The sequence below is a fragment of the Colwellia chukchiensis genome (assembly GCF_002104455.1).
GTDB classification, from domain to species: Bacteria; Pseudomonadota; Gammaproteobacteria; order Enterobacterales; family Alteromonadaceae; genus Cognaticolwellia; species Cognaticolwellia chukchiensis.
On the sequence record NZ_NBOC01000001.1, the window covers coordinates 576,714 to 692,056 of the forward strand.

General features: G+C 42.3%; 91 protein-coding genes and 5 tRNA genes (2 of these 96 cut by a window edge). 48 read left to right on the forward strand and 48 right to left on the reverse strand.

What is annotated here, in order from left to right; genetic code table 11:
* The 8 genes from B6K83_RS02615 to B6K83_RS02650 all read right to left on the reverse strand — a co-directional run.
* Positions 1–680, reverse strand: the 5' portion of a protein-coding gene (locus B6K83_RS02615; RefSeq protein ID WP_085282935.1) for an efflux RND transporter periplasmic adaptor subunit. It extends 598 nt beyond the left edge of the window; only the first 680 of its 1,278 coding nucleotides appear in the window; its start codon is at positions 678–680; its stop codon lies beyond the left edge, outside the window.
* A 148-nt stretch (positions 681–828) separates the two neighbouring features.
* The gene (gene lnt / locus B6K83_RS02620; protein ID WP_085282937.1) at positions 829–2,400 is read right to left on the reverse strand and encodes an apolipoprotein N-acyltransferase; all 1,572 of its coding nucleotides are present in this window, start codon (positions 2,398–2,400) and stop codon (positions 829–831) included.
* A gap of 5 nt (positions 2,401–2,405) precedes the next feature.
* Positions 2,406–3,284 carry an HlyC/CorC family transporter gene (locus B6K83_RS02625; RefSeq protein ID WP_085282938.1) on the reverse strand — a complete coding sequence of 293 codons (879 nt, stop codon included), beginning with the start codon at positions 3,282–3,284 and terminating at the stop codon, positions 2,406–2,408.
* A 188-nt stretch (positions 3,285–3,472) separates the two neighbouring features.
* The gene (gene ybeY / locus B6K83_RS02630; protein ID WP_085282939.1) at positions 3,473–3,943 is read right to left on the reverse strand and encodes an rRNA maturation RNase YbeY; all 471 of its coding nucleotides are present in this window, start codon (positions 3,941–3,943) and stop codon (positions 3,473–3,475) included.
* The gene (locus B6K83_RS02635; RefSeq protein WP_085282941.1) at positions 3,933–4,994 is read right to left on the reverse strand and encodes a PhoH family protein; all 1,062 of its coding nucleotides are present in this window, start codon (positions 4,992–4,994) and stop codon (positions 3,933–3,935) included. Before B6K83_RS02635 ends, ybeY begins: the two co-directional genes overlap by 11 nt.
* An 83-nt stretch (positions 4,995–5,077) precedes the next feature.
* Positions 5,078–6,520, reverse strand: coding sequence for a tRNA (N6-isopentenyl adenosine(37)-C2)-methylthiotransferase MiaB (gene miaB / locus B6K83_RS02640; RefSeq protein ID WP_085282943.1), 1,443 nt, complete (start codon positions 6,518–6,520; stop codon positions 5,078–5,080).
* Between the two features lie 124 nt (positions 6,521–6,644).
* Positions 6,645–9,560, reverse strand: a complete 2,916-nt coding sequence (locus tag B6K83_RS02645; RefSeq protein WP_139175477.1) for a ligand-binding sensor domain-containing protein — start codon at positions 9,558–9,560, stop codon at positions 6,645–6,647.
* Entirely contained in the window at positions 9,496–9,945 is a 450-nt protein-coding gene (locus B6K83_RS02650) for a hypothetical protein (RefSeq protein WP_085282947.1), read from the reverse strand. The genes B6K83_RS02645 and B6K83_RS02650 overlap by 65 nt, the downstream gene beginning before the upstream one ends.
* Positions 9,946–10,057: 112 nt before the next feature.
* Between B6K83_RS02650 and B6K83_RS02655 the strand changes: the two genes are divergently transcribed.
* A complete protein-coding gene (locus B6K83_RS02655; protein ID WP_085282949.1) occupies positions 10,058–10,711 on the forward strand; it encodes a 2OG-Fe(II) oxygenase family protein in 654 nt (217 codons plus the stop codon).
* Positions 10,712–10,738: 27 nt separating this feature from the next.
* A complete protein-coding gene (locus B6K83_RS02660; RefSeq protein WP_085282951.1) occupies positions 10,739–11,914 on the forward strand; it encodes an FAD-dependent oxidoreductase in 1,176 nt (391 codons plus the stop codon).
* 257 nt (positions 11,915–12,171) lie between these two features.
* Here the strand turns inward: B6K83_RS02660 and B6K83_RS02665 are convergent.
* The 13 genes from B6K83_RS02665 to lolB all read right to left on the reverse strand — a co-directional run bounded on the left by B6K83_RS02665 (position 12,172) and on the right by lolB (position 19,498).
* Positions 12,172–12,256 (reverse strand) — tRNA-Leu (locus B6K83_RS02665).
* Between the two features lie 62 nt (positions 12,257–12,318).
* Positions 12,319–12,393: transfer RNA gene (locus B6K83_RS02670), tRNA-Gln, on the reverse strand.
* A 68-nt stretch (positions 12,394–12,461) separates the two neighbouring features.
* Positions 12,462–12,536, reverse strand: a tRNA-Gln gene (locus B6K83_RS02675).
* A gap of 53 nt (positions 12,537–12,589) precedes the next feature.
* Positions 12,590–12,674 (reverse strand) — tRNA-Leu (locus B6K83_RS02680).
* A 28-nt stretch (positions 12,675–12,702) separates the two neighbouring features.
* Positions 12,703–12,779 (reverse strand) — tRNA-Met (locus B6K83_RS02685).
* A 431-nt stretch (positions 12,780–13,210) separates the two neighbouring features.
* Entirely contained in the window at positions 13,211–14,302 is a 1,092-nt protein-coding gene (gene ychF / locus B6K83_RS02690; RefSeq protein ID WP_085282953.1) for a redox-regulated ATPase YchF, read from the reverse strand.
* 31 nt (positions 14,303–14,333) lie between these two features.
* Positions 14,334–14,918: an aminoacyl-tRNA hydrolase gene (gene pth / locus B6K83_RS02695; RefSeq protein ID WP_085282955.1), complete on the reverse strand. Its 585-nt coding sequence runs from the start codon at positions 14,916–14,918 to the stop codon at positions 14,334–14,336.
* 140 nt (positions 14,919–15,058) lie between these two features.
* Complete coding sequence (locus B6K83_RS02700) at positions 15,059–15,685, reverse strand: 50S ribosomal protein L25/general stress protein Ctc (RefSeq protein ID WP_085282957.1); 627 nt, start codon at positions 15,683–15,685, stop codon at positions 15,059–15,061.
* Between the two features lie 281 nt (positions 15,686–15,966).
* The gene (locus B6K83_RS18200; RefSeq protein WP_158088311.1) at positions 15,967–16,125 is read right to left on the reverse strand and encodes a hypothetical protein; all 159 of its coding nucleotides are present in this window, start codon (positions 16,123–16,125) and stop codon (positions 15,967–15,969) included.
* A gap of 20 nt (positions 16,126–16,145) precedes the next feature.
* Positions 16,146–16,658, reverse strand: a complete 513-nt coding sequence (locus B6K83_RS02705; protein ID WP_085282959.1) for a hypothetical protein — start codon at positions 16,656–16,658, stop codon at positions 16,146–16,148.
* A gap of 281 nt (positions 16,659–16,939) precedes the next feature.
* Positions 16,940–17,887, reverse strand: coding sequence for a ribose-phosphate pyrophosphokinase (locus tag B6K83_RS02710; protein ID WP_139175475.1), 948 nt, complete (start codon positions 17,885–17,887; stop codon positions 16,940–16,942).
* A gap of 125 nt (positions 17,888–18,012) precedes the next feature.
* Entirely contained in the window at positions 18,013–18,873 is an 861-nt protein-coding gene (gene ispE / locus B6K83_RS02715; RefSeq protein ID WP_198951648.1) for a 4-(cytidine 5'-diphospho)-2-C-methyl-D-erythritol kinase, read from the reverse strand.
* A 10-nt stretch (positions 18,874–18,883) separates the two neighbouring features.
* Positions 18,884–19,498 (reverse strand): lipoprotein insertase outer membrane protein LolB, encoded by a 615-nt coding sequence (gene lolB / locus B6K83_RS02720; protein ID WP_158088312.1) that lies wholly within the window; start codon positions 19,496–19,498, stop codon positions 18,884–18,886.
* A 279-nt stretch (positions 19,499–19,777) separates the two neighbouring features.
* Between lolB and hemA the strand changes: the two genes are divergently transcribed.
* From hemA to kdsA, 7 genes are all read left to right on the forward strand, one after another.
* Entirely contained in the window at positions 19,778–21,046 is a 1,269-nt protein-coding gene (hemA, locus tag B6K83_RS02725) for a glutamyl-tRNA reductase (protein WP_085282966.1), read from the forward strand.
* A 192-nt stretch (positions 21,047–21,238) separates the two neighbouring features.
* The gene (gene prfA / locus B6K83_RS02730; RefSeq protein WP_085282968.1) at positions 21,239–22,327 is read left to right on the forward strand and encodes a peptide chain release factor 1; all 1,089 of its coding nucleotides are present in this window, start codon (positions 21,239–21,241) and stop codon (positions 22,325–22,327) included.
* Positions 22,328–22,368: 41 nt separating this feature from the next.
* The gene (gene prmC, locus B6K83_RS02735) at positions 22,369–23,226 is read left to right on the forward strand and encodes a peptide chain release factor N(5)-glutamine methyltransferase (protein WP_408607167.1); all 858 of its coding nucleotides are present in this window, start codon (positions 22,369–22,371) and stop codon (positions 23,224–23,226) included.
* A gap of 23 nt (positions 23,227–23,249) precedes the next feature.
* Positions 23,250–23,624: a SirB2 family protein gene (locus B6K83_RS02740; protein WP_085283304.1), complete on the forward strand. Its 375-nt coding sequence runs from the start codon at positions 23,250–23,252 to the stop codon at positions 23,622–23,624.
* Positions 23,625–23,660: 36 nt separating this feature from the next.
* Positions 23,661–24,461 (forward strand): SirB1 family protein, encoded by an 801-nt coding sequence (locus tag B6K83_RS02745; protein WP_085282970.1) that lies wholly within the window; start codon positions 23,661–23,663, stop codon positions 24,459–24,461.
* Between the two features lie 71 nt (positions 24,462–24,532).
* The gene (locus B6K83_RS02750; RefSeq protein WP_085282972.1) at positions 24,533–25,795 is read left to right on the forward strand and encodes a DUF819 family protein; all 1,263 of its coding nucleotides are present in this window, start codon (positions 24,533–24,535) and stop codon (positions 25,793–25,795) included.
* A gap of 34 nt (positions 25,796–25,829) precedes the next feature.
* Positions 25,830–26,672 (forward strand): 3-deoxy-8-phosphooctulonate synthase, encoded by an 843-nt coding sequence (kdsA, locus tag B6K83_RS02755; RefSeq protein ID WP_085282974.1) that lies wholly within the window; start codon positions 25,830–25,832, stop codon positions 26,670–26,672.
* A gap of 114 nt (positions 26,673–26,786) precedes the next feature.
* Here kdsA and B6K83_RS02760 read toward each other — a convergent pair whose 3' ends face one another.
* A complete protein-coding gene (locus B6K83_RS02760) occupies positions 26,787–28,127 on the reverse strand; it encodes a dicarboxylate/amino acid:cation symporter (RefSeq protein ID WP_085282976.1) in 1,341 nt (446 codons plus the stop codon).
* Between the two features lie 448 nt (positions 28,128–28,575).
* Here B6K83_RS02760 and B6K83_RS02765 point away from each other — a divergent pair, with 448 nt between their 5' ends.
* Positions 28,576–31,101 (forward strand): Ig-like domain-containing protein, encoded by a 2,526-nt coding sequence (locus tag B6K83_RS02765; protein ID WP_085282978.1) that lies wholly within the window; start codon positions 28,576–28,578, stop codon positions 31,099–31,101.
* 71 nt (positions 31,102–31,172) lie between these two features.
* Here B6K83_RS02765 and B6K83_RS02770 read toward each other — a convergent pair whose 3' ends face one another.
* The gene (locus tag B6K83_RS02770; protein WP_085282980.1) at positions 31,173–32,279 is read right to left on the reverse strand and encodes an arginase family protein; all 1,107 of its coding nucleotides are present in this window, start codon (positions 32,277–32,279) and stop codon (positions 31,173–31,175) included.
* Between the two features lie 412 nt (positions 32,280–32,691).
* Between B6K83_RS02770 and topA the strand changes: the two genes are divergently transcribed.
* Positions 32,692–35,367 (forward strand): type I DNA topoisomerase, encoded by a 2,676-nt coding sequence (gene topA / locus B6K83_RS02775; protein ID WP_085282982.1) that lies wholly within the window; start codon positions 32,692–32,694, stop codon positions 35,365–35,367.
* Positions 35,368–35,631: 264 nt separating this feature from the next.
* Positions 35,632–36,006: a TonB-dependent receptor gene (locus tag B6K83_RS02780; protein ID WP_085282984.1), complete on the forward strand. Its 375-nt coding sequence runs from the start codon at positions 35,632–35,634 to the stop codon at positions 36,004–36,006.
* 191 nt (positions 36,007–36,197) lie between these two features.
* Here B6K83_RS02780 and B6K83_RS02785 read toward each other — a convergent pair whose 3' ends face one another.
* Together B6K83_RS02785 and B6K83_RS02790 are read right to left on the reverse strand one after the other, a co-directional pair.
* Positions 36,198–36,578 (reverse strand): ribosome recycling factor family protein, encoded by a 381-nt coding sequence (locus tag B6K83_RS02785; RefSeq protein ID WP_085282986.1) that lies wholly within the window; start codon positions 36,576–36,578, stop codon positions 36,198–36,200.
* A gap of 53 nt (positions 36,579–36,631) precedes the next feature.
* Positions 36,632–37,393: a hypothetical protein gene (locus tag B6K83_RS02790; protein ID WP_085282988.1), complete on the reverse strand. Its 762-nt coding sequence runs from the start codon at positions 37,391–37,393 to the stop codon at positions 36,632–36,634.
* A 443-nt stretch (positions 37,394–37,836) separates the two neighbouring features.
* Here B6K83_RS02790 and cysB point away from each other — a divergent pair, with 443 nt between their 5' ends.
* A complete protein-coding gene (gene cysB / locus B6K83_RS02795; protein WP_085282990.1) occupies positions 37,837–38,811 on the forward strand; it encodes an HTH-type transcriptional regulator CysB in 975 nt (324 codons plus the stop codon).
* 85 nt (positions 38,812–38,896) lie between these two features.
* Here cysB and B6K83_RS02800 read toward each other — a convergent pair whose 3' ends face one another.
* The 3 genes from B6K83_RS02800 to pabB form a co-directional block, all read right to left on the reverse strand.
* The gene (locus tag B6K83_RS02800; protein ID WP_085282992.1) at positions 38,897–40,273 is read right to left on the reverse strand and encodes an L-serine ammonia-lyase; all 1,377 of its coding nucleotides are present in this window, start codon (positions 40,271–40,273) and stop codon (positions 38,897–38,899) included.
* Positions 40,274–40,405: 132 nt separating this feature from the next.
* Positions 40,406–40,975: a CoA pyrophosphatase gene (locus B6K83_RS02805; RefSeq protein WP_085282994.1), complete on the reverse strand. Its 570-nt coding sequence runs from the start codon at positions 40,973–40,975 to the stop codon at positions 40,406–40,408.
* 30 nt (positions 40,976–41,005) lie between these two features.
* Positions 41,006–42,472, reverse strand: a complete 1,467-nt coding sequence (gene pabB / locus B6K83_RS02810) for an aminodeoxychorismate synthase component I (RefSeq protein ID WP_085282996.1) — start codon at positions 42,470–42,472, stop codon at positions 41,006–41,008.
* A 125-nt stretch (positions 42,473–42,597) separates the two neighbouring features.
* Here pabB and B6K83_RS02815 point away from each other — a divergent pair, with 125 nt between their 5' ends.
* From B6K83_RS02815 to B6K83_RS18505, 4 genes are all read left to right on the forward strand, one after another.
* Positions 42,598–44,130 carry a fumarate hydratase gene (locus B6K83_RS02815; protein WP_085282999.1) on the forward strand — a complete coding sequence of 511 codons (1,533 nt, stop codon included), beginning with the start codon at positions 42,598–42,600 and terminating at the stop codon, positions 44,128–44,130.
* 115 nt (positions 44,131–44,245) lie between these two features.
* Positions 44,246–46,273, forward strand: coding sequence for a S9 family peptidase (locus tag B6K83_RS02820; protein WP_085283306.1), 2,028 nt, complete (start codon positions 44,246–44,248; stop codon positions 46,271–46,273).
* A 201-nt stretch (positions 46,274–46,474) separates the two neighbouring features.
* On the forward strand, positions 46,475–47,920 hold the full coding sequence (locus tag B6K83_RS02825) for a DNA recombination protein RmuC (RefSeq protein WP_085283001.1): 1,446 nt from the start codon (positions 46,475–46,477) through the stop codon (positions 47,918–47,920).
* A gap of 119 nt (positions 47,921–48,039) precedes the next feature.
* Positions 48,040–49,230, forward strand: coding sequence for a GGDEF domain-containing protein (locus tag B6K83_RS18505; protein ID WP_085283003.1), 1,191 nt, complete (start codon positions 48,040–48,042; stop codon positions 49,228–49,230).
* A gap of 78 nt (positions 49,231–49,308) precedes the next feature.
* Here B6K83_RS18505 and B6K83_RS02835 read toward each other — a convergent pair whose 3' ends face one another.
* Positions 49,309–50,646 carry a sodium-dependent transporter gene (locus tag B6K83_RS02835; RefSeq protein ID WP_085283005.1) on the reverse strand — a complete coding sequence of 446 codons (1,338 nt, stop codon included), beginning with the start codon at positions 50,644–50,646 and terminating at the stop codon, positions 49,309–49,311.
* A gap of 293 nt (positions 50,647–50,939) precedes the next feature.
* On the opposite strand from B6K83_RS02835, the gene speB reads away from it, so the two are divergent.
* Positions 50,940–51,896, forward strand: a complete 957-nt coding sequence (gene speB / locus B6K83_RS02840; RefSeq protein ID WP_085283007.1) for an agmatinase — start codon at positions 50,940–50,942, stop codon at positions 51,894–51,896.
* Positions 51,897–52,142: 246 nt separating this feature from the next.
* Positions 52,143–52,826 carry a cytochrome b/b6 domain-containing protein gene (locus B6K83_RS02845; RefSeq protein WP_085283009.1) on the forward strand — a complete coding sequence of 228 codons (684 nt, stop codon included), beginning with the start codon at positions 52,143–52,145 and terminating at the stop codon, positions 52,824–52,826.
* Here the strand turns inward: B6K83_RS02845 and B6K83_RS02850 are convergent.
* A complete protein-coding gene (locus tag B6K83_RS02850; RefSeq protein WP_085283011.1) occupies positions 52,823–53,293 on the reverse strand; it encodes a c-type cytochrome in 471 nt (156 codons plus the stop codon). The genes B6K83_RS02845 and B6K83_RS02850 overlap by 4 nt on opposite strands.
* 177 nt (positions 53,294–53,470) lie before the next feature.
* Positions 53,471–54,376: a LysR substrate-binding domain-containing protein gene (locus tag B6K83_RS02855; protein WP_092251214.1), complete on the reverse strand. Its 906-nt coding sequence runs from the start codon at positions 54,374–54,376 to the stop codon at positions 53,471–53,473.
* Positions 54,377–54,498: 122 nt separating this feature from the next.
* Here B6K83_RS02855 and B6K83_RS02860 point away from each other — a divergent pair, with 122 nt between their 5' ends.
* The 5 genes from B6K83_RS02860 (at position 54,499) to B6K83_RS02880 (ending at position 63,492) form a co-directional block, all read left to right on the forward strand.
* Positions 54,499–56,103, forward strand: coding sequence for a 5-guanidino-2-oxopentanoate decarboxylase (locus B6K83_RS02860; RefSeq protein WP_085283016.1), 1,605 nt, complete (start codon positions 54,499–54,501; stop codon positions 56,101–56,103).
* 198 nt (positions 56,104–56,301) lie between these two features.
* Positions 56,302–58,698: a TonB-dependent receptor gene (locus B6K83_RS02865; protein ID WP_085283018.1), complete on the forward strand. Its 2,397-nt coding sequence runs from the start codon at positions 56,302–56,304 to the stop codon at positions 58,696–58,698.
* 236 nt (positions 58,699–58,934) lie between these two features.
* On the forward strand, positions 58,935–60,518 hold the full coding sequence (locus tag B6K83_RS02870) for a tetratricopeptide repeat-containing sulfotransferase family protein (protein WP_085283020.1): 1,584 nt from the start codon (positions 58,935–58,937) through the stop codon (positions 60,516–60,518).
* A 155-nt stretch (positions 60,519–60,673) separates the two neighbouring features.
* Positions 60,674–62,179 (forward strand): aldehyde dehydrogenase family protein, encoded by a 1,506-nt coding sequence (locus tag B6K83_RS02875; RefSeq protein WP_085283021.1) that lies wholly within the window; start codon positions 60,674–60,676, stop codon positions 62,177–62,179.
* Positions 62,180–62,580: 401 nt separating this feature from the next.
* Positions 62,581–63,492 (forward strand): sensor domain-containing diguanylate cyclase, encoded by a 912-nt coding sequence (locus B6K83_RS02880; protein ID WP_085283023.1) that lies wholly within the window; start codon positions 62,581–62,583, stop codon positions 63,490–63,492.
* A 208-nt stretch (positions 63,493–63,700) separates the two neighbouring features.
* Here the strand turns inward: B6K83_RS02880 and B6K83_RS02885 are convergent, their stop codons facing one another.
* The 5 genes from B6K83_RS02885 to B6K83_RS02905 form a co-directional block, all read right to left on the reverse strand.
* Positions 63,701–64,024, reverse strand: a complete 324-nt coding sequence (locus B6K83_RS02885) for a hypothetical protein (protein WP_085283025.1) — start codon at positions 64,022–64,024, stop codon at positions 63,701–63,703.
* A gap of 563 nt (positions 64,025–64,587) precedes the next feature.
* Positions 64,588–65,841 (reverse strand): MFS transporter, encoded by a 1,254-nt coding sequence (locus B6K83_RS02890; RefSeq protein WP_085283027.1) that lies wholly within the window; start codon positions 65,839–65,841, stop codon positions 64,588–64,590.
* Positions 65,842–66,029: 188 nt separating this feature from the next.
* Entirely contained in the window at positions 66,030–67,250 is a 1,221-nt protein-coding gene (locus B6K83_RS02895) for a pyridoxal phosphate-dependent aminotransferase (protein WP_198951649.1), read from the reverse strand.
* 48 nt (positions 67,251–67,298) lie between these two features.
* Complete coding sequence (locus B6K83_RS02900) at positions 67,299–68,300, reverse strand: CobW family GTP-binding protein (RefSeq protein WP_085283029.1); 1,002 nt, start codon at positions 68,298–68,300, stop codon at positions 67,299–67,301.
* A 2-nt stretch (positions 68,301–68,302) separates the two neighbouring features.
* The gene (locus B6K83_RS02905; RefSeq protein WP_085283032.1) at positions 68,303–70,081 is read right to left on the reverse strand and encodes an amidohydrolase; all 1,779 of its coding nucleotides are present in this window, start codon (positions 70,079–70,081) and stop codon (positions 68,303–68,305) included.
* A 195-nt stretch (positions 70,082–70,276) separates the two neighbouring features.
* Here B6K83_RS02905 and B6K83_RS02910 point away from each other — a divergent pair, with 195 nt between their 5' ends.
* Complete coding sequence (locus B6K83_RS02910; protein ID WP_085283034.1) at positions 70,277–71,338, forward strand: AraC family transcriptional regulator; 1,062 nt, start codon at positions 70,277–70,279, stop codon at positions 71,336–71,338.
* Between the two features lie 15 nt (positions 71,339–71,353).
* Here B6K83_RS02910 and B6K83_RS02915 read toward each other — a convergent pair whose 3' ends face one another.
* On the reverse strand, positions 71,354–72,283 hold the full coding sequence (locus tag B6K83_RS02915) for a LysR family transcriptional regulator (RefSeq protein WP_085283036.1): 930 nt from the start codon (positions 72,281–72,283) through the stop codon (positions 71,354–71,356).
* 110 nt (positions 72,284–72,393) lie between these two features.
* Between B6K83_RS02915 and B6K83_RS02920 the strand changes: the two genes are divergently transcribed.
* The 12 genes from B6K83_RS02920 to B6K83_RS02975 all read left to right on the forward strand — a co-directional run bounded on the left by B6K83_RS02920 (position 72,394) and on the right by B6K83_RS02975 (position 89,277).
* Positions 72,394–73,866: an NAD-dependent succinate-semialdehyde dehydrogenase gene (locus B6K83_RS02920; protein WP_085283038.1), complete on the forward strand. Its 1,473-nt coding sequence runs from the start codon at positions 72,394–72,396 to the stop codon at positions 73,864–73,866.
* A gap of 62 nt (positions 73,867–73,928) precedes the next feature.
* Positions 73,929–75,209, forward strand: coding sequence for a 4-aminobutyrate--2-oxoglutarate transaminase (gabT, locus tag B6K83_RS02925; protein WP_085283040.1), 1,281 nt, complete (start codon positions 73,929–73,931; stop codon positions 75,207–75,209).
* A gap of 283 nt (positions 75,210–75,492) precedes the next feature.
* The gene (locus B6K83_RS02930) at positions 75,493–76,836 is read left to right on the forward strand and encodes a DUF3422 family protein (RefSeq protein ID WP_085283042.1); all 1,344 of its coding nucleotides are present in this window, start codon (positions 75,493–75,495) and stop codon (positions 76,834–76,836) included.
* A gap of 320 nt (positions 76,837–77,156) precedes the next feature.
* Complete coding sequence (locus tag B6K83_RS02935) at positions 77,157–78,560, forward strand: APC family permease (protein ID WP_085283044.1); 1,404 nt, start codon at positions 77,157–77,159, stop codon at positions 78,558–78,560.
* A gap of 133 nt (positions 78,561–78,693) precedes the next feature.
* Complete coding sequence (locus B6K83_RS02940) at positions 78,694–79,518, forward strand: helix-turn-helix transcriptional regulator (RefSeq protein WP_085283046.1); 825 nt, start codon at positions 78,694–78,696, stop codon at positions 79,516–79,518.
* Positions 79,519–79,695: 177 nt separating this feature from the next.
* Complete coding sequence (locus B6K83_RS02945) at positions 79,696–81,093, forward strand: NAD(P)/FAD-dependent oxidoreductase (RefSeq protein ID WP_085283048.1); 1,398 nt, start codon at positions 79,696–79,698, stop codon at positions 81,091–81,093.
* 203 nt (positions 81,094–81,296) lie between these two features.
* Entirely contained in the window at positions 81,297–82,715 is a 1,419-nt protein-coding gene (locus tag B6K83_RS02950) for an aldehyde dehydrogenase family protein (protein ID WP_085283050.1), read from the forward strand.
* 308 nt (positions 82,716–83,023) lie between these two features.
* A complete protein-coding gene (locus tag B6K83_RS02955; protein WP_085283052.1) occupies positions 83,024–84,109 on the forward strand; it encodes a polyamine ABC transporter substrate-binding protein in 1,086 nt (361 codons plus the stop codon).
* Between the two features lie 93 nt (positions 84,110–84,202).
* Positions 84,203–85,333, forward strand: a complete 1,131-nt coding sequence (locus tag B6K83_RS02960) for an ABC transporter ATP-binding protein (protein WP_085283054.1) — start codon at positions 84,203–84,205, stop codon at positions 85,331–85,333.
* On the forward strand, positions 85,330–86,283 hold the full coding sequence (locus B6K83_RS02965) for an ABC transporter permease subunit (protein WP_085283056.1): 954 nt from the start codon (positions 85,330–85,332) through the stop codon (positions 86,281–86,283). Before B6K83_RS02960 ends, B6K83_RS02965 begins: the two co-directional genes overlap by 4 nt.
* Positions 86,283–87,086, forward strand: coding sequence for an ABC transporter permease subunit (locus B6K83_RS02970; RefSeq protein ID WP_085283058.1), 804 nt, complete (start codon positions 86,283–86,285; stop codon positions 87,084–87,086). Before B6K83_RS02965 ends, B6K83_RS02970 begins: the two co-directional genes overlap by 1 nt.
* Before the next feature lie 85 nt (positions 87,087–87,171).
* Entirely contained in the window at positions 87,172–89,277 is a 2,106-nt protein-coding gene (locus B6K83_RS02975) for a methyl-accepting chemotaxis protein (RefSeq protein WP_085283060.1), read from the forward strand.
* 119 nt (positions 89,278–89,396) lie between these two features.
* Here B6K83_RS02975 and B6K83_RS02980 read toward each other — a convergent pair whose 3' ends face one another.
* Together B6K83_RS02980 and B6K83_RS02985 are read right to left on the reverse strand one after the other, a co-directional pair.
* A complete protein-coding gene (locus B6K83_RS02980) occupies positions 89,397–89,549 on the reverse strand; it encodes a helix-turn-helix transcriptional regulator (RefSeq protein WP_092251228.1) in 153 nt (50 codons plus the stop codon).
* Positions 89,550–89,604: 55 nt separating this feature from the next.
* Positions 89,605–90,063, reverse strand: a complete 459-nt coding sequence (locus B6K83_RS02985) for a hypothetical protein (RefSeq protein ID WP_085283065.1) — start codon at positions 90,061–90,063, stop codon at positions 89,605–89,607.
* A 685-nt stretch (positions 90,064–90,748) separates the two neighbouring features.
* Between B6K83_RS02985 and B6K83_RS02990 the strand changes: the two genes are divergently transcribed.
* Complete coding sequence (locus B6K83_RS02990; protein WP_085283067.1) at positions 90,749–91,567, forward strand: hypothetical protein; 819 nt, start codon at positions 90,749–90,751, stop codon at positions 91,565–91,567.
* Between the two features lie 203 nt (positions 91,568–91,770).
* Here the strand turns inward: B6K83_RS02990 and B6K83_RS02995 are convergent, their stop codons facing one another.
* Positions 91,771–92,082, reverse strand: coding sequence for an Mpo1-like protein (locus B6K83_RS02995; protein ID WP_408607160.1), 312 nt, complete (start codon positions 92,080–92,082; stop codon positions 91,771–91,773).
* A gap of 1,069 nt (positions 92,083–93,151) precedes the next feature.
* Between B6K83_RS02995 and B6K83_RS03000 the strand changes: the two genes are divergently transcribed.
* Positions 93,152–94,102, forward strand: a complete 951-nt coding sequence (locus tag B6K83_RS03000; RefSeq protein WP_085283314.1) for a homoserine O-succinyltransferase — start codon at positions 93,152–93,154, stop codon at positions 94,100–94,102.
* 31 nt (positions 94,103–94,133) lie between these two features.
* Complete coding sequence (gene metH / locus B6K83_RS03005) at positions 94,134–97,823, forward strand: methionine synthase (RefSeq protein WP_233143788.1); 3,690 nt, start codon at positions 94,134–94,136, stop codon at positions 97,821–97,823.
* Positions 97,824–98,040: 217 nt separating this feature from the next.
* Here the strand turns inward: metH and radA are convergent, their stop codons facing one another.
* Positions 98,041–99,429, reverse strand: a complete 1,389-nt coding sequence (gene radA, locus B6K83_RS03010; RefSeq protein ID WP_085283071.1) for a DNA repair protein RadA — start codon at positions 99,427–99,429, stop codon at positions 98,041–98,043.
* A gap of 347 nt (positions 99,430–99,776) precedes the next feature.
* On the opposite strand from radA, the gene B6K83_RS03015 reads away from it, so the two are divergent.
* Complete coding sequence (locus B6K83_RS03015) at positions 99,777–102,227, forward strand: PilZ domain-containing protein (RefSeq protein WP_085283073.1); 2,451 nt, start codon at positions 99,777–99,779, stop codon at positions 102,225–102,227.
* A gap of 51 nt (positions 102,228–102,278) precedes the next feature.
* Here the strand turns inward: B6K83_RS03015 and serB are convergent, their stop codons facing one another.
* Entirely contained in the window at positions 102,279–103,304 is a 1,026-nt protein-coding gene (serB, locus tag B6K83_RS03020; RefSeq protein WP_233143783.1) for a phosphoserine phosphatase SerB, read from the reverse strand.
* Positions 103,305–103,412: 108 nt separating this feature from the next.
* Here serB and B6K83_RS03025 point away from each other — a divergent pair, with 108 nt between their 5' ends.
* Complete coding sequence (locus B6K83_RS03025; protein WP_085283075.1) at positions 103,413–104,045, forward strand: AhpA/YtjB family protein; 633 nt, start codon at positions 103,413–103,415, stop codon at positions 104,043–104,045.
* A 20-nt stretch (positions 104,046–104,065) separates the two neighbouring features.
* On the opposite strand, the gene B6K83_RS03030 is transcribed toward B6K83_RS03025, so the two are convergent.
* The 4 genes from B6K83_RS03030 to prfC form a co-directional block, all read right to left on the reverse strand.
* Positions 104,066–104,872 carry a TatD family hydrolase gene (locus B6K83_RS03030; protein WP_233143784.1) on the reverse strand — a complete coding sequence of 269 codons (807 nt, stop codon included), beginning with the start codon at positions 104,870–104,872 and terminating at the stop codon, positions 104,066–104,068.
* Positions 104,873–104,900: 28 nt separating this feature from the next.
* A complete protein-coding gene (locus tag B6K83_RS03035; protein ID WP_085283078.1) occupies positions 104,901–106,025 on the reverse strand; it encodes an HDOD domain-containing protein in 1,125 nt (374 codons plus the stop codon).
* A gap of 36 nt (positions 106,026–106,061) precedes the next feature.
* A complete protein-coding gene (gene argS / locus B6K83_RS03040) occupies positions 106,062–107,798 on the reverse strand; it encodes an arginine--tRNA ligase (protein ID WP_085283080.1) in 1,737 nt (578 codons plus the stop codon).
* Between the two features lie 131 nt (positions 107,799–107,929).
* Positions 107,930–109,510: a peptide chain release factor 3 gene (prfC, locus tag B6K83_RS03045; RefSeq protein WP_085283082.1), complete on the reverse strand. Its 1,581-nt coding sequence runs from the start codon at positions 109,508–109,510 to the stop codon at positions 107,930–107,932.
* Positions 109,511–109,955: 445 nt separating this feature from the next.
* Between prfC and napF the strand changes: the two genes are divergently transcribed.
* Genes napF through B6K83_RS03080 form a run of 6 tightly spaced genes read left to right on the forward strand, consistent with a single transcriptional unit; the run spans position 109,956 to position 114,523 of the window.
* On the forward strand, positions 109,956–110,459 hold the full coding sequence (napF, locus tag B6K83_RS03055; RefSeq protein ID WP_085283086.1) for a ferredoxin-type protein NapF: 504 nt from the start codon (positions 109,956–109,958) through the stop codon (positions 110,457–110,459).
* On the forward strand, positions 110,452–110,589 hold the full coding sequence (locus tag B6K83_RS03060) for a TIGR02808 family protein (protein WP_085283088.1): 138 nt from the start codon (positions 110,452–110,454) through the stop codon (positions 110,587–110,589). The genes napF and B6K83_RS03060 overlap by 8 nt, the downstream gene beginning before the upstream one ends.
* Positions 110,590–110,619: 30 nt before the next feature.
* A complete protein-coding gene (locus tag B6K83_RS03065) occupies positions 110,620–110,922 on the forward strand; it encodes a chaperone NapD (protein ID WP_085283090.1) in 303 nt (100 codons plus the stop codon).
* Positions 110,919–113,408, forward strand: a complete 2,490-nt coding sequence (napA, locus tag B6K83_RS03070; protein ID WP_085283092.1) for a nitrate reductase catalytic subunit NapA — start codon at positions 110,919–110,921, stop codon at positions 113,406–113,408. The genes B6K83_RS03065 and napA overlap by 4 nt, the downstream gene beginning before the upstream one ends.
* Positions 113,409–113,462: 54 nt before the next feature.
* Positions 113,463–113,921 (forward strand): nitrate reductase cytochrome c-type subunit, encoded by a 459-nt coding sequence (locus B6K83_RS03075; protein ID WP_085283094.1) that lies wholly within the window; start codon positions 113,463–113,465, stop codon positions 113,919–113,921.
* Between the two features lie 26 nt (positions 113,922–113,947).
* Complete coding sequence (locus B6K83_RS03080) at positions 113,948–114,523, forward strand: NapC/NirT family cytochrome c (RefSeq protein ID WP_085283096.1); 576 nt, start codon at positions 113,948–113,950, stop codon at positions 114,521–114,523.
* Positions 114,524–114,647: 124 nt separating this feature from the next.
* Here B6K83_RS03080 and rimI read toward each other — a convergent pair whose 3' ends face one another.
* Together rimI and B6K83_RS03090 are read right to left on the reverse strand one after the other, a co-directional pair.
* Positions 114,648–115,109 (reverse strand): ribosomal protein S18-alanine N-acetyltransferase, encoded by a 462-nt coding sequence (rimI, locus tag B6K83_RS03085; RefSeq protein WP_085283098.1) that lies wholly within the window; start codon positions 115,107–115,109, stop codon positions 114,648–114,650.
* A protein-coding gene (locus tag B6K83_RS03090) for a hypothetical protein (RefSeq protein ID WP_085283100.1) crosses the window boundary here: on the reverse strand, positions 115,106–115,343 show its end. Its footprint extends 275 nt past the window's final position; only the last 238 of its 513 coding nucleotides appear in the window; its start codon lies off the right edge, out of view — the gene reads right to left on this strand; it ends in the stop codon at positions 115,106–115,108. Before B6K83_RS03090 ends, rimI begins: the two co-directional genes overlap by 4 nt.

Below are 115,343 nucleotides of genomic sequence, written 5' to 3' on the forward strand. Positions count from 1 at the left end.
CGTCTGATGTCTAACTGCAGTGATTGGCTATCAAAGTCAAGACTTTCGGTATTTAGTGCGGCGTCTTGTACCGCGTGTTGATGTTGTAAGCTGGCATGCTCTAACTCATCTTGGGCTTTTTCATAATCAATTTGGCTAATGGCATTCTTTTGAAAACCTAAGTCAGCGCGCCGCTTTTCACGTTTCGCCGTGATCAATTTAACCTTGGCTAAATCAACCGCTTTTTGATCAATTAAGCGCTGCTTTTTTGCTTGAATTTTCTGACGTTGCCAGCTTGATTGTAAGCTTTGTAAAGTTGCTTGTTGTTGAAATAATTGGCTATTAAGCTCTGGGCTTTCAAGTTCGGCAATAATCTGCCCTTGCTTTACCTCATGTCCTGCCTCTATTAATAAGGTAATTGTGCCGTCAGCTGGGCTATAAACGGTTGGACTGACCGCAGCAACAACGCGCCCTAACACAGAAATATCTCGGATAAAGTCACCTTGGCTAATGGTGGCAATACGCACTCTATCTCTGGCAATTGTGTGTTCAGCTAGACTCCAACGTGAAGCCGACGGTGCTACTTGCCAAATAATAGCGCTGCTTAATATTAGGCTTAATATGATAATGGTCCAGCGTTTTTTAGCTGAAGTAGCCACACTTATTTTACTGTCTTGTGCACTGGTGTCTTTAATCGACATGACTTTTCCCCCGAATGTCAAAACCAGTGCTGATTCATAAGCAAGGCCATTTGCCAATGAGCACTGATATAGACTAAGTCGTGCTAAGTGGCGAAAAGGTTTAAAAGTAAGGTAAGTTTTTTGCTATCAGTGCTTCAAGCTGACAGCTTTAACGTCGATTTTTGGTGTTGTAATAGCGTTGGCGCTGGCGCAGAACAGCAAAGGTTAACAGCAGTAGGGGGATGCTAAAGTCGATAAAACGTGTGTAGCGAGCGTAAGGGGTTAGACCGGAGACTAATGCCACATCAGCCGTTAGCACAGCCTCTTGAAATTGCGGTATTTGGTGACTGATTTGGCCTTGGTGATCAACCACAGCGGTAATGCCGTTATTAGTGGCGCGTAAAAATGGCCGACCAAACTCCAATGCGCGCATTCTGACAATTTCTAAGTGTTGATGCGGACCATGCGAGTCGCCAAACCATGCGTCATTGCTTACCGTGAGTAATAAATCAGTTTGCTCAGAAAAATTCGCACTTAACTGCTCAGCAAAAGCCACTTCAAAGCAAATTAACGGCAACAGCTGATAGCCATTGGCAGTTAAATTGTTTTGCACATAGTTGCCACGACTAAAGGAGGACATAGGTAAGTTAAAAAACGGCGCAAGTGGTCGTAACCAGTCACCAAAGGGCACAAATTCGCCAATGGGCAACAAGTGATGTTTGCTGTAGCGATTTTGATTATTATAGTGATAGCTACCTTGGCTATCATCAGCACTGCTTTTGCCTAATACTAGAATATTATTGTAGTAATTTTTCGTCGCTAAGTTGTAATCAATAATGCCGGAAATAATAGCACTGTTATTAAGTAGCGCGGAGCTTTGCGCTAACTGTAAAAAGTCTTGTGCTTGATGGCTTGGCTCTACCGCGGTAATGGCGGATTCTGGCCAAATAATGAGCTCTGCCGGATAATGTTGCCGGGTTAAGTCTAAGTATTTAAGCATACTCGGCCAGGTTAGCTCAGGTGCCCATTTCATTTCCTGCTTGATATTGGCTTGTACTAACAAGGTTTTCACTGTTTTGCCGGTTGTTTGCACCCAAGTTAACTGTTGAAAAATTACGCTAGCCATGCTGATGAGCGCCAATAAACTGATATTGAGCAGAACTTGTCGCTGTTTAATGAGTTCAACTATGACAATGCTGATAATAATAACTAAGGCAGTAATGCCTTTTTCCCCTATCACAGGAGCAAAGCTGGCTAAAGGGCCATCAATTTGGCTATAACCGAGTGTCAGCCAAGGAAAGCCGGTTAGAAACACACCACGGAGAAACTCAGCAAAAAGCCAAATGGGGAGTAACAGCCAAAGGTTGAGCTGCTGCTGGTGCGAAAATCGCGCCGCTAAATAACAGGCAAGCGTCAGAAATAACGCTAAATAAAGGCACAATAGTAACATCAGCAATATTGATACTGCGAGTGGTAAGCCGCCAAACTGGTCGATACTGACATGCACCCAGCTTATGCCGGCAGAAAACCAAGCAAGTGCAAAGATAAAGCCTTGCTTTGCTGCTGCTTTAGGAGCTTTTCCTTGCATTGAGTAGAGCCAGCTTGGCAAAATAATCGCCAATAGCCAATATTGGGAAAATGGCGCGTAGCAAAACACCAGCGCCAGACCTAAGAAGAAGCTCAGCGCATTGCTTTTATTGGTTATGTTGCGCTGAATTGTTTTAATGAATGAACTGAACATTGGGGTTAATCAGCATCTTTACCGACCGCAACATGATCCTTAGGAATGGTAACTTGCAAGGTTTGAATACGGCGATTATCTGCCGCGGTAATTTTAAAGGTGATTTTATTAATACTGACTTTTTCGCCTTTTTTCGGCATGTGGCCAAAGTGTTGCAAGACTATGCCGCCTATGGTGTCGGCATCATTTTCATTAAATTGAAAGTCAAAATAGCTATTAAAGTCAGCAATATCGGTCAGCGCTTTCACTTGAAAGACTTGCCCAGCTAAATGTTTGATATCTTCTTCGAGGGTATCGTCCGTTTCATCTTCAATTTCGCCAACAATTAGCTCTAAGATATCTTCAATGGTCACGACACCAGAAACACCACCGTATTCATCCACCACAATCGCCATGTGATAACGTTGTTGGCGAAACTCTTTTAATAGTGGATCAACTTTCTTGCTTTCGGGCACAATAATGGCGGGGCGAATAACTTGTGAGATGCTAAAGCTATCGGAGATCTTATTAAAACCATAAGCTAATAAGTCTTTTGCTAATAAGATACCTTCAACGTCATCAATATCGTCATTAATCACCGGAAATCGAGAGTGGCCTGACTCAACTATGGTTTCAAGCGATTGTTCAAGCGGGTCGTTAATATCTAAAGTCACCATTTGTGAACGTGGGATCATAATGTCTCGCACACGCATATCAGATACTTCGAGCACGCCTTCAATCATTTGTTTAATTTCAGGGTTGATAATTTCACGATCTTCCGCATCATTTAATGCGTCAGCGAGTTGGTCTGTATTATTCGGCTCTCCAGTAAACACTTGCATAATTTTATCCAAGATAGATTTATTTGAAGAACCGTTACTAGAGTGGGGGTGGTCGTCGCTCATAGAGCCTTTTTATTTCCTGTTAGTTGAATTTAGCCTTGCTAGCAGGCTAGTTTGTAACCGATTTCGGTTAATTTCAAGTGCTAAATCGTGGTTTAGTTACTTCTCTCTTCATTTTACTGCAGTAGATCAAATGAATTAAGACAATTTTTTACTATAAATGAGCATTAGGCTTGAGCCTGTGCTGCTAATTACATGGTCTCACTTTCACTATAGGGATCAGCAAAGCCTAATGTCGCCATGATTTTTCGCTCAAGCGCTTCCATTTGTTCTGCTTCATCATCTTGTATGTGATCATAGCCGAGTAAATGTAAGCAACCATGTATGACCATGTGTGCCCAGTGCGCATTAAGCGGCTTGTTTTGCGCCTTCGCTTCTTGTTTGACAATAGCGGTGCAGATAACTAAGTCACCTAATAAATCAAGTTCAATACCGTCAGGGAGTTCAAATGGAAATGATAAAACATTGGTGGCGTTATCTTTACCGCGGTATTGATAATTCAATTGTTGGCTTTCGTCGATATTGACTAGGCGTATGGTAAGCTCATACGGCTTATTAAATGCGGTCAGCGCAGCTTCGGCCCATGTTTGGAATAGCGCTTTGCTAGGCACTGCGCTGTCGTCACTGGCCTGCTGTAGATCAAGGATAATGTTACTGGTCATTATGGTCATCTTGATTTTGAGCGCTTGTTTGCTGGGCCTTTAATTTATCGTTTTTTCGGCGGTTTTCTTTCTGCTCATGGTCTTCGTACGCTTGCACTATATGCGCGACAACTGGGTGCCTGACCACGTCTTTTGCTTGGAAAAAGTTGAAGCTAACACCGGGAATATCCACTAGTACTTCTATGGCATGGCGCAAACCTGACTTTTGGCCACGGGGCAAGTCTACTTGGGTAATATCACCCGTGATCACCGCACGAGAGTTGAAACCAATACGCGTTAAAAACATTTTCATTTGTTCAACTGTGGTATTTTGGCTTTCATCGAGAATAATAAAGGCATCGTTTAAGGTTCGGCCACGCATATAAGCGAGCGGCGCCACTTCAATGACATTACGTTCGATCAGTTTTTCTACTTTTTCAAAGCCCAGCATTTCAAACAGTGCATCATAAAGGGGGCGCAGGTAAGGATCGACTTTTTGTGATAAGTCACCGGGTAAAAAGCCGAGTTTTTCACCCGCCTCTACTGCGGGGCGCGTCAACAGTATGCGTCTAATTTCCTGACGCTCTAAAGCATCAACAGCACACGCCACCGCTAAATAGGTTTTACCTGTACCAGCAACGCCTACGCCAAAGCTAATGTCATTAGTGATGACATTACGAACATAGTTTTGTTGATTTTCATTACGAGGCTTGATTAAACCGCGCTTGGTTTTAATGGTTACCATCTCATCATATTTAGCATCAAGCGCAGTCGGTGCGGCCTCTAAAACGTCGGCATCAAGGATAGCTAAATGCACCAAATCAGCAGCGATAGTTTTAGCCTTGCCTTTAACTGTTTGTGTTTCAAGGTAAAGGTTGAGTAAGATTTTTTTTACCGCCAAGCTGTGTAAGTTGCTGCCAGTGACTTTAAAGGCATGGCCGCGATAGCTGATTTCAACCCCCATGCGGCGTTCGATAGTTTTTAAGTTATCATCCATCGCGCCGCATAAATTGGCTAAACGATCATTGTCGGCTGGAGAAAGTTCAAAGTTAATGCTGATATTTTTACTCAATTGTAGATCCTGTTGCAAACAAACATGAAGCGCGGCATGGCAAATCTCTGCTTTGCCATGCCGGATAAAAAGCTTTAGCTACCTTAAGGGGTAAAAGTTGCCACGCCCAACTCATCAACCGCGTTGTCGCTAGCAAGGTGATGGCTGTTCGCTAAAATATCAGCCGGAGAATGTGCAATACGCAAGCCCATTTCACTTTCTTGGCGTACTAGTTCACCGCGCAGTGAGTTGGCATAGACATCGGTGATTTTGACATCAACAAATTGGCCAATAACGGTATGCGGGGCAACAAAGTTGACGATGCGGTTGTTTTCGGTGCGACCGCGCAACTCCATTGGGTTCTTCTTCGAAGGCCCTTCAACTAAAATACGTTGCTCGGTATTTAGCATGTTGCGGGCAATGCGCAACGCCTGTTGGCTTATGCGGTCTTGCAATATTTGTAAGCGCTGTTTTTTAACGTCATCGCTGATATCGTCTACCATGTCAGCGGCAGGCGTACCAGGGCGGGCGCTGTATATAAAGCTGAAACTCAAATCAAAGTCGACTGCTTTAATTAAGTTCATGGTTGCTTCAAAGTCTTCATCAGTTTCACCTGGAAAGCCGATAATAAAATCAGAAGACATGCAGATATCAGGGCGTACTTTTTTCAATTTACGAATTTGCGACTTATACTCGATTGCGGTATGACCACGCTTCATTTGTGTTAAAATACGATCAGAACCACTTTGCACTGGTAAGTGTAAGTGACTGACTAACTCGGGCACATCTGCGTAGACATCGATGATATCATCGGTAAACTCAATCGGGTGTGAGGTGGTATAGCGAATACGATCAATGCCATCGATAGTGGCGATTAAGCGTAAAAGCTCGGAAAAACGGCAAATGCTGCCGTCATGCATTTCACCACGATAACCGTTAACGTTTTGACCAAGCAGGTTAACTTCACGCACCCCTTGCTCTGCCAGTTGGGCAATCTCATAAAGTACATCATCTAGCGGGCGACTAACTTCTTCGCCGCGTGTGTAGGGCACAACACAGAAAGTACAGTATTTGCTGCAACCTTCCATGATAGAAACAAAAGCGGTTGCGCCTTCGGCTTTTGGCTCAGGTAAGCGGTCAAACTTTTCAATTTCCGGAAAACTCACATCAACTACAGGGCTTTTAGTGCCGGTGACTTGTTGGATCATCTCAGGCAAGCGGTGTAGGGTTTGTGGCCCAAAAACCATATCCACATACGGAGCACGTTGTCGAATGGCATCGCCTTCTTGCGAGGCAACACAACCTCCAACACCTATCACGAGTTCCGGCTTGTTTTCTTTCAGGTTTTTCCAGCGGCCTAATTGATGAAAGACTTTTTCTTGTGCCTTTTCGCGAATAGAGCAGGTATTGAGTAAGATCACGTCGGCATCTTCTGCTTCTTCGGCTAATTCAAAGCCATGGGTTGAGTCTAATAATTCCGCCATCTTCTGCGAGTCATACTCGTTCATCTGACAGCCCCAAGTTTTGATGTAAAGCTTCTTACTCATTTTTTTGCGCCTAATTTTTACAATGAAATTGATTCTAGTTTTTGCTAGAGAATTTAAGGAGGCGTATTTTACTCTTTCTTTGGCTATGATGCTAGTTTAGAAATTGGCGTCTACATAAAAGCGATTATTGCGAATAGCTGTGTGCAGAAACCTTAAGCAATGGTATCGAAATGATGATCTCACTGCCGTGCTCTTGGTTGTCATAGGTGTGAAAGGTGGCGTTAAATTTATTTGCGACTTGACGAATATAATACATGGCCATATCAAAATTAATTTTACTGCTAAACTGGCTGAAACTTTGTTCATTATCGGTAATTTTTAGCCAAATTTTATCATTGTTTTGCTTTATTTGTATCGCGAAAACCCCCCCATTGCCATTGGTCACCGCAGCTAAAATTGCTTGAAATATAATGCGATAAATTGCACTTTGAATAGCGTAATCTACTTGATTGTCGTCGATGTCTAACTGCAAACTAATTAAAACATGATATTGGGCATGGAAGTGGTCGACGAGGTAAGGCAGTGCGACAGACAAAGAGCTACCCGATAAGCTACTGGGTTCATGGTGACTATTTTTACTGGCTAGTTCATCTAAACACTCTGTCAGCAGTGCTTTAATGTTTTGTCGCTGTGTTTCGCCTTGTGCTATCGCTCTATTGTTACTTTTTTCTGTCGCTTGTTCTACTGACGTTATGCTCGCTAGCGCTTTGATTAATTTTCGGCGTATCAAGGCTGTTGATTGGCTGTTGGTATTTATTTCTTCTTCTAGCAAGCGATGAATATGACTAATAGAGCGTGATCTTAAGTAAAGTAACCAAGCAGTTAATAAAATAATTGCCGTTAGCAACACCGCGTAGATAATGCGGCTATGGGGGTGCCAGTACCATGGGTAAGCAACGTTAATATCGGCATAAGTACGTGAATTGCTCCATTGGCCTAGACTATTGGTGCCCATGATTTCAATATGGTATTCACCGGACGAGAGGCCAGTCAACGTCAATTGTTGGCCATTTATGTCATACCAATCACCGCCATTGATCTGGTATTTAAATTGTTTTTTTTGCCCCGCTCGAAAGTCTAAGCTTGCTAACTCAAAGGTGACAATATCATTCGGCGACTCGATATTAATTGAGCGACTGAGTAATTCAGCTTTACCAGAAGCTATGGTTTTACTGATATATACCTTGGCATTTAAAGTGTTTTCGTTAGTTAGCGGCACGGCTAAAATGCCGCCATAATGGCTCGCATAGATCTTATTGTTGAGTAACACTTGTTTCTTGCTAAAGCTATACTGCTCAGAGTTGGCGACCATATTTAGCTGGTAATTTTCTGGATTAAGACGGTATAAACCCGGTCGACCAGAAATCCATATTTCATCGTTGATAAAGCTCATGTAACCAAACACAACATTTTTCGCTAAGTGGGATAACAACTCTCCTTGTAAGTTAAAAACAAATAAACCATCTCCATTAGTGGTGGCAAATATTTTTCCTTGGTATGCCAGTAAAGAGATGACTTTACTTTCAGCAAAGCGTTTAATATGCGTAACCTTGTTGGTATCGGCATCAACAATATCAATACCCACAGATGTCGCAACCCAAAGCTTATTGTCCGCTAAGGGCAAGATATCAAGCACTTCGCCTGAGCGCAGCAATGCCGCTTCAATGTGATAGGCAATACGCTTTTGGCGCAGGTCGTATTTTATTAACCCGTTAGCATTGGTGGCTAAATAGAGCGCGTGATCTTGGTAGCGCATGGCCAGCAAAAGTAAGTTGTTGTTATGAAAAGGAACGCGAGTTAATGTTTGCTGTTCAGTGTCAAAACGCCATAAACCGTCAAAAGTGGTAATGTAAATATTACCTTGGTATGAATATAGGTCAGTGATAAATTTAGCTTTTGTGGTTAAAGCGTCATTAATATTGTTCGGCAATAAACGGCTTTGCTCAACAAGCGTATGTAGGCCACTGCCATAACTGCCAATCACGAGTTGTTCTTGATGCACAGCTAACGCCATGGCATTGATGTCGACATCAAATATTTTTTCAATGTTGGTGGCAATTGAGGGCATGACTTTTTCAATGCCGTGGTTCGACAACACCCATAATACGCCGGTATTATCTTGATAAAGTTTCTCAACTCGGGCAGGTTTAATGTTTGGATAGTTATGGGCTACTTTGGCTAAGTTGCTGAGTTTAAATTGGCTAATTACCCCATTAACATCTATCGCTAACAAGCTGCTTTTATCTTGGCTATGTGCTAATGCTGAAATTGTAGCACTGAGCTGTGTTGTTTGTTTTCGCCCCTTATCAGCAAGGCTGATGAGTTTTTCCCCTTTCGCAATAAGCAAGGTGTCAGCCGCTGCCGTCATGGCTGAGATCGGGCCAGACTCAATTTGCTCAAGGGTTTTACCTACAACGCGAAATACGCCATCGTCAGTGCCAATATATAAGTACTGTTGCGTGTGCTCTAAAAAGTTGATGTTAACGTTATTTGCGATCACCTGTGTGGTGCTTGAGCGCGGGTCAACTTGATATAATTTATAATGGACATTGAGAAAGTAGTTACCTTGATGCGCGGTAACTTGGTAAACACTATTGTGATGGATATCGGCGGGCAGTTCAGTGGCTTTTCCTGAGTTGGTATCAAAGAGCCATAAACGGTGGGTTTCTGTGGCTAACAGTAATTGATCATTAGCGAGTAGGCTGATGTCATTGATCCAGTTAAAGGGTAGCGGCCAATCTTTATTTTTATTATTAAAGACAATATTGTTTTCACTATCATGTCTAATCAAACCATTAGTGCTTGCAAGCCAAATAAAGCCTTTGGTGTCTTGTATGATTGAGCCGCTATGAATATAGCGGCCATTTAATTCACTGGCATTAACAACCGCTGAACACCAACTTGCCATCAGCAGCAAACATGGCACAAGCGAGCGCCATGAATTTGTATTTTGACTGACATTAGTAGCAAATAGGTTAGCTAATACTTGCAGGTGCTTCTTTAGGTGGGTGGCGCTCTTCACCACAAACGGCATAAACATTAGGCACCTGATCATCTTGACCTGGCTTTTGTACCAATAGGTAGCTGGGCTTTCGGGGCGAGTTTTCGGTTTGTTTATTGTTCCACGCGCGACGCACATTGTCAGCATGCTCTTTTCCATATTTTACTTCAAACGCAGTGGCGATTAATTCCACACCAAAGTCATCCATCACCATGATGGCGTTGTCATGGTAGCCACTTGTGGAATCAAAATCTATACCGACGGTTAAAACCTTATTGTTTGGTAACACTAAATTGGCTTTTAGCTGGGCAATAACGGCGCGATCTTCTTGTGCGGTTAATTGTGTTAGGTTGTCCTTTTCGCGTAGGTCATAGACAAGGTTAATGTCTTTACTGACGCGGCGTTGCTTTTGTAAAGCGGTCATAGCTGTCCCTTACTGGTATTTATTGTTATTAAATTGTTAACTGCATTTTGATTATAACCAACAAAAATGTTATTGGTAAAATATATATCGTTAGTTGGGTTTTAGGTGTGCAATGCAATGGTTTGAAAAATTAGAAAACAATGGTTTTGTGCAAATCGCAGCGTTTTTACCTTACCAACAAGCCAGGCAACTACGCACTAAAATTGCTCAGCGGGGCCACTTTAAACAGTGGAATTTGTTGACCACGCCGTATCAACCTTTATCCAGGATTAAAGACCGTATTTCTACTAAGGTGATCGATAACCGCAGACATGTACAAGCAGCACAAGCCTTGCAGCGACAGCAATTCTCGTTTTCGTTTTATCGTTCCAGCAATAAACACGCTAAGCAACATGGACAAGCGGCCTTGCATCAAGACTTAGGAAGCAAAGTGGTTGCGTTATTAAAAGCCCAGGGATTAGTGACAGGGCAGTTGCAAGACTCATTTTTTGCGAGTTTTAAAAAAGGTCAGTTTATCAGTTATCACAGCGATGGTAATGCGGGCAAGTACGCTTTTATTTATCAATTATCTAGCGGTTGGCAATATCAATTTGGTGGCCAGTTAGAGCTTTACCCGAAAAAACTAAAATTTTTTAAACACGTACTTGCGCCAACCTTTAATACCCTAACCTTATTAAAGTTATCACACCCAATGCCACATAGTGTCAGGGTGTTAAATAATCCTGCACATAAACATCGAATTACCATATCAGGTTGGGTAGAATAACCTAAGGTTTTTAAAAGCAAAGTTATTATGAATCAATTTGATTGTGTAGTGGTTGGCGGCGGCATGGTCGGTGCAGCTAGTGCGTTGTCGTTAGCTGAGTTAGGTTTAAAGGTTGCCGTGATTGAAAAATACGCACCTGAAGCGTTTGCAGCTGAGCAAGCGTTTGATCTAAGAGTGTCAGCAATATCGCTTGGCACTGAGCAACTTTTAACGCAACTTGGCGCTTGGCAAGCATTAACGCAATGGCGCATCTGCCCTTACAAGCGTTTAGCCGTATGGGAGCGTGCAGAAAGTTATACCGAATTTAGTGCTGATGCTATACAACAAAGCCATTTAGGCCATATCGTTGAAAATCGATTGCTGCAGCTTGCTTTATGGCAACAATTACAACAACACACAAATGTGACATTAATGTGTCCAGAAAACGTAAAGAATTTAGCGCAAGATGCGACAGGCGTTAAGCTCACCTTAGCCTCAAAAGTCATAGAGGCAAGTTTAGTTGTTGCAGCTGATGGTGCTAATTCAATGGTGCGCAAATTGGCGCATATTGGCACCACGGGTTGGGACTATGCGCAATCGGCTATGTTAATTAATGTTGCAACGCAGCAGCCACAGCAAGATATTACTTGGCAGCAATATTTACCAACAGGACCATTAGCAATGTTACCTATGCCTGGGCAACATGCCTGTCTGGTTTGGTATCATCAGAAAGCGGAAATCAAACGATTAGCGAGTTTGTCGGATCAGCAATTAACTCAAGCCGTTCAGCAGCATTTTCCAGAGCGATTAGGCGCGGTTGCTGTGCTTAATAAAGCCGCTTTTAGTTTAACGCGACGTCATGCTAACCAATATTATAAAAACAGGGTAGTCTTAGTTGGTGATGCAGCGCACAGTATTAATCCCATGGCAGGGCAAGGGGTAAATCTAGGTTTTAAAGATGTCAAAGCATTACAACAGGTAATCGCTCAGGCAATCAGTGATGGTGAGTCTTGGCATAATGAACAAGTTTTGGCTCGATATCAGCAAAAAAGGCGTACCGACAATCTGCTGATGATGACCACGATGGACGCACTCTATTTATCCTTTAGCCACGTTTCACCCTTGGTTAAGTTAGCGCGAAACGCTGGCTTGATGCTGGCGAATAAAGTACCGAGTATAAAAAATAAAGCATTAGCATACGCCTGCGGTATAAAGCTATCGTAACCTTGTTTAGGTAATGGATTGTGAGCAGATAAGCGTAAAAAAGAGTGCACCAGCGCGAGTCGGGCTTGCAAAGCGTTGCTTGGGATAGGCTTATGCTATTGGTTATTATTGGTTATTATTGGTTATTATTGGTTTCAGTGCTTTAACGCATGCTAATAAGCACTAAAGTTAAGTGATCACTTTTGTGAAACCAGAACATTGAGTCTTGTTGAGTAGCAGAGTTGGAGTTTGCAGTTAAAAAAAAGAAAAGTTTGAGATGGTGCGGGAGGAGAGACTTGAACTCTCACATCTTGCGATACTGGAACCTAAATCCAGCGCGTCTACCAATTCCGCCACTCCCGCATTTTCAGGTAGTTATCTCAAGATTAACCTTGAGCATATATAACAGTTAAAATAAAAGAAAGTGGCTGGGGTATGAGGATTTGAACCTCAGAATGACGGGATCAAAACCCGCTGCCTTACCGCTTGGCTATACCCCAACTGGATACTTTTAGGTTTAAGCGTATAACATTGCAAACTTTTATTTAGGGATAAACCTAAAAGAAAGTGGCTGGGGTATGAGGATTTGAACCTCAGAATGACGGGATCAAAACCCGCTGCCTTACCGCTTGGCTATACCCCAGCAATGTTACTTACTTTCACAGTGTTATTCTTGCAAATAAAACTGTCTTGAAATGGTACGGGAGGAGAGACTTGAACTCTCACATCTTGCGATACTGGAACCTAAATCCAGCGCGTCTACCAATTCCGCCACTCCCGCATTTCAATTTAACTTACAAAGAGTTAAATGGTGGCTACACCGGGATTTGAACCTGGGACCCCATCATTATGAGTGATGTGCTCTAACCAGCTGAGCTATGTAGCCTTTCCATCTTGCCTCTCAGCAAGTGGCGCGTATTATGCAAATCTGATTGGGCTACGTCAACCGTTTTTATCAAAAAAACGAGACTTTTTGATTGTTTGCTTATTCACTGTGCAATTTGGCTGTTATCTGTGCGAAAAGCAAGTAAAAGTCAGCCAGTGTAGCGGTATAAAATTTAGCTTGATGGATTCACTATGACAACCAAACAAGCAGAGAGGTTTGGGGGGAGTTATGCTAGCGCTAAGAAAACACACTATGCATTAGTTTTTGAGCTTTGAATGCAACAAATAATACTAAAAATTGAATGTTGCTAATGTAAATAGTTAACTGCCTAAAAGGGGAGTTTTAGCTCGGAAACGTTTGTTAATGGTAGGAGGCTAAAAAAAAGAGAGCAAAATTGCTCTCTTTTTGTTTTAGTTTGGTTTGTTAGTCACTTAAACGTTAAACCTAAAATGAATAACGTCGCCATCTTTTACGCGATAGTCTTTACCTTCTAAACGCCATTTGCCTGCTTCTTTGGCACCTGCTTCGCCGTTACAGGCAATAAAGTCATCATAAGCCACGACTTCTGCGCGGATAAAGCCTTTTTCAAAGTCAGTATGAATTACGCCAGCTGCCTGTGGTGCGGTAGCATTTTGTTTTACCGTCCAAGCGCGTACTTCTTTAACACCAGCGGTAAAATAAGTTTGTAGATGCAATAAACCATAGCCTGAGTTTATAACGCGGTTTAAGCCAGGCTCTTCCAAGCCCATTTCAGCCATAAACTCGGCTCTGTCTTCATCGTCCATTTCAGAGAGTTCGCCTTCAATTTCGGCACAAACGGCGACCACAACGGCATTTTCTTTTTCCGCTATCGCGTGGACTACGTCAAGGTAGGGATTGTTTTCAAAACCGTCATCGTTAACATTAGCGATATACATGGTGGGTTTAATGGTTAAAAAGTTTAAATACGCAACTGCGGCTTTCTCTTCTTTAGATAAAGCTAACGAGCGGATCATTTCACCATCTTCAACGTGCTTTAATATTTTTTCTAGTACCGGCAGTTCAAACTTAGCATCTTTATCACCGCCTTTGGCACGTTTGGTTTGGCGTTGAATGGCACGCTCTGCAGTGTCCATATCCGCTAATGCTAATTCGGTATTGATTACATCAATATCATCGGCAGGATCAATTTTGTTTGCCACATGAATAATGTTGTCATTTTCGAAACAACGCACCACATGTCCGATGGCGTCAGTTTCGCGAATATTGGCTAAAAATTTATTACCTAAACCTTCACCTTTTGAGGCACCCGCGACTAAGCCGGCAATATCGACAAACTCCATAGTGGTTGCCAATACTCGCTCAGGTTTGACAATCTCAGCTAAGGCGTCGAGACGAGGATCAGGCACAGGCACAACCCCAGTATTGGGTTCTATTGTACAAAAAGGGAAGTTTGCAGCTTCAATACCTGCTTTAGTTAACGCATTGAAAAGCGTTGATTTACCGACGTTGGGCAAGCCAACAATACCACATTTAAATCCCATGATGTTACCCTATAATATTATCGAAAATTGGTTATTGCGCTTTAAATGAATGTAGACGATTTTGCGCTTTTTTCACATCGTCTTGTTGCCAAATTTCAAAGCAGCGTGCTGCTTCATCTATCGCTTGGTCAATTAAATTTTGTTCGTTAGCTGGCGCCTTGCCCAGCACATGCCCCGTAACACGATCACGATGACCGGGGTGGTCAATACCTATGCGTAATCGATAAAAGTCTTTTTGATTTGCCAGTGAGGAAATAATATCTCTTAAACCATTATGACCACCGTGGCCACCACCTTGTTTAATTTTACAAACGCCCGGCTGCATATCTAGCTCATCGTGTGCGACCAGAATCTTGTCAATCGGGATTCGAAAAAAATTGGCTAATGGCGCGACAGCTTGGCCACTGCGATTCATAAACGTGGTAGGAATGAGAAGGTGAACTAATTGACCGGCAATTAAGCCTTTACCGTAAAGACCGGAATATTTTTTTTCTGGCTTGAGTGGAATATTAAAACGCGCTGCAAGTTCTTGAACGAACCAATCGCCCGCATTATGACGGGTTTTACTGTATTCTGCGCCCGGGTTCCCTAAGCCGACTACTAATTGAATCGTCATCTTATTACTACTCTTATTACGCAAACTTAGCGGTTGCCAAATTACTTATCAAAACCTGGTTGCGGTAAAACTAAAAAGCTTAAAGAAGAAGTGTTAAACCTTCCCCTTTAAGCTTGATTCACCGAGCGTAAAGTTAATTGTTACTCAGCTGGTGCTTCTTCTGTTGCTTCTTCTTCAGCGTCGTCGTCACTTGAGCCCTTAGGCGGGTTCAATGTTGCAATGGCGAGGTCATGGCTTTCACCTTTTGCTAATTCGTCAGCTGTAGCGCCTTTTGGCAATGCTATGTCTGATAAATGTATAGTTTGACCCATTTCTAAGTTTGCTACATCAATTTCGATGAACTCAGGAATGTCTGCTGGTAAACAAGTAATCGCAATATCTTTCACGTGGTGTACAACAGTACCGCCTGATTTTTCCGCAACATCTTCATTAAGGAAGTGGATTGGCGCGTTAACTTGTACAACGTGTTTTGCATCAATACGTAAAAAGTCTAAATGCATGATCACTTGCTTGTATGGGTGACGTTGCATGTCTTTTAAAAGACATTCAACTGGCTTACCGTCAACGTTAAGTGTTAAAACATGCGAGTAAAACGCTTCTTCTTGTTGTGCACGGTAAACATTTTTGTGCTCTAACGTTAAAGAAATAGGCGCTTTGCCTTCACCGTATAAAATGGCCGGAACTTTGTTCGCGTGACGTAGGCGGCGGCTCGCACCTTTCCCTAAATCAGTACGTACTTCAGCGTCCAATGTAAATAAGTCTGTCATGGGTTGTATCCATTATTGAGTAATTAAAAGTCGTTGCTTTTTGCGACCAAAAGCAACCTGTTCCTTATTTAGTAATCACAATTAGCTAAAAAAGGCGCCGCATAATAACACTCAAGAGCGACGAGATCTATTGTTATATGGCTTTATATTCGATCTATTTACTTAGGTGGTGGTGATAGCAAACATTGCGTGACATAACCAGTGAGGTTAGTTGCATCATTCAATAACCCATAGCAACAGTATTAACATTAGCGGCGTATTGTCGCTAACACCAAGCGTGCTTATTCTAAACCATATTGTCGACTGATGTTTTGATAAGTACCGTTACCTTTAGGTGTAAGGACGCAGTTATCGAGTTGCTTTAATAATTGTTTAGGGTTGCTAATGTTTTTTGAATACTTGGAAATGGTAATGTAATAATTTTTTTTCGTTTTTAGCATCTCATGAAATGCTATCTGATCTAATATTCCAAGTTGCTTGGCGTGCCAAAGCAAGGTTTCTTTTGAATTTGGCATGACATCAAAGCGCTGCGGGGTTGCCAGTAACTGGCTAAACATGGCTTCAACACTTTGCCCCGTGGCAACTTGATCAAGAAATTTTTTTGCTCGATGATTTTTAATAATTCTGGGGTATGAGCTAATCCGGGCAAGTGTCCTATTACCAAGGGCTCTAAGTCAGTGAAGCTATTAATTTTGAGCTTATTGTCTTTTTTAGAGGCGAGCACATAAGCCGAGCTAAATAACACTTCACTGGCGTAGTAAAGACTATCATTTCGTTCTGCTTTATAAGAGTAGACACTTATGTCTATCTCGCCTGTTTGCATATATACATGTGTTCGCTTTATCGGTAGGGTTTTATATTGGGCTTGATAAGTTGTTTGTTCAAGACAAATATCTAGGATTTCTTTACCAAACCCTATTTCGCTGCCCGTGCGCTCAGAGAAAAAAAGGTGGCCATTGTAAATTATTAACATAAACCGTTTTACTGCTTAGCAGGCCGGAGAACAAGACTAAGGCAATAGATAAGCTGTTGCAGGTAACACGTTTAAATAATGTCATTACACCTCGTTAAATTTCGCGTGATGAAATTAGTACTTATTAGCCTATTTTTTTATTGTTACCAACCTAGTATAGGCAAAGAAATTGGTGTTATCTAATTAAGGGCAGGTTAGCGTTGAGGAGTAGGGCTCAGGGAATAAAAAAGCACCTTTTAATAGGTGCTTTTTCAGTACTATTTTCAGTTCAGCATTAATACTTAAGCATCGAACATCGCAGAAATAGATTCTTCGTTACAAACACGGCGAATAGCCTCTGACAACATACCACTTAAGGTAAGTTGACGAACTTTGCCTAATGCTTTGATCTCTTTAGATAGTGGAATTGAATCAGTGACAACCACTTCATCAATAACAGAATTTTTTAAGTTTTCTGCTGCATTGCCTGAAAGTACTGGGTGGGTTGCATAAGCAAAAACACGTTTAGCGCCATGCTCTTTAAGTGCTTCAGCCGCTTTCGCTAGCGTGCCGCCAGTATCAATCATATCGTCAACAATAAAACAATCACGACCTTTAACATCACCAATAATATGCATGACTTGCGCAACATTGGCTTTTGGTCGACGTTTATCGATAATGGCAAGATCGGCATCATCTAATAATTTAGCAACGGCACGTGCACGGACTACACCACCGATATCAGGCGATACCACCACAGGGTTTTCAATGTTTTTTGCTAACATATCTTCTAACAAGATAGGGGTACCAAACACGTTATCCACTGGCACATCAAAAAAGCCTTGAATTTGTTCAGCATGTAAATCAACCGTTAATACACGGTCAACGCCAACGCTAGATAAGAAATCAGCAACAACTTTTGCGGTAATAGGTACTCGCGCACTGCGCACACGTCGGTCTTGACGGGCATAGCCAAAATAAGGCATAACCGCGGTAATGCGTCCAGCTGATGCACGACGTAGCGCATCTATCATTACGATAAGTTCCATCAGATTATCGTTGGTAGGGGCGCAGGTTGATTGAATAATAAAAACGTCCGCTCCACGCACATTTTCAGTAATTTCAACACTAATTTCACCATCACTAAAACTACCAATTTTGGCTTCGCCTAAGGTGATATATAAGCGATTAGCGATTTGTTTGGCCAGTTCAGGGGTGGCGTTACCCGCAAAAATTTTCATGTCAGGCACGGTCAGTTCCTCAGAAACTTTTGACATTTTAATTACGATACTGAATAAAACGGTAGGTTAAATATCAGCAAATTATTTTGTTTTTGCCAGTTTTATTTGGCATTTAGATGAAAACTCATCTGAACTTAATACTCATTTACCGCCGCAACAGCTGCATGTAAAGGTGATTGATTAAGCCCTTTAGCTACGAATGATTCAATGCCTGTGGGCAATAAAGACTGCACGTAGCAAGCGTCTTTTTTAGAGCTGAAACGTGAAAATATACAAGCACCCGTGCCAGTCATTTGAGACGGCGCGTATTCTACCAACCAAGCAAGTAATTTGGCAACCTCAGGATAATGTTTTATTACCCAGCTTTGACAATCATTACCATAATTTTCGATATCTGCGTCTTGGTATTGTATTGCTGGCGTATCTCGCTTGAGATCGTTGGCGCTAAACACACGAGCAGTAGCAATACTGCAGTTGGGTTTACTCACTAAGTACCAGTAGGTTGCAGGGGCAGCAGGGCTGAGCTTCTCACCTATTCCTTGTGCAAAAGCAGCAAAACCATGAATAAAAATGGGGACATCAGCGCCAAGTGACAGGCCGAGTTTTGCCAGTTCATCGATTGTTAACTTGGTTTCCCATAAGGCATTTAGCGCTAATAGAACGGTCGCCGCATTGGAAGAACCGCCGCCTAATCCTCCTCCCATCGGGAGTATTTTTTCTAGCTTGATCTCTGCCCCTAGTTGGCATTGTGTTGCTTGTTGCAGTAAATCTGCCGCTTTGATAATTAAGTTCTCGTTATTTTCAACCCCAGGAATTGGCGTGAGTAACTTGATGCTGCTATCTGAAGTTGCTTTCAGCGCTATAGTGTCGTGGTAGTCAAGAAATTGAAATACCGTTTCTAGTTGATGGTAGCCATTATCGAGCCGACCAACAATATGTAGAAATAAGTTTAATTTTGCTGGTGAAGGAAAGCTATAAAATTTTTCTTGCTTCAAAACAACCTCGTTAAATATGCCATGAATGAATAATAATTTTTATTCGTAAATCGTCTTGGCTAATGCTGAGTTGCTTCGCCAATTGAAAATTGCCGATATGGTGATATTTACTGTATTTAATCTGCCAATGCTGCTGATTATAAACACTGCGTAAAGTCTCAGGTAATTGAGTTTTGGCATGATAAGTAACTTCATCGCTGGGGAGGTATGCTAAGCCTTTTAGCCAATGGCTCATGGCACGAGTAGGTAAGTTTAACCCCGTTAATTGGTATATTAAGTTATCTAAATCATTGGTCTGATATTGCTGTCCATCAACGACTACGTTAAATAGCTTATCTTGTTTGGTAATGGCGAGCAGTTTAATGCCAAAGACTGTGGATAAATTTAAAGACTCGGTATTGTCACCACTATTTTTTTGCCAATGTAAGCTGGCACTTTCGCGTTTTTCATTGCTAATAAAGGCAATTTTTCCCACTATGGTCCAATCATCTAGTTGTGACAATTGCTGGTTACGACTATTGATATCTTGGCTGGTAAAGTTATCGGTCACAGGTTTATCGTTAATACTAGTACAAGCACTGACGATAATAATAAAAAAAAGGCTTATAAGCGCTTGGTAATACATAGTTTTCCTGTTTGAGTGCCTGATGAGCCATTCTACATTGATGTAAAAATAATAACCCATAGCAAAAATGTCTGATGCAAGCTTCGCTGCTAGCTTTCAATTTTAACTAAACTTTCGTAAAATTATCGCGATTTTTTGTCACAGATCATAGGTTTTTTTCTTTGTCTGAGAGATAATAGCGCCAATTAGACAGCTTTGGGTATAATTAAGCCTAGCTGATGGGGTCATTGCCACAGACTTTGCCTGTCATTAATAATTTTTTGGACACTATATATTCATATGTCGATAGTTGCATTAGGTATCAATCATAAAACCGCTCCAGTTGCGATTAGGGAAAAAATATCATTTAACCCTGATAACTTGAGTACCGCCTTACAGGAACTGATTAATTCAGTTGACTGTAAAGAAGCGGCGATTTTATCTACCTGTAATCGAACCGAATTATACCTTGTACAAAACGGAGACTTGGCGACAACACAACAGCGTTTAGTGCAATGGTTAGAGCAGCACCACAACGTACCTGCCTCAATTATTTCTTCTAGTCTGTATTGGCACCAAGGGCAGCAGGCGGTTAATCATATGATGCGAGTAGCTTGCGGACTTGATTCGCTAGTACTGGGCGAGCCGCAAATTCTCGGGCAAATGAAGCAAGCTTATAATCAAGCAAAAGCAGCCGGTTCAATGGCGCTGGTAATGGATCGCCTTTTTCAACGTACCTTTGGTGTCGCCAAACAGGTCAGAACCGACACAGAAATAGGCGCCAGTGCGGTTTCTGTAGCCTTTGCCGCAGTAAACCTTGCCAAGCATATTTTTGCGAGCTTAGATAAAACACGCGTACTATTAGTAGGTGCCGGTGAAACCATAGAGTTAGTGGCGAAACATTTATATGAAAACAATGTCGGCCATATCACAGTCGCGAATCGAACCTTAAGTCGTGCCGAGAACATGGCACATCAATTTGGCGCTGATGTGATCACGTTGGCGCAAATCCCTGAAATGATGGCGAACGCTGATATTGTTATTAGCTCAACCGGCAGTACCTTGCCTATAATCGGCAAAGGTATGGTGGAAAAAGCCTTAGCACAACGCAAGCATCGCCCTATGTTTATGGTTGATTTAGCCGTACCTCGCGATATTGAAGAACAAGTGGGCGATCTTGAAGATGTCTTTCTTTATACCGTCGATGATTTACAAAACATTATTGCCAAGAACTTAGATAACCGCCGAAAAGAAGCCATTTTAGCGGAAGGCATAGTGTCCGAGCAGTCCATGAGCTTTATGTCATGGCTTAGAGGCTTAAACACTCAGGATACTGTGATTTCATATCGCAAACAGTGTATGGCTAATCGTGATGTGTTACTGGAAAAAGCCAAGCAACAGTTAGCTGCTAATAAAGACCCAGAAGCGGTTATTGCAGAACTTGCGACGAAATTAACCAATAAATTCATGCATGCCCCCACCCGCGCCATACAGGCCGCGGCACAAGGCGGTCAGCTAGATAGGCTGATTTATCTACGCGATATTTTTGATATTGAGCATAAAGAGTAAAATCGGATTTTATCCGTATGTCGATTTACATTTACCCTCTCGTCTCATTGAAAGTGCGCGCTAGGCTCTTTATACTGCGTAAAAAATTTCCCTAATTTCCCGTATAAATAAGTATAAAATACTGCTTATTAGCCGATTAGCAGATATAATACGCGGGCAAATCAGCAATAATTGACAATAAAAGATCATTTAATGAATAAATCTGTTTACCAAAAACTTGAAATACTTGTCGAACGCTTTGAAGAAGTACAAGCCTTACTGTCTGATCCAGAAACCATTGCAGATCAAGAGAAATTTCAAGCGCTTTCAAAAGAGTTCTCACAGTTAGAAATCGTGACATCAGCATTTCACGCGTACCAAGAAGCAGAAAATGACTTCGCTACTGCCGAAGAAATGCTTAAAGATGACGATCCTGATATGCGTGAAATGGCGCAAGAAGAGTTTAAAGAAGCGAAAAAGCGAGTCGAAGAAATGACCGCTGAGCTACAGATTTTATTACTGCCTAAAGACCCCAAAGATGACAATAACTGTTTTGTAGAAATTCGTGCAGGTGCTGGTGGCGATGAAGCCGCAATTTTTGCAGGTGATTTGTTTCGTATGTATAGCCGTTATGCGGAAAAGCAAGGTTGGAAAATTGAGCTGATGAACGCCAATGAAAGTGAACAAGGCGGCTTTAAAGAGATTATTGCCAAAATTAATGGCGACGGTGTCTATGGTCAGATGAAATATGAGTCGGGCGGCCATCGCGTACAACGTGTGCCAGAAACTGAATCACAAGGGCGCGTTCATACCTCGGCGTGTACCGTTGTTGTGATGCCAGAGATCCCTGAATCACAAGCCATTGAAATTAATAAAGCCGATCTAAAAGTAGACACCTTTCGCGCCTCAGGAGCCGGTGGGCAGCATGTTAACAAAACAGATTCGGCAATCCGTATTACTCATATTCCAAGTGGTGTCGTGGTTGAGTGTCAAGATCAACGCTCACAACACAAAAACCGTGCCCAGGCGATGTCTGTGCTGCAAGCTAGGTTGCAACAAGCTGAAGATGAAAAACGTCGCAGTGCAGAAGAGTCGTCTCGCCGCAACCTAGTCGCTAGTGGTGATCGCTCTGAGCGCATTCGAACCTATAATTTTCCCCAAGGGCGTATGAGTGATCATAGGATCAACTTAACACTTTATCGTTTAAATGAGATCATGGAAGGTAACCTGCAACTGGTGCTTGAGCCCATAATGCAAGAAAGCCAGGCTGACTTACTGGCAGAGTTATCTGAGCAAAACTAGTGCCTAATAATGAAGTCACGCCAGAGTCATTGGTGAGGCAATTGTCATCAATGACCATACGCCAGCTAGTCGCTTATGGTCAGCAACAGTTATTGCCCCACTCAGACTCAGCCAAACTTGATACCGAACTGCTCATTTGTTTTGTGATGAATAAGTCACGTAGCTACCTATTAACTTGGCCAGAGCAGCAACTATCCGCTGCTGAATATCAGCACCTTGCGCGTTTATTGCAGCGACGACGCCAAGGAGAACCGATTGCTTACTTAGTGCAGCAAGCTGAGTTTTGGTCCTTACCTTTGCAAGTCTCCAATGCCACATTAATTCCGCGGCCCGATACTGAGTTATTGGTGGAGTTAGTGTTAGCCCATCATCAAGGTAACAGCATCAGCTGTTTAGACTTAGGAACCGGTACCGGTGCTATTGCCTTAGCGCTCGCATCAGAGCAGCCTGATTGGCAAATTACGGCCATAGATTATAGCCATGATGCGGTCAAACTGGCACAAGATAATGCGAGCCGTTTAGCCATGACGCGGGTAAGTATTTATCAAAGTCACTGGTTTGAGCAAGTGCCAACCACAGCGCGCTTCGATGTTATTGTCAGTAACCCACCTTATATTGATGAAAACGATCACCACCTTGAGCTGGGTGATGTAAGGTATGAGCCTAAAAGTGCTTTGGTTGCCGCAGATAATGGCTTAGCGGATATTAAAGCCATTGCCAGCCAAGCCCGAAGCTACTTAAACTGTGGTGGCTATTTGTATCTTGAACATGGTTATCAGCAAGGCAGTAGCGTACAACAGATATTAGCCGACTTAGGTTTTAGTCATATTGAAACCAAGCGAGATTATAATGACAACGAGCGGGTAACCTTTGCTTGTTTTTACATCAACCCTAAATAGCAATAATAACAATGGAGTTTATCATGCTTAAACATTTACACATGACAGTGGCGGCAATCAGTATTTTACTATTTACCTTCCGCTTTGCTCTAACCTTAGTTAATTCCGAAAAATTAACATTGAAATGGTTGAAAATCACCCCACATATTGTAGATACCTTGTTGCTCGGTCTTGGTATTGCCTTGTCAATAAAGCTGGCATTAAATCCCGCTGAGCAATTGTGGTTAGCGGAAAAGCTATTTGCCGTTTTAGCTTATATTTTTACGGGTTACTATACCTTAAAACTGGCCCGTAATCGTACCATGCAAATTATTGGCTTTTTAGGCGCGATAGGCTGGGTAATGCTAATCGTGCGAATCGCTATTAGCAAAGAAACGGTATTTTTAGCTGGTCTGTAGCTAAACATTAACCTGTTAATGATTGAATGAGTGTGCATGAACGATTTGTTGTTATCAGAAATTAAATCTGAAAAAAATGAACTATTACAAACATTTTTGCTGCTAGAAACGCATATTTTTGCGCAGCAAAGCACAAAACAAAGTGAGCTTGATGAGTTAGTTACCTATTGCCAAGCGGCAACGGATGATATTACTGATGCCATTGAACGCGCTGAAGTATTGATAAACGCTTTATTTGTAGATCAGCTTTTTATTGATAATCAGCGCTCAAACTGGCCGGTTATTGCCTATAAAACCTCGTCGGCATTAGCTCATAAACTCATCTCACCGACATTAAAAGCGGTGCTGATAGCCCATGTTGCCAATGCATGTGGTTGTCAAACGGATATCGTGTTTGTGCCTGAAAAAGCCATGTTAAGAATAGTTTGTGATGATAATTATGCCATCATTTTTGATCCCGTAACCGGCGAGTCTCTGAACTGGCATGAGTTGGATGTTAGAATGAGTGAGCTTGCTGGTGATCCGTTTGAGATCACATTAGATAAAATGAAGCAAGAAAGTCTTGTCCTAGAGCATATTCGCGCCCTTAAAGCGGCTTTTATCAAAGAGCAGTCCTATGACAATGCCTTGAAGTGCGTTGATATGCTATTGGCCTTGAACCCTAATGATCCTTTTGAACGACGTGATCGTGGCTTTTTGTTACATCAACTTGATTGCTTTAAAGTTGCTTATGATGATTATCAATACTTTGTTGAGCAATGTCCGAAAGATCCCGCTGCGCAATTGCTAAAGCTCCAGTTAGAGAAGATCTCGATAGCTAAGACCATATTACATTAACCAATTTGCTGCTTTATACATGAATAAAAAATAATCTCACTGTAGATAATAACAACGAAAAAGGAAAAGTCATGCAAGAATCAATAGTGGTCAATGGGCCATTAATAACTAATGACGCGACAGTGCTGGGGATTTTGGCCTTAATTTTAGGCTTAGTGTTTTATACCTCGAATAGTCGTCATCCGCTATGTCGTTCGTTTTATAAATATATTCCCGCATTATTAATGTGCTACTTACTTCCGTCGTTATTAAATACCTTTGGTATTGTCAGTGCCGACTTAAGTCAAGTTGATGAAGTCGCGAAGTATTATTTACTGCCTGCCTGCTTGGTGTTATTAACTTTAAGTATCGATATTAAGGCCATCGTAGGTTTAGGTAGTAAAGCGGTCATTATGTTTTTAACGGGCACCTTTGGCGTGATCATCGGTGGCCCGATAGCCTTGTTAATCATTTCTGCGCTTTGGCCTGATCTCATTGGTGTTTCAGGTCCTGATGCCGTTTGGCGTGGTATGGCGGCACTAGCCGGCAGTTGGATAGGTGGTGGCGCAAATATGTTAGCCATGAAAGAGATTTATGGCGCCGACGGTAAAATATTTACCGTTATGGTAACGGTGGACATCGTGGTGGCAAATCTCTGGATGGCAGGCTTGTTGTATATGGCTGCAAATCATAAGCGTATTGATGCGAAAAGCGGTGCAGATACAACCAGTATTGATCGGTTAGTTGAAAAAGTAGAAGCAGAAAGTCGAGCCAACGCTAAGCTGCCCGAACTGAAAGATTATATGATTATTTTAGCCGTTGGTTTAGGGGCGGCAGGCTTTGCGCACCTAGCCGCAGACTATCTCGTGCCCTTTTTTCAAAGCAACTATCCAGGCTTAAAGAAGTTTAGTTTGCACAGCAAGCTATTTTGGATCATTGTTATAGTGACCACGATAGGCTTAACTTTATCATTTACTAAAGCAAGAAAGCTCGAGGCGGTAGGCGCGTCGAAAGTCGGTAGCAGTTTTCTTTATGTGTTGGTGGCAACCATTGGCTTACATATGGATATCACACAAATTGTTGAAGCGCCGAAGTATATGGTTATTGGTCTAATTTGGATGGCAATTCATGTTATTTTACTGTTTGCTATGCGCAAACTGATTAAGGCGCCGATATTTTATTTAGCGGTTGGCAGTAAGGCCAATATTGGCGGTGCAGCATCAGCTCCGGTGATTGCCTCGGCCTTCCATCCGTCACTAGCGCCAGTTGGTGTGCTTTTAGCTGTGTTTGGTTACGCATTGGGCACTTATATGGCTTGGTTGTGTGGGCAGTTACTGAGAATTGTCGGCAGTTAAAACGATCCTCTTGTAGATAAACTTTGGAAATATTATGACAAAGCAATTAATTTCACTGGGCGATATTGAAATCGCTAATGACAAACCATTCGTCCTTTTTGGAGGTATGAATGTATTAGAGTCGCGCGATTTGGCCATGAGCATCGCTGAACACTATGTAACGGTAACCGAAAAGCTCAATATTCCTTATGTTTTCAAAGCATCGTTTGATAAAGCGAACCGTTCTTCTATGCACTCATATCGAGGCCCTGGTTTGGAAGAAGGCTTAAAAATATTTCAAGAGCTTAAAGCGACGTTTAATGTGCCGATAATTACCGACGTACACGAGCCCTATCAAGCTGCGCCGGTTGCAGAAGTGGCTGATATTATTCAATTACCAGCATTCCTTGCACGGCAAACCGACTTGGTGGTAGCGATGGCAAAAACCGGTGCAATTATTAATGTCAAAAAACCACAATTTCTTGCGGCCCATGAAATGCGTCATATCATCAAAAAGTTTGCTGAGGCGGGCAATCAAGATATTATTTTATGTGAGCGTGGCAGTTGCTTTGGCTACAATAACTTAGTGGTTGATATGCTGGCGATGGATGAAATGAAAAACTATGCCCCGGTAATGTTTGATGCAACGCATGCCCTGCAGCAACCGGGTGGTCGTGCAGATTCTGCCGATGGCAGAAGGGCGCAAGCGGCACAATTAGCGCGCAGTGGTATGGCAATTGGAATTGCCGGTTTATTTATAGAATCTCACCCTGATCCTTTAGTCGCTAAGTGTGACGGGCCTTGTGCACTGCCCTTAGATAAACTCGAGCCTTATCTAGCGCAAATGAAAGCATTAGATGAGGTTGTTAAGGGTTTTGAGCCGCTCATTACCGGTTAGTCACGGTAAATTTTGCACTAAAAAGGCGCTTTCAAAGCGCCTTTTTTGCTCTCATGTAGCTTGTTTATCGCTAAAAGCTGAAACTATCGGCTACTTTGGAGAGTTGCGATACCTTTAACGTTTATCTAAGTGGTGGAAATCTATGTCTTCGATATTTTTTCCAGCATTTTCATCGTTAAATATGGCTTCATCAAACTGCGCTTCCGACTTGCCAACAACAACAGTCACCATACTGTCACCGGTCACGTTAACTGCGGTGCGGGTCATGTCTAGTAAACGGTCAACACCAATAATTAAAGCAATGCCTTCTACCGGCAAGCCGACTTGTTCTAACACCATAGCTAACATGATTAAGCCAACCCCTGGCACACCGGCGGTACCAATAGAGGCGAGGGTTGCAGTCAGTACCACCATCAAGTAATCGGTTAGGGTTAAATCTTGACTAAAAACTTGCGCGATAAATACAGTGGCGACCCCTTGCATAATGGCGGTGCCATCCATATTGATGGTTGCCCCTAGTGGCACTGTAAATGAGGCGATTGAGTTTTTAACGCCCATTTTTTTGGTGGTGGTTTCAAGGGTAACAGGCAAGGTGGCGTTGCTACTTGAAGTTGAAAACGCAAAAATAGCCGTATCACGCATTTTTTTCAAAAAAACCAGTGGGTTTAAGCCGGTTAATAGTTTTAGTAGCGTTGGGTAAGTAATAAACGCGTGTAGTAATAAAACCAAAAGCACAACAAAGAAGTATTTTATTAAATTGCCAAATGTGCTTAATGAAACATCGGTAAACAATCCTGCTAATAGGCAGAATACGCCATAGGGGGCAATATTCATTAAGATAGTAACAAGGCGCATGATCACTTCACTAAGATCTTCAAATAGCGCTGCCACTCGCTCTCCTGCTTTACCTGATAAGGCGATCGCGATACCAAATAGCAAGGCGAAAATAATAACTTGTAACATGTTACCCTGAGCAAAGGCCGCAAAAGGGTTACTTGGAAACATTTGAATAATAACTTGTGCCAAAGATGGTGCTTCACGGCTGGTAAAAGTAGAGCCTGCGGCCATATCAACGCCTTCACCTGGGTTGATAAGCAAGGCCAAGGTCATGGCAAAACTAATGGCTATCGCGGTTGTTAATAGGTATAAGGCGATGGCTTTACCACCAATTCTTCCTAGTTTAGTGGTATCTTTTAATGAGCATGTGCCACAAATTAATGAAACAAAAACTAAAGGAACTACTAGCATTTGCAAGCTAGAGATAAAAATTTGTCCACCAACTTCAAACACACCGTCTACTAAAAATCCGCGTATCGAAAGGTCAAAAAGATATAAAGGAATTACAGCATCAGAGCCATCGGGCATCAACCATTGCAAAAGGCTACCAATGAGAATGCCGGCAACCATACCAGTAACAATTCTCGTGGTTAAGCTTGCTTGTTTTTTTTCTGTCATATTTTATTCGAGTTATCGGGCGATAGCATATTATGTTGTTGCTCGACTAATAAATCAATGGCTTAAAGGTAAGCTGTGTCGGCTTTTTAAAACAAATATTGTTGACAGCGTTTGCTGATGCCAAAGGGGTCGCCCGATTGCGATATTTTTAGCCAAGCTGTTTAGCCAACATAAGCCTGTACTCTTTCAGTCTATGCCTCATTAGCTTAGAAGTTTGCATGAGCAGAAAAAAGTAAACGCTGATAAAGCACTGTTTATGTTCATAGTTTATATTGCATATTAGCGTGGTAGAGCAGTTAATTTGCTTGATGAACAACACCAGAAACGGCCGATTGTAGCTATCGTTTGCATGTAAATTATGTTTTTTTTCTTAATCAGTGACCTTTTTAGAAAAATTCGGTTAAGATGAGAGAAGTTGATGATAAAAATTACCAGGGAGATGCTTTTTATGGCGCTACTTCAACGCTTTAGTTTTATTTTACTGTTTGCAACTTTAATCGGTTGTGGTGGCAGTAGTGGCGGTTTTGATGAAAACCCAGATGGCGGTGATGGTAGTACACCAGACGCCATAACGATTACCTTAGCAATATCTAATACAACGGTCACAGGCGCAGAGCCCGTTACTGTCACGGCAACGGTAATGCAAGGGGCGACAGCTGTTGTGGGTAGAGCGGTTACCTTTACTACTGGTTTAGGTGCATTTTCTCCAGCATCAGGTAGTGCTTTAACAGATGAAAACGGTGTGGCAACAATAACTTTAACTGCGGGCAGTGTCCGAGGTGCGTCTGAAATATCAGCGACGCTCTCAACAGGAGAAAGCTCAACGACGCCGCTCGGGTTTACCACTCAAGGTGACGATATTGGTGTCGTTGGTGATATCAATATCAATGTTGCTTTAGTTGATGCGCAAGGCAACTCAACCAATACGGTAACTTCTTCAAGACCAGGCAAAGCGATTGCGACGATTAATGGTATTAGCGCTCCAGTGATTGTGACTTTTACTTCAACAATCGCTGACATCCCTATCGCAACAACTATTACCGATGAAAATAATCAAGCTTCAGTTGATGTTTTTGCCGGTGAAGCCTTAGGCGCTGGCACCATTACGGCGTCGATAGAGAGTGGCGAATCAAATAAAACCAATGTTGTCATTGGTTCATCATCGGTAACTATGGGCAGTGGCACGCCATTTGAGAGCGGCGTTGCAGAAATAAGTTTGGCTGAAATTTCTGCCGGTGGTACCAGCGTCATTTCTGTTTCTATTATTGATGATCAAGGCAACTTATTTAATGAGCCGATTGAAGTAAACTTCTCGTCTGGGTGTGCTGCACAATCAACGGCTACGTTAAGCAGCCCAGTTACGACGTCTAATGGCGTTGCTACTAGTACTTATTTAGCACAAGGTTGTGTTGGTGATGATCCCATCAATGTCACAGCTAATGCTGGTGGCATTAACTTATCTGCCACCACATCGATTAATGTTCTGGCAGCAGATATTGGCAGTATTGAATTTGTTACCGCTACACCTGAGCATATTGGCCTAGTAGGTACGGGCATTGTTGGCGGCTCAGAAAGCTCAACCGTTGTTTTTAAAGTTAAAGATACCGACGGTAACCCTTATAACAATCGAGTAGTTAACTTTGCACTGAATACCAATGTTGGTGGTATCAGCCTGAGTCAGGATGTTGCGACAAGCAATGCACAAGGCATAGTACAAACTGTTGTTAATTCCGGTACCGTGGCTACAACGGTTCGTGTCACCGCCTCAACTGAAGCATTAAATGGCACTATCGTTTATAGCGAATCGAGCATTTTAGTGGTTTCAACAGGTTTACCTGACCAAGACAGTTTCAGTTTAGCAAGAGGGATAGCCAATCCAGAGGCATGGAATGTTGATGGTGTAGCAGTGCCTGTAACTGTGCGTATGGCTGATGCGTTTAATAATACTGTGCCAGATGGCACTGCGGTATATTTTACCACTGAAGGTGGCGCGATAGAGTCTTCATGTACCACGATAGAAGGTGCCTGCTCGGTAAATTGGACCAGTCAAAACCCTCGTCCAGCAGGTCAATTGCTGACTAATAGTTTTTGTTCACTTGCCGATGATGCTGACCCTGATATCTTCTGTGCCAGACCGCCGCTGGCCAATGGTAAAAATTACCTTGGACAAAAATATGGTGGCCGCGTCACTATTTTAGCAACCGCTATTGGTCAAGAGTCATTTCCTGACAAAAATGGTAACGGCCGCTTTGATGAGAGTGAGTATACGTTATTTTTAGGTGGAGACGTAGGTAACAGACCTTATGATTTAAAAGAAGCATTTGTTGATCATAACGAAGACGGCTTTTATAACCCTGAAGAAGCTGGTGCAGGCACCGAAGTGGGGGGAGAGTTAGAGGAGTTTGCTGACTTTAATAATAATGGCACGTTTGACTTACAAGACGGCACTTATAATGGTGTACTTTGTGGGTTCAATGATGTCACTAATCCTGGCACGGAAACGCCTAACCAATACTGTGCTAACCCTGACGACGAACCCGACCCAACTAAAAAGTCTGAAAAAGTATCGACTAACGTGCGTGGTAGTACGGTTATAATTATGTCGGGAACCACACCGTACATTACCGTTACCGCAACCAATGATGCTGTTGCCAGCGGTTCAGCTAACTTAAATCCAGACGATACAACCTTGTATATTGCCGGTGAAAGTACAGGGACAGTCAGTATTGTAATCGCTGACTTACATAACCAACCCATGCCAGCAGGGACTAAAGTGACGTTTGTTGCAACAGTAGGCTCAATTCCCGGCACCAATAGTTATGTATGGCCTGGAGATTCAAGTAATGGTGGTAGCCAATTTAGTGTTGCTGTCAAAGGTGAAGCAGAGCCTACAAGTGGCCCGTTAGAGATAAAAGTTGAAACCCCAGGTGGTGTGACAACGGTATATAGCGGTATTAATATTGTGATTCAATAAGCTATATTTTGCAGTGCAGAACAAAAAAAACCGCTTTCACAGCGGTTTTTTTTATGATTTATAAACGTCAACTACTTGTTTATTTCTTCAATTAAGAAAGCGGAAATTTCCGCCCCAGCGGCTAAGGTTCTATCACGGCTCGCTTCCCCTAAACCCGTACTATCGGTGAAAGGGGCTATTTCCATCATGTCGGCACCGGTAATTGGGCATTGTGCGGCAACAGCGCGTAATATTTGCAGTGCTTCACTAGGTGATAAGCCGTCTGGCTCTGGTGTTCCTGTCGCCGAAGCATAGGTTTCATCGAGTGCGTCAATATCAAAGCTGACATACACTTCATCAATATTATCGGCTTTGAGTTGGCGGGTAATTTTTTCGATAATCGCATCAACACCTTGCTCTTTTACTTCATGCGCCCAGTGTTGTTTAACGCCGAAGGTGTTTTCCCAATGCGCTTTTGGTTTGCCACTTGAACGAATACCGACTTGGATCAAATCGCGTGGCGCAGTTAAATCATCTAAAATGTGGGTGCACCATGAACCAAAGCATAAATCGATGCCTAAGCGTTCAACCAGTAGGTCAGTGTGCGCGTCAAAGTGTACAATTGCCGCACGAACGCCTTGTTTTTTCTTCGCTTGTAAATACGCTTTAGTTAATGGATAGCTGACCGAGTGATCGCCACCAATACCAAAAATTCCTTTCTTGGGAAATTCAGCATAAAAGTCATGTAACACATCTTCTGTAATGGTAAGTGGACTCACCGGCAGCTCGCTGTTTTCGTCTTGGTATAACGCTCGTCGACAATTGGCTAACGTTGCCTCATTAAGATATTTGTCATGTAAGAGGTGAGGAATAACTCTGACGTCACCCATATCAAAAGTGTTTAAGTTTGGATATTGCTCTAATAATGCTGAGCGAACAAATAAAGGGCCCCAGTTTGCACCACGCAATATGCCGCCGCCACAATCAGAAGCAATGCCTAAGATAACAGCGTTACTCGACTCAGGAAGTTTTTCAACACTTTGCTGCCATAGTGCTTCTATATTTTCAGACTGCCCAAATAAGGCGTTATGCAAACGCTCTTTGCGTTCTTTAGCGGTATTGACAGTAAAAACGCCATTGCCTGGCGGGCACAAACATTGGCTGATTTTTTTTTGAAATGTTGACCATGAAGTTGTCATGTATTTTACCTTCCTATTAAAGAGGTTAATTTTAACTAGGCATTGAAATTCACAAAAATGAACGCAAACTACCGAAGTGAGTGAAAAAATAAAGTTATAGGCGAAAAACTGAAGTTATTTTGGCTTCAGCCCTTAAGTTTTACGATAAAGTCGATTATGATGGCGCAAAAAATTCGCACCATTATAGCTAAAAGTAGTAAAAAGGCACATATATAAAATCTTTTGCTTGTCAGCTTGCTAATTTACAGATATATCTAATAGTAATTTTAGTCTCAAATTTAATTTTACGTCCCAGTTTTATCTATAGATGCTGATTTATATTTAATAAGCAGCTCGCGCATTATTAAGTAATTAAGTGTAATCAACTGTGACAAAACTGACAATAGTCAGCTAAGTAGGAATAGAAAATAATATGGCAAAATCTCTGGTAATTGTGGAATCGCCAGCCAAAGCGAAAACAATTAACAAATACCTTGGTAAAGATTTTATTGTTAAATCAAGTGTTGGACACGTACGCGATTTGCCGCACGGTAGCACGGGGAAAAAAGTCGCAGCAAAATCACCGGCTGAAGTGAGAAAAATGACCCCAGCGGCAAAAGCCAAATATAAGCAAAAGCGAGATAAACTCGCCTTGGTTAATCGCATGGGCATTGATCCAGAAAACGATTGGCAAGCAAACTATCAAATATTACCCGGCAAAGAAAAGGTGGTGAGTGAATTAACCAAACTTGCCAGTAGTGCTGATACTGTCTATCTCGCAACCGATTTGGATAGAGAGGGGGAAGCGATTGCTTGGCATTTAAAAGAGATCATAGGTGGCGGTGACGATAAGTTTAAACGCGTAGTGTTTAACGAAATTACCGAAAACGCCATTCAACAAGCGTTTTCTTCACCAGGCGAATTAAGCATGCCAGGCGTTAATGCACAGCAAGCACGACGCTTTCTCGACCGCGTAGTGGGCTTTATGGTTAGTCCATTACTGTGGAAGAAGGTCGCACGGGGCTTATCGGCTGGCCGTGTTCAATCAGTTGCAGTTAAGCTGGTTGTAGAGAAAGAACGTGAAATAAAAGCGTTTGACCCAAAAGAATATTGGGAAGTTAGCGCTGATACGCAAACTGCTCAAGGCAAAGACTTTGCTTTAGATGTTACCCATGAAAATGGCAAAACATTTAAGCCTAGCAATGAAGCCGACACCAATAAAGCGCTTGCGACTTTAAAGTCAGCAACTTACACCGTTAGCAAACGTGAAGATAAACCTTCAAAAAGTACGCCGTCTGCGCCATTTATCACCTCAACGCTACAACAAGCGGCGAGTACTAAGTTAGGTTTTGGCGTTAAACGTACCATGGGGCTTGCACAGCGCTTATATGAAGCCGGTCATATTACCTATATGCGTACTGACTCAACTAATTTAAGCAAAGACGCTGTGGATAATTGTCGTGCCTATATTGGTGAGAATTTTGGCGAAAATTACCTGCCAGAAAAAGCGAAAGTTTATAGCAGTAAAGGCAATGCCCAAGAAGCACATGAGGCTATTCGACCGTCTAATGTTAAGCTTGAAGCCGCGTTGATCACAGACGTAGATGCTGATGCAAAAAAACTGTATGAATTAATTTGGCGCCAATTTGTTGCCTGTCAAATGACAGCGGCACGCTATACGGTAAGTACCATCACTGTTGATGCCGCTGGCTTTGATCTTAAAGCGAAAGGGCGCGTTATGCAGTTTGATGGTTGGACGCGTGTCCACCCACAACTATCAAAAGGTGATGATAAACATTTGCCTGATTTGGCCGTGGGAGAGGTGTTAGCTTTGCAAGCGTTACACCCAAGCCAGCACTTTACTAAACCACCTGCGCGCTACGGTGAAGCATCATTGGTTAAGGAATTAGAAAAACGCTCCATTGGTCGCCCATCAACTTATGCGTCAATTATTTCTACGATTCAAGATCGCGGCTATGTGCGCTTGGATAAAAAGCGTTTTTACGCAGAAAAAATGGGCGAAATAGTCACAGATAGTTTATCAGGCAGCTTTACCGACCTGATGAACTACGACTTTACGGCCAATATGGAGCAAAAGTTAGATGAAGTTGCCGAAGGAAAAGCAAACTGGAAAGATGTGTTAAACCGCTTCTATGAAAACTTTACTGAGCAACTTAATTTAGCCGATAAACCTTCTGAAGAAGGTGGTATGCGCAGTAATGAACCGATAGTAACCGATATTGACTGTCCTACCTGTGGTCGAAAAATGGGCATTCGCACCGGCTCTACCGGTGTGTTTCTAGGCTGTTCCGGTTATGCACTTCCCCCTAAAGAGCGTTGCACAACCACGATGAATTTAACGCCCGGTGAAGAAGCAGTGAGCGTTTTGGCAGAAGATCAAGAAACGGAAGCTTTGCGCGCTATGCATCGTTGCAGCAAATGTAGCACAGCGATGGACAGTTATTTGATTGACGAAAAACGCAAATTACATGTTTGTGGTAATAACCCTGTTTGTGATGGTTTAGAGTTAGAAAAAGGCGAGTTTAAGCTTAAAGGCTATGACGGACCTATTTTAGAGTGTGATCGTTGTGAAGCGGAAATGGAGCTGAAGTCTGGTCGATTTGGTAAATACTTTGACTGTACAAATAGTGACTGTAAAAACACCCGTAAATTGCTTGCTAACGGTGAAGCCGCGCCGCCTAAAGAAGACCCAGTGCAGCTACCTGAGTTACCCTGTGAAAAGTCTGATGCGCATTTTGTGTTGCGTGATGGCGCAGCGGGTATTTTCTTGGCCGCCAACACCTTTCCAAAATCACGGGAAACAAGGGCACCTAAAGTGGCTGAACTTGCCCGTTTTCGCGATCGAATATCAGAGAAGTTTTATTACTTAGCTGATGCACCAGCAACCGATCCCGATGGCAACTTAGCGGTAGTGCGTTATAGTCGAAAAACCAAATCACAATATGTGATGACGGAAGTTGACGGTAAGGCAACGGGTTGGAATGCCAAGTATATTGACGGTAAATGGGTAGAAGAACTGGCGAAGAAAAAAACGCCAAAGGCTAAAGCAAAGGCTAAGCCGAAACCAAAAGCTAAAAAAGCGACATAAAGTCACCATTTATCAATAAAAAGCGCTCATAGAGCGCTTTTTTTATGTTTAATTACATTCACTCATATCTATATTTACTCTAATTGCATTAATAATTTACTGATCCTATAGGACAAACCTCGCACTATGTCCTACTTTTTAATCATATTATCGCTTGTATTAAAAGCCACGTTTATAACGATAATAGGATGTGAAATAACAATCTAGCAGCACTGACAAAATAAGCTACTGATAAAGTAAACAAAAATACCTCAAGGAGTCGATATGGATAAAAAATTCATTTTAACAAGCTTTGCTTACGCCATTGCGGGTTTAACACTTGGCATTTTTATGGCCGCGACTAAAAACCATGGTCAGTTAGTGACTCATACCCATATACTGCTAATTGGCTTCGTGATGTCATTTATTTATGCGCTATGTCATAAGTTGTGGCTTGATAAAATCAACTCACGGTTAGCGAAACTGCAATATTATCTTCATCAATTGGGGACTTTAGGTGTGGTAATTGGCTTGTTTCTTTTTTATGGTAATTTTGTTGCGTTAGAGGCGGTAGATCCCTTGCTAGCCTTATCTTCAATTACAGTATTAATTGCTCTGATCTTGATGAAAGTATTGTTTATTCAAACATTAAAAAAGTGAACAGCGCACGCTGCTTAGGCCGTTGGGAGCATGACTAAGTTCATTCGCTTGATCGAAAGACCTAAAGCAACGGCAACACCTTAACAACTATGATATCGGGCACTTTGATAATACTAATCGTTAAGCCAACAATGCGATTGAAGCGTTACCTTACCTATTTACATTGAGCTATTTGAGGGCGTTTACTCACCTCAGTCGTCAAACTCTATTGTATCTATCACGCGTCTGGCTTGTGCTATGGTGCAGTCTGTACGTTGCATTAATTCAGATACTGTGATGCCTGGCTTTTTTTTCGCAATACCCACTAAGACATCAAATGCTAAATTTTTACTTTGCTTAGCTAAATGTGTTGCGAGCCATTGCCAACTAGGCTCCTCACTGTCGCTAATGGCGGCAATAGTTGCTTCGAGTTGCTCAAAACTGGCTTTTAATTGCCAGTTGCGTGAACGGCCAATGCGGTTGAGTTCGCAACCCTGTGCGCGTATAAGGCTTTTCAACGCATAAGCGCGTAACACTCGGCGTAAAAATGACGGCAGTATAATGAAAGGGGTTTGGTTCTTTGGGGTTTTCATATTGTAAACGCAGTAAACCAGCATTGCTGCTGGTTATAGGCTATGAGAGTGCGTTACCATTTTTTCTTAGGTTGAAATAGCAAGTCTAAATCGTCTTCTTCCGCTTTTGCTTTTTTAGCGGCATCTTTGGCATTGGTGTTCTTTAGTGAAGAGGTGATACCATCCAAGACACTTTCAATTTCTTCACGTTTTTTACTGCAATAATCCGTTTGTAACGGACTGTCAGCGATAGTTTGTAATGCTTTTTCTAAATATTGTCTAGCTGAGCCTAGCATTTCTTTTTGGTAAGCTATCATGCCACGTTTTTGTAGGCTTTCTACGCCAATTTTTAACTGCATAGCAGATAACTTATGATCTTCTTGGGTAAAGCTTTGTGCGTCTAAATTGCCTTTAGATTGCTCTGACTTTAAGGTAGCGCGTAGTTTTTTAATGCTTTGTAATATTGCCACTAAGTGCTGTTCGTTATCAGGTAGGTTGAAGGCTTGCTCAGTGTCTGAGTTGCTCGTATTGCTGCTAGCATCTAATCGTGCTTGTAGCTCTTGCACGCGTTTTGTTAATAATTTATTTTCGGGAAATATTTTAGCCATAGCGATGGCGGCATTTAAACTACGATTATTAAGAATTTTGACTAAATTCGGGTTGTTGGGCAGGTTTGCTAAACTCACAAGCAATTCTTCTGTTTCATCAATAATAGCTTTTTGTTTTGCCGCTTTAGCACGCTTTTCTTGTGCTACTTTCTCTTTATGCTGCTGTATTGCATTGACTACCACGACTATGATAACTAAAGCGATAATTAACGCGATGATAATACCCATGTTTAATTCTCTATTGTGAAAATATAAATTGTTATTCTTGGCAGTCTACAAAAATTGTCAGACTAAGCAAAGGATAAAGCGTTTTTCTTTCAGGATTTTCGCATATTTGCCGGTTGAGTCACAGCGAGTTAAAGCTTTTATTAGGGCGTATTGATCTTTCAGGACTATTTTTGCCTCAGTTTGTTTGGTCTTTATACAAGGCTGAGCCTGTAAAGTGTCGTTATTCTACTCGCACAGGCGAAAACGTAGTAAAAATGCTAAACAAACGCTGTCCAATGGATTCGTTCGAACAAAACTCAATCTCGAAAGTTCAACACGCCTTAGATTCAAACAAACTTTAAAGCTTGAGCTTGAGTATTTTCATGCAAAATGCAAAAATTAATATGGAATAAATGTTTAATTAAGTATATATTTTTCGAATAAGAAATCTCTGAATAATTATTATGAAGCTGCAACAACTCCGCTATATTGTCGAAGTATTAAACAATAACCTTAATGTCTCTGCGACGGCTGAAAGCCTGTTTACCTCACAGCCTGGTATAAGTAAACAAGTACGAATGCTGGAAGATGAGTTAGGTATTCAAATTTTTGGGCGCAGTGGTAAGCATTTAACCCATGTCACACCGGCGGGTAATGAAGTGATAAATATCGCTACCCAGATTTTATCTAAAGTTGAAGCGATAAAAGCGGTAGCCCGCGAGCATACGCAGCCCGACGAAGGCAAACTGCGTATTGCCACCACCCATACCCAAGCACGTTATGCGTTGCCAGACGTTATTCAGGGGTTTATGAAAAAATATGCCAAAGTATCTCTGCATATGTATCAAGGTACACCGGCACAAATAAGCGACGCTTCAAGTAAAGGAGAGGCTGATTTTGCCATTGCCACAGAATCGCTACATTTGTATAACGATTTGGTGATGTTACCTTGCTATCATTGGAACCGTAGCATTATTGTTAAGCCTGATCATCCGCTAGCACAGAAGCAAAATATCACCATCGAAGACATCGCAAAATACTCTTTGGTGACTTATGTGTTCGGTTTTACCGGTCGTTCTGAATTAGATGCCGCATTTAGTGCCGTGGGCGTTGAACCTAAAATTGCTTTTACTGCCACCGATGCCGATGTTATTAAAACCTATGTCAGGCTGGGTGTGGGTATTGGTGTTATTGCCACTATGGCTATGGATCCAAAAATAGACAGTGACTTAGTCACCATTGACGCCAGTCACTTATTTAGTCCGAGTACGACTAAAATAGGTTTTAGGCGCGGTACTTTCTTGCGTGGTTATATGTACGACTTTATTGAACGCTTTGCGCCACATTTAAATAAAGATTTAGTCACACGAGCGGTATTATTAAAAAATAACGCCGAAATAGATGAAATGTTTGCCAATATTAAGCTACCTGTGCGTTAGTTACTTAAGGTTAGCTCTTGTTGCTAAACAATAAGCCGTAGTTCATAGCTACGGCTTATTTCTTATCAGTAAATTAATGCCTTGGTTAACATTCGATAATATTAACCGCCAAGCCACCGCGAGACGTTTCTTTATATTTAGTTTTCATGTCATTGCCAGTATCCCACATGGTTTTGATCACTTTATCTAATGAAACTTTATGCTTACCTGTGCCGCGCAAAGCTAATCGTGAGGCGTTTATGGCTTTGACCGACCCCATAGCGTTGCGTTCAATACAAGGGACTTGCACTAATCCGCCAACAGGATCACAGGTTAAACCTAAGTTATGCTCCATGCCAATTTCAGCGGCATTTTCAACTTGTACCGGAGAGCCACCCATGATTTCTGTTAATGCGCCAGCGGCCATTGAACAGGCAACGCCTACCTCTGCTTGACAACCACCTTCAGCGCCCGAAATAGTGGCGTTGGTTTTATATAAAATACCAATTGCAGCGGCGGTTAATAAATAGCGAATAACGTCATCTTCTTCAACGGGCTTAATAAATTTATTGTAATAAGACAATACGGCAGGAATGATGCCCGCCGCGCCATTAGTTGGCGCTGTTACTACGCGGCTACCTGCTGCGTTTTCTTCATTTACCGCCAAGGCGAATAAGTTAACCCAATCCATGGCAGAAAGCGGATCGGCATTTTTCTCTACGGATAGTGAGCGGTGCAGTGCAGGGGCTCTGCGTAGTACTTTTAAACCACCAGGTAGCACTCCTTCGGTTACCATGCCACGCTCGATACTTGCTTTCATTGCCTGCCAAATTTCAAGTAGGCCAGCACGAATATCCGCTTCATCTTGTAAGCACTTTTCATTGTCCATCATGATACTGCTGATGCTTAGGCCTTTGTCGTTGGCAATTTGTAATAACTCATCGGCGCTAGAGAAACGGTGCGGGCGCTCTATGTTGCTATGTAAAGATAGCGCTTTGTCTTTTTCTTTCTCAAAATCACAATCTTCAACGATAAAGCCACCACCAATGGAATAGTAGGTTTCTTCATAAATCACCTGATCGCCCTGATAAGCGAAAAAAGTCATCGCGTTAGCATGCGCGGGTAGCGATTTTCTTCGATGATAAATAATGGCATTGTCTTTAGGAAAGTCGATTAAATGCTGCATATTGAGGTTTATCTTCTCACTTGCCACTACAGCAGCGAGCGTTGACTCGATAGATTCAACCGGAATGGTTTCAGGACTCTGTCCTGTTAAACCTAAAATAACCGCTTTACCTGTACCGTGACCAATGCCTGTTTGACCAAGCGAGCCAAATAATTCACATTTGACTCGATCAGTATCCGTTAATTTATTGGCCGCGATAAGATTTTCAACAAATAGCTTGGCAGCTTTCATTGGACCAACGGTATGTGAACTGGATGGACCAATTCCAATTGAAAACATATCAAATACACTAATCATAAGGTAACCTGAATATATAATGTTGAATATTGCTAAATATAAAATTTTGTGCGGTGATTGTAGCCGAAAGCTTTCAGCATGCAAAACAAATTGTCATTTCTGCAAAGATAATCCTACGTTGAGATATGCCCTTTAGTTTAGCAGTAGGCTTAGGTCGTGCAAGATGGCAGCTGTTGCTCCCCAAATATTGTATTGTTGATAAGGCATAAAGTGTACATTATGATGCCCACCTTGATGGTATACCGGCACTTGAATATGATGTTGACGTTGCAAAAAGTGTGTCAGGGGCACTTGAAATACTTCTGCCACTTCATTTTTGTCTATGTGGTAGTGCTCACTAGTCGCGACTAAGGCCACTATCGGGGTTATTTCATAACCTGAAATAGTTTGATAAGACTTTAATTGTCCCAACACGTCAATAAAGTCGGCGGGTAGGCCTATTTCTTCCTGTGTTTCGCGCAGCGCGGTGGCGGTAACGTCAAAGTCAAAGGCTTCCACTTTACCGCCTGGGAAGCAAATTTGCCCTGGGTGATGACTCAAATGACTCGCTCGCTTGGTCAGCAGCACATCTAGCTGTGTTTCATTACTGACGATGGGGATCAGTACCGCGGCACTTTTTAGCTTGTTTTGATAACGATAACTGTGTTTTGACGCTGGCAGCGCCCGTAATTGAAAGCGCTGTATAAATTCATCTTTTGTCATACATACCTTCAAAGGTTAAATTAACTAGGCTCAATTTTTTGATTTGTCACGGTTGAGCGCGCTTAATACTGGGAGGATCTTCTGCACTTTATCGTAAGTTTCTTGATACTCGCTGTCAACGTTTGAATCTGCCACTAAGCCACCGCCCGCCCAGCAGTGAATGCTTTGTTGGTGACACACCAAGGTACGAATGGTAATGCTAGTATCCATATTGCCGCATGCTGAAATATACCCAATAGCACCACAATAAACACTGCGCTGGTGTGGCTCAAGCTCTTCGATGATATCCATGGCTCTAATTTTGGGCGCACCAGTAATTGAACCACCAGGAAAAGCCGCGCGCAGTAAGTCGCTTGCAGCATATTGCGGGGCTATTTCACCTACCACAGTACTGACTAAATGATGGACAGCTGGAAAGCTTTCAATGGCAAATAGCTCAGGGACTTTCACTGTGCCAGCTTGACAAACACGGCTAATATCATTGCGCAATAAGTCTACGATCATTAAGTTTTCGGCGCGATCTTTACTCGCCTGTTGTAAGGTTTTGGCATTGGCTCGGTCGATATTTTCATCAGTGCTGCGTGGTCGTGTACCTTTAATGGGTTTGCTTTGTACCTTGCTATCGCGCAGTTGTAAAAAACGCTCGGGTGAAATACTTAAAATCGCACTGTCTTGAAAGCGCAAAAATGCCGAGAAAGGCGCTTTATTTTCCTGCCTTAAGGCACAATAAGCTTGAAATTCATCACCTTGATATTGAGCGCTAAAACGCTGAGCTAAATTAATTTGATAACAATCACCAGCCAATAAGTAATCTTGTACTTGCTGAAATTTTTGACGGTATTGCATTTGGCTGATGTTGGATTGCCAAGGCGTGGTGAGACGAAAGCTATCTGGTAAGTTGCTTTTAACTGAGCCAAGTGCTTTAGCTTTAAGCGCTTGGTTAAAAAAATGGCAAATATCAGCCCGGTCATCTTCACAGCAAAGTAGCCAAGTTTGCTGTAATTTACGGTCGAAAATTATAGCCTGTTGGTAAATACCAATGGCCATATCTGGGATATTAATATCTTTGTCTGTTTGCTGCTTGATCACCTCAAAGCGCTTACCTAAGTCATAAGCAAAATAGCCAAGTGCGCCGCCGCTAAAAGGTAAATTATTCGCGCTTATTTCAATGTGACTAAAGCTTGTTTGTAACTCACGCTGTAATAACAATAACGGGTCGTCATCACTGTGATATTCACGGCTTGGGTTAGTCTGCTTTATCTTAGTTGTTTTACCCTTGGTGGTTAATGTTGTCACCGGCTGCCAGACTATAATGTCATAGCGACTATCAACATGGGCACTGTCACAGGAGTCTAGCCACATCGCCCAGGGTTGATCGGCGATAGTGGCAAATAAAGATTGGCTATCAAAGCTAACTTCGAGTTGCAGTAAATGCGAGTTTAGTGATCTGGTGGCGTTTGTTGGCAATGTCTTCTCACAGCAGTAAATTTCGACCATTATTATAGAGAGCTACATGCCTTTAGAGCAATTGATACTGGTAGCTATTTAACTTTGGGGGTATGATATCGGCAAATTTATAACTTTCAACTTTTCTCTCGCGAATTAACCAAAAAGAGACCGTTATGGCTATTATTAAACAACAAGATTTAATCGAAAGTGTTGCCGATGCCTTGCAATATATTTCTTATTATCACCCGTTAGACTTTATCCAAGCGCTTGAAAAAGCGTATAACAAAGAAGAAAGTCAGGCTGCAAAAGATGCCATAGCGCAGATCTTAATTAACTCTCGCATGTCAGCCCACGGTAAACGACCTATTTGCCAAGATACCGGTATCGTCACATGTTTTGTCAAAGTCGGTATGGCGGTGCAGTGGGATAGCACAGACATGACAGTACAAGAAATGATTGATGAAGGTACGCGTCGCGCATATTTGAACCCAGACAACCCACTACGCGCCTCAATTGTTGCTGATCCAGCGGGTAAGCGTATTAACACTAAAGATAATACGCCATCGGTAGTGCATATTGATATGGTGGCTGGTGATCAAATTGAAGTGATGATAGCTGCTAAGGGTGGCGGCAGTGAAAACAAAGCAAAAATGGCGATGTTAAACCCAAGTGACTCTATTGCTGACTGGGTGGTAAAAACCCTGCCAACGATGGGCGCTGGTTGGTGTCCACCGGGCATGTTAGGCATAGGAATTGGTGGCACAGCGGAAAAAGCCGGGGTATTGGCTAAAGAAAGCTTGATGGAGCCAGTTAATATTCAAGAGCTTATCGACCGTGGCCCAGAAAACGCGGAAGAAGCATTACGTCTTGAAATATTTGAGCGGGTAAATAAATTAGGTATTGGCGCGCAAGGCTTAGGCGGCTTAACCACTGTGGTTGATATTAAAATTAATTCAGTACCAACTCATGCCGCGTCAAAGCCTGTGGTGATGATCCCGAACTGCGCCGCAACACGTCATGTGCACTTTCACCTTGATGGTTCAGGGCCGGCGGATTTAACGCCGCCTAAATTAGAAGATTGGCCAGAAATCACCTGGGAAGTAGGTGAAAATGTTCGTCGTGTTAATGTTGATGAGCTATCCAAAGCGGATATTAGCAGCTGGAAAACCGGAGAAACTGTACTGCTTAGCGGCACGATTTTAACGGGTCGCGATGCCGCTCATAAGCGTATTCAAGAAATGTTGGCTGCAGGTGAAAGTTTACCTGTAGACTTTACTGATAAGTTTATTTATTACGTTGGTCCAGTTGACGCTATTGGCGACGAAGCGGTTGGTCCTGCGGGTCCTACAACCGCCACGCGTATGGATAAATTTACCGAAATGATGTTATCTAAAACCGGCTTACTCGGCACTATAGGTAAGGCTGAACGTGGTCCAGCAACGGTTGAAAGCATTAAAAACCATAAGTCAGTTTACCTTATGGCCGTTGGTGGTGCCGCATACTTAGTGTCAAAAGCCATTAAAAAGGCGAAAGTGGTAGCGTTTGAAGATATGGGCATGGAAGCGATTTACGAGTTTGTGGTTGAAGATATGCCAGTGACCGTTGCCGTTGATAGTTTAGGTGAGTCGGCACATGTTACCGGCCCAGCAATATGGCAAGCAAAAATTGAAGAGCTCGACAGTAAACTAAGTACCTCAAGTAACTAATTTACCTGCAGGGTAAGTCTTATTGATTGACAGCATCGTTGTTAAATAAACGCCCAAACGGGCGTTTTTTAAAGACATAATCATAAAAAAGAAGGATGTTATGAAACAAAAACTGATGAAACTAGCCGCGGCAGGTATGTTAGCATTTGCCAGTATGTCGCTAGTCGCCAAAGACCACAAACCGCAAGTTCTCGATGTAAATGCCTTGACAGAGCTTAATCAAATTCACGACTTTATCGTTTCTCCTCAAGGCGATAGCTTTATATACCGCTTAGCAAAGGGGATAAACTCAGCTGATAATCATTTATACCTTCAACAGGTTAATAGCAAGCAAGCGCAACAATTAACGAGTCATGAAAGTGCCGCAACTAATGTGGTGTATGCGGCTGATGGTCATAGCATTTATTTTTTGTCAGCGCGCAGTGGTAGCTCACAAATATGGCAATTGCCGTTAACGGGTGGCGAAGCAAAGCAAATATCAGATTTGCCAATCGGCATTAATGGTTTTGCGGTTTCTAAAGATGGCCAGCGCTTTGCGCTTGAATTAACGGTATTACCTGGCTGTGAAACATTGCAGTGTACCCTAGATGCGCAGGCACTTGACGCTAAGCAAAAGCATAATGTTCGCGTTTATGATCAACTTATGGTGCGACATTGGGATGTGTGGAATACAGCCTACAAGTCTCATCTATTTATCGCTGAGCGTGCAGAGCAAGGCGCGTTTGTGCACGCAACTGACCTTATGCCTGACTGGCAAGGTGATATTGTTGGTGCCAGTGAGATCAGCTTTCATCCCAATGGGCAGCGCTTAAGTTTCTCCGCCAAATACCCGAGTACAACGGAAGCTTGGACCACTAACTTTGATATTTTTGAGGTGGATTTAAGCAACCATACGCTAAGCAATCTCACCGCAGAAAATACCGCTTGGGATGCCAAGCCGGTATATTCGCCTAATGGTCGTTATTTAGCTTATAAAGCCATGTCAGTACCTGGCTATGAGTCGGACAAATTTACCTTGATGATCCGTGACAACCAAACTGGTAAAACTCGCGCCATCGCTAAAAACTGGGATCGTTCAGTAAGCGAGCTCGTATTTGCCAATGACAGCCGCACGTTAATTGTCACCGCTTACGATGTTGGGCAAAAAAGTATATTCGAAATCAATGCCGAGTTTGGCGATGTACGCCGGATTTTTAATGATGGAACGGCAGGTAAAATAGCGGTAACTGCAGATAAAATCTTTTTTACGCGCCATGCGCTCGATGCTCCAACAGATATCTATAGTATTACGCGCGATAGCCAACAAGTTGTGCAACACACCCAAGTAAATGCACAGCAGTTAGCCAATGTTACATTAGCTGAATTTGAGCAATTTAGTTTTCAAGGTTGGAACAACGAAGACGTTTATGGCTATTGGCTTAAACCGGCCAACTTTACAGCAGGTAAAAAATACCCCATCGCTTATCTTGTCCATGGTGGTCCACAAGGTAGTTTCGGCAATATGTTCCACTACCGTTGGAATGCACAACTTTGGGCAGCACAAGGCTATGCGGTAGTGATGGTCGACTTTCACGGCTCTATCGGTTATGGCCAAGACTTTACCGACTCAATTGCCCGTGACTGGGGTGGCAAGCCATTGGAAGACTTACAAAAAGGTTTTCAGGCCATCACTAAGCAGCAACCCTGGATGGATGCGAGCAATGCCTGCGCATTAGGTGCGTCTTATGGTGGTTATATGATGAACTGGTTCCAAGGCAAGTGGTCTGACGGCTTTAACTGCATTGTTAATCATGCTGGTTTATATGATATGCCTAGCTTTTATAGTTCAACCGAAGAGTTATGGTTTCCAGAGCACGACTTAGGTGGACCCGTTTGGGATGGCAGTGAAGATTATAATAAGTTTAATCCTGCAGCCTTTGTTAAAAGCTGGCAAACACCTATGCTAGTGATCCAAGGAGAACTGGATTTTCGGGTGCCTTATGCGCAAAGTCTTGGCGCTTTTACCGCACTGCAACGCCAAGGTATTGCAAGCCGTTTAGTGGTGTTTCCTGATGAAGATCATCATATTCGCAAACCTGCTAACTTAATTGTTTGGTACCAAGAGGTGTTTGCTTGGATGAAAAAATATACCCAGTCCAAGTAGTATCTTGAAGAAAAACCCAAAGATGATAAAAACAGCAGTACCGGTATCTGGGCTGCTGTTTTTTATTTTAGGCTTTTATTTTAGACATTGTAGCGCTCGCTTTGCACGGTAAAAATTGTCGGCTTAGTTAAGAAAACCATTAACCTTATCAATAAAATATGCTCTAATAACTGTTAATAATCACAGTATTATGGCAGCGCAATGAACTTCTTATCGCAACTTTCTTGGTTAAATTTAACTAACTTTTCAACTATAGCGGCAGTGATATTGGCGTTATTACTCTGCCTAGTGATCGCGACGCTAAGCTTGCTACGCCAACTAAGGCGCAGCCGAGAAGATAATGCAAATCAGCAGCAAGTGTTGCAACAACTGGCTGAAAAAGTCAGCTTAAGTTATGAGCTTAATGTCAATAACCAACAACAGTTGCAACAACAATTACAGCTAAATCATCAGCAGTTAGCCAACCAACAACATGAGCTAAAAAGCTATTTTGAACAACAAATAGCCGACTTTAAATTAAAGCTACTGCGTCAACATGGTGAGCAAGGCGAGAAGCAAGCCCAGCAACTTTTTAGCCATAACGAGCAGCTTAACGCGACGTTGCACCAACATCATCTTGCGGTAAATGAGCAGCAAAACAAAGTGGCCGAGCAACTGATGACACAATTAAATAGCACCGCCAAGCTTGGCCGCGAAGAAATGGCAAAGTCACTGCAAGCAGCTAGTGAGCAAATGACGACCAGAATCGACAGTTTAACCACGGCAACCGATAGTCGTTTAAAAGATATTAGTACTCAGGTGGAGAAACGCTTAGCTGATGGCTTTGAAAAAACCACGAAAACTTTTAATGATATTTTACAGCGCTTAGCGCTAATTGATGATGCCCAGAAAAAAATTACTGAATTGTCGAGCAATGTGGTTAGTTTACAAGAAGTGTTAGCCGATAAACGCTCGCGAGGGGCATTTGGTGAAGTGCAGCTTAATAGTTTAATTCGTAATGTTTTACCTGAGCAGCATTTTGCACTACAACATACCTTATCAAACGGTAAAATTGCCGACTGCATTTTGTTTTTGCCTGCGCCCACGGGCAATGTGGTAGTGGACGCTAAATTTCCGTTAGAAAGCTATAAAACCATGGCGGACAACAGCTTAGCTAAACTTGAGCGGAAAGCAGCCGAGCGACAATTTAAGCAAGATATAAAAAAACACATTAATGACATCAGCGATAAATATTTAATTGAAAAAGAAACAGCTGATGGCGCCGTGATGTTTATTCCGGCAGAAGCGATTTTTGCTGAAATTCACGCCCATCACAGTGACTTGGTGGACTATGCCAATAAAAAACGGGTGTGGCTGGCGTCACCAACGACCCTGATGGCGATTTTAACCACTGCACGTTCGGTATTAAAAGATGAGGCAACCCGCAAGCAAATTCATGTTATTCAAGCGCATTTGTCACATTTATCTGCTGACTTTGCCCGCTTTAAAGGCCGCTTTGCTAATTTAGCCAAGCATATTGACCAAGCGGCAAACGATGTAAAACAAATTCATACCTCAGCAGACAAAATTAGTAGTCGTTTTGATAAAATAGAGCAGGTAGAATTGACGCTGGAAGAAAAAGCAACCCTCGCACTTAGCGCAGATTAACGGATGGTTATGGTATGGGGTAGTGCGGCATTATTGACTGACGCAACTCATTACCGCGGCGTAAATTAAGCGTTTTAATTTTGTGTTAGCTTGGTCAATATTTTAGTTTGGAGTTATACGTGAGCTTTTCGTTTAGCGCTTTAAAAAACAATCTGGTTAGTCTCACCTTGCTTGTGATAACGCTTATCGCTTTTCAGCATTATCAAAGCCTCTGGCTATTAAAGCTAGAGCTTATCGAACAACTACTTTATGGCTTATTTAGCATTACCATTTTACTGACCAGTTATTTTAATCGCAGTCGTTTAGCCATTGCTGCGCTCCTTTTTTTCACTTATTACCTCGCGCTTGTTAAACCACTCCCTTGGCAAGCTTGGTTACAGTTGCATCCGCAATGGCTTGTGTTGACGGGGGCGATTGCGTTATCAACGCTTGCGTTATTGCAAGATCGCGCGTTGTTGTCAATTCATGGCTTTTATCGCATTTTGTTATTAATTGGCTTGGGTGGGCTTAGCTACCTGTGGCTGCAACAAACAGAGCATATATCGCTATGGTTTGCAGCTACGCCTTGGTTAGCCCCTTGGCAAGAGCACCTTGCAGTAGAATTGCCGCTGCTGCTAGCAAGTATCATGATTTTTTGGCGCAGCTTGTCACAGCAAAGCTTAGTAACAGCGGCACTCATGTTTAGTTACTGTCTTTGGTTAGGGCAGTATTATCAACTTATCCAGCTGCCTTGGTCGTTATTATTAACCTTGTTATTGACTTATTATGTGGCTGTGGTGTTGATAGACTCTTATTTTTTGGCATATCGTGATGAGCTAACGGGGCTACCGTCACGCCGAGCATTGAATCAATATGCCTTGTCGTTAGGGCGAAAATATAGCCTTGCGATGCTTGATATTGACCACTTTAAAAAGTTTAACGACAGCTATGGTCATGACATTGGTGATCAGGTCTTAAAGTTGGTTGCCAGCAAGCTGGCACAAGTAAATGGCGGCGGCAAAGTGTTTCGCTATGGTGGTGAAGAATTTACCATAGTCTTTGCAAGGAAAACCGCTGAACAAGCGTTGCCGGCGTTAGAGGCAGTCAGGCAAACGGTGGCTGATTACAAGATGGTTATCCGCCAAGCACAACGCAGCAATAAAAAAGCGCGCACGGGTAAAAAAAATAGCACGATGAAAACCGTCAGTGTCACTATATCAATCGGTGTGGCTGAGCGGGGTGCAAAACAAAGTTTTGAACAAAGCTTAAAAGTCGCGGATCAGGCCTTGTATCGGGCTAAAAAAGCCGGTCGTAACCAAGTTTGTCGTTAACTCAATGCTTATAATAATTGCCAACAAAGTTGAACTCGGCATTACGAGTGCGGCGCTGACTTTTCGCTAATACGGGTACTAATTTAAAATGGCAACATTGACAAATACTACCGTTAATAACAGCGGACAAACATAGCGAATATAGTTGCCCCACAGCGGCAACCACTTTCTTCCTTGCTGCAAGGCACTATCTCGCAGCTTATTACCACGGCGCCATAACCAACCCACAACAATGAAGTAAAATAAACAGCTCAGTGGTTGCAGCATAGTGGTTAATAAGCGAATAACTAAGCCAAATAAGCTATCAAAAAAAGCAATGATGGTCATACTGGCAGTTAAAACCACTGCCGAAACCAACCACGTGGCTTTTTCACGGCTAAGTTTTTTAGCTTCGACTAAATAAGACACCGGCACTTCGGTAGAAGATATGGTCGAGGTAAGAGCGGCAATGGATAGCAATAAGAAAAAACTCATGGCAACAAGCAGTCCCACGGTACCCATAGAGTTAAATAGCTCAGGTAAAATATTAAATATAAGCTGAGCTTCACCGATCAGCTTACCATCTTGAAACACTTGCTGTCCGGCAGCTTGGGCGACATAAAGTGCTGGAATAATTAATAATCCCGCCATAAAGGCGATAAAAGTATCAAGCGCGGTAATAGAAACCGCCAATTTACCAATATCGCGATCTTTTTTCATATAGGAGCCATAAACCATCATACCGCCGACACCAATCGACAAGGAGAAAAATGCTTGTCCCATGGCAGAGATAATGAGTTTAGGGTTGGTCACTTGTGTGAAGTCGGGTATTAAATAAACTTTTAAGCCTTGTGCCGCGCCAGGTTGCTGTAAAATATAGCTAATGAGTAACACTAGCATCATAAGTAAAATCGGCATCAGTCGCGCCGACCATTTTTCAATACCGGCATTGACGCCTTGATGAATAATGGCGGCGCCAAGTAAGATAAACAATGGCGTAAACATTAAGTTTCTTGTGGTACTTGAGGTGGCTAACCACGTTGCTGCGTCAGTATAGCCAATGAGCTCGGCTAGCGGCGATAAGGCATGCGCTAGCATCCAACCCGCCACTATCGTATAAAAGCTCAGCATCATCACAGCGCCACATAAACCAATTAAACCGGCAAACTTACCGAGTTTAGGGGCAGTATCAGAACAAGCATCTTCTAAGGCAGATACCGGATTTTTTTGAGCTTGATTACCGATATACACTTCTGCATAAAGTGCGGGTAAGGCCAGCAACAGGGTAACGATTAAATAAACAAATAAAAAAGCGCCACCGCCATTATTAGCCGCTTGGGTTGGAAAGCCCCAAATATTGCCTAAGCCTATGGCAGAACCTGCGGCAGCAAGTACAAAGCCTATTCTGGAGTGAAACGAATCTCTGGTATTGCTCATAAATGATAATTATTATTGTTGTTAAAAACTTTGCTCTGAGCTTACCTAGTTAAGACACGTTAGCAAAGCACTTTTCTCTTTTTGTTGCCAAGATTGCGGTTTTTACGCTTATTCCCCATCTGGGGAATAAACAAAGTACAGTGAGCGTGCTACTTTGGCTAAAATTTAACATTGCGCTGGTGAGCAATTTAAGGTCGATGTTAGGTTGTTGTGCGGGCTAATCACTTTTGATGAGCAATTTGCAAAGCGAAAAAATAATCGAGTGTAGCGAGTGAATATTAAAGAGGTAAGATATGAGCGAAGAAAAATTTAATCAGCCTTTGGGTGGTAATCAAATGCCACGTTTTTCCGGCCCAGGTACTATGTTTCGTTTACCTAGCAGTGAAATAACGAGCGATGTTGAAGTGGGAATTATCGGTGTCGGGCTTGATATCGGTGCCAGTAATCGCAGTGGTACACGATTTGGTCCGCGCGCTGTACGCAATGAGTCGGTTTTAGTGCGTCCTTATGGCATGTATACCAAGGCGGCACCATTTGACAGCTTTCAAGTGGCAGATTTAGGTGATGTCGCCATCAATACCTTTAGTCTTGCTGACTCGATTAAGATCATAGAGCAGCACTATGACAAAGTTATGGCAAGTAATATTAAACCGATAACCGTGGGCGGCGATCACACCATCAGTTTACCCATTTTGCGGGCCTTGCATAAAAAACACGGTAAAATGGCGTTAGTACATGTGGATGCTCATGCAGATATTAATGACACCATGTTTGGTGAGAAAGAGTGCCATGGCACTATTTTTCGACGTGCCATTGAAGAGGGCTTAGTCGATCCAAACAAAATGATACAAATTGGTCAACGGGCCACGGGATATAGTTCAGCAGATTTTCAATGGGCCATTGATCGTGGTGTGCGGGTAATTCAAGCTGAAGAGTGTTGGTTTAAATCGTTAACGCCTTTAATGGCAAAAGTACGTAAACAAATTGGTGATAGTATGCCAAGTTATTTAACATTTGATATTGATGGCATAGACCCCGCTTTTGCCCCAGGCACAGGTACACCTGAGCCGGCTGGTTTAACATCGTCGCAAGCACTGGAAATTATTCGTGGTATGTATGGTACGAATTTAATCGGTGCTGATCTCGTTGAGGTTTCGCCACCTTATGATAGCTCAGGCAATACCTCGTTGTTAGCGGCAAATTTAATTTTTGAAATGCTCTGCAGTTTACCAGGCTGTATACGTCGATAAGTGTTTGACAACCCGCCATAGTAGTCAAAGTGCTTTAGGGTTATGATCAGCTTAAGCACTTGGCAACCGAACTAACGCTAGCTTGCAACCCAAGGGCACGCTAGCTTAACGTAACTCAGCTTTACCCCAGACAACTGGGCATGCATTACGCCCGTAGCACCAACAAACTTTAACAAAAATCCCTACTTAAGCGCGCCGATATTGATATAATAGCTTAACCTATAACTTGACGAGTAAAGCGAAACTATGCACTTAATTTGGGATCTACCGCTACGGCTATTTCATTGGTTACTGGTGTTAAGCATAGCGGCCTCTTGGTATACATCAAAACAAGATAATGGTTTGATTGATTATCATTTATTGACCGGTTATTTTACCTTAGGCTTGATTGTTTTTAGGCTATTGTGGGGCTTTTTTGGCACCACGCACGCTAAATTTCGTAACTTTATACCCAGCTTTAAAAAGGTTAGTGCTTATATTCGCCACTTTAACAGTGACGCGCCCGAGCATTACCCAGGTCACAATCCACTCGGCAGTTTAATGGTGTTTTTTATGCTTGCGGTCATATTGTTGCAAGCGGTGAGTGGCTTATTTATGAACGATGAGATTTTTACCAGTGGACCCTATTCTGGCGCTATTAATGGCAAGTTAGAAGCTATTTTTATTACCATTCATCGTCATGGTTTTGATTATATTTTAGCGGCCATTGCCTTACATGTTTTCGCGGTGCTTTATTATGTTTCGGTGAAAAAACAAGCCTTGATTTCGGCCATTATTACCGGTAAAAAATCTGCACAAGTGGTCAATAAAAAGGATAGCATCAGCCGTTCAAAACTTGGCTTAGCTATCCTAATATCGCTACTTGTAGCGGCTTTTGTTTATTGGTTAGTGGTGATTAACGCACCTGTAATTGAAGACTATTACTATTAGTCCGCTTTATAATCGTCGTGACAACCGCCACAGGTTTTACCAACACCTGCAATGGCTTTTTTAATGGCAGACTCGTCAGCCGTTTTAGCGGTCATTTGTAAATGTGCTGACGCTTTGCTTAGGGCATTAATGCGCTTAGTAAACGCTTTAGGCTCTTGCCAAATTTTAGCTAATGCATCGCTTTTAACGTTAAAGCCTGAGGTATCGGTTTTGGTGTAGTCAGCAATCATTAATGACAACTGGTTAATTCTTGTAGCATTTTTTTCTACCACTTTAGCATCCAAAGCAATACGTCCTTTTGCCATCGCCCCTAAAGGGCCCATATTAGAGCCAAGTAAGGTAAATACGGCTTGGCGATTTTTTGTTGCTTTTTCCGCGTGATCTAATGACTTGGCGCTATCGGCCATAACAGACGTTGCGGTCAAAATTGCCGCTGAAGTTAAAATTGCTTTTGTCAAATAATTCATGTTATTCCTTATTACTTAGATTAAATTATCAAGCACAGCCCATAAGCTTATCTGTATCTTGCTTATAAATATAGTTTTTAACGCTTTAAAAGTGTCGCGCTTTCAGTAGCCATGGCATTGTATATCAGGATTTTAGTGGCTGGCCAGTCGTCACATCAAGCGCTCTGATTTGGTTGTTTACGTTATGGTGGCTAAGGTCAGGAGCCAGCGAGTAAAGTGCTGCACCGCGATATCATCGATAACTGATTTTGGGGATACCACATAGTACTTGTCGTTACTGATCAGCGCTTTTGGACACGCAAGTACTAAACTGCCTTCGGCCAGTTCATTTTGAACAAAGTAACGTGGCACTATAGTGAGGCCTAATTTATGTTTTGCGGCATCAACAATTAAGCGAAAATATTCAAAGTTTGGCCCAGGTATAGCGGCAATTTCTTGCTCTGTCAGTCCCGCGGCTTTAAGCCAACACTGAGTACTAGACGAGTACGAAGAATGATGAATCATTGGATAGTTTAATACATCACGAAACTCTGTTACGGGTCCAAATTTGTCTAAAACCTCGGGTGAACAAACGGCCACTAACTCTTCAGACATTAAAGGTTGTTTAGTAAACTCAGGCCAATTGCCGTCACCAAAAAGTACCCCAACATCATAGCCTTTGCGGTCTTTATAAATCTGCGTAATGTCTGTCACCATTTCAATTTCAATCTCAGGATAAAGTGCTTGAAATTCACTTAGCTTTGGAATTAACCATTTAGTGGTCAGGGCATCTTCAATGCCCACCACTATATGCCCAGCATGATTGTTTTGAATGTTGCGGGTTGCCAAATCCAGTTTATCGAGAATTTCCGTGATCTGTTTTTGGTAGGTTAAGCCGGCATCAGTGATATAAACCCGTTGGTTGACACGCTTAAACAGCGTTTGCCCCAGTTGTAACTCCAGCTTTTTTATTTGCCGGCTAATGGCACTTTGTGTCAAGCAAAGTTCTTCACCTGCTTTGGTTATGCTTTGGTGTCTCGCTGCACTTTCGAAACAGTTTAACGCGACGATAGAGGGTAAACGCCGCAGTCGACTCGCTTTCATGACTTAATGACTTTTTGGAATGATGTGATGAGGATATGTAAATTTAATCTCAGTTGCAAGCCGTATAATCTAAATTCAAGACATCGATTAGATACAAATTTGCGTAAAGGTAATAAAAATTTATGGCTACATGTGGTGAAGTATTAGTAAACATATTAGAGAACTATGGGGTTGATACGGTTTTTGGTATCCCAGGTTTTCATACTATTGAGTTATACCGCGGCTTACCTAACTCAAACATTACACATATCACGCCTCGTCATGAGCAAGGTGCCGGTTTTATGGCAGATGGCTATGCTCGAGTGACGGGTAAGGCAGGTGTATGTTTTATCATTACTGGCCCGGGTATGACCAATATTGCCACGGCCATGGGACAAGCGATGCAAGACTCGGTACCTATGTTGGTGATCTCTTCGGTTAATCGCACCGAGCACTTAGGAATGGGAGAAGGGCGTTTACATGAGTTGCCTGATCAAAGTGCATTATTAAAGCAAGTGTCGGTTTTTAGCCATCGAGTTACCCACGTTGAGCAATTACCCAAAGTATTAGCACGCGCTTTTACGGTTTTTAGCAGTGCTCGTCCAGGACCGGTACATATTGAATTACCCATTGATGTCATCACAGCCCAAGCTGATCAGCTTGATATTGATGCCTTTGCTATCACACCGGCACCAGCGCCAGCGCCGTCTGCCGTTACTGAAGCCGTTGCTTTACTTAGCGCTGCAAAGCGACCTTTAATCGTGGTTGGTGGCGGCGCAGCTAATGCTTCTGCAGAAGTTGTTGCACTTGCTGAAAAAGTCAATGCACCTGTGATCAATACGGTTAATGGTAAAGGCATTATGCCGATTAGCCATCCGTTGGCGGTTGGTTGCTCAGGCTCATGTGCCATTATTCGTCAAGAGATGAAAGAAGCTGATGTCGTGCTGGCGGTTGGTACTGAGTTTAGTGAGACAGATTACGACTTCTTCTTAGTGGGCGAAATTGAAATGAATGGCAAGTTAATTCGTATCGATATTGATGGCGACCAACTTAGCCGTAATGTTAAGCCAAGCTTAGCCATTTTAAGTGACGCTAGTTTTGCCTTGGCAGCGATAAATACTGCGTTAGTTATTGAGCACCCCTTACAAGATGGCAAACAAAGAGCAAAACAACTGCAAGAAATTGCTCGTAGCGTTACAACGAACGCTAAATATGACGACTTCTTTGCCACTATTAAGCAAGCGTTACCCGAGGTGGTTATTGTTGGTGACTCCACGCAACCTGTGTACTACGCGCTAACGCATTACGAAACTGACGCGCCGCGACGCTATTTTCATTCCGCCAGTGGCTTTGGCACCTTAGGTTATGCCATTCCGGCAGCGATCGGCGCCAAATTGGGTCAAGCGAATAGCCCGGTGGTGGCACTGATTGGCGATGGGGCGGCACAATTTACCATTGGCGAATTAGCTAGCGCCGTTGAAGCCGAGCTGTCAGTGACCTTCCTTATTTGGAATAACCAAGGTTACGGTGAAATTAGTCACTTTATGGATGATGCCAAAATTGCTCGTATCGGCGTTGATATTTATACCCCTGATTTTATGAAAATTGCCGACGGCTTCGGCTGTGCAACGGCTAGAGCGCGCAACCATGAGGAATTACAAGCCGCGTTGATAGCCGCTAATAAACTGAGTGGTCCGAGCGTTATTGAAGTGATGGAAGACGACTTCGTTGATGGCTATCCCTATTAATTCAGGTGTAAACAATAAGTAACTAACAGGTGAAATAACAGCAAAAAGGCGGGGAAAGGTAAAAAATAACAATATAAAAATAACAACATAAAAATAATGAGAAAAAAGTATCGCTAGCAAAATGAATAGGGTAATAAAGGCTTTTTCGTTGTTCAGCGGTGGGTTCTTAGTAGATAGGTTAAAATTAGGAAAATAATAATGTTTAAAAAAACAAAATTAGCACTATTGGTTTCAGCGGCTTGTATGACGTTACCTACCGCTATTCAGGCTGCGGAAACAAAGGCAGAATCAGCAACATCAAAAAACGAAAATAAAGCCAATAAAGTAGAGCGTATTATGGTTACGGCAAGTCGCCGCTCCACGAGCTTAGCTGAGGTGCCTTACAACATCAGTGCTTTAGATTCCAATTACTTAGATAAAGCGGGTATTACTGACTTTACGAAACTAACGCGTAATATTCCAGGCTTAGTGTTTAGTGATACAGGCCCGCGTAGTAACGGTATCAGTAATGGTTTAATCATGCGCGGTATGAATGCGCAACCCGTTGGCTCAGAAGACTCTTATCGCTCATCGTCACCGGCAGTTTCTGTTTACGTTGGTGAAACGCCACTGTTTGTTAACTTAAACATGCGCGATATTAACCGTGTTGAAGTACTGCGCGGCCCACAAGGTACTTTATATGGCTCAGGTTCGTTAGGCGGCACCCTGCGTTATATTCAAAATCAGGCCAGCACCGAAGGCCTTGAAGGTCATATAGCCGCAAAACTGTCGCAAACAGATGGTGCCGGTGATTTTAATACCGATACTGAGTTTATGGTGAACGTGCCATTGTCTGATACTTTTGCGGTACGATTTGTTGGCGCCTATGTTGACAACTCAGGTTTTATCGATGCGCATGCATTGGAGCGCCTTGATGCTAACAATCAACCTACAGGTGAAGTTTACAGTGCAAAAGATGTCAATGACAACCAGTTAGGATACGCGCGTTTTGCTGCTTCTTGGGAAGCCAGTGACGACGTTAGTATTAACTTTAATTATCAACAACAATCTGATGATGTTGGTGGTCGACAGGCGTATGCAAAAAGTGTTGGCCTATATCAAACCGGTATAAAGCAAAGTGAGCCACTAAGCTCAGACGTGAAAATTGCCGCATTAGATATAGAAGTAGACTTAGGCTTTGCCAGCTTTACCTCGTCGTCATCGGTTTATAAGAATGAAGCGGATGGTATTTCAGATATTAGCCATGATTACCCGTCAGAAGGTTTTTGGAGCTATTACGAAGGTATTCCACGTGAAATTGTCACCAGCACTAGACACTATCAAACCGATGCCTTTGTACAAGAGTTACGTTTAGTGTCTGAAGGTGCAGACAGTCTAGACTGGGTTGTTGGCGCGTATTATTCATCATGGCACGGTGCCTCTGGTCAATTTGATACTATTATCGGCTTAGATAACTTCTTTGGTATTACTAACCCACAAGCGCCGGATTTAAATTATTCTAACGTGCAAAAAGACAGTTTTTCTGATGCGGCAATTTTTGGTGAGTTGACCTACCATGTTTCTGATGATTGGCAAATGACCTTTGGCGCAAGGTTCTTTGAACAAGAGTTTGAGTCTTATCAACGCACAACTTTACCTTCTTGTGGGATTTATTGTGGTGAAGGTGAGTTAGGTTTAAGCGAAGCGTCAGCGATTGATAAAGTTAGCGATCAAATTTTTAAATTTAATACCTCATACGATATTTCAGCCGACATGATGGTATACATGACCTTATCAGAAGGTTTTCGTCATGGTGGTACCAATGGTTTACCCATTGATAATGCTGATACCGATGCTATCGAGGGCGGTGTCTATGCAAACCATGCTAGCTTAAGAACCTTTGCGCCTGATAAAGCCACCAACTTTGAAGTGGGTATGAAAGGGTTTGCCTTTGATGAGTTGCTTGAATATACCGTTGCCGCCTTTACCATTGACTGGGATGATAACCAAGTACTGCAGCGTTCACCTATTGGCGGCTTCCCGATTGTTTATAACTTAGGTGCGTCGAAGAGCCAAGGTGTTGAGCTAGAATCAAAATTCCATTTTAGCTCAGATCTTAAGCTATCGTTGGGCTATACCTATGTGTCAGCAAAAACTACGGGTAATACCGCAGGGTTGCCGGACTTAGACGGAAATCCAACGCTGTTTATTGACAAAGATGCAGACTTACCTGGTGTTCCTAACCATTCAATTACCGCCGCATTAGATTATTCGTTTGTGCTTGCTGATGAATATGAAATGTCTTATCGTTTAGGGGGCTTTTATAAAGGTGGCTTTAATACAGACTTTAATGAAGGTGCACTTAACTATGACGAAGTCGACAGTCAAACCATATTTGATACCACGTTAAGCATGTACATCGAGCAGTGGCAGGTATCGTTATTTGTTAATAACTTATTTAACTCAACCGACTCAACCTTGGAGTTAGGTAATCGTCCTTATATGAGCTACTCAGGGCAACTTGATCCACAAAGACGACTACAAAATGGTGACTTAAGTTATGTCGTACGTCCACGCACCATAGGGTTAAGTGTTAAATATAGTTTTGATATGTAAGAGACATATCGCAAATACTCAGTGGGCTTAATCGCCCACTTTACTTTTTATACACGGACAATAAATGCTTATGTTTCAGCGCGTAGTGTTAAAGTATTGTTCAAAAAGCTTGAGAGTCTTGTGTGCTTTTAGCACCAAAAAATATAAGTCACATTGTCAAGGTCAGACATTAATTAACTAGCACGGCATCGCTTGAGCTTTATCCGGTGCAATAAACATTTTAAAAGAGTTAAGCCATGGCAGATAAGTCACGTTATCAATCTATTCTTGCATTACTCAATAAACAACAATTTGCAGAAGCCTATGCGCCAATGAAAGCCCTTGTCAGCGACTTTCCAGAGCAAGCAGAGTATTGGCATTTAATGAGTGTTATTTTATTAGCGCTAGGCCAAGCTGCCGGCGCTATTGAGTGCGCAGAAAAAGCACTAAATTTAGCAGAGAACGTCCCTGATTATGCCTTGCAGTTAGCCTCGGCATTAGCAAAAGGCTTACAGCTTAGCAAGGCAAAAACCTTGGCAAACAAGGTGGTGGATATGCCGGCTAAAACCGCCTTTCATTGGGATAAATTGGGGACCTTATTTAGCGCTATGTCTGAACATAAAAAAGCGCTAAAAATGTATCAGCAAGCGGTTGCAATGGCGCCACAGCGCAGTGACTTTTTATTTAACTTAGCTACCGCATTACGCAGCAATGGTGACTTAAAGGCAGCTGAGCAGGCCTATGATCAGGTCATCAACATTAATCCCACTGATTATGAAGCTTACAATAACCGGAGTCATTTACGAAAACAAAGCCCAGACAATAATCATATAGATACCTTAAAAGCGCTGTTGACAAAGCGTTTTGATGACTGGCGTGATGAAGTTAAAATTTGCTTCGCTTTGGCGAAAGAGTGTGAAGATATCGCAGATTATGATGCTTCGTTTGCCTATTTGCAGCGAGGTTGTAATTTACGCCGTCAGCACAGTAATTATAATGTCGACAGTGAGTTACAAGCCATTGACCATATTATCAACACCTTTAGTCAGCAAGTTATTGCCGCAAGTAACAGCGTCAGTACCACTAGCGAGCCTATTTTTATTCTTGGTTTACCACGCACTGGCACTACCTTAGTTGAGCGTATTGTTGGTCACCATAGCCAAGTTGTTTCTGCAGGTGAGTTGAATCATTTCTCCGTTAACATGATCGAGTTAGTTAAAGATTTTGCGCGCCAGCAGCAACCGCCAATCGCCTTAGATAAATTGAGTTTGATCAGCAATTCTATTCACATTGATTTTACGCAACTGGCAGAAAACTATGTGCGCACTGTGCGGCCCTTAATCGGTGACAGTCAACATTTTATAGATAAACTGCCGCTAAACTATTTATATATCGGTTTGATCATGATGGCGTTTCCAAACGCGAAAATAATCCATTTAACCCGTGAACCCATGGATGCTTGTTATGCTATTTATAAAACCTTGTTTAAAGATGCATATCCGTTTTCTTATGATTTTGACGACTTAGCGCGCTATTACGCGGCGTACCAAAAGTTAATGGCGCATTGGCATCAGGTGTTACCTGGTAAAATACTGGACGTAAGTTATGAGCGTTTAGTTGAAAATCAGGCCGCAGAAAGTCGAAAAATTATGCAATATTGTCAATTGGCTTGGCAGGAGCAATGCTTAAATTTTCATGAAAATAGCCAGGCAAGTACTACGGCAAGTGCGGCGCAAATTCGCCAACCTATCTATAACAGCTCAGTGGAAAAATGGCGGCATTATCAGGTGCAATTACAACCATTGCGTGAGCTACTCAGGCGTCAGGGCGTGGTCTGCTGATGAAAAAGTTAAACATGGATGTTGCTTGGCGTTAGCGTGATTAACTCCGAAACAATTACTCATAAAATCGGTACATTTCTGGTACCAAGTTTGGTATTGCATCTTGTCATGATAAAAAGAGTGCAGTAAATATCGAATAACTAAAGGCAAATATAATGAATAAAGACCTACAGCATTTTATCACCCAATTTCCTGTCACTGAGCATACAAAGCGATTTCTTGCGCAAAAGCAGCAGATGTACATTGGTGGTGAGTTTTGCTCTGCACAAAGCGGTAACGTTTATGAGGTTATTGAACCTTGTACAGCCGGTTTGTTAGCACAAGTTCCCGATGCCAGTATTGCCGATGTTGACCTAGCGGTGGCTGCAGCAAAAAGCAGCTTTACTGATAGCCCATGGTCACGCATGAAGCCTAATGAAAGAGAGCGGTTATTATTGCGCTTAGCTGATGTAATTGAGCAGCACAGCCAAACCCTTGCTGAGCTCGAATCTCTTGATGCAGGTAAAGCCATTTCCGGTTGTAAAGCGGTTGATATTGATGGCTCTATTGATGTATTACGCTATATGGCGGGTTGGAGCACGAAAATAGCAGGTAGCACCAAAAATGTTTCGGTTGAAGGTGACCACTTCGCTTATACCTTAAAGCAACCAGTGGGAGTGGTCGCGGCTATAGTGCCCTGGAATTGGCCATTTACCATGGCTATTTGGAAGATGGCTGCACCGTTAGCCCTCGGTTGCACTATCGTTTTAAAGCCTTCACCGTTAACGCCGTTGAGCATGCTTTATTTTGCTGAGCTTTGTCAGCAAGCGGGCATACCGAAAGGGGTTGTTAATATTGTGACCGGCAGTAGCGTCGAGGTGGGCAGCCATTTAGTGTCACACCCAGATGTTGATAAAGTGTCATTTACCGGCTCAACGCAAGTGGGCAAATTAGTTGGGCAAGCGGCGATGCAAAATATTACCCCAGTGACGTTAGAGTTAGGCGGTAAATCGCCAATGGTGGTATTTAACGATGCCGATATTGATAAAGTTGTTGCGGCAACACAACAAAGTATTTTCTTTAATACTGGTCAAGTATGCAGTGCCGGATCGCGTTTATATGTACAAAAAGAGCTTTACCCACAAGTTGTTGATGCAGTGGTTCAGCGGGTACAGGCAATGAATATTGGTATGAGCTTAGACCCCAACTGTGACGTGGGGCCGGTGATCTCAAAAACTCAGCTTGATACGGTACTGAGCTATATTGAAAAAGGTAAACAAGAGGGCGCGAAGGTGGTTTGTGGTGGCGCAGCCCTTGACGGTCAAGGCTACTACCTACAACCCACGGTATTTGCCGATTGCCATAATGACATGGAGATTGTACAAAAAGAAATCTTTGGTCCAGTGCTGGTGGTTATTCCCTTTGATAGCGAAGAGCAAGCATTAAGCTTAGCCAATGATAATATTTATGGCTTAGCGGCGAGTGTGTTTACCCAAGATATCTCGCGCGCGCAGCGCATGATCAAAAACCTTGAAGCCGGCACTGTTTGGGTAAATACCCATGACTTAGTCGATAGCTGCACGCCATTTGGCGGCGTTAAGCAATCTGGTTTTGGTAAAGACTTAGGCGTTGAGCAATTAGCTTACTTCTTAAAAACTAAAGCCGTATGGATAGAAGTTTAACGATAAATAGTTCGCGATTAATTGATATAACGATAATCTGCTCATCTGATTTATCGTTAAAAATATCATCTTTAGTCTGATTCGTATCATAGCCTCGGGGAGAATTTTACCGCTAAGCTGATAAAAGCACAGACTAAGCCGACAATGAATGCACTCAATGTTTTATTGTCGGCTTTTATAACAAGCCTAGCATCAAAAACCGAAAACCAGCCAAGTAATGTACAGCTCGCCGTAACTTTTAATCTCTGTTATTCCCGCTATAAATGGCGCAACTCGCGGAAATTTGTTATTAATAAGTAATTAGTAGTTAGCATAATTACCCCGAAGGGGCGCTATTAAAAAAAGCAGCTGCGCTGTGAAGAAATCGACTCCCAATCTCTTGCTAATGTAAGTAAATAAAAATGAAAGACTCACATGAAGCTTTAAGCCTGATCCTTGACTCAATCACAGAGCATATTGTGGTTGTTGATGTCGCGGGTAAAATTCAGTACGCAAATAAAAGTTGGTCTAACTTTAGCGTCAATAATGCCTGTGATATGGGCAGCGATTGGCTGGGGGTTAATTACCTAGACGAGTGTGACAAAGCATCTAAAGTAGGCGATGACTTTGGCAGCCAAGCTGCAGTTGGCATTCGAAGTGTTATCAATAAAGAACAAGCGAAATTTTATTTTGAATACCCTTGTCATAGTCCAGATGAAAAACGATGGTTTATGATGCGTGTAACAGCAGTACAGATTAATCATGCCGACCACTTTGTCATTTCACATCAAAATATTACCGAACGAAAACTCGCTGAAGAAGCGGTGAGAGAGCAAGCGTGTATTGACGGGCTTACCGATATTGCTAATCGACGAACCTTTAATCAGTTTCTACAACAAGAATGGAGAAGGTGTGCTCGAGTGCAGCAGCCGATTAGTTTAGCTATCATGGATTTAGATCATTTTAAACTATTAAATGATACCTATGGCCATCAGGCTGGTGATGAGTGCTTAGTTAAGATTGGGGCATTATTAAAAGAATTTAACCAACGACCTGGTGATATATGCGCGCGCTATGGCGGTGAAGAATTTGCTTTAGTGTGGGGCAACACCTCGCTTGTCAATGCAAAACAGCTATGCCATAAACTCATCGAGGCAATCAATACGCTCAATATTGCCAATCAAAACTCACCCGTTAGCGACCATTTAACCGCAAGCATTGGCTTAGCCACTATGATACCTAAACAAGAGCAAGCTGAAAGCGCTTTGCTCACTAATGCAGATGTTATGCTTTATAAAGCAAAAGCAAATGGCAGAAATCGAGTGCAGAGCTAGCCAATTGTCTCGACAATTGTGCCGGTAAAATCGTCTATTTTTTGCTAATTAATTGCGACGCTAGGCGTTTAATGTCTGGTTATTACAACGCTGCAAACACAAAGAGCAACAGGAAAAACAAAAAAATGCGCTACTGAGTATCTTGCTAAGTAGCGCTAACGGAGTATGAGTTTTAAAATCAAAGGCTCTGACCCCGCAGATTCACTTGTTATATACCGTTGCTAGAAACAACGTGTTTTAGACCTTTGTATAGCAAGCGACCATTAAGCCATTTACTTAAATACTGCGAGACTAAAATACCAAAACCCAAAAATATTGTATTAATGATTAATGAAAAACCAATAATATAAGGTGGAATAATAGCAATTAACATTGCAGCCAATAGACTTACAATAAAATATAATGCTGATTTTCCAGAAAGCTTTTGATTGGTAAATACTTCATAACGAGCTTTCTCAAGTAAAACTTCTTGTTCTGAAATATCTAACGTCTTAATTTCAGCAAAGTAATTGATGTAATCGCTACTGCGCATGCTAATCCTTTTAGTTATATAACAATTTAATCGTGCGTGCATTGCCCATTCTTTTGCTCAAACATCGCGTATTTTAATAATTGCACTATTAATAACAAATCTAATAAATCTTAGCTAGCTAAAGCACTTATAAAAAATTTCTGAAATTTTTAGCCGACAAAAATGCGCATTTTACTGAATATAGGGGAAATGCAATGGCACTGTATATAAAACTAGCTACCCGTTTGTTTGGCTTCTTATCAATATGAAGTCGTGTTAATACTATTAGGCGAACGACCGCTCCGCTGGCTTTTGCGATTGTTAGGTTTGATTATAAATGATTGTTATCTGGGGCAGGTAAACTTTAACGACTAGCTAAGCTTCCATAGCCTAATAATGTCAATATTGGCAGGTAGTGGTGTGTCAGATACTTAGATTGAGCTAATACACATAAGTTAATAAGCATAAGCTAATTAAAAATAATCCATAATGTTTACTAGATAAAAAACGCTGCTTAACTCCATGCTAGGCAGCGTGACTATATAGACTATATATTAGTCAACCAGGGAAGGGGGCGCTAAAAGTTACACATTAGTGCTTAACAATTCAGACTTTTTTACTTTGGCTAACTCGCTGACTTTTTTTGCACTTGCTTTGTGGTGTCTCACCACTAACCAGAAAATAATAAAGCTGATCACTGTGGTGGCAAACGCCATCAAATAAACATAATTGTAATTATTATTAAACACTAAAACGCCAACCATCACCGGACCTAATGCGCCTCCGACTGATTGAAATGCTGGGATCATTGCCGCATATCGACCATCGGTATCGGTTTGGGTAACGGCAAGCAATTGGTAGGGTAAGCAAAAGTTCCAAACACTGGCAAAAATTAACGCGGCAAAAGAATAAACCCATTTATCGTCACTGACATACCACAAAAATAACGATAAAGTTGTCAGTAATATACCGATAAACATAGGTGAAATAATACCAAGTCTGTTGCCGACTTTCATGGCAATCGCCGCGCCAAGTGAACATAGGATTAATACCACGCCCAAAGTGATACCAATAAACTCTCCATCCATATTCTTACTATCACCAATACGCTCTAAAAATCCCCAGATACCGGTTTGACTCATAAAGTAAAACGCGATACCAAATAAGGCAAAAATGGCCCCAAGCGAGACGGGCGCTTGCTTTTTCGTGCTCGTGTTAAGCTCAGCACTTGCTTGCTGGCCCCTAGTATCAGTACTAGGAATCGTTTTAACAAATAATAAGGTTAAGGCAAACACACCGGCAATACTGTAAAGCAAACCAGAATAGCCGAAATCAGGCGTGATATAGACTTGTAATACATAGGTAACCGCACCTGCAATAAGCATTTGCAAAATGAGCCCTAAACTATAGGCTCTAGCTGGGTTTTTCATGCCACTAATACAACACATAACACAGGCTAAAGCCGCGCCACTTGCAAGACCGGTAATGGCAAGCAAGATTAAAAACATTAGGTAATTCGCAAAAGCGGCTAAGCATAATGAGATAACGGAAATAGCCGTTGCATAACCAATAACATGCTTCCAGTTTAATCGTCTAACCCAAAGCACACTGGAGAAATTTGCCACCACTTGCCCCGCTAAATAGACCGAGCCTAACAAACCAATTTGTTGCACTGAATAGCCTTTTAATTCAGCTGCCGAGCCTAAGACAATAAAGAGTACGTTATAAATAAGGTTGTTAATGGATAAAAATATTGTCACCCCAAGCAACATAGCAAGCGGATCTTTGAGCTTTTTATATTTATTTGAATTTTGCTTCTGATGTGATATTTCTTCCATTGTGATACCTAAAATAGTGGTTTATTGTCTGCGATGTCTAGGAGGAAATCTGGAGTCTAGCTCTGACTTGCCTCGTAGTGCATGGCCTGTTTTTATTATCTATAGCGCGACATTTTTGCCTGCTATTGTGTTCCATACTCAGCGTTTTAATTGGCAGCTAACACAGAGGTTAGCTACCGTTTTAGGCACTAGGCTAAACGTGCTTGTTCACTTGCAACATACTCCATACAAGCGGCAATACGCTGACTTGCGGTTACTAAAATATCTTCCGATACTGACAGACTTATGCGCACAAAGCCTTCAATGGAAGGTCCAAACGCGCCGCAAGGCAGTGTTGCAACATCAAACTTGTCGAGTAAAGTGGAGGCAAACGCCTGGCTTGATAGCCCGGTACTGCGAATATCGACCATTAAAAACATCCCAGCTTCGGGTAAGTGACAATGTAAGCCGTCAATATCTTTTAAGCGCGCATACAGCACATCACGTCGACGTTGGTAGGTATCTTTCATGATCGCAAGTTCAGGTAGATCTTTGGTTAACGCCACTTTTGCCGCTTCTTGAATAAAAGCCGGGTTACCAAATAACATACATAAGGCTAAGTTACCTAAATGTATCGCAAGCTCTGGAGGGCATACCGCCCAGCCTACGCGCCAACCGGTCATGGCATGAGATTTTGATAAACTGTTAATGGTGATGGTTCGCTCAGCCATACCAGGTAGCACACATGGGCTAAAATGTTCTTTTTCAAAGGTCAGTGTCGAGTAAACCTCGTCTGAGATTAACCATAAATTATGTTGCTGACAAAGTTGTGCAACCGCTTCCATGGTTTCGCGTGGAAAAATTGCGCCACTTGGGTTGTTGGGGCTATTTAATAAAATAGCACTGGTTTTATCGGTAATGGCCGCAGCAATATCTGCTGGCATGACTTGAAAGTTATTGTCAGGGCGAATAGGAATACGAACAATTTTTGCACCGGTAGAGTTAAACACCGCTTCATAGGTAGTGTACATTGGCTCTGGAATAATAATTTCTGAGCCTGGCTCTAATAAACACTGCGCGGCGGCATAAAGTACACATTGGGCGCCGTTCATGACCACCACTTGTTCATTGTTGACTTGCAAACCGGTTGTTTCTGTATGCCAATTGGCGATGATGGTTCTTAATTCTTCATCACCGCTAACATCCGGATAATGCGTTGCCCCGGCTTGTAGTGCAGAGTATGCCGCCTCGATAATTGGGCTTGGGGTGTCAAAATCAGGATCGCCCAAAGCTAATACAATCACATCGTCACCGGCTTTTTGGCGGGCTAAGCCACGATAAAGGATGTCCCAGGCCTCAACAGAGTCGCCGCCAATGCGCTGGGTAAAGCTGGAGTATTTCACGGCAGGGTTTTGGGTTGTTTGTGTCATTATATTTACTCTTTCTCTAGGTATTAATAGGCAAGCTAGGTAGCAATACTAAGCTTGCAATCTGGTTGCAGCATCGGCAGCGGTTGAAGCAAGCTGCAGCTGAATATGTTCATTGTCTATCGCTTCGCTGGCAATAAACACGAGTTGGCTGCTTTTAGAGGTTTGCCATTTTTCTTGTTTTTCTATTGTTAATCGAGAACCGACTTTATGCACTAAACAGCGCTGCTCTGGCACTTCGGTTAAATCGACAATCCCTTTTACGCGGTATATATTGCCGGGTAAACTGGTAAGCACTTGCCTTAGCTTACTCAGCTTAAGTGGCTGATCATGTTGCCAACTCATGGTGGAAAATTGTTGGCTATGTGCGTCAGCATTATCCACTGTGTGATGGCACTGGGCAGTACATTGATGTGCGTGCACAGCAGTACTAGGCACAGCTGAGCTGGCACTAATATCCAGTAATAGCTCAAGCGGTACATTGGCATACTGAGTTTGATAAACACTGGCATTAGGAAATAACCATTGCGCTTTAATTTGCTGCAATTGTTGTTGGTTGACTAGGTCAGTTTTATTGATCACCACGATATCAGCGGCACTCAATTGGTCCATGGCCAAGCGCTTCATGGTGCCTTCAAGTTGGTTAAATTGTTCAGCATCTAGCATGCTGATCACCGCATCTACGCTGAGTTGATTTTTAAATTCAGGATAACGTAGGGTGTTAACCACTTTGGACGGCTCAGAAACACCACTGGTTTCGATCAATATTACATCAGGGCGACCTGAGCGCATTTGCAGCAGTTTACGCAACTGTTCAATTAAATCACTTTCTACCGTGCAGCAAATACAGCCATTTTCTAGGTTGATCATATTTTGCTCAGCACTCACCACAAGCTGGCTGTCAATATTCAACTCGCCAAAGTCATTGACCATAACAGCAATTTTTAAGCCTTTATTGGCGTAAATATCGCTATTTAAAATGCGGTTAAGCAAGGTGGTTTTACCTGCGCCTAAAAAGCCAGAGACTATGGTGACTGGGATTGGTGTTGACATTTTTAGCCCTCCATTCTCGGGTAAAAGTTTTGTACATTGTTTGGATTTAATGGCGCTTTTAGTTTGCTTTGCGCTAGCTCACCGTTTCTGTCCCAAACCACTTGACCAGCCATGACGGTTAAATCGACCTGGGTATTGTGGACATTGCCTTGTAACTCTAGTTCAAATAGGTTGCGATCTAGCGTGATCATGTCAGCAGATTTACCCACTTCGATACTGCCGGCGCTGTCTTCCATGCTCATGCAATGGGCGCCATTAATGGTCATCACTCGGATCGCTTCTTCTAACGTGATCGGTTGGCCATGGAAGGTTTCGTCATTATCAAACCACGGGTTTTTCCGCGTCATCATGGCTTCAAAGCCTATCCAGCAATTGATGTTGGATACCGGCCAATCTGTGCCCATGACCGCAATGCCGCCATGGTCGATAACACCACGAAAGTTGTACATACGATCAAAGCGCTCTTCACCTAATACTTCGCGACCACGGGCGTAAGGCTCTGGCAACCAACCAACCGGTGAAAATTCAGCAACGACATTTAACTCGGCAAATCGCGGTAGGTTTTCATCAAGCAATACGGTGGCATGAGCACATTGGTGGCGCACGCCATTGGGGCCATTACGTTTACGGGCGACAGCGATGGCATCAAGAAACATATCTGAAGCGCCATCACCCACACAATGCGCAATAACACGAATACCACGGCGATCCATATCTACTACCATATCGGTAATATGCTCAGGGGTTAAGTTTAAGCCACCGCGCCAGTCATCTGTGCCAGTCCAAGGTGTGGCAAGGTATGAGGAGAATGATCCGTGCGTACCATCAAAGTGAAATTTCACGGCGTTAGCGTTAAGTTTTGCACTACGGTAATAGTGTCGTGCCCCCGCTAATAGCTCCCAGCGACGGCGCACCGGAAAAATATCGTCTTGCCAGCTAATCGCAGCCTCAACGCGTAAAGTCATATCGCCAGCATCATCTATCGCTTTTAAGGCATCAAGACGGTGTTCACAAACATGCACATATTTAGTCGCGACTACACCACGACTAGTTTGGTAATGCATGCCTTCACGATAGGCACGTTGCAAAGCATGAGCTGGTGTTGGTGGCATCGCGGTATGTATTAAGGCATAAGCGCCATCCACTAAAATACCCGTTGGCTCGCCGGTAATGCTGTCTCTTTCAATATAGCCGTTACGCGGGTCTGGGGTATTGGCATCGATACCCGCCAATTCAAGGGCTTTACTGTTGACTAAAATACAACCCCAAGAGCGATCATGAATCGCCACAGGGCGGTCACTGATAATACTATCTAACCACTCGCGCGTTGCGGCTATGCCTTCACGCTTAAATTGAAAGTGCACAAAATATTGACCAAAAATCCACTCGCGCTCAGGGTTATCGTCGCCATAGCGTAAAATAGCCTGCTTCACTTGTTCCGGTGTTGGATCTTCAAAGCCAACGTCTAAGTAGCCAGCATAGCCAGGCGCTAAGGTTAAATCAGGATGAGTGTGCATATCATACAAGCCGGGCATACAAAAGCGGCCGTTAAGGTCAACAATTTGGGTATGATCGTCAATCACGTCTTGCATATCGGCAAACTGTCCGACAGCGATAAAAATGCCATCTTTAATGGCGACCGCTTCAGCCCATACCTGATCGGGGTTTACGGTGTAAATACGCGCATTTTTAAAAACAATATCTGCTTGACCTGCACCATGACCGGCATGGCTGCTGATGTAGTTCTTTCCTTTTGGCAGTGCCGTATTCGCTATACTCATTGCTTACTTCTCTTTTGATTCTGGACGAATTTGTTACGCAGGCCACTCGGCCACATAACACTTTATAACAATTTTTAACATTTTATCGTTAGAGCTTAGCAAGAGCATTGGCATATTAAACTATCATTAGTTGACAAATCACTATCATATTATGACAATCGAAGCGGTGTGATGTTAACTTAAAATGGAAATGATATGTTTATTCAAGAAGCGCATCAGCAAACCAACCACCTAGCCCGAAAATTATTTTCTCACTTTTACGCACTCGTTAAGGCAGAAGGGCTTAGCGATACGCTTGATATAGAAGCGTGTGTGGCACAAGTAGGGGGGGGGATTAACCCTGCCGATGTTGATCAAAGCTTGATCACATTAAATCAGTATTATCAATTACTTGAACTGTCAGCACCGACCTTAGCGGATACGGATTTTTATTTGAAGTTAGGGCAACTATTTGATGTCAGTGATGCTGGGGTATTAGGCTATGCCTCATTGAGTGTTGAAAACCTGCGCCAATCGTGGAAAATTACTTCCAGCAATTATTCGTTATTTCCACATCCATTAACCGCTGAACAAAGCAGCAACAACAATTATGTTACTTTTCAGTTACAAAAAAGTGCAAGACCCAGTGTTTACGCCATTTACTTGCAAGAAGAATGGCTAAGCTCCACATGGAAGTGGATGCGACTGCGTTTACCTCAATTAATTGATGTCGAAGCGTTAACGATTAAGTTGGCTTATCCGGCACCAAGTTATGCGCCTTATTATAACGAGATTTTTCCGGGCAAAGTGTTATTTGCACAACAAGAAACGGAAATGATTTTTCCTGAAGCTTGGTATGATATGCGCTTTACTACCGCCAACCAAGCCACTGCCGACTTGTGCCAGCAACAATGCTCGTTGATTTTAGCTCAGCTCGATAAACAAAGTGATTTAGTTGATCAAGTCAGGCGCTTATTGTTGTTAACGCCCCAGCGAGAGTTCCCGAGCTTAGAAAACATAGCACAACAATTACAGCTACCCGTACATACCTTTCATCGAGAGTTAAAAAAGTCTAACTTAAGCTATCGCCATATTGTTAATGAAGTGCGCATGGAATTAGCGAAAGATTACTTAGATAAAACCAAAATACCACTACAAGAAATCAGTTATATTCTTGGCTACGAGCACGCCGCCAATTTTTATCGAGCCTTTAAAAATTGGCACGGTTATACGCCAACTGATTATCGGCAGCAAAAACATCAAGTGTTGACATTATAGCAGCGTGTGCTCTTGCTATAGCGATAAGGAAAACGCGCTAGCAAAGGCGTTGCGCAATAACTCCACTTTATTGGACTCTCTGGGGTTTTTCTTGTTCACTAAAGATAAATTAAATTGGTAAGTGCGGCTACTGGGATGAATAAGTCGTACTTCACCCTTATTCAGCTCTTGCTGAATGTAACTTTGTGGTAAATAGCCTATGTAGCGACCAGATAAGATCATGGCTTTGCGGGTGTCAAATTGATAGGCCCGAGCCGATAAGTTTAATTGTTGTAATTGTTGACGACCATCGGGGTCAATATCAATACCCGGATGGATGGCGGCGGCAGTTGCTAGGTCATGATCGTTTATTTGGCTATCGACCCGATCAAAAAACGGGTGTTTTTTGGCACAACAAAGAAAAATAGGTTCGCTGGAAAGTGGCACATAATTTAAACCTTCAACCTGTTGGTAGCCTGGAAAAATCGCAATATGGGCTTTATCTTTTAATAACATTTTTTCGATATTTTCAATCGAGTCGCCATCTAAAACAATATGCAAATTGGGTGAGCTCGTTGCGACGTTTTCAATCACTTGTGCTAACTTGCTTTGCTTAACTTTATCTAATTGATCAGCACATAAAATCACCAACTCACCACTTAATTCTTTACCTAATGATGCGACGAGCAGTGAAAAGTCGTTTAATGAATCAAATAAGCTAATAACTGCCCGGTACACTAATTGACCATCTTCAGTTAGTGAAAACCCGCCACGACCGCGTAAACAAAGCTTGAGTTTCATGCGGGTTTCTAGGTTTGACATATGAACACTGATGGTAGAGCGGGTAATGCCTAGCGCCTTTTCTGCGGCAGCAAAACCGCCGTGTTCAACCACAGAGGTAAATATCCGTAACAGGCGTAAATCATATTCTGTTATCGGTTTGGGGATAATGGAGGGTATTGGCATATGCTACTCTATTAGTTTGGTATATATAAAACTTAAGGTTGAATGTTTTGTATTTAATCTGAGTTTGAATTGATATTCAATAGTTAAAACACATTGCAACGGAGCGAAAGATGCAAAATCCCAAAGATCTTGGTTTAAAAGACAGTAGCTTAGTTAAAAACTTTTCTTATATTAATGGTAGCTGGCATAGCAGTGATGCGCAGCTTACCGTCACGAACCCAGCAGATAACAGCGACGTTGCAACCATCAGTAATGCCGGTGTCGCTGAAACCGAATTAGCGGTAAAAGCGGCGAAAGACACATTAAAAATGTGGTCAGCAAAGTCAGCCAATGAACGCGCTACCTTAATGCGTAACTGGTTTAATTTGATGATGGAAAACCAAGACGATTTGGCGCGCATTTTAACCATGGAGCAAGGCAAACCCCTGGCTGAAGCAAAAGGTGAAATCGCATACGGTGCTGCATTTTTAGAGTGGTTTGCTGAAGAAGGCAAGCGTGTTTATGGCGACACTATTCCCGGCCCTTCAGGGGATAAAAGAATTGTGGTGATTAAACAGCCTGTCGGCGTTGTTGCCTCCATCACGCCATGGAACTTTCCAAATGCTATGATCGCCAGAAAAGCGGCGGCAGCACTGGCAGCAGGTTGTACTTTTGTCGTTCGTCCAGCGACGCAAACGCCATTATCAGCGTTAGCCATGGCTGAACTTGCTGAGCGTGCCGGTATTCCAGCGGGTGTATTTAACGTGGTTGTTGGTGATGATGCTCGTGGTATGGGTAAAGTGTTAACCCAGCATCCGGATGTTGCCAAGTTTACATTTACGGGCTCGACACCCGTTGGCAAAAGCTTAATCGCGCAATGTGCAACAACGGTGAAAAAAGTATCGATGGAATTAGGCGGCAACGCACCTTTTATCGTTTTTAACGATGCCGATATTGATGCGGCGGTACAAGGTGCCTTAGTATCAAAATACCGCAACGCGGGACAAACCTGTGTTTGTACTAACCGTATATTGGTGCAAAGCGGTGTCCATGAAGAGTTTACGAAAAAATTCTCCGCCGCCGTTGCCCAGCTTAACATTGGCAATGGTTTACATGACGGCATCAACATTGGACCTATGATATCTAATACTGCTGTCAATGATGTTGCAACCTTGGTGGCTGACTCAGTTGCCGCAGGTGCAAAAATTGTCATGGGTGGACAACAAGGCGATGCTGGTGAAAACTTTTATCAGCCGACAATCTTGAGTCATGTCACTAACGATATGGCCATCGCACAAAATGAAATTTTTGGTCCTGTTAGCCCGATTTTAACCTTTGAAACTGAAGCTGAAGCGATTGCCATTGCCAACGATACTGAGTTTGGTTTAGCCGCTTACTTTTATGCCCGCGACATTGGCACTATTTGGCGTGTAGCAGAAGCGCTTGAGTACGGCATGGTCGGTATCAATGAAGGCATTATTTCCAATGCTGCCGCACCGTTTGGTGGTATTAAACAATCGGGTAGTGGCCGTGAAGGCTCGAAATACGGCTTAGATGACTTCTTAGAAATTAAATATTTATGTATGGGCGGTTTAGATAAATAATCGCATGTTAATTATTGTCTGTGCTAGTTCAAATAGCACATTCACAGCATTAGGTAAGTACTATGAACAATGAAAATTTACAGGCTAGAAAAAGTCAGGTTATCGCTCGAGGACAAGGAAATGTGTATCCGGTTTATGTTGAGCGTGCAAAAAACGCTGAGCTATGGGACGTAGAAGGTAACCGTTTTATCGATTTTGGTGCCGGTATTGCGGTAACTAACACCGGCCACAGCCATCCAAAAGTTATTGATGCAGTAAAAGCGCAGGTTGATAAATTCAGTCATACCTGTGTCATGGTAAACCCTTACGAGGTAGGGGTTGAGTTAGCAGAAAAGTTGACGGCTATTGCACCTGGACCATCAGCTAAAAAAGCCATATTTGTCTCAACTGGCGCTGAAGCGGTGGAAAACTGTGTCAAGATTGCTCGTGCTCATACCGGTCGCCGTGGCGTAATTGCGTTTAACGGTGGTTTCCATGGTCGTACTAATTTAACCATGGCATTAACCGGTAAAATTTCACCGTATAAAAATTTATTTGGTCCATTTCCTGGTGATATTTTTCATGCGCCGTATCCAATGGCTTGTCATGACGTTGCTGTTAAAGATGCACTAAAAGCGTTAGAAAACTTATTTAAAGTAGATATTGCGCCAAGTGATGTTGCCGCGATTATTATTGAGCCGGTACAAGGTGAAGGGGGCTTTTATGCCGCACCGACCGAGTTCTTAGTGGCATTGCGTGATATTTGTGATCAACACGGTATTGTTTTAATTGCCGATGAAATTCAAACCGGTTTTGGTCGTACTGGCAAAATGTTTAATATTGAGTATTCAGGTGTTGAACCAGATCTAATGACGATGGCGAAAGGCATTGCCGGTGGCTTCCCTATTGCCGCTGTGGTTGGTAAAAGTGAGATCATGGATGCGCCATTACCAGGCGGTTTGGGTGGCACTTATGGTGGCTCTCCAGTAGCCTGTGCCGCCGCCTTAGCCGTGTTAGAAATTATCGAAGAAGAAAACTTAGTGCAACGCGCGAATGAAATAGGTGCACTATTTAACGAAAAATTATCACAACTACAAAGTGAGCATCCAGAGCTAATTATAGAGGTGCGTAATAAAGGTTCGATGATTGCGATGGAGTTAGTCGAAAATGGCGACGCTGAGCAACCTAATACCGCGTTAACACAAGCGATTATTGCTAACGCTGCCAAGTACGGATTAGTGTTACTCGCCTGTGGATTTTACGGCAATGTGATTCGATTTTTACCCGCGTTGACCATCAGTGACGAGGTTGCGACTGAAGGTTTAACAAAGTTTGCCGAGCTTTTTAAATCATTAGCTAACTAAAGGCTTTGGGCTAGCAGTGATGTTTTAGCCCACTAATAAGCAAGTTTCCTTAGCTTGATCTGCATTAATTACATCCCCCTTTTTGGAATTATTCCATTGGCAGATCGAGCTTTTTTTATTTCAATAGCCTGCAGTATGATTGCTGTCTTTTGTAGGCGATTAGCCGCTCATGATCGATAGATTAGAAAACGGTATGCCTATGAGGCTAGCTTGTTAGCGAGATGCCAGTACCGTTTAGGAAATCGGCACCAGACAAGGAATAGCATAGTTTTGGAGGGATTTAGTGCGCAGCGAAAATGAAACATTAGCCATGTTGATGAACCATCAGCACTATAGTCAGTTAGCCAAGCATAGTTATTTTCAACAATCTTATACCGACTTACATGCGCGGCCATTTCCGGTAGCTAAAGCGCCATTACGCGTGTCGCAATTGTGTTTTCTACACGATAAAGCTCAACCAGAAGCCACAAGCAGGGCTGAGGAGTTAGCGCATTTAACAGCGCTAAGTTCTCGCTACAGTGTTAATCCGCCTTTGGCAGGCGCTTCGTGCTTTTATCAGTGTATCGGCGAGTATGAAATTCGCTGGGAGCGTCATACCGAGTTTAGTAGTTATAGCTTTTTAATCCATGAGCGCGGGCCAAGCCCGTTTCAATGCCCACCCGTTGCCTTAGTGCCTGTTGATTGGCTTGATAAGATCCCAGGGAAAATTATTGCAGCAGTTCACATTGATGCGCTAGATGCCAAAGATATTAGCCTTGAGCGTGATAGCCTGCGCCAGTACTTTGAAGGGCAACGTTTAATTGGTGCAGAAATTGTCTCAGCGCAAGCAACTATACTAACAGCCTTACGCCTACATAAGGATAATTTTAACCGTATTTTGCTTGTTAACTCTAGTTTAAATGAGTGTCAAAGTGGTCGTGTGTTGCGGGCGCTGTTAGAGATTGAAGCCTATCGTAATATGACACTATTAGCATTTCCGTTAGCACAGCAAGTGAGCAGCCGTGTCAGTGCCATGGAGTCAGCGCTGGCTAATATTCTTAACCAACAAAATCATGGTCAAGTTGCAAGTGACGAAAAAGCCCGATTGGCACAATTATCTAAAATAGCTGCTGATGTTGCCGAGCTAATTGCAAGTTCACGCTACCGCTTTGATGCCGGCTGTGCTTATTACCAAATGGTTCAAAGTCGATTTGCGGAGTTACAAGAGCAAGAAATCGCTGAACTACAAACTCTTAATGCCTTTATTGATCGACGACTTTCTCCCGCATATCGTACCGTATTAGCAGCGAAACGTCGTTTAGATGATTTATCTAGCCGAGTCGATCGCGCCAGTGATTTTATTCGCACTCGCATTGATATGGCGATTGAAGCGCAAAACCAAGCCTTGCTGCAATCGATGGATCGTCGGGCGCAAATGCAATTTAATCTGCAACAAACCGTTGAAGGGGTTTCTGTGGTGGTGATGACGTTTTATGTTTTAGCGCTGGCTGACTATGTGCTAACCGCACTAGATGACATGGTTTTGCCACTGCACAAGTCACTTATTTTAGCTGGTATGTTGCCGCTAGTCTTGCTCAGCATTTGGTTACTTAGTCGCGGGGTAAAAAAACAAATTAATGGTGGTTAATGCCTATGGTGATATCGATTAACACATAAAAGCTGTGCTGATTGAGGGGTCGAGTCATGTCAATTACATGGGCCTAGATAGTAAAAATAAATAATAAATAGTGACCTTGGTCACAATAAAGAATGTTTAAAAAATAAGTAAAGCAAGTTGTTTATCAAAGACTTAGCAAACAAAAAAATATCAATACTGCAGCAGCTGAGGTGTAAGCGGAAACCGTTAACATGATTGGTGCAAACTGACACCATAGGCCGGGTAATCATAAAGTCTAACGCAGCAGTAACTAACAATAATTATAATTTTAACTTTAGCGTGAGGAACGTATGAACACACAACATGTACACGAGAAAACACTAGGGAAACGGGACATTTTTTTGTTCTGTGTCTCGGCGGTTCTATTATTAGATACTCTGGCTGCGGGTGCGGTAATGGGGCCTACGGTCATCTTTTGGTGGCTATTATTAACCGTCGTTTTTTTGATCCCCTTTGGTGCTATTAGTACAGAACTAGGCTCAGTGTATCCAGAGCAAGGTGGCATTTATGCCTGGGTTAAACGTGCCTACGGGCAAAAAATGGCGTCACGCATTAGTTGGTATTATTGGGCTAACGTTGCGGTGTGGATACCGGCGATATTTATTTTATTTGCTGGTATATTTTCTCAAATATTTTTCCCTGAAATGTCGTTAAGTGCGCAAATAGCGCTGGGTTTAGTGTTAATTTGGGTGGTAGTTTTTGTTAATGTTGTGGCGCTAAACGTCGGTAAGTGGATCCCGAATGTGGGCGCGATTTTAAAAATATTAATTTTTGCAGTGCTGATCATTGGTGGCATAACTTACGGCTTAGAGCATGGTATTGCCAATGAGTTTACTTTAGCCACTATGATACCTACCACGGAAAATGGTGGCTTAAGTCTGCAGTATTTACCCGCTGTCGTTTATGGCATGTTAGGTTTTGAATTAGCCAGCGCCAGTAGTGCCGAAATGAAAAACCCACGCAAAGACCTACCTAAAGCGGTTTTTTCTTCAATCGTTGTGGTGGTCGGGGCTTATATTCTCGCCAGCATCGCTATTTTAATTGCGCAACCAGCGGAAAAAATTGACGTGGTTGATGGCTTAATGGATACCTTGGGTCAGTTTTTTGGCGGGAGTGCGCTTGGTGATGCTTTTGTGGTATTTCTCGGTATTGGTGCACTGTATACGTTTTTCTCTAATGGCGCTACCTGGGCTATGGGTGCTAACCGCGCAGCTGCTGAAGCTGCTATTGATAAAGAGCTACCGTCGTGGTTTGCGATAGAGTCAAAACATGGTACGCCGGTAGGGGCTGCGGTTTTATTAGGAGTTTCAGCGTCAATCTTATTATTGCTTTATGGTTTTATGGCCGGCAATAATGAAGATTTATTTTGGTCACTATTTGCCTTTAGTGGCGTGATTTTTATGTTGCCTTATGTTGCAGTTTGCACCGCGTTTGTAAAAATTCGTCAGGCGCATATTGGTATTAACGGTCGCATTGCGCCCGATGGACATTTTAGGTTTCCTGGCAGTCCGACCTTGGTGAAATTTATTGCCTATTTTTGTGCGGCAATTTTATTGGTAACCATTACGCTGTTTATTTATGTGCCCGGTCAAGGTATGGTTTGGGAAGTGTTGTGGGGAGCCTTGTCAGTGATCGTCATTGGTGAAGTTGTTACATATCGTGGCGCTAAAAAGTTGCAACAAGCAACCGTTTAAGTAAACAACTTTAAGTAAGCAATATGGATAGTAAGTTAAGACAGCGGCTTTACAAGTCGCTGTTTTTTTGTTGAAAGGGGTTGAATATTAATCCCTAGTATTAGATGACATAAGTGTGAGGAGCAATCACAATATGCAATTAGACCAATACAGTAATGCTTTAATTACCTTGACCCAAAGTGTCGGTACTGCCGCCTATTATCAAAACCTGAAAAACTTTCTGGCGACGATCATTACGTTTGATGAATTATTAATTTTACAGTTTAATCGTGCGGCCAACACGCGATTGCTTTATCGTTATGCAACTGATGGTAATGAGGACAGTTTGTCTGGTGAAGAGTCATGGAAGTATTTAACACGGCTTTATGTTCTTGACCCTTTTTATCGATTATTTGCTGATAAAAACCGTTCTGGTTTTTTTCAGCTAAGTGAAATTGCACCTGATGAATTTGCCACTAGTTATAGCCACTACTTTAATTTTTTAAATGTTGTGGACGAACTTGGCTATCTATTTCCTACCGATAATGACCGTTGTTTTCATATCGACATTAGCCGGTTTGGCGACGCTCAACCATTTAGCGCAGCAGATAAAGCGTTATTGTCGCAGCTATATCAACCACTGCAAAACTTGTCTAGCATGCATCTGACTAAATTAGATGATACCGGCATTAACAATGACTCAAATGTAGAAAATGTGCTCGTCAATTTTGGTCGAGAAATTTTAACTAAGAAAGAGTATCAAGTATGCCAATTGTTACTGCAAGGACACTCTACCAAAGCCATTGCCGCTATTATGGCAATTGGTTATGAAACGGTGAAAATGCACAAAAAAAATATTTACGGCAAAACCTTCTTATCAAGCCAGTCAGAGTTGCTAGCCTTGTTTATTGATATTTTACAACAAGAGCCGTTAGCCAATGATGTTGATCATTTGCTAATTTATGTTAGTGATCAATAACCGCGTTGATACGCGTTTTCGTGTTTACGAGAAAGTTGCAGGTGCCATTTAGTAAGAGTTACCTTTTAGGGGGTAGCGCAAAAATTTCAGCCGTTTAAGTTAGTACTAACCGCAGGATAAGTCATTAATTAGCGCTTATTGTCGTGCGTAGAGTGATATCTAGTAGGAGTTAGTACTGTGCAAGAGCAAGCAAAACAAGCGTTAGAAGCAACCCAATTTAGCCCATTTTGGTTAGATCATCCTGACTGTCCCGCTGCAGAGCCACCACTGATGACCCATATCAGTACCGACTTGCTGATTGTCGGTAGTGGCTTCACCGGTTTGTGGGCAGCACTGCAAGCCAAAGAGCAAAATCCTGAGCGTGATGTGGTTGTAATTGAAGCCAACACCGCTGCGATCGGTGCGTCCGGCAGACCAGGTGCTATTTTGTCAACTTCTTTAATGCATGGCATGGCAAACTCCAATCGACTGTTTGCAGATGAAATGCCAGCATTGGAACGCCTTGGTAAAGAAAACATTGACCAATTTCGTGCCACCATTGAAAAGTATAATATCGACTGTGATCTTGAGTGGACAGGGGAGTTAACTGTCGCGGTAGGCAAGCATGGCTTGCAAGACATTAATAGTGAGCATGCGCTGTATGTTAAGTTTGGCCACGATGCGCATTTGCTCAATAAAGCAGAGGTTCAACAAGAAATTAACTCGCCATTATTTGCAGGTGGGCTGTGGTCTAAAAAGCGCTCAGGTACTGTGCACCCAGCAAAACTTGCTTGGGGCTTAAAACGTGCGGCGAAAAGTCTTGGGGTGATTTTTTATGATCATACGCCGATGCTCAGCAGTAAAAGCAAAGGTAAGCAAGTCTTAATGAAAACTCCCAAGGGCGATATTAGCGCCAGCAAAGTGATACTAGCGACTAACGCCTTTACTCAGCATAAAAAGAAAATCAGCCAACGGGTGGCAGCCATTCGTGATCGAATTGTCATGACTGAACCACTAACGCCCGAGCAAATGTCGGCTTTAGGCTGGAAAAATCGTCAAGGGATTTACGATACCCGAACCCAATTAAATTACATGCGCTTAACAAAAGATAATCGGGTGCTATTTGGGGGTCGTTTAGGTTACTTTTATGATAACAATACTGATCCCGCACATGATAAAACGGCCAGCCCCTATATCGCCTTAGTTAATACCTTGTATAAAACCTTGCCCACGCTCAGCGGCATCAAAATCTCGCATGCTTGGAGTGGACCGATTGCATTAACAACGCGTATGGCGGTGCATTATCAATATTTTCATGGCAAAAAAATGGTCTATGCCGGCGGCTACTCGGGTTTTGGTGTCACTGCCAGTCGGTTCGCCGCGCGAGTAGCGTTAGCGATTGTTGATGACAAAGCTATTATGGAGCGGCAATTAAAATTTGCTAAAACCGTACCCGCTTGGATACCACCCGAGCCATTTCGATGGCTTGGTGCAAAAATTACCTTATATGCCTTAGATACCTGTGATGAAAAAGGTGGTTGGCGCATTCTTTGGCTAAACCTAGTCGATAAAATGGGTTTTCCGTTAAAGCCATAATTGAAATTAGCGCTGAACTTAAACATTAATCTGTTATAGCTTGCCAACATTGAGCAAACAAAAAACGAAGCAAGCCAACCTTAAATCTACTTTATTTTGTGGCTTATATTAAAACAAAAGCAATCTATTTGTTGCTATTTTTACTTGTAGTGTTTATTTTATTTTACATAAAGAGATGAGTATTAATTATTAGGTGTGAATTAATGAAGAATTTAAAGAACTTTTATATCAATGGCCAATGGCAAGCGCCAGCTAGCGATAATAATTATGTCGTGGAAAATCCCTCTAACGAACGTCAAATAGGGATTATTACCTTAGGCTCAGCTGCAGATGTTGATAAGGCTGTAGTAGCGGCAAGAGCTGCCTTTACAAATTATGCTTTTACGTCAGTTGATGAACGCGTTGCTTTACTGGAAAAGCTACTTGCTGCCTATATGGATCGGTATGATGAAATGGCTCATGCCATTTCACAAGAAATGGGCGCGCCGATTGACTTTGCTATCTCAGACCAAGCTGATACTGGGCGTGGCCATATTAAAACGGCTTTAGAGGCATTAAAAAGCTTTGAATTTGAACATCAATCAGGCAATGCCACAATCAGCCATGAGCCGATTGGTGTTTGTGGTTTTATTACCCCGTGGAATTGGCCGGTTAACCAAATCGCCTGTAAAGTTGCACCAGCACTCGCAACAGGCTGTACTATGATATTAAAACCTAGTGAAGTAGCGCCATTATCGGCCCATGTTTTTACAAAAATGGTGGATGACGCCGGTTTCCCAGCGGGTGTTTATAACATGGTTAATGGAGACGGTCCGGGTGTGGGCGCGGCTATTTCGGCTCATAAAGATATTGATATGTTATCTTTTACCGGTTCAACAAGGGCAGGCACATTAATTTCCAAAGCGGCCGCAGAGACAGTTAAACGTGTCGCGTTAGAGCTTGGTGGAAAATCGGCTAACATTGTTTTCGACGATGTGGATTTAGACGCCGTGATCACGCGAAGCGTGCAAGCTTGTATGGAAAATACCGGTCAATCTTGCAATGCACCCACGCGCTTGTTAGTGCAAGCCTCTGTGTATGAAAAAGCCGTGGCGATTGCGGCAAAAGCTGCCAAGGAAACAAAGGTGGGTAGCGCTGATAAATCAGGTGATCATATCGGGCCTTTGGTGAGTAAAGCACACTTTGAAAAAGTACAAACCATGATCGAGCAAGCGATTGATGAAGGCGCTACTTTGGTGGCGGGCGGCACAGGCAAGCCAGCAGGGTTTGAGTTAGGGCATTTTACTAAACCCACAGTTTTTGCCAATGTCGATAACGCGATGACTATCGCGCAAGAAGAAGTTTTTGGGCCTGTTTTAGTGATGATTCCTTTTCAGGATGAGCAAGAGGCGATAGCAATCGCAAACGATTCTCTCTATGGTTTAGCTGCTTATGTCAACAGTCAAGATCAAGACAGAGCCAACCGAGTCGCGAAACGCATAAGAGCTGGTATGGTGCGCATTAATTGGGCGCCACATCACTATACCTCGCCATTTGGTGGTTATAAGCAGTCAGGTAATGGTCGTGAGTGGGGCAAATATGGCTTTGAAGATTTTCTTGAAATCAAAGCGACAAGCCGATAGTCAAGTTTGCTAGCCCAATATAGCGCAGTGTTTTTTTAGAAGATTGCGCTATTGTGCAGATTAATACATTTTTACAATATACCGATAAAAACCCTAAAAATGTGTTAAATAATTTACAAAAAACGCTAAAAGTAGCGTAAAAATTGCTTGAATGTTTTAATTCACTGTGATTACATAGAGATGAAACTAAGTGGAATATTTAACGTTTTTACAGCTTAGGTTGGTTATTTGTTAAGTTGTGTTAAGTAAATTCTCCGTTTTTACAACTATAAAAAATTAAACAAATATGATGGATGGGGAAACGAGTTATGAAAGTGAAGAGTATTACACTAGCGACAGCATTAATGACAACCATGACGGCTTTCGCTGCAGAAAAAGTGGTTAATGTTTACAATTGGTCAGATTATATTGACCCAAAAGCAATTGAAATATTTGAACAACAAACCGGTATTAAAGTTAATTATGACGTTTATGACTCTAATGAAATTTTAGAAGCAAAGTTGATGTCAGGTGGTTCGGGTTATGATGTTGTAGTACCAACAGGCTCGTTTTTAGAGCGCCAAGCGAAAGCCGGAATTTATAGCGCTATTGATAAAAGCCAATTGCCTAATTACGCTAATATTGATAGCGAACTAGCGGCAAAAATGGCATTGCATGATCCCGATAACAAATACGGCGTACCTTATACTTGGGGTACTATAGGTTTAGGTATTAACCAAGATATGGTTAAGCAACGCTTAGGTGATGTGGAACTCAATAGTCTAGATTTGGTGTTTAAGCCTGAAGTGGCGGCTAAGTTAGCAGATTGTGGCATCGGTATGTTAGATTCGCCAGCTGAGGTGATGTCTATTGCACTAAACTATATTGGGTTAGATCCTAACTCAGAAAATGGCAAAGATTTAAAAAATGCGCAAAAAATGATGCAAGAAGTACGTCCTCATTATAAGTACTTTAACTCAGGTCGCTTAATTGCTGATTTAGCGAATGGCGATATTTGTGTTGCTATTGGCTACAATGGCGACATGCTGCAGGCGCAAAGTCGTGCTAATGAAGCAGGGCAAGGCGTCAAAGTGGCATACCACATCCCCAAAGAAGGCACGATTGCTTGGTTCGATATGATGGCAATTCCAGGTGATGCACCTCACAAACAAGAAGCTTATCAATTTATTAACTATATTTTATCTGCAAAAACAGGCGCGAGCATAGCCAATTATGTTTACTACGCTGTTGCTAATACCGCTGCCGATGAGTTCATTCTTGATGAGATCAAATCTAATAGTGGCATTTATCCAAATGCTGCGACAAAAGCAAAACTATTTACTCAGCAGGCGCACACACCGCGCTTTGACCGTAAACTAACTCGTGCTTGGACTACTATCAAAACAGGTAGATAAAAAGTCATAAATAACAGGGCATTTCGGTGCCCTTTTTTAATCGTAATATAACGTAAATCTGCAGCCTGCCAGGTATTTCATTAGGACACTAAAATGATTCAAGAAAGCAATACTCCTCTTTGGAAACTCGATGGAGCAAAACCTTTTATCCAAATAAAAAATATAACGAAAAAATTCGGTGAATTTACTGCAGTTGATAATGTCTCGCTGGATATTTATGAAAATGAATTGTTCTGTTTATTAGGCGGTTCAGGATCCGGAAAAAGTACATTATTGAGAATGTTGGCCGGCTTTGAAACACCAACCAGTGGACAAATTTTAATTGACGGTGTTGATATGGCCGATATAGATCCCTGGGATCGACCAATTAACATGATGTTCCAATCGTATGCTTTGTTTCCCCACATGACAGTATTTAAAAATATTGCTTTTGGTTTAAAGCGCGACAAAGTGCCAAAGAAAGAAATTACCGAACGTGTCAACGCAATGCTGAAGATGATGCAAATTGAAGAGTTTGCCAACCGAAAGCCCGAGCAGCTATCGGGTGGTCAGCGCCAGCGTGTGGCGCTTGCTCGAGCATTAATAAAACGTCCAAAATTGTTATTGCTTGATGAACCTTTAGGGGCGCTAGATAAAAAGCTTAGAGAAGAAACACAGTTTGAATTGGTCAATATTCAAGATGAACTTGGTGTGACGTTTGTGGTGGTAACCCATGACCAAGAAGAAGCCATGACCTTAGCAACTCGCATTGGGGTGATGGGTAATGGTGTGATCAGCCAAGTGGATGAGCCTCGCGATGTCTATGAGTACCCGCGTAGCCGCTTTGTGGCAGAGTTTGTGGGTACCATCAATATTTTTGAAGGTCGCGTTATTGACGCTCAAACCGATTATGTAAAAATTGCTTCTAAAGAAGCTTGCAGTAAATTATTTGTTAATCACAGTATTAATTGTGCGCCGAAGCAAAAAGTCGCGGTGGCGGTTCGCCCTGAAAAGATCAAAGTTAGCCGTAAAAAACCAGACTTAGCATACAACTGCCTTTACGGAAAAATTATAGATCTGGCGTATATGGGCAACCTGTCAATCTTTCGAGTGAAGCTTGAAAGCGGTAAAATTGTTCGAGTTACGCTCCCAAATTTAGTGCGAGAAAATCAAAACCCTTTAACCTGGGACGATATGATTTACCTTTCTTGGGATAATGACAGCAGCGTGGTACTTATTTCATGAGTAATGTAACTGGCACCTTTTGGTTGGGTCACTATAATACGATCCGCACCAAGTTTAACCTATTAAAAAGCATACGCTGGGGACGGTTATCCGTCATTTCAATCCCGTCGGTTTGGCTAGCGATTTTCTTTTTTATTCCATTTTTAGTGGTCTTTAAAATATCGCTCGCTGAACCGGCAATTGCGGTACCTCCTTATACTGACTTATTTGTTTGGGATGCCGATAATGCTATTGCCGAAATTAAATTGAAATTTGGTAATTACCTTTACCTTTGGGAAGACTCGTTTTATTTAGACGCCTATTTAAGCTCGGTAAAAATTGCGGCGGTATCGACCTTTTTTACCTTGTTAATCGGTTTTCCGATGGCCTATTACATTGCTGGTAAAAAGTCATCAACACGCACGTTATTGCTGACCTTGGTCATTTTACCGTTTTGGACGTCATTCCTATTAAGGGTATATGCCTGGATGGGATTTTTGAAAAAAAATGGTATCGTTAACGAGTTTCTTCAAGCTATAGGGCTTATTGACCAACCTCTGCAACTATTGCAAACCGATTTTGCGGTTTATATCGGCATTGTTTATACCTACTTACCTTTTATGATTTTGCCGCTCTATACCACCTTAGAAAAGTTAGATGGCAGCTTAATTGAAGCGGCAAAAGACTTAGGTGCTTCACCGGTAAAAGCCTTCTTTTTAGTAACACTCCCTATGTGTATGCCAGGCATTTTTGCCGGTTGTTTATTAGTGTTTATTCCGGCGGTAGGTGAATTTGTTATTCCTGCCTTGTTGGGGGCATCAGACACGCTGATGATTGGACGTGTGTTGTGGGATGAATTTTTTCAAAATCGTGACTGGCCGATGGCGTCAGCGGTGGCAACAGTAATGTTGATTATTTTAGTGGTGCCTATCATGTTTTTACGTACGGGTAAAAACGAGGAGAAACAATAATGACTCGTGATTCAAGGTTTTTAAAATTTTCCGCGATATTAGGTTTTATATTTCTCTATGCACCGATTATCTCGTTAATTGTTTACAGCTTTAATAAGTCAAAGCTAGTAACTGTATGGGGCGGTTGGTCAATAAAGTGGTATGTCGAGTTATTTAATAACCAGCAAATCATTGATGCTGCTATGGTGAGTTTAAAAGTCGCCTTTATCACAGCAACTTTGTCTGTGATATTAGGTGTGCTTGCCGGCTATGTATTAAGCCGTATGGGCAGGTTTCCTGGTAAAATGGTGGTGTCGGGTTGGATCACCGCACCGTTAATTATGCCGGAGGTGATCACTGGTTTGTCATTACTGCTGCTTTTCGTGTCAATGGAAAAACTACTAGGCTGGCCTTCAGGTCGCGGCATCACTACGGTGATTATAGCTCATACTACATTTTGTATGGCCTATGTGGCTGTAATTGTGCAGTCACGTTTAGCGCAATTAGATGACTCATTAGAAGAAGCCGCTATGGACTTAGGTGCCAAGCCTCATAGCTTATTTTTTCTGGTTACTTTGCCGATAATATCACCTGCTATTATTTCAGGTTGGCTGCTCGCTTTTACCTTATCGCTAGATGACTTAGTGATAGCGAGCTTTGTCTCAGGCCCAGGTAACAGTACGTTGCCTATGGTGATTTTCTCTAAAATACGTTTTGGTGTATCTCCAGAGGTCAATGCGTTGGCTACGATAATGATTTTAATTGTCGCCATTGGCGTAATTGCCGCAATGTGGCAAATGAGAAAAAAAGAAAACGTGTTGTAATAAGTTTTAAATACGTTACTTTGTATAAAGGGCTTTTAGGTGCTGATCTAGAGCCCTTTTTTATGGTAGTGCAAGGGAGTACAGTGTGAACAAATCAATAAAAACAAAATTAATCTTATCTATTGCGACATTATTGATTGTTTCGATTGTCGCTATCGTGGCAGTCTCATCAGTATTTATCAATAAAACCTCAGATGCGCTAACCGCGTTTATTGCGCCGAAAACAAGAGATGCTAGTTTAATGCCGATGCTCATTTCGGCGGATGCCGAAAAAGCAAGAAATGAAGTGTTTTTTTCGCAAGCGATCAATGAAGCTCAGCGGTTTTCTTCAGATATTAGCTTTTTGCGTCAGCAGTTTAGGTCGCTGTTTTTACCTGCAGAAGATGTGCGACATATATTAAATATGTATATTAAAGGTGCACTGGCCAGTAATCAAAATGCGTTAGGTATTTATGCCGCTTTTTTACCGAATGCGCTAGACGGTGCTGATCAAGAAAACCGAGCGGCAAGTGACTTGGCGTCTAATGAACAAGGCAGGTTTGCCGTATATTGGGCATTTAACGAACAAGGACAGGCGGTTGAAGAGATTTTGCCAGAGCAAATGATCAAAGATACGTCGCCCAATTCTACCGGCCAGCCGTATAATTCATGGTTTACTTGTCCACTCGACAAGCAGAGTACATGTTTATTAGAGCCATACATCGACAAAGTTGATAACCAAGATGTGTTGATGACCTCAATCGCGGTACCTATAAAGTTTGATAACAAAATAGTTGGTGTGGTGGGGCTAGACATTGCGCTGTCAGATATCCAACAAAAGGTCACTGCATTTTCAAAAAAAATTGCTGATGGTGAAAGCCGAGTGCTAATCGTATCAGCCAATAAAGCTATCATTGCCGACTCAGCGGCGGCGGCCAACCAAGGACGCCTATTTTCCGACTTATTTGATAATGCGGACTTTAGTGAGGGAATGCGCGAAAATAGCGACAATTACACGTTAACGAAAAGCATAGCCTTAGGGGACCTTGCTACTTGGCATATTTATACTGAAATTCCTAAACAGTATATTCAAGCACAGATTATGCAAACCGTCGCCGTATTGGATAACGGCGTTAATGAGCAGCAAAATAGTGTCATTATCGTTGGGCTTGTGGTGTTAGCGATTGGTTGTATTGTTGTTTACTTTTTAGCGGAAACCTTAACGGCAAAACTCAGAGCTGTTACCGAGGCACTGAAACAAATAGCCAGTGGCGATGCTGATTTAACGCAGCGCATTGTGGTGGATTCAAAAGACGAAATAGGACAGTTAGCGGACTACTTTAATCAATTTGTTCAACAGCTAGCGAGTATTATTGGCCAGTTTTCTAGTGGCGTTAAAGCGACCTATGCCGCCTCTGAAATGGCAAAAGAGTTAGCAACACAAAGTGATAATAAACTTGGTGAACAACAAACAATGATTGCCATGGTGTCGACAGCCTCAGAAGAAATGTCACAGACCTCTGCTGATGTTGCACAAAATGCCGCTTTAACAGCAGATGCAACCACAGAAGTTAAGTCAGCATCGAATGATGGCATTGCTAAGCTCAATGAAACAACCGCAACCATCAGCAATTTAGCTGAACAAATGCAACTGGCAAACAATCAAGTAGTGGATTTAGCCCAAAACAGCGAAAGCATTTCCAATGTGTTAAATGTGATAAAAGCCGTAGCAGAGCAAACTAATTTGTTGGCATTAAATGCGGCGATAGAGGCGGCAAGAGCCGGCGAGCAAGGGCGAGGTTTTGCCGTTGTTGCTGACGAGGTGAGAGGTTTAGCTGGGCGCACAACCACATCAGTTTCCGAAATAGAAGCAGTATTTGCTGGTTTACAAGCGAGCACCAAAGAGGTCGTTAATAGTATTAGTACAAACGTGAAAATAGCCGATGAATGTACGGTGCAAGCCCGAGAAACGCAAAACGTTTTTGAAGTCATTGAACATGCCATTAATAAGGTCACCGATATGTCGTCCAATATAGCGTCGGCAGCAGAGGAACAAAGCCATGTTTCTAATGAAATAACCACCACTTTGCAAGATATTCACAGTACTGTTGATGAGCTTGCCGAAAATGCCAAAGAGTCCTTGGCAGTTAGTGAAACCCTTTATCAAGAAGGCCAAGCACAGGAAAAAAGCATAGGTCGGTTTAAGTTTTAATTAACACTGGGTATTGCCTGTAATTTCAACAAAAGGCAGCGCGAAATGCGTTGCCTTTTGCTTATGTGCTACTTTTTACGCTGGAAAGCTTACTGAAAATGGCAGTTTAATAGTCCCCCTTATTGATAACTAAAAACGGCGTCAACTGGCAATTGAAAGTGGGCAGCGATTTTAAATGCTACCTCCAAAGATGGTGAGTATTTATCTTTTTCTATTGCCACGATAGTTTGTCTTGAAACTTGTACTACGTCAGCTAGCATTTGCTGCGTCATTTCATTGTGCTCAAAACGCAGCCGACGAATATTATTGGTGATTTTTTTTGCCACCTTAACAGCCTCGACGGTAATAAAATACTTGGGTAGAAAACTTAGTAATTTCTGCGATTAATGCCCCGACAATAATAATATTGATGATGATGTACTCAGTCGGTAGGTTAAGCGCCAGCACTAAGCCTTGGCTCATAATAGGAAAGAGTAAATGTAAAACGGCAATAATGGTTGTCGCGCTTAAAATATAATAGCCGTTTTTACAGCCCAATAGCGCGATCTTTTGATCACGTTCGTCTTGGTCATAGTTGGCATTTTTGTGATCAATCATCGCGATAACAAGGTGGTGAAGTATCTCCAACGCAATGGTCCAAATTACCACAGTTAACAGTGCAGATTGCATACGTTCTGGGCTTAAACTCTGCTGTTGAGAAGACCAATAAAGCTCGGAGAAATAATTAAACCAAATATATAGGGTAATGGCTAAGGATACCCAAATGCTGCGCTCTTTATATGACATAACAAATCCTTTGCTGTTGTTAATGGTAAAAATTAACAATAAGCTATGTAAAAAATAATAGACATGATGTAAGTTTTATTTGACTTTAGTAGTCAATGATATTTAAGTCAAATATTTTTTACATTATGTTAGATATTTTTTACTCTAGCACCTGCAATGAAAATGGCAATATCAATGCAATTCAGCGTCATACATATCTGGCGTTAAGTTGTTGAGTTAGCGTTTACTAAGACGCTAAGGAGGTATTGTTGGCGCAATTATCAGCTTGCATTACAATCAAAAGTAAGTTGGTTATTGCACTACTCTTTAAAGATATGTGCCGTTGCCTATGCGACAATTATGTTTGCTTTTTAATCGCTATATTGATCTATAAAGGTATTGAACGAATGCGATGGTGTGTATATGACTATTGCAAAGATTTTATATATGTCACTACAGTAAGTTATTTAAATGTGGAACAATTACCTTAGTTAAAATTGTGTCAGCTTAATTTACATTGTTTGCGCCTTTCTTGGTTGTGTGTTTTTTAACCTCCTGATGATGCCTTAGTTTTTCTAAACGGTATAGTTATTGCTGTATTGTTCTATTGCCTATGGCAATTGTAATTCACTAATGACCTATCGGTACATTGAGTTGTAAGTCGTTCAAACCTGTCTTGTCATTGAAATAAAATTAAGAGGGATCTATGAATACTTATTTGAAAATATTAACCACAATATTAACGCTGATCACCTATTCAACTTCTGCCACACTCATTACCACGACAACAAAAATAGAAGGCATATTTACGCTAGGGACTGTTATATCGCTTACCGGTGAAGAGGTAACTGTAGAAAATGTAACAGCTTCAGGAGCAGCGGTTGGTCTTGGAACGTCAGATTTAATGTTTGCCAGTGGAATTTGTGACCCTGCATTTCCGCCTCCAAGTGGGTGTGGAAACGCTACTGAAGTGGTGTTGGGGGGAGACCCAAACAAAATTTCATTCAATGGTTTAGGGTTAAGAAGCGGTGCAATACCCAATGGCTCATTTTTAATTGGTGAGGTTACCTTTGAAAATAACGATATTGCTTGGCAATCTTTTAGTATTAGTAGTTTATTTTTAGAAGTCAGTGCCATTGAATGTGACTTGCTTGGTCAGAACTGTGATGAGTCAACCCGACATAGCGGAAGTACTGAAGTCGAGTTCGCCTTTACTGCAAATATTCCAGGGGACCTGGACGCTAGCGCAGATAGCATTTGCTTAACAACAGAATTGGGGAGTGGGGTGCAATTATGCGCATGGGTGCCAGAGTTTAACGAAGCCTCGTTTGATATCTATGGGCGTTTTGGCTCGCTAATTGTAGAAGACGTTATTCCAAAGTCTGTTGGTGGCTTTGTGACCATAGGTACCAATTCGCAACAAAATATAAAGTATTCACGCGTACCAGAGCCCACTTCTATCGTTATTTTTATATTCGGGCTGTTGGGTTTACTATTAAGCCAAGCTAAAAGTTGGGTAAGCTAGCTGAGAAATAATCGCTTATCTAGCAAGTTGTTATTTGTCAAAGCAGTTATTATCTAGTTCTAAAATATGTACATAACAGAGAAAAAGCATTAATGATTATCATTGATGCTTTTTGTTGGTGCCATTATTTAACAGCTAAGAGTATCAGAGGATGAGTTGATCATTAGCACAATTCAACATTACGTCCTAACTAGTGGCATAGCTTAGAGCTTTATCTTGCCTAGCAGTATATCTTTAAACATCACCCAGTCACCGAGCAAACTGTATAAAGGGTAGCGAAAGGTTGCGGGCTTGTTTTTTTCGAAATAAAAGTGTCCAAGCCACGCAAAGCCATAGCCAATTACAGGTAGGGTCCAAAGCAAAAGCCAAGCAGTGTTGATAATAATATAAACTAGCATCACTATGATCAAACTTGAGCCGATAAAATGTAACCGACGACAGGTTTTATTTTGATGCTGGCTTAAATAAAAAGGATAAAAGTCCTTAAAGTGTTGATAGGGTTTTGTCATTGCCATTACTCCCTAAGCATTAAGTCAGGCTAGCCTAGATTGTAAGCTGATTAGGCTCGTTCATTGGCTAATTCGCGGATGTGAGTTATTAATATCAGCAGATAGGCGCTTTGGCTAGTATTAGTTCAAGGTTAAATTTGCAAAGTGTTAGCTTTGAGCTATTGATAGACGTTATTCACTAGCTGTAATTGTTAAGCGAAAGTGATTTAGGAAAATAAAAACGGCGCCAACTGTTGGCGCCGTGAAAAGTTTATTATTTTTTCTTTCTGGTTTTTACTATATCGGCGCTACTTGCTGCTTTTTTTAACTTACGCTTTTCTTTTAACGATAACACAGGTTTTTTCATATCACGTTTAGACATATCTTCACCTCTAATAAATTATAGATTAATCAAGGGTATTTAATAAAAAGTTATAAACTAAAACCATGAACTCAAAGCAAGTAAAATCACCTCCATTTTTAGTGCCGTACCGTTACGACTGTCTATAGCGATATAATGCCCTGCTGTCATTGCTATCACTATTTGGCTACATTAGCTAAGGCTGGTTTATCACTATTCACTACTAAGTCAGTAACGCATAGCGCTTGCGTGATAGTGGCTTGCTAGCTTTTAATTCACTCGGGGCAGTACCAACAAGAGTGCTGATAACAAGAGTTTTATTTAAGATTTATAGCGCTAGCAAATGTTTAACCTCATATGACTTTGCCAATAATAATTTTGCTCGTGGTTGCTATGCACCACAGTTTAATGATTAAGAATGAAAACCAACGGGTACATGGCTGCACCCCATTAAACGGGGAATTTTAGGGCTAGGCTCCCTAAACATAAAGTCTGATCATAAGTTATAATGACTGTTTTCATGCCGCTAATATATCAGCTTAAATATTAACTTCAAGCCTAAGTGAGTTTCTCATTATTGATAAAGTTTCAACATCATCTAGACGTCTATACGTTTAGGTGTTGACATATCTAGACATACAAGTCACATTATAGGGCAATGAATCAAGCTTAATCATAGCGGTGCTGAGCCGCGAGCGGTTGAAAAGATAAAATATACGAAATTAGGTAAGCACTATGCCCATAAAAATCCCCAATGAACTTCCCGCGTTAACGATATTGGACCAAGAAAATATATTTGTTATGTCAGAGCGCCGTGCCGTAGATCAAGATATTCGCCCGATGCAAGTGGCGATATTGAACCTAATGCCTAATAAGATCGAGACCGAAGTGCAAATTCTGCGGATGTTGGCCAATACACCATTACAAATTAATATTGAATTTATTCGCATACATGCCAATGAGTCTCGTAATACGCCGCAAGCGCATCTAGATAATTTTTATCGCTTGTTTGATGATATCAAGCATAAGCAATATGATGGCTTAATTATTACCGGCGCGCCGTTAGCTTTATTAGATTATCAACAAGTGACATTTTGGGATAAAATTTGTCAAGTATTTGACTGGGCAGAAAAAAATGTAACATCTACCATGTTTTCATGTTGGGGGGCACATGCCGCGTTATATCATCATTATGGCTTAAAGCGACACTTACGCACGCAAAAGTTATCTGGGGTTTATCGCCACCGTTGTTTACAACCTAATGCCGAGCTCACCCGTGGTTTTGACGAAACTTTTAATGTGCCGCATTCGCGTTTTGGTTACATCGACAAGTCAGATTATTTATCACTCAAACATATTGAAATTTTGGCTGAGTCTGAACAGGCTGGGGTTTATTTAGCGGCAAGTAAAGATAAGCGACAAGTCTATTTAACGGGTCATCCAGAGTATGATGCCACAACGTTAAGTGAAGAGTACTTTCGAGATATCGCCGCTGGCGCACCGGTTGCCATTCCAGATAATTATTTTACGAATGATCAGCCTGATTCAGCAACCGCCAATACTTGGCGCAGTCATGGCAGCTTGCTGTTTACCAATTGGCTCAATTATTACGTTTATCAAATTACGCCGTATCAATTAGATGCCGATCATATCAATGCAATTAATCCAGGGGACGCTCGTGGCTAAGCAAAACAATTCTCAAACTACTACTCCTGTTGTGCAATCCACATCGTATGCCTTATTACAGGCACAATTAGATAAGCGTATTCTGATTTTAGATGGTGCTATGGGCACTATGATCCAAGCATATAAATTTGAAGAGCAAGACTATCGAGGCGAGCAATTTGCTGATTGGCATTTGGATGTTAAAGGCAATAACGACCTGTTAGTGTTGACCCAACCTGATATTATCAAAGCCATCCACCGCGAGTATCTTGAGGCGGGTGCCGATATTTTGGAAACCAATACCTTTAATGCCACAACCATTGCCATGGCTGATTATGATATGGCGCAATACAGTGCTGAAATTAACTTAAGAGCAGCACAAATTGCCCGTGAAGTGGCGGATGAATTTACTGCGAAAAACCCTGATAAACCGCGTTTTGTTGCGGGTGTATTAGGGCCAACCAATCGCACCTGTTCGATCTCGCCAGACGTTAACGATCCCGCTTATCGCAATATCGACTTTGATCAACTCAAAGATGCTTATATTGAGTCGACAAACGCGCTCATTGACGGTGGCAGCGATATTATTTTAATCGAAACTATATTTGATACCTTAAACGCTAAAGCGGCCATATTTGCTATTGAAAGTGTTTTTGAAAGTCGAGGTGAACGTTTACCTGTGATGATCTCTGGCACTATTACCGATGCGTCAGGGCGAACCTTATCAGGGCAAACCACAGAGGCTTTTTACAATTCATTACGCCATGCCAAGCCGATTTCGTTTGGCTTAAACTGTGCACTTGGGCCAGTGGAGTTACGTCAATATGTTGAAGAGTTAAGCCGTATTTCAGATGTTGCTGTCTCTGCGCATCCTAATGCGGGTTTACCTAACGCTTTTGGTGAGTATGACTTTACCGTAGCAGATATGAACAGCCATGTAACTGAGTGGGCCGAGTCGGGCTTTTTAAATATTATTGGCGGCTGTTGTGGCACCACACCGGCGCATATTAAAGGCATGGCTGAGGCGGTGGCAAACATCACACCGCGAGTAATAAAACCAAGGGAAATCGCCTGTCGTTTATCAGGGTTAGAGGCATTAACCATTAATCAAGACAGCTTATTTGTTAATGTTGGTGAGCGTACTAATGTTACTGGCTCAGCGGTATTTAAGCGTTTGATCACGGAAGGAAACTTTGAGCAGGCAATTGCTGTTGCGCTACAACAAGTAGAAAACGGCGCGCAAATTATTGATATCAATATGGATGAAGGCATGTTGGACTCGAAAGCTGCCATGGTGCGCTTTTTGAACATGATTGCCGGTGAGCCAGATATAGCGAAAGTGCCGATCATGCTCGACTCGTCTAAATGGGATATTTTAGAGGCGGGTTTAAAATGCATTCAAGGCAAAGGCATAGTTAACTCCATTAGCTTAAAAGAGGGCGAAGCGAGTTTTCGCCAACAAGCCGAATTGCTCCGCCGCTACGGTGCTGCGGTTATTATTATGGCATTTGATGAAACCGGACAAGCAGATACCCGCGCCCGTAAGTTTGAAATTTGTCAGCGTGCTTATCATATTTTAGTTGATGAAATTGGCTATCCCGCCGAAGACATTATTTTTGATCCGAATATTTTTGCTGTGGCAACAGGGATTGAAGAGCACAACAATTACGCCCGTGATTTTATTGATGCAGTTGCCGATATTAAGCAACATTTGCCACATGCCATGGTTTCTGGCGGGGTATCAAATGTATCCTTCTCATTTCGTGGTAATAATCCGGTACGCGAAGCTATACATGCGGTGTTTTTGTATCATGCGATAAAAAATGGCATGGACATGGGGATAGTGAATGCCGGCCAGTTAGCGATTTATTCTGATATTCCCGACACCTTGCGCGTGGCAGTGGAAGATGTAATTCAAAACTCTGATGATGGTGCCACTGAGCGTTTACTTGACTTGGCACAAGAATATCGCGGACAAGGGGCAAGCCAACAAAGTCATGCCGACTTATCGTGGCGTGAATTGCCAGTGAATAAGCGCTTAGAACACTCATTAGTCAAGGGTATTAATGAGTTTATTATTGAAGACACGGAAGCGGCAAGGCTAGCCGCGGTAAGGCCTTTAGATGTTATTGAAGGTCCGTTAATGGACGGCATGAACGTGGTGGGCGACTTATTTGGTGCCGGCGAGATGTTTTTGCCGCAAGTGGTAAAGTCTGCGCGAGTGATGAAGCAAGCGGTGGCGTATTTAAACCCCTTTATTGAAGCAGAAAAAACCGAATTTAAATCCAATGGTAAAGTGCTTTTAGCGACGGTTAAAGGCGATGTGCACGATATTGGAAAAAATATCGTCGGTGTGGTGTTACAGTGTAATAATTACGACATCATAGACTTAGGGGTAATGGTGTCTAGTGAAGATATTCTGCGGGTAGCGCGTGAAGAAAAAGTCGACATTATTGGTCTGTCAGGTTTGATCACGCCATCATTGGATGAAATGGTGCACGTTGCCAAAGAAATGAAACGACAAAACTATCAGCTACCTTTGCTTATTGGTGGTGCTACCACGTCTAAAGCCCATACTGCGGTTAAGATAGAGCCGCAATACCCACACCCTGTCGTCTATGTACCCAATGCCTCGCGTTCAGTTTCTGTGGTGAGTTCGTTATTGTCAGACGAGCACAGAGCGGGTTTTATGGCGCGACAAGCAGCTGAATACGATAAAGTACGCACGCGTCACTATAAAAAAGGTCCTCGCTCGAGTTTAATATCGTTAACGGATGCGCGTGCCAACGCTGTACCATTGAGCTTTGCCAATTACACACCAACAGTACCAAATAAATTAGGCGTTACTGTGCTGGACAATATTGATCTTAATGTTGTCAGAAACTATATAGATTGGACGCCATTTTTTATGACCTGGCAGCTATCGGGCAAGTACCCGCAAATTCTAAGCCATGAGCTGATAGGCGAAGAGGCAACAAAGCTGTTTAATGATGCCAATGCCATGTTAGATGATGTTATTAACAACAAAAAACTAACGGCAAGAGCAGTATTTGGCTTATTTGCTGCGCAGCGTCAACAAGACGACGTGCAACTTTTCACAGATGATACCCGCACTGAGCCGTTAATGAAGTTGCACCAGTTGCGTCAACAAACTAAAAAACCAGCCGGACAATATAATCGCTGTTTAGCCGATTATATTGCCGATGAAGCATCAGGCGTAAATGATTATATGGGCGCGTTTGCGGTTTCAGCAGGCTTTGGTGTTGAAGCGTTAGTGAAAGCCTTTGACGCTGAACATGACGACTACAACAGCATTTTAATCAAAGCGGTCGCTGATCGACTTGCCGAAGCCAGTGCGGAATATTTACATGAAAAAATTCGCCAAGACTATTGGGGCTATGCGCCAGATGAAAACTTAGATAATGACAGTTTAATTCGGGAAAAATATCAAGGTATTCGTCCGGCACCCGGTTACCCTGCCTGCCCAGAGCACACTGAAAAAGGCTTATTGTGGCAATTACTTAATGTTAAAGAAAATATTGGTATGGAATTAACCTCAAGTTTTGCTATGTGGCCAGGCGCTGCGGTCAGTGGCTGGTACTTTGCTCATCCCGATGCTAAGTATTTTGCCGTTGCTAAGCTCGCTAAAGATCAGGTAGAAAGTTATGCCATTCGCAAAGAAATGACCATGCCACAGGCAGAGCGTTGGTTATCGGCCAACCTAGATTATGAGCCGGAGTAACTCTTTTGGATAATAAAGCGTTGCAGTAATACCGCGCGAAATTAAGCCCGCTATCTTGTAGGTTTTAGCAACTACAAGGTAGCGGGCTTGTCTTAATGCAAGTGGGTTAGCTATGGCTAACCAACTTGCTGATAGTTAAAAAGCTATATTCACAATTTTAGTCCAACAAGCTCAAGCATGAGCTTAGTGTTAAATGCTGATTAAAGTCAGCGCTAACTTATGTGATCAGCGCTAGCAAATCATGAATGGTTTTGACTGGAATTATTTTTGCACCTAAGCCTTCCATTGATTTGTGATAATTTCGAAACGGAATAAAAATTTCGGTAAAACCGTGCTGTGCTGCCTCTTTGACTCTAGGCACACCACTGTCAATCGGTCTGACATCTCCATTTAAGCTTAACTCCCCTAAAATGCAGGTGGTTCTAGGTACAACAAATTCATTTAAACTGCTTAACAAGGCGGTAACTAACGCCAGATCAATACAGGTTTCAGACTCGTCAATTTTCAAGCCACCAATAATATTGAAAAAGGTGTCATGATAAATTTTGGTTTTGGTATGCTTGCGCAATATACCGGTTAGCATCTTAATGCGGTTCATATTTAAGCCAACACATACCCGCTGTGGAAACTCTGCTTCGGTCTCCGTGGTTAAACATTGTATTTCCAGTAGCAAGTTGCGATTTCCCTTGCGAATGCAAGTTATCGCAGAGCCAGGTGACTCTGTACTTGAGCCGGATAAAAATATTTCACTGGGGTTATCCACACTCAGCATACCCCGCTCACACATGCGAAATATACCGACAGTATCAATATCGCCAAAACGGTTTTTATTGGCTCTTAAGGTGCGTATTTGGCCGTCATTGGTATCTATATGCAATAGCGCATCGACAATATGGACTAAGGTTTGCGGGCCGGCAATTTCATTGTTTTTATTGACGTGGGCAATTAAAAACATAGTGACATTATTTTGCTTACAATATTGCGTTAAGGCTTGTGCGGCGCTTTTTACTTGTGACGGCGAGCCAGGGCTGCCATTGGCGTGCTCGGTAACCACGGCTTGAATAGAGTCAATCACGGCAAATTTGATTTGCTTTTGTTCAAGTTCGTCAATTATCGCTTCTACCCGAGTTTCTGACAGTAAGTATAATTGCTCAGGGTTATAGTCAAGTTTTAAGCGTTGCACGCGGTTTTTAAACTGTGATAAAGACTCTTCAGCCGTACAATACAGTGACGGGGTTAGTTTTGACATGCGAGCAATTAAATCAGATAGTAAGGTGGTTTTACCAGCGCCTGGGTCACCTGAGATAATATTGACCGAGCCCATAGTGACACCGCCACACAAAACGCGGTCAAGCTCGCCGATGCCGGTTAGTTGTTTTTCTGCTTCGGTGGCGGCAACATCATTAATTTTTTTTGAGCCGCCGCCTGCGATGCCGGCATAACCCGCTGTTGATAGGCGGCTTTTACTTGCGCTTTTTTGTTGACTAGCCGGAATTTTTATCTCTGCTAACGTATTCCACGCGCCACATCGACATTGCCCTTGCCAACGTGGGTAGTTCATGCCGCAATCGCTACAAACAAATTCAATTTTTGCTAATTTTGCCATGGTTTTCCTATCTAAAAATTAATCGCTAGCAACCGCAACAACAGTCAAAAAAGTGACTATCAACTGGTGGCTGATGGTATTGCTGCGCTTTGAAAAACTATTTTAATACTACTTTTCTTATTAGTACTCAATAGGTTAGGGGGTATCATTTAACTCTCTATTTTTACTTCAATTTTAAAGTGTTAACAGGTATAGTTTTTGCTTTAAAAATGTAAGTTAAATAACCAAAAACAGTAAAGTTATCAAAGGTAATAGCAGTAGTATTGGTGAAAAAGCTGATATTGTCGCTATTAGTGTCTGCTAAAACCCAAAGTAGTTTGCTTTATTGTAAAGATATTGACAGGTAAATGAATAAAGATTTTTCAAAATATCAAAAAATTATTGATAACTTTAGTGGTCAAGTGCTAAATAGCGACTTTGACGCTAAGTTTGAAGCTGTCACCAAGCGAATGGCGAAAACAGAACGATTTTTGTTGAAGATGGAGCTTAAACGGTTGGCGGCGCCTTGTAATCGTTTAATCGATTTACGCGGTCATGTCGATGGTGAGTGTAGTGCGTTTGAGCATGACGGGAAAATACATTTTTTAGATAAAATAGCACGTGGCGTGTTTAACGACGCCATGCTTCGTTATGGGGGCTATACCTTTGGCGTTTACGAAGCGGCGATGAACACAGAAAACAACTTTCGCGTGATTTATCAAAAAGAAAAATCTAAGTTACGTTCTGTACCCACAGAAACGCCTAGTAAAGCTTTAGAAAAACTACAATTTCCAGCAACCTATTACCGCTTTGGGCCTTACTTCGATCGTTGTGAAGAACGCATGAATTTTGCGGTAACCATAGAGATAACATATGCAAAAGGCCAGAGTTTTCAGTGCACTAGCGCAGACATTAGTGTTCATGGTTGCAAAGTTCGCATTAACGCGATCACAGCGCTGAAAATAGGGCAAGAGCTTAGTCTTAGATTTCTGGGCTTAGAAGAAGAGTTTTCGTTTGCGAATAACAATAACTTTAGCTATCAAGTTAAAAATATTACCAACTTAGATAATATGCAGTTAATTGGTTTACAACGCCTGGTCAGCGACACATCACGACCAGATGGTTTTAGCCAGTTTTTACAGTCTTATATTCAAGGCAATAAACGTCGCTATAAAGTTAATTTAGACAATACCCTAAGCGCACTTAAAGCCAGAGTTTTTGAGCAATATGTCTTACCAAAGTCCAACGAGTTGCCTGTTTTTATTGAAAGTAAGCAGGGGCTTTTGAGTCCGAAATATGCATTGACTTGCCATAATAATCAAAGCTTGTATCAATACTGGCAAGATGAAAAATATTACTCAACCTTATACTGCTTAATAACACCTGAGCGTATTGAGCAACTAAAAAAATTAGCTCCTTTGGATAAAAGTCTATTGGTATTTTGCTTTAGACATCAAAGCCATGGCAAGTTATATTTCTATACTGCCGATGAAGTACAACTAGCTGAAGATGAAAGCTTTATGCAGCAGTTTTTAGGTTTTGCAGCCGCAAAAGCTAGCTTTTCTATTATCCAGCTGTCTTTATTATCGGTTGAGTTAAAGCATGCCGAAACTCAATTGACACTAGCTAATACCCTGAAGAAAGAACATCAGTACCTAAATGCAGCGATGTCAGATGAGGTAAAAGCATTATTGCTTGATATACCCTATATTGTTGTTGCTAATGAAGTCACATGCCGCTCAAGGTTATCTGCCTATCAAGCTTTTTCTTATCATGGCATTAATATGGTGAAGTTAAAGAAATTTGGCCATAAACGCTTAAGTAAGCCTTTTAGCGTCGACGAAGTGGGTATTAATTATCGCAATCATCGACAAGAATTACGCTTTATTTATAAAACGCCAGCGGTGGTAAAAATTGAAGATGTGATTTGGCATGGGCATTCACATGACTTTTCGACCTCTGGGCTAAAGGTTGAGCTTGATAAAGCGAGTGTTTTATCTAAAGGTGACATTGTTTATATCAACTTTCCCGCACTACAAAAAATTACCTCAGCTTTTGATTTATCGGCGTTGCCTTATGAAGTAGTGCGGGTAAACACAGCAAAGACTATTATCAATTTAAGAGTATTTGTTGAAAAGTACCAACATGTGGGTCGACGTTTTTTTAAAGCCTTAATCGAAAAGAATCGAGATAAGCTAACCCCAGAAGAGTATGCTATGTCTAGTCCGGGCTTAGCAAAAGCATTACGGAATATATATAGTGCAACATCAAAAGCCTCAGCGCTGATCGTGCAAACCAGTGGCAGTCGGTATAAGGTCGAGGCCATTGCTGGTGGCGGTAGTGATACACGCTTAATGCTGGCCATGAAGCAATTAAGCGATCGTCAAGGCTATGTTAATTTATATCCCCTATTCGGTCATGCCAAGGTCATGAGTGAGCTAAGTGTTAAATTAAAAAAAATGCAGCCGAATGATACACCAAGTACGGAGTTACTTTATATCGCTATCAATAGCAGTCACAAGGCAGTAGATAAAGCAGTAACGGTTAAAGTTGACACTGAGCTTGGCAGTGACAAATTAAAGCACACTTTTATTCATCAGGCGTTAAAAAATGGCCAATTTTTCTGTGTGCTGATGAAGCTATCAAGGGCGTCCTCACCCGATATGACTTATTTAAACCCTGAGCTAAGCTACATCAGTACTTATGCAATTCATAGAGGCAAACAAATTGAACAAGAGATATGGAGTGTAGCGGGTATTGTTCAAGTTATTGATATTACAAACGAAGTTTTGCTTCAGTATCAACTGTCTCGCAAGTAATTGCTATATTGGCTAGCCTGGCACACTAGACTAGACTAGCCGTAGCGTAAATTACTTTAGCCAATGCAATAAGGTGTCTAATCCTGAGTGCGTAATACAACTATCTGCTTGTGCTAATACTAAAGGTTTAGCATGAAACGCTACCCCTAATTGTGCCGCTGCCATCATGACTAAGTCATTGGCACCATCACCCATAGCAACCGTCTGCGTTGACTTGATGCTATAGTCTAATTGCCATTGCTTAAGACATTTAGCCTTGGCTTTTGCATCTATCACACCACCTAAAACCTTACCGGTTAGCTTTTGGTTTTTTATTTCAAGCAGGTTAGCAGCTGCGGCATCAAGAGCAAGCATTTGCTTTAGATGATCGGCAAAGTAAGTAAAGCCACCTGAGGCAATAGCCACGCGCCAGCCGTGATTTTTCAGCGCCTTAACTAAAGTCTCTAAGCCTTCCATTAAGGGGATATCTTGAGCGACTTGCGCTAAAATAGCTTCTGGCGCATGACGCAGCTTTGCCACCCGTTGATATAAGCTTTCACTAAAGTCTAATTGTCCTTGCATGGCTAGCTCAGTTACCGCAGCGACTTCATCACCAACACCGGCAAGGGCTGCTATCTCATCAATACATTCAATTTTGATAGTGGTTGAGTCCATATCCATGACTAATAAGCCCGGCTTGGCCAATATTGGCGCATTGAGTACTAATGCCGCATCTAAATGTGCGCTGGCGGTAAACTTGGCTAATTTATCGCGTGCCTGTTTGAGATCGCTCACTTGTACTGAAAAGCGATAGCTTGTTAGGCCGTTGCGTTGGTTTATTTTATTAAGGCGATGCAAGGTTAGCTGACAGCTATTTAGTAACGCTACTAAAGTAGTTAATGGCATATTTTCGAAAACGACCAACTCAGGTTGCTCAATTGGCATAGCTACGGCAGATTCCATTGTCAGGGCAAAGGCTTGTTGTCCTTGATCAAAGGTGATTGGCATCGCGGGGGGCGTTGAATCTTGAGGTAGCCATTGACTTAGGTTGAGTTGCTCAATACTCGCTAACGATACTATTTTTTCGGGGCTTGTCACAGAAATACCTTTTATTAAAAAAACTGCTTTTAAACGACTGTTCTAGTAAAAAAAGCGTAAATATGCTTTTATAGTAGTGTCAACAGCTTGTGGGAAACGATTCATTATATGAAGCAATTAGAACAGCCTTTATACCCTAAATTATCACCAATTTATAATAAAATATTGCAATTAGTTATGGCGATTATTTTATTAGTGATGTTGATGAATTTTTGGGTGACAAGTCGTGATGCACAGCAAGAGCACATTCAAGCACATGCGCATAAAATCGCAACGCTATACTTAGCGCAGGCGGCGACAAGTGTTGCTCCTTATATGCAACAATCAAATGCCCAGCTGCAACAGTTCGTTGATGCTTTAGCACAACAAAGTTTAGTTAAAAGTGTCCATGTTTATAGTGTCACTGGCGAAAGTATTGCTAGCTCCGCAGATGCTGAGTCGGTGAAAGATCTTTTCGGAATCAGCCTTTATAAAAAACAGCAAACTAAAGCGTTACTTTCAGTTGTGCAAGAAATCCACACTGAGCAACTACAAGGCTATATTCGACTTTCTTTATATCGTTCACTTTTAGCTGATGATTTAGCTAAAAATAGTCAACAGCAATATGAAATTAATCGGTTGCTATTTCTTGTCGCCGGGGTTATCGGTTTTCTCTTAACCCGAGGTTTAAACCGCTTTAGTCGCCAAGGCTATAGACCACCGCTATCTGCTGCGCGAGTGCGTGGCAGTCAGAGTCCATAAAACACTTTTCTCGTGCAGCACTAAACTAACTTTTTTAAAACGCTTTGTAGGTTTTGCTCAAGCGCATCGGCGAGCGCTTGTGGTGATTCTTGACGAATATTGGCTAAGTGTTGAAATACGTTTACTAGCTGTAACGGCGAGTTATTTTGCCCTTGAAAACCGTGCAAAGGCATTGCCGGTGCGTCAGTCTCTATAACGAAACAATCGAGCGGCAGCCGCTTAATGGCATTAATGGTTTTTTGCGCGCGAGGATAGCTAATGGTGCCACCTATGCCTAATTTAAAACCTAAATCAAGGTACTGGCAAGCTTGTTGGTAACTACCTGAAAATGCGTGGATAATTCCACCTTGGAGCAACTTATATTGTCGAAGCAAAGGCACAAGCTGTTGATGTGAGCGGCGATGATGCACTATGATGGGCAAGTGATAGGTTTTTGCTAAATTTAGTTGCTGCTCAAACACTTGTATTTGCTGACTGAGATTGTTTTTTTCCTTGGCCACCACGCCATCTATCCCCGCTTCCCCTATGGCAACAAGCTCGCCAATATGCTGTTTAACCAATTGCTCTAATTGGCAAAGACTGTCTACTGAAGTATCGTCAAGAAACCACGGATGAATACCTAAGCAAGGATGTAAGCTTATCGGCTTTTTGTGATAGGTTTTTACTAATTCTATTACGCTTTGCCAATTACTAGGGCCAATAGTGGGAATAATTAGCCGATGTATGTTGGCCTGCTGACATTGAGCAAGTATTGATGGTCGGTTTTGAGCAAAAGCGTCAAAGTCAAGGTGACAGTGGCTGTCGCTATAGCGCAAAGGTGTTTTCATCTAGACTCCAATTTCGCGGTGAGCTAGTTTAGGCCATTTTTGTTGCCCGTTGTGTCAATTTGGGCAAGCTTGCTGATAAATTATAGTGCTTAATAAAGTTAGCTTCAGGTGCTTGTTGATGCAGGAGTGTGTTTGCTAGGTATACCGCCTGCGCTATACCAAAGCTTTTCGCCAGCAGCTTTTCTGGGCTATGGTGTAAAATGGTTGCAGCAATGATGTCATAACTAAAGCCCCAAGTATGCAATAAATAACCGCCAACATGACAATGATCGCTAGCAAAAATTTTATTTTCTAAAGCAAGCTTATTGTCCGTTTGCTGTTGATGTTTAAAGAATAATGCCGTTGACTTTTCATTGAGCTCATAAAGCACAACTTTGCCGATATCGTGCAATAAACCGGCAATCATGGTGTCTTGTTTTAGTGCTGGGCTGACTAGGGATGCGGCTAGTTTAGCTGTAGCTAAGGCGTGCATTTGTGCGTTGACAATAGAGAAGCCTTTAATTTTTGGTTGATAGGCAAAAAGCTCTGCTGTCATAACAATACAGCATAGCGTTTCAATGCCCATTTTTGTGATCGCATCACTAATGCTGAGCATTGGCTTACCACGTGTAGCGAAAGTATTATTTGAAAATTGTAATACTTTTGCGGTTAAGGCCGGGTCTTGTTGAATAATATCGGCAATTTTATGAGAGTCAGTGTTTGCCGCTTTTAACACCTCATTAAGTTGCATATACACTTTTGGCGGGCTAGGTAATACTTTGATGTTAGCAATGGTATTTACAATCACATCCTTGGTGATTGCTTGATGATTACTGGCTAATTGCGAGATAGTTTCAATGATGTTGTTGTGATCTAAGGGCGCACAAAAGCTGTAATGGGCGCTGCTTTTTGGCGTTGATGTCTGAGCAGAGTTAGTCAGAATTAAGATGCGGACCATGGCAGGAAACTTTTTTGCCACCATGGTCAGAATCGAGCTACCGCTGTTTTTTTCAACTTGTTCGGCGCAAATCACGATATTAAATTTATCTTGAGCTAACGCCGAAACCCCAGCATTTAAGCCGCAAGCATAGACAAACTTTTGTCGAGATTGACTTAACGCTTGTTTCAGCGCCAATAAGTTAGGTTCGACATCATCTAATAATAAGATTCTCATTTATACTTACCGCTTTGCGTTTAACCTTTGCTAACGTTACATGCGCTCCATCACATCAATACCTAAAATATCTAAACCTTGTTTCAGGGTGTTAGCGATAATATGACATAAGGCTAAGCGAGATTGTTTAACCTCTGGACTAATATCTGCCTTTAAAATTGGGCAAGCTTCGTAAAAGCTCATGTAAAGGCTAGCGAGCTCATATAAATAGTTACATAGCAGATTGGGCGTACATTCATTGATCACAGCGTCAATGACGTTCTCTAGCTGGAGTAATTTAAGCGCCAGTGCTTTTTCCTGTGGCTCAGCAATGCTAATGCTTTGCATATCTGCTGTTGAAAAGTTAGCTTTGGTAAATATGCTTTGTATGCGTGAGTAGGCGTACTGTAAATATGGGGCTGTTGCGCCTTCAAAGCTCAACATGGTTTGCCAGTTAAAGATATAATCACTGGTACGATTTTTTGACAAATCGGCAAACTTCACTGCGCCAATGCCGACTTTTTCTGCTAAGTCATTCAGCGTATCATCGCTGTAATGAGGACTTTTTTCAGCGATCAAGGCTTTTGCTCGGCTTACGGCTTCGTCGAGCAACTCAGCCAACTTGATGGTGCCGCCGCTGCGGGTTTTAAATGGCTTGCCATCTTCGCCCATCATCATACCAAATGGGCAATGGTGGTAGCCAACATGCGCCGGCAAAAAGCCGGCTTTACGGGCAACAATTTCGACTTGTTTGAAATGCAGCGCTTGGCGTGCATCGGTGAAAATGATAATGCGATCGGCATTTAACTCTTTACTGCGGTAGCGGCAGGCTGAGAGATCTGTGGTAGCGTATAAATAGCCGCCACCGGATTTTTGCACGATAAATACTGATGGCTCGCCATCTTTGTTGGCCATTTCGTTAATGAAAACTACTTTCGCGCCTTGATCTTCCACCGCGATGTTTTGCGCCATCAAGTCGTCAATAACATGAGGTAGGTCATCGTTGTAAGCACTCTCGCCCATAATGTCATCACGCTTAAGTGTGACATTAAGCTTGTTGTATATATCTTCACTGTGACTGATAGAGATATCAATAAACTGTTGCCAAAGTTTGGCACATTGCGCATCACCACTTTGCAGTTTTACGACATACTCTCGAGCCCGATCGGCAAAGCTGTCTTCGTTATCAAAGCGAACTTTGGCTTCACGGTAGAAGTTTTCTAAATCTGCCAGCGCGGTTTCCGCCACTTCGTTGGCGGCAAGCTTATCGCTTAAGTGCGCTAATAACATACCAAATTGTGTGCCCCAGTCACCCATATGGTTTTGACGAATAACATGCTCACCACGAAACTCGAGGGCACGCACGACCGCATCACCAATAATGGTGGAACGTAAATGCCCGACGTGCATTTCTTTGGCTAAATTTGGCGCAGAATAATCCACTATAACGTTTTGCGGCTTAGTGGCTTGATTGACGCCTAAATGTTTATCACTGGCAATGTGGTTTAACTGCGCTGCTAACCAGTTTGAGTCAAGATGAATGTTAATAAAGCCTGGACCAGCTAACTCCACTTTTTCGGCGATGCCGGAGAGGTTGAGTTCGGCAAGCACTTTTGCAGCTAACTCGCGCGGGTTAGTTTTTAGTTTCTTGGCTGCCCCCATAACACCGTTGGCTTGGTAATCACCAAAGTTTGCTCGATTTGATAAACTGATTGCAGGGTTGGTATCTTCAGGTAAACCTGCTGCTATCATGGCAAGCTTAACTTTTTCACTCAGGATGTTATTTATATTCATCTACATAAACTCTTGTTTGGTTGCTTACTCAAGCCCAGCAAGTGGCTTGAGTAGGGTAAGTGCCAATTCACTGGTGTCACAATTGGCTAAAGTACACACTTGGCTTTTACTTGTCATTAATTTGAGCAAATTTAATGTTCGCGGGTTTTATGAAAAACGATATCCGGATTACGCTCTTGGGCTAAATTGAGGTTAACCATAGTGGGGGCAATATAGGTTAAGTTATCGCCGCCATCCAGTGCCAAGTTGTCATAAGCTTTCTTTTCAAACTGTTCTAATTTTCGTTCATCATCACAAGTACACCAGCGGGCCGTTGCGACACTGATGGGCTCATAAATAGCGTCAACTTTGTATTCAGTTTTCAAACGTTGTACCACGACATCAAATTGCAACACCCCAACAGCACCGACGATCATATCGTTCGAATTAAAGGGCCTAAATACTTGCACCGCGCCTTCTTCTGATAACTGTATTAACCCTTTTTGTAATTGCTTGGCTTTTAGTGGATCACGCAAACGAATGCGACGGAACATTTCTGGCGCGAAATTGGGTATACCGCTAAATTTCATTTCCTCGCCGGCGGTAAAGGTATCGCCAATTTGAATACTGCCATGGTTATGTAAACCAATAATATCGCCGGCATAAGCTTGTTCAACATTAGCGCGATCACCAGCCATAAACGTCACTGCATCGGCTATTTTAACGTCTTTGCCGATCCGCACTTGGCGCATTTTCATGCCTTTTTCATACTTGCCTGAGCAAATGCGCATAAAGGCAATTCGGTCACGATGTTTAGGGTCCATATTGGCTTGAATTTTAAACACAAAGCCAGAAAACTTTTCTTCTTCTGCATGAACAATGCGGGTGTCTGTCTCACGCGGTAGCGGTTTGGGTGCCCACTTTGTCAGGCCATCTAGCATATGATCTACGCCAAAGTTACCTAAAGCGGTACCAAAAAATACCGGCGTTAATTCGCCTTTAAGGAACTCATCATGGTTAAACTCATGGGAGGCACCCACAACCAGTTCGAGTTCTTCGCGTAAGTCTTCAGCATAGCTACCAATTACCGTATCAAGCTCAGGGTTATTAATACCTTTGATGGTGCGTTTTTCCTGAATAGTATGGCCTTGACCGCTTTGATATAAAATCACTTCATCCGTGATCAGGTTGTAAACACCTTTGAATGCTTTGCCCATACCGATTGGCCAAGTAACCGGAGCACACTTAATCTTTAACACATCTTCGACTTCGTCCATGACTTCCATAGGATCACGCACATCGCGATCCATTTTGTTCATGAAGGTAATAATAGGCGTGTCACGCAAGCGCGTCACTTCCATCAATTTAATGGTTCGGGCTTCAACACCTTTGGCAACGTCAATCACCATTAAACATGAGTCAACCGCGGTTAAAGTGCGATAAGTATCTTCAGAAAAGTCTTCATGGCCTGGTGTATCGAGCAGGTTAACCAAACAATCATTATAAGGAAACTGCATCACAGAGGTGGTAATGGAGATGCCGCGATCTTTTTCCATTTCCATCCAGTCGGATTTTGCATGTTGCCCTGACTTTTTTCCTTTGACCGTACCGGCCTTTTGTAGAGCTTGACCAAAAAGCAAGACCTTTTCCGTTATCGTGGTTTTACCCGCATCGGGGTGACTAATAATCGCGAAGGTACGTCTTAGGTCGACTTCCTGCTGTTGTACAGACATGCAAATTACCTGTTTTAAAGTGGATGAAAAATAAGCTTAAATTTAAGCGCGCGATATTATAGCGAAAACCAGCACGAAGCACAGTAATAATCTTTTCGAATGTGCTGATATTTTTATATCAACGTCTTGTTACAGAGCATGGTCAGTTGGGTGTACTTGTCCGTTTCATTGCTCGCTACTTAATTAGCCTAAAGGGAATTTTTACCGTTATTGCTAAAAGGCTTAACTTTAGCAATATCCTTTACATGTTGGAGGTTAAAGCTGGCAAAGCTCTATACGGCGCTAGATTCAGCAAAGTTTTACAAGTATTTAGATAGTAGACAATAAACTTGATGTATATCAATAAATCATGCGCCTAGATGCGCTATCGTCTGCTTATGGTAATTGCTTGTGATAAATATCACTTTCAAGCAGGTGTGTAAACCAATTGCGTTAATGGAGAACTATGGTTGATTTAGGTCGACGTAATTTTATGCGGGCAAAGCAGGTTACGAGTGCGGCGCCGGTCAGATTGCCTTGGGTTGTAGAGGAAGCGGTATTTACGGCAGGTTGTAGCCAGTGTGGAGATTGCATAAGCGCTTGTGAAGAAAATATCATTATTAAAGGTGATGGTGGCTTTCCTGAAGTGAACTTTAGTTTGGGGGAGTGTACGTTTTGCCAACAATGTGTTGTGGCTTGCGAAGAGCCCTTATTTCACTCGCTAGAGACAACGCCATGGCAATTAGAGATCAGCATAGCAGCCAGTTGTATCACCACAAAACAGGTGCATTGCCAAATTTGTCAAGACAGCTGTGAGCCTGAGGCTATTACTTTTACTTATCGTCACGGTAGTGTGCCACAGCCAGAAATATCAAAAGCAGACTGTACCGGCTGCGGCGCGTGTGTTGCCGTTTGCCCAGAGTCTGCCATTAAATTATCCACATCCTCATTAGGAGTTAATCATGAGTGATTTAGAGCAATTAATTTGGAACGTTTTGGGTTATACCTCAATGCCGTTCATCTTTCTCTTCGGCTTTGTTGCCACCGCAATAGTGGCGGTGGTTATTTTGAAAATCTTTGGTGCTAAACCAAAAAACTAATTCATTAGCAAGAAAAAGGCGCATAACAATATGATTAACCTACTCGAAGAAAGTCCAGTACACATTGCTGGGGTGATGTTTATGGTTTATCCAGAAAATGCCAATGATATCGCCGCTCAACTGATTAAGTTTCCCGGTGCTGAACTGCATGCAACTGGCGAGAATGGCAGTTTAGTCATGACGGTTGAAGGGCTTGAAGGCGAAAGCGAGCAAGCCAAGCGAATTATCAATACCATTACAGACATGAGCAATGTTTCCGGCGTTATCTCATCGTCACTTATATTTCATCATAACGACGCTGGCTTACCACAGCATCAGGGGAAAACATTATGACTTTAACTCGACGTGACTTTATCAAAGCTAATGCGGTTGCTGCTACTGCCGTAGCTGCCGGCGTTGCAGTTCCAGCGTCTGCGGCTAATTTAATCACTAACTCATCAGAAAGCACCATTAAATGGGATAAAGCACCGTGTCGCTTTTGTGGTACGGGTTGTAGCGTACTGGTTGGTACGCAACATGGCAAAGTGGTGGCCACGCAAGGCGACCCAGAAGCTGAGGTTAACAAGGGCTTAAATTGTATTAAAGGCTATTTTTTATCGAAAATCATGTACGGTAAAGACAGACTAACCCAGCCGCTGCTGAGAATGAGTGATGGTCAATATGATAAAGAAGGTGAGTTTACTCCGGTAAGCTGGGATAAAGCCTTTGATGTTATGGCGGATAAATTTAAAGCAGCAATCAAGAAAAAAGGCCCTACGTCGGTTGGTATGTTTGGCTCAGGCCAGTGGACAGTTTGGGAAGGTTATGCCGCTTCTAAACTAATGAAAGCCGGTTTCCTAAGTAATAATATCGACCCGAATGCTCGCCATTGCATGGCCTCAGCTGTAGGCGGCTTTATGCGTACCTTTGGTATCGATGAGCCTATGGGTTGTTATGATGATTTAGAGCAAGCTGATGCCTTTGTGCTTTGGGGCTCAAACATGGCAGAAATGCACCCCATTTTGTGGTCACGACTCACAGATCGCCGTTTGAGTGCACCACATGTGAAAGTTAATGTCTTATCAACTTATAAACACCGCAGCTTTGAGTTGGCAGATAATGGCATGATTTTTAAGCCACAAACTGATTTAGCCATCTTGAACTTTATTGCTAACTACATCATAGAAAACGATGCCGTTAATGAAGACTTCATGAAAAAGCATGTTAATGTGCGCGAAGGGGTTACCGATATTGGCTATGGTTTGCGGCCAACGCATCCTTTAGAAAAAGCCGCGAAAAACGCAGGCTCTGGCGCCTCTAAACCGATGAGTTTTGAAGACTATGCCAAGTTTGTCAGCAGTTATACGGTGGAGTCAGTCTCTAAGCTATCTGGTGTACCTGAAGCGAACTTGATTGCCATGGCTAAACTATATGCTGATCCAAAAGTAAAAGTCACCTCGTTCTGGACTATGGGCTTTAACCAACATACTCGCGGTGTTTGGGCCAATAACTTAATGTATAACGTACATTTGTTAACGGGCAAAATTTCCGAGCCAGGCAATAGCCCGTTTTCCTTAACCGGTCAGCCTTCTGCTTGTGGTACTGCCCGTGAAGTGGGCACCTTTTCGCATCGTTTACCGGCTGACTTACAGGTAGCGAATCCAGAGCACAGAGCGATGGCAGAGAAAATCTGGCAGCTACCAGAAGGCACTATTCCCCCGAAACCGGGTTATCACGCGGTATTACAAAACCGGATGTTAAAAGACGGCAAGCTTAATGCCTATTGGGTAATGTGTAACAACAATATGCAAGCGGCGCCGAATATTAACGAAGAAGCGATTCCAGGTTATCGAAACCCAGACAACTTTATTGTTGTCTCTGACCCTTACCCAACAGTGACGGCGCAAGCGGCAGATTTGATTTTACCCACCGCGATGTGGGTTGAAAAAGAAGGCGCTTATGGTAATGCTGAGCGTCGGACTCAGTTTTGGCATCAACAAGTCCATGCGCCTGGTGATGCGCGCTCAGATTTATGGCAGTTAGTAGAGTTTTCTAAGCGCTTTAAAGTCGAAGAAGTATGGCCTGAAGCCTTGATCGCCAAGCAACCAGAATTGCGCGGTAAAACCCTCTTTGATGTGCTTTACGCTAATGGCAAGGTCAATAAATATCCAATGTCAGAGTCCAAGGGGGAGAAAAACTTTGAAGGGGATGCCTTTGGTTTTTACATCCAAAAAGGTTTGTTTGAAGAGTATGCTGAGTTTGGCCGTGGCCATGGACACGATTTAGCCCCGTTTGACCGTTACCATGAAGAGCGCGGGCTAAGATGGCCTGTGGTTAATGGTAAAGAAACTAAGTGGCGTTACCGTGAAGGTCATGATCCCTATGTTGAAAAGGGCAGTGAAGTTCAGTTCTATGGTAAAAAGGATAATAAAGCCATTATTTTCGCTTTGCCATACGAGCCACCAGCAGAGTCGCCGGACGAAGAGTTCGACTTATGGCTAAGCACAGGGCGAGTACTAGAGCATTGGCATTCAGGCTCGATGACAGCACGGGTTCCCGAGCTTCATAAAGCGTTTCCAGATGCGGTGATTTTTATGCACCCTGACGATGCAAGAGCTCGCGGTGTGCGCCGTGGTGATAAAGTGCTAATGAGTTCACGTCGTGGTGAAGTTGAGTCGCGTGTTGAAACTAGAGGACGCAACCGGCCACCCAAAGGTTTGGTATTTATGCCTTGGTTTGACGCTAAGCAATTGGTTAACAAGGTGACTTTTGACGCCACAGATCCGTTATCAAAACAAACGGATTTCAAAAAGTGTGCGGTTAAAATCGTTAAAGCCTAAATTTGCTAATATTATGCATCGATAATATCGCTTGTCGGTGCAACGGAGAGAACAATGAAATTATTAACTTTAGCTATTGCCGTTGTCAGTACTGTTATCGTCCTAAGCGTAACGGCGCAAGAAACAGTAAACCCAGGTGGTTTAGCTACCATACGCGGTGTTGCCACCATAGATGAAACACGTCCGGCAGAAAAGCTCAAACGTGTGATCAAAGACAAAAACCCGATAGCGCGAAACTATGTGCATCAACCGCCCGTTGTCCCTCATCAAATTCGAGGTTATCGCGTTGATTTAAATAGCAACAAGTGCTTAAGCTGTCACAGTTGGAAGTATGCTGCAGAAACCGGAGCAACAAAAATTAGCTTAACGCACTTTGAAACCCGTGACGGTAAAACCTTGTCTGATGTTTCACCGCGCCGTTACTTTTGTTCGCAATGCCATGTTACACAAGCAGATGCAGCACCATTAGTTGACAATACCTTTGAACCGGTTGAATCCTTAGGTAATGAATAAACCGCAGTAAGCGTAAGGGGTATAAAATGCTAAAAAATCTATGGACGTTTCTAAAGTCACCAAACAGTGCGGCTTTGTGGTTTATTTTGGCGATAGGTTTCGCTGGAGGGGTTATTTTTTGGGGTGGTTTTAATACTGCGCTTGAAGTTACCAACACCGAAGAGTTTTGTATAAGTTGTCATGAAATGGAGAATAACGTATACGAAGAGTACCGCGAAACCATTCACTACGCTAACCGCTCTGGGGTACGAGCAACCTGTCCAGATTGCCATGTCCCGAAAAAATGGACGGATAAAATTGTGCGTAAAATCGCCGCCAGTAAGGAAGTTTGGGGTAAGTTAACCGGTTTAATTGATACCCGAGAAGAGTTTGTAAACCATCGCCGTTCGATGGCTGAACGAGAGTGGAAGCGTATGAAAGAAAATGACTCATTGGAATGTCGAAACTGTCATAACTTTGAATATATGGACTTTTCTGAGCAGGGCAATCGCAGTGTTAAAATGCACTCAGATGCTTTAGCTTCCGGTGAAAAAACCTGTATCGACTGTCATAAAGGCATTGCCCACGAACTGCCTGATATGAAAGGTGTCGAGCACTGGTAAATTAAAACGAAAACAACGTAATGCAAAAAGCAAACCCTAGGGTTTGCTTTTTTAATTGCGTTATTGTGTAAGTGCCATCATCGGCTAGCGTGATGCAGCGCTGCAAAATAATTACCAATCAGCTTTAGAGCTTTTTCGACATCACAATAGCGTCTTCATAACCAAAGCCACTATTGCTTGGGTAGTAACCGGTGCGGCGTGAGATTTCGCTAAAACCTTGATTAATATAAAGCATTTGTGCGCTGATATTTTTTGCTCGTACTTCCAAAAAAATATGCTGGCAGGCCAACTGTTGACAGTGTGAAAGAAAAGCCAATAAAAGCATTTTACCGTAGCCCTGACCTTGATTTGCTGGCGCAACGCAAATATCCATTAAAGTGGCTTCACCAGCCACATGCTCACCAACATAAAACCCAACTATGGTGTTAGCTACTATGAGATACTCACCAAAGTAGCGGCCGCCAATACAACTGCGAAAGGTTTTTTCTGTCCAAGGGTGCGGGTGGCAGGCTTGCTCGATAACCAAAAGTTGGTCAACAATATCTTGATTAATTGCTTTGAATGCATGCTGAAGTGTTTTTGTCATTGGCAGCTTAATGGTGCTATGGATTGCCACAAGGCTTTTTTTAATGTTACCGAGTTGGCAATGGTGGCTAAATCAGGGGTTTTTAAACAGCTATGTTCAAACTCGATACAGTTTTTATTGGTAAATTGCCAATTAATAATACCTAAATCGAGTTGGTTTTGTGCAATGTTCAGGTCAGTGCGACTAACACCTAAACAGTGAATAATGTCGGTAAATAACGACCATTTTAGTAAG

What these genes read in the sequence shown, in the direction of transcription:
- B6K83_RS02780 (WP_085282984.1), top strand. Translation starts at nt 35,632, where the DNA reads ATGGATAAAAAATTCATTTTAACAAGCTTTGCTTACGCCATTGCGGGT.
- B6K83_RS02935 (WP_085283044.1), top strand. Translation starts at nt 77,157, where the DNA reads ATGAACACACAACATGTACACGAGAAAACACTAGGGAAACGGGACATT.
- B6K83_RS03030 (WP_233143784.1), bottom strand. Translation starts at nt 104,872, where the DNA reads ATGAAAACACCTTTGCGCTATAGCGACAGCCACTGTCACCTTGACTTT.
- B6K83_RS02880 (WP_085283023.1), top strand. Translation starts at nt 62,581, where the DNA reads ATGAAAGACTCACATGAAGCTTTAAGCCTGATCCTTGACTCAATCACA.
- ybeY (WP_085282939.1), bottom strand. Translation starts at nt 3,943, where the DNA reads ATGACCAGTAACATTATCCTTGATCTACAGCAGGCCAGTGACGACAGC.
- prfA (WP_085282968.1), top strand. Translation starts at nt 21,239, where the DNA reads ATGAATAAATCTGTTTACCAAAAACTTGAAATACTTGTCGAACGCTTT.
- B6K83_RS02760 (WP_085282976.1), bottom strand. Translation starts at nt 28,127, where the DNA reads ATGACAGAAAAAAAACAAGCAAGCTTAACCACGAGAATTGTTACTGGT.
- B6K83_RS02965 (WP_085283056.1), top strand. Translation starts at nt 85,330, where the DNA reads ATGAGTAATGTAACTGGCACCTTTTGGTTGGGTCACTATAATACGATC.
- B6K83_RS02985 (WP_085283065.1), bottom strand. Translation starts at nt 90,063, where the DNA reads ATGTCATATAAAGAGCGCAGCATTTGGGTATCCTTAGCCATTACCCTA.
- ychF (WP_085282953.1), bottom strand. Translation starts at nt 14,302, where the DNA reads ATGGGATTTAAATGTGGTATTGTTGGCTTGCCCAACGTCGGTAAATCA.
- B6K83_RS02995 (WP_408607160.1), bottom strand. Translation starts at nt 92,082, where the DNA reads ATGGCAATGACAAAACCCTATCAACACTTTAAGGACTTTTATCCTTTT.
- napA (WP_085283092.1), top strand. Translation starts at nt 110,919, where the DNA reads ATGACTTTAACTCGACGTGACTTTATCAAAGCTAATGCGGTTGCTGCT.
- B6K83_RS02765 (WP_085282978.1), top strand. Translation starts at nt 28,576, where the DNA reads ATGGCGCTACTTCAACGCTTTAGTTTTATTTTACTGTTTGCAACTTTA.
- B6K83_RS02660 (WP_085282951.1), top strand. Translation starts at nt 10,739, where the DNA reads ATGAATCAATTTGATTGTGTAGTGGTTGGCGGCGGCATGGTCGGTGCA.
- B6K83_RS02655 (WP_085282949.1), top strand. Translation starts at nt 10,058, where the DNA reads ATGCAATGGTTTGAAAAATTAGAAAACAATGGTTTTGTGCAAATCGCA.
- napF (WP_085283086.1), top strand. Translation starts at nt 109,956, where the DNA reads ATGGTTGATTTAGGTCGACGTAATTTTATGCGGGCAAAGCAGGTTACG.
- B6K83_RS02745 (WP_085282970.1), top strand. Translation starts at nt 23,661, where the DNA reads ATGAACGATTTGTTGTTATCAGAAATTAAATCTGAAAAAAATGAACTA.
- B6K83_RS03075 (WP_085283094.1), top strand. Translation starts at nt 113,463, where the DNA reads ATGAAATTATTAACTTTAGCTATTGCCGTTGTCAGTACTGTTATCGTC.
- B6K83_RS02825 (WP_085283001.1), top strand. Translation starts at nt 46,475, where the DNA reads ATGAACTTCTTATCGCAACTTTCTTGGTTAAATTTAACTAACTTTTCA.
- B6K83_RS02895 (WP_198951649.1), bottom strand. Translation starts at nt 67,250, where the DNA reads ATGACACAAACAACCCAAAACCCTGCCGTGAAATACTCCAGCTTTACC.
- B6K83_RS02645 (WP_139175477.1), bottom strand. Translation starts at nt 9,560, where the DNA reads ATGTTTATGCCGTTTGTGGTGAAGAGCGCCACCCACCTAAAGAAGCAC.
- kdsA (WP_085282974.1), top strand. Translation starts at nt 25,830, where the DNA reads ATGACAAAGCAATTAATTTCACTGGGCGATATTGAAATCGCTAATGAC.
- B6K83_RS02800 (WP_085282992.1), bottom strand. Translation starts at nt 40,273, where the DNA reads ATGATTAGTGTATTTGATATGTTTTCAATTGGAATTGGTCCATCCAGT.
- speB (WP_085283007.1), top strand. Translation starts at nt 50,940, where the DNA reads ATGAGCGAAGAAAAATTTAATCAGCCTTTGGGTGGTAATCAAATGCCA.
- radA (WP_085283071.1), bottom strand. Translation starts at nt 99,429, where the DNA reads ATGGCAAAATTAGCAAAAATTGAATTTGTTTGTAGCGATTGCGGCATG.
- B6K83_RS02805 (WP_085282994.1), bottom strand. Translation starts at nt 40,975, where the DNA reads ATGACAAAAGATGAATTTATACAGCGCTTTCAATTACGGGCGCTGCCA.
- B6K83_RS02820 (WP_085283306.1), top strand. Translation starts at nt 44,246, where the DNA reads ATGAAACTAGCCGCGGCAGGTATGTTAGCATTTGCCAGTATGTCGCTA.
- B6K83_RS02960 (WP_085283054.1), top strand. Translation starts at nt 84,203, where the DNA reads ATGATTCAAGAAAGCAATACTCCTCTTTGGAAACTCGATGGAGCAAAA.
- B6K83_RS03000 (WP_085283314.1), top strand. Translation starts at nt 93,152, where the DNA reads ATGCCCATAAAAATCCCCAATGAACTTCCCGCGTTAACGATATTGGAC.
- B6K83_RS02970 (WP_085283058.1), top strand. Translation starts at nt 86,283, where the DNA reads ATGACTCGTGATTCAAGGTTTTTAAAATTTTCCGCGATATTAGGTTTT.
- B6K83_RS02885 (WP_085283025.1), bottom strand. Translation starts at nt 64,024, where the DNA reads ATGCGCAGTAGCGATTACATCAATTACTTTGCTGAAATTAAGACGTTA.
- B6K83_RS02900 (WP_085283029.1), bottom strand. Translation starts at nt 68,300, where the DNA reads ATGTCAACACCAATCCCAGTCACCATAGTCTCTGGCTTTTTAGGCGCA.
- B6K83_RS02700 (WP_085282957.1), bottom strand. Translation starts at nt 15,685, where the DNA reads ATGACAGACTTATTTACATTGGACGCTGAAGTACGTACTGATTTAGGG.
- B6K83_RS02625 (WP_085282938.1), bottom strand. Translation starts at nt 3,284, where the DNA reads ATGAGCGACGACCACCCCCACTCTAGTAACGGTTCTTCAAATAAATCT.
- B6K83_RS02950 (WP_085283050.1), top strand. Translation starts at nt 81,297, where the DNA reads ATGAAGAATTTAAAGAACTTTTATATCAATGGCCAATGGCAAGCGCCA.
- B6K83_RS02790 (WP_085282988.1), bottom strand. Translation starts at nt 37,393, where the DNA reads ATGGGTATTATCATCGCGTTAATTATCGCTTTAGTTATCATAGTCGTG.
- B6K83_RS02705 (WP_085282959.1), bottom strand. Translation starts at nt 16,658, where the DNA reads ATGTTAATAATTTACAATGGCCACCTTTTTTTCTCTGAGCGCACGGGC.
- B6K83_RS02870 (WP_085283020.1), top strand. Translation starts at nt 58,935, where the DNA reads ATGGCAGATAAGTCACGTTATCAATCTATTCTTGCATTACTCAATAAA.
- B6K83_RS02955 (WP_085283052.1), top strand. Translation starts at nt 83,024, where the DNA reads ATGAAAGTGAAGAGTATTACACTAGCGACAGCATTAATGACAACCATG.
- B6K83_RS03025 (WP_085283075.1), top strand. Translation starts at nt 103,413, where the DNA reads ATGAAGCAATTAGAACAGCCTTTATACCCTAAATTATCACCAATTTAT.
- B6K83_RS02875 (WP_085283021.1), top strand. Translation starts at nt 60,674, where the DNA reads ATGAATAAAGACCTACAGCATTTTATCACCCAATTTCCTGTCACTGAG.
- B6K83_RS03065 (WP_085283090.1), top strand. Translation starts at nt 110,620, where the DNA reads ATGATTAACCTACTCGAAGAAAGTCCAGTACACATTGCTGGGGTGATG.
- B6K83_RS02785 (WP_085282986.1), bottom strand. Translation starts at nt 36,578, where the DNA reads ATGAAAACCCCAAAGAACCAAACCCCTTTCATTATACTGCCGTCATTT.
- argS (WP_085283080.1), bottom strand. Translation starts at nt 107,798, where the DNA reads ATGAATATAAATAACATCCTGAGTGAAAAAGTTAAGCTTGCCATGATA.
- B6K83_RS02750 (WP_085282972.1), top strand. Translation starts at nt 24,533, where the DNA reads ATGCAAGAATCAATAGTGGTCAATGGGCCATTAATAACTAATGACGCG.
- B6K83_RS02740 (WP_085283304.1), top strand. Translation starts at nt 23,250, where the DNA reads ATGCTTAAACATTTACACATGACAGTGGCGGCAATCAGTATTTTACTA.
- lnt (WP_085282937.1), bottom strand. Translation starts at nt 2,400, where the DNA reads ATGTTCAGTTCATTCATTAAAACAATTCAGCGCAACATAACCAATAAA.
- B6K83_RS02920 (WP_085283038.1), top strand. Translation starts at nt 72,394, where the DNA reads ATGCAAAATCCCAAAGATCTTGGTTTAAAAGACAGTAGCTTAGTTAAA.
- B6K83_RS02770 (WP_085282980.1), bottom strand. Translation starts at nt 32,279, where the DNA reads ATGACAACTTCATGGTCAACATTTCAAAAAAAAATCAGCCAATGTTTG.
- B6K83_RS02650 (WP_085282947.1), bottom strand. Translation starts at nt 9,945, where the DNA reads ATGACCGCTTTACAAAAGCAACGCCGCGTCAGTAAAGACATTAACCTT.
- B6K83_RS02990 (WP_085283067.1), top strand. Translation starts at nt 90,749, where the DNA reads ATGAATACTTATTTGAAAATATTAACCACAATATTAACGCTGATCACC.
- cysB (WP_085282990.1), top strand. Translation starts at nt 37,837, where the DNA reads ATGAAGCTGCAACAACTCCGCTATATTGTCGAAGTATTAAACAATAAC.
- lolB (WP_158088312.1), bottom strand. Translation starts at nt 19,498, where the DNA reads ATGTATTACCAAGCGCTTATAAGCCTTTTTTTTATTATTATCGTCAGT.
- pabB (WP_085282996.1), bottom strand. Translation starts at nt 42,472, where the DNA reads ATGGTCGAAATTTACTGCTGTGAGAAGACATTGCCAACAAACGCCACC.
- B6K83_RS02855 (WP_092251214.1), bottom strand. Translation starts at nt 54,376, where the DNA reads ATGAAAGCGAGTCGACTGCGGCGTTTACCCTCTATCGTCGCGTTAAAC.
- pth (WP_085282955.1), bottom strand. Translation starts at nt 14,918, where the DNA reads ATGACGATTCAATTAGTAGTCGGCTTAGGGAACCCGGGCGCAGAATAC.
- B6K83_RS02815 (WP_085282999.1), top strand. Translation starts at nt 42,598, where the DNA reads ATGGCTATTATTAAACAACAAGATTTAATCGAAAGTGTTGCCGATGCC.
- B6K83_RS02850 (WP_085283011.1), bottom strand. Translation starts at nt 53,293, where the DNA reads ATGAATTATTTGACAAAAGCAATTTTAACTTCAGCGGCAATTTTGACC.
- B6K83_RS18200 (WP_158088311.1), bottom strand. Translation starts at nt 16,125, where the DNA reads ATGCTAAAAACGAAAAAAAATTATTACATTACCATTTCCAAGTATTCA.
- gabT (WP_085283040.1), top strand. Translation starts at nt 73,929, where the DNA reads ATGAACAATGAAAATTTACAGGCTAGAAAAAGTCAGGTTATCGCTCGA.
- prfC (WP_085283082.1), bottom strand. Translation starts at nt 109,510, where the DNA reads ATGTCTGTACAACAGCAGGAAGTCGACCTAAGACGTACCTTCGCGATT.
- B6K83_RS02910 (WP_085283034.1), top strand. Translation starts at nt 70,277, where the DNA reads ATGTTTATTCAAGAAGCGCATCAGCAAACCAACCACCTAGCCCGAAAA.
- B6K83_RS02845 (WP_085283009.1), top strand. Translation starts at nt 52,143, where the DNA reads ATGCACTTAATTTGGGATCTACCGCTACGGCTATTTCATTGGTTACTG.
- B6K83_RS02940 (WP_085283046.1), top strand. Translation starts at nt 78,694, where the DNA reads ATGCAATTAGACCAATACAGTAATGCTTTAATTACCTTGACCCAAAGT.
- rimI (WP_085283098.1), bottom strand. Translation starts at nt 115,109, where the DNA reads ATGACAAAAACACTTCAGCATGCATTCAAAGCAATTAATCAAGATATT.
- B6K83_RS02905 (WP_085283032.1), bottom strand. Translation starts at nt 70,081, where the DNA reads ATGAGTATAGCGAATACGGCACTGCCAAAAGGAAAGAACTACATCAGC.
- B6K83_RS03035 (WP_085283078.1), bottom strand. Translation starts at nt 106,025, where the DNA reads ATGAGAATCTTATTATTAGATGATGTCGAACCTAACTTATTGGCGCTG.
- B6K83_RS03060 (WP_085283088.1), top strand. Translation starts at nt 110,452, where the DNA reads ATGAGTGATTTAGAGCAATTAATTTGGAACGTTTTGGGTTATACCTCA.
- B6K83_RS02890 (WP_085283027.1), bottom strand. Translation starts at nt 65,841, where the DNA reads ATGGAAGAAATATCACATCAGAAGCAAAATTCAAATAAATATAAAAAG.
- B6K83_RS03015 (WP_085283073.1), top strand. Translation starts at nt 99,777, where the DNA reads ATGAATAAAGATTTTTCAAAATATCAAAAAATTATTGATAACTTTAGT.
- B6K83_RS02835 (WP_085283005.1), bottom strand. Translation starts at nt 50,646, where the DNA reads ATGAGCAATACCAGAGATTCGTTTCACTCCAGAATAGGCTTTGTACTT.
- B6K83_RS02915 (WP_085283036.1), bottom strand. Translation starts at nt 72,283, where the DNA reads ATGCCAATACCCTCCATTATCCCCAAACCGATAACAGAATATGATTTA.
- B6K83_RS03080 (WP_085283096.1), top strand. Translation starts at nt 113,948, where the DNA reads ATGCTAAAAAATCTATGGACGTTTCTAAAGTCACCAAACAGTGCGGCT.
- hemA (WP_085282966.1), top strand. Translation starts at nt 19,778, where the DNA reads ATGTCGATAGTTGCATTAGGTATCAATCATAAAACCGCTCCAGTTGCG.
- B6K83_RS02860 (WP_085283016.1), top strand. Translation starts at nt 54,499, where the DNA reads ATGGCTACATGTGGTGAAGTATTAGTAAACATATTAGAGAACTATGGG.
- miaB (WP_085282943.1), bottom strand. Translation starts at nt 6,520, where the DNA reads ATGAGTAAGAAGCTTTACATCAAAACTTGGGGCTGTCAGATGAACGAG.
- B6K83_RS02980 (WP_092251228.1), bottom strand. Translation starts at nt 89,549, where the DNA reads ATGACGCAGCAAATGCTAGCTGACGTAGTACAAGTTTCAAGACAAACT.
- B6K83_RS02865 (WP_085283018.1), top strand. Translation starts at nt 56,302, where the DNA reads ATGTTTAAAAAAACAAAATTAGCACTATTGGTTTCAGCGGCTTGTATG.
- topA (WP_085282982.1), top strand. Translation starts at nt 32,692, where the DNA reads ATGGCAAAATCTCTGGTAATTGTGGAATCGCCAGCCAAAGCGAAAACA.